The organism is Micromonospora sp. DT47 (assembly GCF_049844475.1).
GTDB lineage: Bacteria > Actinomycetota > Actinomycetes > Mycobacteriales > Micromonosporaceae > Micromonospora.
On the sequence record NZ_JBNCLC010000001.1, the window covers coordinates 329,577 to 438,780 of the forward strand.

The window sequence follows — 109,204 nt, forward strand, 5'->3', positions numbered from 1 at the left end:
AGGCGATGTTCCGCACCTGGCTGGTCAGGTTGGACGCCATCGAGTTCACGTTGTCGGTCAGGTCCCGCCACGTACCCAGGACGCCCTTGACCTGGGCCTGACCACCCAGCTTGCCCTCGGTACCCACCTCGCGGGCCACCCGGGTCACCTCATCGGCGAACGACGAGAGCTGGTCCACCATCGTGTTGACGGTGTTCTTCAGCTCCAGGATCTCGCCCTGCGCGTCCACGGTGATCTTCTGCGACAGGTCGCCCTTCGCCACCGCGGTGGAGACCTGGGAGATGTTGCGGACCTGGCTGGTCAGGTTGCCGGCGAGCTGGTTGACGTTCTCCGTCAGGTCCCGCCACGTGCCGGAGACGCCCCGGACCTGGGCCTGACCACCCAGCTTGCCCTCGATGCCCACCTCGCGGGCCACCCGGGTCACCTCGTCGGCGAACGAGGAGAGCTGGTCCACCATCGTGTTGACGGTGTCCTTCAGCTCCAGGATCTCGCCCTGCGCGGCCACCGTGATCTTCTGGCTCAGGTCGCCCCGGGCGACCGCGGTGGAGACCTGCGCGATGTTCCGCACCTGACTCGTCAGGTTGGAGGCCATCGAGTTGACGCTGTCGGTCAGGTCCTTCCAGGTGCCGGCGACGTTCGGCACCTCCGCCTGACCGCCGAGCTTGCCCTCGGTGCCCACCTCGCGGGCCACCCGGGTCACCTGCTCGGCGAAGAGCCGCAGGGTGTCGGTGAGCGAGTTGAAGGTGTGCGCCAGCTCGGCCACCTCACCCTTGGCCGACACGGTGATCTTCTGCGACAGGTCACCCTTCGCCACCGCCGTGGCCACCTGCGAGATCGACCGCACCTGGTACGTCAGGTTCGACGCCATGGTGTTCACCGAGTCGGTGAGGTCCTTCCAGGTGCCGGCGGCGCCCCGGACGTCGGCCTGACCGCCGAGCTTGCCCTCGGTGCCCACCTCCCGGGCCACCCGGGTCACCTCGTTGGAGAAGGACGAGAGCTGGCCGACCATCGTGTTGACGGTGCGCCCGATGCGCAGGTACTCACCCCGCAGCGGCCGGCCGTCGATCTCCAGCGCCATGTGCTGGGAGAGGTCGCCGTCGGCCACCGCCACGATCACCCGGGCGATCTCCGTGGTCGGCCGGCCCAGGTCGTCGATCAGCGAGTTGATCGCCCGCTGGCCCTCCGCCCACGACCCGTCCAGGCCCTCCTCGTCCAGGCGTTCGGTGAGCCGACCGTCCCGGCCGACGATCCGGCTGATCCGGCGCAGGTCGAGGTGCTGCCGTTCCTGGAGCGCCACCACGTCGTTGAACGCGTCCGCCACCTCGCCGGCCGCGCCCGCCCGGCGGGGCAGCCGCACCTTGAGGTCACCGCCGCGCACCCGCCGCAGCGCCTCCGCCAGGTCGGCCAGGAGCGCGTCGTGCTCGGAAGCGGACGAATTGGCGGTCACCGACTGTTTCGCGGTCATCATTCCTCGCTCAGCTCGGGGCCTCCGGCGCGTGCCGACACGCCGCCATCCCATCATTGTGCCCGCGCCGGCGTCGACGGCACGGACGCGCGGTGCGCCGGGGACGACGAGGTGATTGTCTCCGTCGCCCGGTGAGGCTGACCGGTCCGGCTTGGCACCCGGGCGGCGGCGGTGGAGGATACGGGGGTGTCAGCGGAGGCGGGGCCCGCGACGGACGCGGGCCAGGACGAGCATGTCCGGCGGGTCCGGCTGCCCGCGGACCGGCGTACGCCGGCCGCCGCCCGGGCGCTGGTCCGCTCGGTGCTCGCCGAGGCCGACCTCGACGAGCTGCTCGACGAGGCGCTGCTGCTGACCACCGAGCTCTCCACCAACGCGGTGGAGCACGCCGGCACCGACCTGGACATCGAGGTCGTCGCCGACCGGATCGGGCTGACCGTCACCGTCTCCGACTTCGCCGCCGGGCCGGTGGACGAGCTGGTGGTGGGCGTGCGCAACACCACCGAGGAGATCAGCGAGGTCTCCGAGCGGGGGCGCGGCCTGCTGCTGGTCGACCACTTCGCCAGCCGCTGGGGGACGACGTACCTGCCCAGCGGCAAGGGGGTCTGGTTCCGGCTGGAACGGCACGGTCTGGTCGCGGAGGAGCCGGCCGCCGCGCCGCTCACGACCGCCTCCGGTGAGGGCACCCCCGCCACCTCGGCGCCGAGCGCCGCCGCGATGAGCGAGCTGACCCAGACCAGCCCCGACCCGTACGCCGACGACCCGCTGCCCGACTTCGCCGCCGACCTGCTCGGCCGGGTCGCCGAGATGGTGGGCGCGGCCGGTGGCGTGGTCCGGCTGGACCGGGGCGACGGGCAGGGCCCGCAGGCGCTGGCCCGGTACGGCCGCCAGCCCCGCCCGGGCAACGAACTGCTCCAGGTGCCGCTGGCCGTGCACCGGCCGTACGCCGGGGAGCTGGAGCTGGACGCGGCGCCCTCGGCGTACGCCCGGCCGCTCGCCGTGCTCGCCGCCGAGCGGCTGTCGCTGCACCTGGAGAACGACCGGCTGCGCCGGGCGGACGTCCGCCGGTCGGCCTGGCTGACCTTCCTGGCGGAGGCGAGCGAGCTGCTCGCCCAGTCCCTCGACGTCGAGCTGACCATGGCGCTGATCCCGCAGCTGGTGGTGCCCCGGCTCGGCCGGTGGTGCGCGGTGCACACCACCGACGAGTGGGGCCGGCTCAAACTCGCCGCCGCCAGCCACGCGGATGAGTCGGTGCTGCCCCAGCTGCACAAGGCGCTCCAGGAGACCGGGCCGGACTCGGTCCAGGCCCGGCTGCGCGAGGCGTCCCGCAGTGCGTCGCAGGTGCCGCTGGGCGCGCCGATGGAGGGCTTCGCGGTCCCGCTGATCGCCCGCAGCCAGCGGCTGGGCACCCTGGCGGTGGGGCGGCACCAGCGGCACCGGCACGACCCGGACGAGGTCGCCGTGCTGGAGGACGTGGCCCGCCGGGCCGCGCTGGCGATCGAGAACGCCCGGATCCACGCCGAACGCCGCCGGGTCGCCCAGACCCTCCAGCAGTCGCTGCTGCCGCCGGTGCTGCCAGTGGTCGAGGGCATCGGCTTCGCCGCCGAGTACGTCCCGACCGGCGACGAAGCCGAGGTCGGCGGCGACTTCTACGACGTGGTGCCGCTGCCGGACGGCCGCTGGCTGGTGGTGATCGGCGACGTCTCCGGCAAGGGCGTGCAGGCGGCGGCGGTCACCGGACTGGTCAGGGACGTGATCCGGGTGCTGGTCGGTGACGGCAAGCCGCTGCCGGAGGTCCTCGCCCGGCTGAACGAGACGCTGGTGGAGCGGGGCGGCGGACGGTACTGCACGCTCGCCCTCGCCGCGGTCGGCCTGGGCGGGAACGGTCAGCTCGACGTCTCCCTGCATCTGGCCGGCCACGACCGTCCGGTACTGCTGCGCGGCGGAGGCGGGGCCGCCTTCGTCGGCGCCGGGGGCACTGCGTTGGGCCTGCTGGACTCGATCTCCTCGCCGACGGCGGAGATCCCGCTCGGGCCCGGTGACTCGCTGATCTTCTACACCGACGGGGTGACCGAGCGCCGGCGTGGCCGGGAACTGTTCGGCACCGAACGGCTGCGCGACGCCGCCGCTCCGCTGGCCGGTTACTCGGCCAACGTGGTCGCGGCACGGCTGCGCGCCACCGCGATCAACTTCTCGGTGGAGCCGCCCCGGGACGACATCGCCATCCTGGTGCTGCGCAACGACGCGATCTGACGCCGCGGCGGATGCCCGGGGACCGGATCGACCCGCGAGCAACATGACTACCAGTCATACATATGACGCTGCGTCATATCGCTCACGGCGCCATCCGATCCCGGCAGGCAACACGCCGACGCCCCGCCCGCCGGGAAGCATGGCCGGCAGGGAGCATGGGCGGTCCTACGTCGGCAAGGCCGGCCAGGTGAGGGGACGGTCGCGCCGCGCCCAACCGCTACATTGACCGGATGTCATCGAGCGTCGCGCATGTCGCCGACAGCCGCCCGCCGCGCCTCGGACGCCTCCTCGCCGCGCACGTGGCCGTCAGCGGGGCGTTCGTCACGACCGTGGCGCTCTACCTGGGGCGGATGGTCACCGCCGGGGTCGGCCCGGCCGAGATGGTCACCGGCGCGTACGACCCGAAGGATCTGGTGCCGTTCGGGATGAGCGGCGCGAACCCGTTCGCCTGGCTCTATCTGGCGGTCTCCCTGCTCTACCTCTCCGGCGTGGTGCTCGGCCCGGCGCTGGCGCTCTACACCGCGGCGGTGCTGATGCGTGAGCGGGACCGGCTGCCCCGGCGGGCCCGGATCCTCCTGCTCACCGCCACGGTCGCCACGCTGGCGCTGACGGTGCTCCGGTTCACCCCGATCCTCGACGACCTGCACCAGTGGTGGCTCGACTGAGCACAGCCGAGTCGCACCAAGCCGGGTCGATCCGCGCCCGGGCGCGGTGTGCTCAGAGGCCGCCGGGCAGGCGCCCCGGGGCGAGCCGACGGTGCGGGTCGAGGTGCTCCTTGGCCGCCCGGAGCCGGGGGATCACCGCCGGCTCGCCCCACAGCTCGACCGCCTGCCGCACGGGCGCGGGCGCGGCGACCACCACGCAGCGACCCCGTCGGGCGAGCAGCACGCCGCGGACCGCGGCGAGGATCGAGGCCACCCGCTCGCCGGGCAGCGCCCCGGGCAGGGCGGCGTGCACCAGGCCCAGCCCGGCGGAGCCGCGCACCGGGACCGGGGTGCCGGCGGCGTCGCGCAACGCGTAGACGGCGGCGTGCAGGTCGGTGATCGGCACCTCGATGCGCAGCGCGGTGTCGCCGGGGGCGAACGGGTAGCGCCGCCACCACGTCGGCGGCGCGTGCGCGGCGGTCGCCTCGCCCGCGAAGAGCGCCACCAGACGTTCGGCCCGTTCGGCGACGTCTGACGGGCCGCCCTCCAGCAGGACCGTCAGGGTGCCGGCGCCACCCCGGGTCGTCGACTGACCGTCTCCGCGCCCGGCCATGGAGGGGTGGTGGGCCCGGGCCGCCGCCTCCGCCGGGCGCATCGGGCGGCGCGGCAGGGGGCCGGTGGCCGGCAGGTCCAGCTCGATGGCGGCCGGGTCGAGGCGGGCGGCGAGCACCGACCGCACCAGGTCGTGCACCTCCAGCGGCGTCCACACCGGCCGAGAGACCCACACCCGGCTGGCCGGCACGGCCTGCACCCGCAGGGTGGCCGACACGAGCACGCCGAGGCCGCCCTGCGAGCCGCAGAGCAGCCGGCCCACGTCGAGGCCGACCGAGGCCGACCCGGCCGACACCTCCGCCGCGCCGGCGCCGGCGCTGACCAGCTCGCCGTCGGCGTCCAGCCAGCGCAGGCCGACCAGCTGCTCGCAGGCGGTGCCGTGCCGGTGCCGCAGCGGACCGGCCTCGTCGGCGGCGAGCACCCCGCCGAGGGTCGCCCCGGGCGACGGCGGATCCAGCGGCAGCCGCCGGCCGGTGCGCTCCAGGGTGGCCTGCACCGCGCGCAGCGGCGTGCCGGCGCCGATCTCGGCCACCGGGGAGCCGACCGGCTGGTGCCCGATGCCGGCGAGCCGGCCGGTGTCCAGCATGATGTCGACCCGCGCGGGGGCGGCGCCCCAGTCGATCTTCGTGCCGGCGCCGCGCGGCACCACTGTCAGCTCGTGCCGGGCGGCCAGCCGCAGCACCTGCGCCGCCGCGGCCGGCCCGCCGGGGACGGCCACCCAGCGGGCGCCGCGACCGGCGACCTCGTCGGCGGCCCCGGCGAACCGGGCGAAAAAGGGCCCGCAGATCTCGCTCAGCTTCCGGGTGATCTCCGCCGCGCCGGTCGAACTCGCTGCTGCCGCCATGCCGGTCATCGTACACATGTTCGAAAGAGCCGATGGCGGGTTGCCGGTCGACGCGGCGCGGCGGGCGGCGGCCGGCCGGTAACGTGGCGCCGTGACCACCGAGACCCCCGCGCCCGTCGCGAAGCGGGTGCCCACCGAGCGCACCCACCACGGCGACACCGTCGTCGACGAGTACGCCTGGCTCGCCGCCAAGGACGACCCGGAGACGATCGCCCACCTGACCGCCGAGAACGCGTACACCGAGGCCCGCACGGTCCACCTGGAGCGGCTGCGCGGCGAGCTGTTCGAGGAGACCCGGCGGCGCACCCAGGAGACCGACCTGTCGGTGCCCACCCGCAAGGACGGCTACTGGTACTACACCCGCACGGTCGAGGGCCAGCAGTACGGCGTGCACTGCCGCCGGGCGGTCCGCGACGGCGAGACCGCCCCGCCGGTCAGCGCGGACGGCGCCCCGCTGGACGGCGAGGAGGTGCTGCTCGACGGCAACCTGCTCGCCGAGGGGCACGACTTCTTCGCCCTCGGCGCGTTCGACGTCAGCCCGGACGGGCGCTGGCTGGCGTACTCGACGGACTTCGCCGGCGACGAGCGGTTCACCCTGCGGATCAAGGACCTGAGCACCGGCGAGCTGCTCGGCGACGAGGTGGCGGACACCTTCTACGGCACCGCCTGGTCAGCTGACGCGTCGGTGTTGTTCTACGTCACGGTGGACGAGGCGTGGCGGCCGAACCGGGTCTGGCGGCACACGGTCGGCACCACGTCGGGCGAGGACGTGGTGGTCCACCAGGAGGACGACGAGCGGTTCTGGGTCGGCGTCGAGCTGACCCGCTCCGAGCGGTTCGTGCTCATCGACATTCACAGCAAGATCACCAGCGAGGTCCGGGTGATCCCGGCCGGCAACCCCACCGGCGAGCCGGCCATCGTCGCCCCGCGCCGGCAGGGTATCGAGTACGCCGTCGAGCACCACGGCCACCGCTTCCTGATCCTGCACAACGACGGCGCGGAGGACTTCGCGCTGGCGTACACCTCCGCGGACTCCCCGGGCGACTGGGTGCCGCTGATCGAGCATTCACCGGGCACCCGGCTGGAGTCGGTCGACGCGTTCGAGAATCACCTGGTCGTCTCGCTGCGCGGCAACGGCCTGACCGGCCTGCGGGTGCTCCCGGTCGGCGGCGGCGACGCCCACGACATCGACTTCCCGGAGCCGATCTACAGCGTCGGGCTGGACGCCAACCCGGAGTACCGGACCCGGCAGATCCGGCTCCGCTACACCTCCCTGGTCACCCCCGACTCGGTGTACGACTACGACCTGGTCACCCGGGAGATGGTGCTGCGCCGGCGCAAGCCGGTCCGGCCCGGCCCGGACGGGCGGGCGTACGACCCGGCCGACTACGAGCAGCACCGCGACTGGGCGCTCGCCGACGACGGCACCCGGGTGCCGATCTCACTGGTCTGCCGCAAGGGTGTCCCGCGCGACGGCTCCGCCGGATGCGTGATCTACGGGTACGGCTCGTACGAGGCGAGCATGGACCCGTGGTTCTCCATCGCCCGGCTCAGCCTGCTCGACCGGGGCGTCATCTTCGCCGTGGCGCACATCCGCGGCGGCGGCGAGCTGGGCCGGCGCTGGTACGACGAGGGCAAGCTGCTGGCCAAGAAGAACACCTTCACCGACTTCGTGGCCTGCGCCCGGCACCTGGTCAAGGCCGAGTGGACCGCCGCCGACCGGCTCGTCGCCCGGGGTGCCTCGGCCGGCGGGCTGCTGATGGGCGCTGTCGCCAACCTCGCCCCGGACGCCTTCGCCGGCATCGTCGCCCAGGTGCCCTTCGTGGACGCGCTCACCTCGATCCTCGATCCGTCGCTGCCGCTGACCGTCACCGAGTGGGAGGAGTGGGGCAACCCGCTGGAGAGCCCCGAGGTGTACGCGTACATGAAGTCCTACACGCCGTACGAGAACGTGGCCGCCGTGGACTACCCGGCCATCCTCGCGGTGACCAGCCTCAACGACACCCGGGTGCTCTACCACGAGCCGGCGAAGTGGATCGCCCGGCTGCGGGCGACCGCCCCGACCGGCGACTACCTGCTCAAGACCGAGATGGGCGCGGGCCACGGCGGCCCGAGCGGCCGGTACGACGCCTGGCGCGAGGAGGCGTTCATCAACGCCTGGATCCTCGACAAGCTGGGTCGCGCCTGAACCGGTGACCACGACAGGTGAGGGCCGGGCGGCCGACGAGCCGCCCGGCCCGTGCGTACCCCCGGAAGCGGAACCACCGGCGGCCCGGCGCGGGCCGGCCTGGCTGGTCCTCGGCGTGGTCGCCGCCGCGCTGCTGGTCTGCTGCTGCTCGGGGGTGGTCGGCCTGGTCGTCTCCTGGTCCGCCGGCCTGTTTCACACCGGCTGACCGGGGCGGACACCCACGCCGACCAGCGCGGCCGCCTCCCCGGTCCGCGCCATCCGCTGCCAGCGCAGCCGGTTGCCGATCACCGCGGTGACCGCCGACTGCACCACCACTAGGTACATCACCTGCCGGTAGACCAGCTGCTGCAACGGCAGCGTCCAGAGCGGACCGTAGCGTTCCCGGTCCAGCCGCAGCGCGTACGCCGCGGTGAGCCCCTGGAGCAGCAGCAGCCCCGTCCAGGCCAGCACCAGCGTCGACCAGGGCAGGAAGAGCAGCCCGTAGACGGCGTACACGTCGACCGCCGGGGCGGCCAGCGGCAGCACGATCTGGAACACGGTCACGTACGGCAGGCCGCGCCGGCCGAGCTTGCCGCCGGCCCCCGGCTCGCGCAGCGCGTGCCGGTGCTTCCACATCGCCTGCATGGTGCCGTAGCACCAGCGGTAGCGCTGCCGCCAGAGCTGGCGCAGCGAGGAGGGCGCCTCGGTCCAGGCGATCGCCGTCTCCTCGTACACCACCCGCCAACCGGCCCGGAGCACCTTCATGGTCAGGTCGCTGTCCTCGGCCAGGGTGTCCGACGGGACCCCGCCGACGGCGAGCAGCACCTCGCGGCGGAACGCGCCGATCGCGCCGGGGATGGTCGGCATGCACTCCAGCACGTCGTACATCCGGCGGTCGAGGTTGAAGCCGATCACGTACTCCAGGTGCTGCCAGCGGCCGAGCAGCCGGCGGCGGTTGGCGACCTTGGTGTTGCCGGAGATCGCGCCGACGGTCGGATCGGCGAAGGCCTGCACCAGCCGGTGCACGGTGTCCGGCTGGAAGACGGTGTCCCCGTCGACCAGCACCAGCAGCGCGGCGCGGGCGGCCCGGATGCCGGTGTTCAACGCGGCCGGCTTGCCGGCGTTGGCCTGCCGGATGACGCGCACCCCGCGCAGGCCCATCCGCTCGACGATGTCGGCGGTGCCGTCGTTGGAGCCGTCGTCCACCACGATCACCTCCAGCGCCGGGTAGTCGCTGGACACCAGGGAGCGCACGGTCGCGGCGATGTTCGCCGCCTCGTTGTACGCCGGCACGATCACCGAGACCGGCGCGCCGACCACCGGGCGCGGGCCCCGCGGACGGCGGGCCCGGCGTACGTGCGCCTGCGCACAGGCCACCTGCACGGCCAGCCGGGCGATGCCGAGCACCAGCGCCACCGCGAGCAGCGCGTCCATCGTCGCCGCCGTCCAGCCGGCCGCGGTCTGGGTCGCGCGCAGCGCGTATCCGCTGACCCGGGTGCCGACGCCGGCGGGGACGGTCGACGGCGGCGCGTCGATCCCCTCCGAGACGGTGGTGAACCGGTAGCCCTGCTTCGACAGGCCGGTGAGCAGCTGGTCCACGGCGGCCACCGTCTGGCCGCGGTCGCCGCCGCCGTCGTGCATCAGCACCACCGCACCGCGCCCGGGCTCCGGGGTGGCCGCCCGGACGATCGCCGGCACCCCGGGCCGCTGCCAGTCCTTGGCGTCCCGGTCGGCGAGCACGGCCACGTGCCCGCTGCCGGCGGCATTGCGCAGCGCCTCGTACTGGGTGGCAGTCAACGTCGGGGTGGTGGAGGAGAAGGGTGCCCGGAGCAGGGTCACCTCCCAGCCGGTGGCCGCGGCGACGGCCTTGCGGGTCAACGACAGCTCCAGGTCGGCCCGCCAGCGCGGCACCGTGGCGATGTCGGTGTGCGAGAAGGTGTGCGAGCCCAGCTCGTGCCCCTCGTCGAGGATCCGCCGGACCAGCTCCGGGTGCTGGTTGACCCGGGAGCCGACCACGAAGAAGGTGGCGTGCGCGTGGTGCCGGCGGAGCACGTCGAGCAGCCGGGGCGTCCACTCCGGGTCCGGCCCGTCGTCGAAGGTCAGCGCCACGGTGCGGTCCGGCATCCGCCGGCTGACCGGCTCCGGCCGGTCCAGCCGCAGCACCGGGCCGCCGTCGGCGGCCTCCTTCGGCGCCGGCGCGGTCGGGGCGGTGGACGGGCCGGACCCGCCGGTCAGCCCGGTCACCAGTCCGTTGACGGTGAGCGCGGCGAGCAGCAGGAGCAGGCCGAGCAGGAGCAGCACCCAGTGGGCCCGCGGGTCGCGGCGGGCGACGTGTCGCGGCATGGTCAGTGCGGCTTGCCCGGGGAGCGGGTCGGCTTGCCGGTCCGCCGTTCGTCGGCCTGACCAGGGGTCGTGGTGGCGGTGGACGGCCGGGCCGTCGGCGGCGCGGTGGTCACGGCGGGGGCACCGGACGACCGGATGGGGCCGGGCAGCGGGGAGGCGGTGCCGGTCGCCGGGTTCGGGCGCGGGCCGGCGGTCGGGCTGGTCGGGTGCCCGACCTCGTCCAGGCCGTCCACCCCCGCCTCGATCGGCGCCCGGTCCTTCGGGTCGGTCCAGCCGGGCAGTTCGACGCTGGAGCCGCCGAACAGGCCGGCCAGGATCAGCACGAGGCCGGTGAGCAGCCCGACACCCATCAGGCTGCCGGCGATGACGGTGAGCCGCCGACGCTTCCCGGTCCGGTCCACGAACACCGGCGGCGCACCGCCCGGCTGGTTGTGCATCTAATGATCTCCCGGGACGCCGCTGAACCGCCGGGGCGGTCCACCCCCGGGGCCGGGGCCTGCTGGCGGGCCTCCGGAGTCAACAGCGTCGCCCTCCCCGATGCCGTTACACCCGGCTCAGGCCGTCCGCAGCTCCTCGACCGCGGTGCTCGCCCGGAGGAAGAGCAGGCCGACCCCGACCGTCACCAGCACCGCGGCCAGGGCGCCAGCCCCGACCCAGGCCACCCACTTGGTCCGCGACTTCACCGCCGTGACCGGCGTCTCCCCGGCCGCGTACACCCGCTCGCTGGGTTGAGCCGCCACCGGCCGGGTCAGTGGCGCCGGACGGCCACCACCGCGACGTCGTCCTGGATCTCCGGCGGGGCCAGCTCCACCAGCAGCCGCTCGCAGAACCGGTTCAGGTCGTCGTCCACCCGGGTCGAACAGGCGGCCAGCGCGGCCAGCCCCTCGTCGATGGTGGCGTCCCGCCGCTCGATCAGCCCGTCGGTGTAGAGCACCAGCGTCGCGCCGGCCGGCAGGGTGAACTCCAGGTCGGCGGGGCGCTCGGCGCGGACCCCGAGCAGCGGCGCCGAGTGCTGGACGAAGTCCACCCGCCCGTCCAGGCTGACCAGCGCCGGCAGGTGCCCCGCGCTGGCCAGCCGGATCCGGCCGGTGGGCGGGTGCAGCAGCAGCAGGCAGACGGTGGCCAGCTCGTTCGGCAGCAGCGTCCGCATCAGCTCGTTGAGCCGGTCCAGGATCACCCCCGGCTGGTGCCCCTCCACCGCGTACGCCCGCATCGCGTGCCGCAGCTCGGCCATCACGGTCGCCGCGTGCAGCGAGTGGCCGGCCACGTCACCGATCGCCGCCAGCAGGTGGCCGTCGAGCATGACCAGCTCGTAGAAGTCCCCGCCCACCTCGGTCTGGGCGCTGGCCGGCTCGTACCGGACGGCCAGGTCGAGGCCGGCGACCTCGGGCAGCCGCCGGGGCAGCAGGCTGCGCTGGAGGGTGACCGCGATCCGGTGCTCCTCGTCGAAGGAGCGCTGCGCCTCCACCGCCGCCGCGACCGCCTGGGCCAGCTGCACCAGCACCGGCGTCCTGGCCGTCTGGGTGCCGGACGGCACCACCACGTAGAGCGGTGCCCGGTCCTCCCGCAGCTTGGCGGCGGCCACGGTCACCGTGTCTCCCGCCGGCCACGGCACCAGCCCCCAGGCCTCCGGGTCGTCCACCCGCACGGTGGACCCGGTCGGTACGCCGGTGTCGTCGACGGCCCAGGGCACGATCACCGGCGCGGCGTCCGGCCCGGCGGCGATCCCGGCCAGGCAGTCCCCGTCGAAGGTCTCGGCGATCACCGCCGCCGGCCCCTTGAAGATCTGCGCCGCGCCGGCCGCCGCCTCCTCCAGCAGACGGGCGAGGTTCGGGGCGGCGTGCACCGCGACCGTGGTGTCGGCCAGCCCGGTGAGCCGCTCGGCGAGCAGCTCCGCCCGCTGCCGGGCCTGGTAGTAGCGGAGCACCGCGTGGGCGGTGGCGACCAGTTCCTCCGGCTCGATCGGCTCGGTCAGGTACGCGTCCGCGCCCCGGGTCAGCCCCTGGGTGCGGTCCTGGACGTCGACCGCGTGCGCCGACACGTGGATCACCGGCATCGCCGGGTGGGCCGCCTTGATCCGCTCGCAGACCTCGAAGCCGATCATGTCCGGCAGCCGGACGTCGAGCACCACCAGGTCGATCCGGTCCACCCCGACCCGCTCCAGCGCCTCGGTGCCGGTCTCCGCCTCGCGGACCGCGAAGCCGGCCCGGCTCAGCCAGCTGACCAGCAGGTAGCGCTTGGTGCGATTGTCGTCGACCACCAGCACGGTCGCCTGGTCGCCGGCCACGGTCAGGCCTCGCCCGCCGGGAGGACGACGGTGAAGGTGCTCCCTTGGCCCGGCTCGCTGGTCAGCTCCAGGGTGCCGTCGAGCAGGGTCACCAGCCGTCGCGCGTACGGCAGGCCGAGGCCGGTACCGCCCGGCCGGCTGGTCCCCGGCACCTGATAGAACTCCTCGAAGATCCGTTCGTGCAGCTCGGGTGCGATCCCGACGCCGGTGTCGGAGACGGAGATCCGCCACCGGTCCCCTTCCCGTTCCGCGCGCATCCGGACCTCGCCCTGCTCGGTGAACTTCAGCCCATTGTGCAGCAGGTTACGCAGCACCTGGGCGAGCAGCACCTCATCCGAGCGGAGCACGGCCGGCGCCGGCGGCTCCTCCACGACCAGCTCCACCGCCGACCCGGTGGCGAGCGCCCGCAGCGTGCCGCGCAGCTGGCCGAAGAGCGCCCGCAGGTCGACCTCGGCCCAGTCCGGCTCGATCCGCCCGGACTCCGCCTTGGCCAGGTCGAGGAGGTCGTTGACGAGCGACAGCAGGTCGGCGGCGGAGGACCGGATCAGCTCCACCTGCTCGGACTGCGCGTCGGTGAGCGGGTCGGAGGCGGAGTCGGTGAGCAGCCGCCCCAACCCGATGATCGCGGTCACCGGCGCGCGCAGCTCGTGGCTGACGTTGGCCAGGAAGCGGCTCTTCGACTCGCTCGCCGCGCGCAGCTGGGCCGACTTCTCGTCCAGCTCGGCGTAGAGGGCCACCACGCCCCGGTTGGTCTCCTCCAGCTCCTCGGAGAGCTGGGTGTAGAGCGCCATCACGCCCCGGTTGGTCTCCTCCAGCTCCGCGTTGAGCACGGCCAGCTCGTCGCGGTGGCTGCGCACCTCGTCCAGCGCGGCGATCAGCTGCCCGTTCTGGGTGGCGAGCTCGTCCAGGGCGCTGGCCGGCGCGCTGCGCCCGAGCTCGGCGCGCAGCTCGGCCAGCCGCGCCGCGGGCAGCTCCGGGGCGGTGGCCGGGACACGTCGGGACATCCTCACGACCGTATCCCCCCCGTCCCTGCTCACCGCCAGGGTGTCCACCAACCGGCCCACCGCGCCGGACTGTGGCTGGTACCCGTCGTCGGGTAGCGGGCGCACCGGGGCGAGGTCGATGCGCAGGGCGTACCGGGCGTCCGACTCCTCCACGGCGAGGAAGGTGACGTCCGCACCGTCGACGATCCGCAGCAGGTCGCGGGCCACCTCGCTGAGCGCGGTGGCGACCCGGACCTGGTCCTGGTGCTCCAGCCCGACGGCCGCGGCGACCTCCCGGCCCCGCTGGCGGACCAGGAAGATGTCCTGCTCGACCCGGAGGGCCATCTGCAGGAGCGGCTCCGGCGCTCTCATTCCGGCATCCCCGCGACCAGTACGCAGGCGTCGTCCCGACGGGTCCCGGCGTCGCGCAGCAGCGTCGCGGCGACCACCAGCGGCGACCGGCCGGTCAGCCCCGGGTAGTCCTCGATCCGCCACCGGTCGACCACCCCGTCGCTCTGCATCACCAGCCGCGAGCCCGGCGGGAACGGGTAGTCGTACTCCCGGACGACGGGGCGCTGGTGGCCGGCGATGCCGGGCAGCGACACCAGCCCGCGCCGGCTCCCGTCCCCGCCGAGGACGGCGCCGGCGATGTTGCCGAGACCGGCGTAGCGCAGCACGCCGGCAGACAGGTCCAGCTCGGCCACGGCCAGGGCCGCGCCGCGGGTGTGCGACATGGACCGGTGCAGGTGCTGCACCACCACGGCGGGCGGCCCGGCTGGCGCGGCGCGGAAGGCGGCCAGCGCGGCGTAGGTGGCGGACGCGGCCAGCGGTCCGTGTCCGAGGCCGTCGCAGACCAGCACCTGGTGCCGGCCCTCGGCGACCCGGAGGGCGTGGCCGTCGCCGCTGACCTGCTCGCCGGTGATCGGCCGGGTGAGCCCGGCCGCCCAGGCCGGCGGCGGCGTCGCCCGCGAGGGCCAGACCTGTACGGCGAGGACGGTGCCCTTCCCCGGCCAGGACCAGGCGTCGTACCAGCTGGCCTGCCGGGCGATGGCGCCCAGCCCGATGCCGAGGGTGCCGGTGGTGGAGTGGCCGTCCTGCGAGGAGACGGTCAGGTCGGCCATCCCGGGGCCGGCGTCGACCGCGATCATCTCCACGCCAGCCGTGTCGCTGTCCCGGGCCGGGCGCAGCAGCAGGCTGCCCTCCTCGGCGTGCTTGACCAGGTTGCTGGTCAGCTCCGCGGCGACGATGGCGAGGTCGGCGATGCGGTTGGCGCCGAGGCCGAGCTGGTTGCCGAGGCGTTCGGCGGCCCGCCGGACGGTGCTGCCCGCGCTGCTGTTTTCGACCCGGAACCAGAGGCCCGGGTCGGCGACCACCTCGGTGGTCACCGGGACCACTTGGTGATGGTCACCCGGGTGCCCTCGCCGACCGCGCTCTTCAGGTCGAAGTCGTCGACCAGCCGGCGGGCGCCGCTGAGACCGAGCCCGAGGCCACCGCCGGTGGTGTAGCCGTCGGTGAGGGCGAGGGCCAGGTCGGAGATGCCCGGCCCGGAGTCGGCGAAGACGATCCGTACGCCGCGCCGCCGGCCATCCTCCACCGCGGTCACCTCGGCGCTGCCGCCGCCGCCGTAGATCAGCGTGTTGCGGGCCAGCTCGCTCGCGGCGGTGACCAGTTTGGTCTGGTCCACCAGGGAGAGCTTGACCGCCACCGCCACGGTACGCACCAGCTGCCGGACCCGGACCACGTCCTCGTCGCTGCCGATCGCCTGCGCCTGCGGGCGGCCCAGGTCGACGCCCGCGGTCATGCTGATGTCGCCACCGTTCCGGACTCCTCGTCCTCGGGTTCGTCGTCGTACCCGAGGCCGTCCCCGCGGCTCGCCGCGACCAGCTCCATGCCCCGCTCGACGTTCAGGGCGGTACGGATGCCGTGGAGCGACAGGCCGAGCTCGACCAGGGTGATGGCGACCGCGGGGCGCATCCCGACGACCACCGTCTCGGCGTCGAGCACCCTGGAGATCGAGGCGATGGTGGAGAGCATCCGACCGACGAAGGAGTCGACGATGTCCAACGCCGTGATGTCGATGATCACGCCGTGGGTGCCGGTCGCCACGATCCGCTCGGCCAGGTCCTCCTGGAGGAGGACCGCGGTCTGGTCGGACATGTCGATCTGGATGGAGACCAGCAGGATGTCGCCGATCTTCAGGATCGGGACCCGGTCCATCACGGCTCCCGACGCGGGTGGCGACGGGTCGTCTCGACCCCGCTCAGCCGCAGCACGTGCCGCAGCGCGTCGGCGAGGCTGGCCTTGGTGGCGATGTCCCCGAACTCGATGCCGAGCGCGACGATGGTCTGCGCGATCTGCGGGCGGATGCCGGAGATGATGCAGTCGGCGCCCATCAGCCGGGCCGCCACCACCGTCTTCAGGATGTGCTGGGCGACCTGGGTGTCCACCGCCGGGACGCCGGTGATGTCGATGATCGCGTACGGCGAGCCGGTGTCGACCAGGGTCTGCAGCAGCCGCTCCATCACCACCTGGGCCCGGGCCGAGTCCAGCGTGCCGACCAGCGGCACGGCGACCACGCCGTCCCAGATCTTCACCACCGGGGTGGAGAGTTCGAGAAGCTGCTCGGCCTGGTCGGCGATGTGGCCCTCGCGGGCCTGCACGTAGGTCTCGAAGGTGTACAGCCCCAGCTGGTCGACCACGGCGGTGAAGGCGACGAAGTCGCGCAGCGTGAACTCGACGTCGCCGGACTCCATCAGCTCGACCAGCACGTCCTTGAGGGCGTAGATGCTGATCGCGGTCTCGGTGGCGGAGAAGCCCTGCCGGGCCCGGCTGCGGGAGAGGTCGGCCAGCACCGCGCGCAGCTCGCCGGCGTCGTCCGACCGGATGTCGGACAGCCCTCGGCCGCCGGCCTTGATCATGCTACCGTGCAGCTCCTGCGCCTGCAGGCGCAGCTCGGCCTGGCTGAGTCGGCCCCGCAGCGAGGCGGCCACGACCTCCGTCCAGCGCTGGACGACGCGATCGACATTCGCGCTCAACAGGCCGACGAGCCGGCTGCCCTCTTCCGTGGTCAAAGCCATGATTACCTCCTGTGAGCTGGGCCGGCCGGACTCTACCACCGGCAGCCTGGACGGCAGTTGCCATGCGGCAAAGGAATGATCAGGCACACCTGGACCCGCTCCCGTTCTGCGTGCCACCCCCATCGTGGGATACCGTTCCACCGATAACAGGAGGTCCGAATGTCCTTGACGGTGCACACGGAACAGCGCGGCGACGTGGTCGTCGTGTCGGTCGCGGGCGAACTCGACATGGCGACCGCACCGCTGCTGCAGGACCAGATCACGGATCTGCTCGACAAGGGCCGCAGCCGCCTCGTCTTCGACCTGGCCGACGTGTCGTTCTGCGACTCGACCGGGCTGTCGGTCTTCGTGCGCGCGAAGAACAGCTCCGACGAGGCCGGCGGCGTCGTCCGGTTGGCCGCCCCGCAGCGCGGCGTGCTGCGCATCCTCGAGGTCAGTGGCCTGGTCGAGGTGCTTCACACGTACCCGACGGTCGAGCAGGCCGTCGCGGGCGACCCCACACCGGCCTCCTCCTGACCGGTTCCCTCAGCGCTCGTCCTCGATGAAGCGGGGACGGGCGATCACCATGCCCGCGGTCGTCTGCACGGCGAGCGCGCCGAGCAGGAAGCCCAGCGGTGCCGCCCAGCCGCCGGTCGCCTCGTAGAGGATTCCGACCAGCATCGGTCCGAGCGCGGCGATGACGTACCCGGTGCTCTGCGCGAAGGCGGACAGCGCGACCGTGCCCTCGGCGGTGCGGGCGCGCAGCCCGATGGCGGTCAGGATCAGCGGGAACCCGCCCTGACCCAGGGCGAGCAGCAGGACCCAGAGCGGCGCGAGGCCGTACGGCGCGAGGGCGAGGCCGAGGTAGGACGCGATGGACGCCGCGGTCAGCGAGAGCACCAACGGCCGCAGCGTGCGCAGGCGGCCGGCCAGGGTCGGCATCAGCAGCGCGACCGGCACGCCGAGCGCGGTCACCCCGGCGAGCAGCAGCCCGGCGGTCTCCGGGCGGTAGCCGGCGTCCCGGAAGAGCTGGGCAAGCCAGCCCATGATCGCGTACCCGCTGAGCGACTGCGCGCCGAAGTAGACCGCCATCGCCCACCCGAGCCGGGTGCGCTCGGGGCGGACCCGCACCCGGGCGGCCGGGGCCGCCGTCGGGGTCGCGGCCCGCTGGGCGGCGCGGGCCCGCAGCGCAAGCGGCACCCACGGGAGTACGGCCACCGCGGCCAGCCCGGCCCAGACCCCGAGACCGGCCCGCCAGGAGCCGAAGGCGTGCGCCACCGGCACCGCGGAGGCGGCGGCCACCGTCGTGCCCACCGTGAGCGCCATCGTGTACGCCCCGGTGACCAGCCCGGTGCGGTGCGGGAAGTGCTGCTTGACCAGCATCGGCAGCATGATGTTGGCGACCGCGATGCCGGCCAGGGCGAGCGCGCTGGTGAGCACGAAGACCAGCGCGGAGTCGGTGACCACCCGGAGCACCTGCCCCAGGGCGAGGGCGGCCATCGCCACCACCAGGACCCGGGCGGCCGCCCAGCGGCGGACCAGCCACGGGGTGAGCGCGCCGAGACCGGCGAAGGCGATGGTCGGCAGCGTGGTGACGAACCCGGCCATCGCGCCGGAGAGCGCCAGTCCGGTGCGTACCTCGTCGAGCAGCGCGCCGAGGCTGGTCACGGCGGCGCGCAGGTTGACCGCGACCAGCAGCATCCCGACCAGCACCAGCGCGCCGCCGGTGGCGGCCGACGGCGTCCGGGCCGGGGGCGCGGCAGCGGCCGGCGCCGGGCCGGGCGTCAGGTCGGCGACGGGTACGGCCGGGTCGGCGACGCGAGGCGCGGTGGAGGGGGTGGGTGACGGGGCCATGATCTCCAACCTACAATCATGGGATGAATTTCGGCAGGACTTGTAACCGGTGACACCGTCGGTCGGTTCCGTCGCCGTGCCCCCGCGCGGCCATCGGGTACGCCAGACCATCGAGCAGCTCAGGGCCCGGATCCTCGGCGGCGATTGGCCGGTCGGCGGGCGCATCCCCACCGAGCCGCAGCTGGTCGCCGCGCTCGGGGTGGGGCGGAACACAGTCCGCGAGGCGGTCCGGGCGCTGGTCCACGCCGGGGTGCTGGAATGCCGGCAGGGTTCCGGCACGTACGTGCTCTCCACCGACGAGCTGGCCCCGGTGGTGGCCCGCCGGCTCACCGACGACCGGATGGCCGAGGTGGTCGAGGTCCGGCGCGCCTTCGAGGTGGAGGCGGCCCGGCTGGCCGCGCTGCGGCGTACGCCGGAGGACCTGGCGGCGCTCGACGGCGCGCTCGCCGCCCGGGAGGCCGCCTGGCGGTCGGGCCGGGTCGCGCAGTTCGTGGAGGCCGACGGCGCGCTGCACACGGCGGTGGTGGCCGCCGCCCACAACGGCATGCTCGCCGAGCTCTACGCCTCGGTCGGCACGGCGCTGCGCAGCACCGTCGCCCAGGCGATGGGGGACGCCCTGGAGCCCGAGCGGTACGTCGACCACGGTCGACTCGTCGACGCGATCAGGGCCGGCGATCCGGCGCGCGCGGCGATCGAGGCCGGCGCATTTCTGGAGCCGCCGTCGGGGGCATAGGTTGTGCCGGACCCCGAAAACCGGACAGCACGGGAGTGTGGATGCTCAAGGGCTTCAAAGACTTCATCATGCGCGGCAACGTCGTCGACCTGGCGGTCGGTATCGTCATCGGCGCCGCGTTCACCGGTGTGATCACGCAGTTGACCAAGTCGTTCCTGGAACCACTGGTCCGCGTGATCATCGTCCTGATCACCGGCAACGAGAACGGCATCAGTGGCTCGACCCCGGAGTTCCGCGGCGTCCAGTTCGACTGGGTGGCCTTCGTCAACGCGGTGATCACCTTCGCGCTCACCGCGGCGGCGCTGTACTTCCTGGTCGTCTACCCGATGAACCGGCTCGCCGAGCGGCGCAAGCGGGGCGAGGAGCCGCCGCCCTCGGCGCCGAGCGAGGAGGTCAAGCTGCTCACCGATATCCGGGACGCGCTGGTCGCCGCCGGCCAGACCATCCCAGGACAGCAGCGGGGGGCGCTGGACGACGTGCTGGGTCGTCGGACGGAGCCGCCGGCGCCGCGCTGACGGACCGCATCGCACATCGGCCCCTGTGGGAATCCCGCAGGGGCCGGCGTGTGTCGTACACATGTTCGATAGAGTCCCGCCATGGAGCAGCGCAGGCACTGGTGGAACGGCAAATGGGGACGGCTGGCCCGGCGGGACGTCTTCCTCCGGGTGGACGCCGACCGCTGGCACGTGGAGCAGCGGGCCGGCGGCGCGGAGGGCGTCTCCCAGTTCTACGAGTACGGCAGCGCCGAGGAGGCCGAGGAGACCGTGCGGGCCCTGCTGGCGGGGACGGACGGCTGGCGGGAGCTCTCCCCGCGCCCGCCAAGTGCTTGGGCCCCGCCGGCGGGTGAGTGACTCCGCCCGCCGGTTTAGCGCCGGGCGGGGCCGGGAACCGCTCGGAAATGGAGCAGCAGGGCACCAAGCAGCAGGCGGTCATCTCCCGGGTCACCACCGGCATGCGGGTGGTCGACACGGTCGGCGTGGAGGTCGGCACCGTCGACCTCGTCCAGCGGGGCGACCCGAACGCCGTGACCGTGCAGGCGCCGACCGCCGACCCGGGGAGCAGCCTGGACGAGCTGATCGAGTCGGCGGCGGTCGAGGAGCCCGACGTGCCGGCCGACCTGGCGGCCCGGCTGCTGCGCACCGGCTACCTCAAGGTCTCCACCGAGCTGGCCCGCACCGGTGCCGTGTACGTGCTGGCCGACCAGATCGCCGCGGTCACCGACAACCAGGTACGTCTCGACGTCCCCCTCGGTGACCTCCCCCCGGAAGAGTGAGCCAGCGGTGGCGCCCCCGGCCGGCGGTGACACGCCCGGCAGGCGGTGGCTGTCGGGCTTCCTGTGGAGCTGATGTCGTCAACGACTCACGGCGACCAGCGAGCGTCCGGGCGACCTCCGGCACCGTCGCTGCGACGCTGATGTCGTCGACGACATCAGCTCAAAAGGACCGCGCAGGGACGTGCGGCGCGCCGGCCCGCCCGGGACCGGCGACCGGCGACCGGCGTTCTAGTGTCGAGCGATGTACATGGTCATCGGTGAGCAGCGACTGCCGGCCGCCGGGCCGGAGGAGCGCCGGGCGCAGTTCGCGCACATGGCGGAGGTGGTCCGGCGGAGCCCCGGGTTCGTCCACGGCTGGTGGGGCCCGGACGAGGCGGACCAGGACACCGGGCACGCGCTGGTCCTCCTCGACACCCGGGAGCACGCGCTGGAGTTCGCGGCCACCGTCGAACGGTTCGTCACCGGCCTGCGGCTGCGGGTGATGGCGGTCGACGTGACGGTCAACGCCCCCTGACGTCGACGACCCGAGCCGACGCGTCCTCGGGAACCGGCGTGGTCCCGGGCGCTGGCGCAGCCTCCCGAGCTGGCGCGGCCTCCGGAGCTGGCGCGGCCTGCGAAGGCGGCGTGACTTCCCGGGCGGGGGGCGCGGGACGGCGGTGGAAGAGCAGCAGCATCAGCCAGCCGGCGAGCAGGCCCCAGAACGCGCCGCCGACCCCGAGCAGACTCACCCCGGAGGCGGTGACCACGAAGGTCACCACGGCGGCCTCCCGGCTCTCCGGTTCGGCGACCGCCGAGGAGACGGCGGTGGCGAGCGCGCCGAGCAGCGCCAGCCCGGCCACCGCCTCGATCAGCACCGGCGGGGAGAGCAGCACCAGCGCGGTCGCCACCCCCGCGCCGAGCCCGAGCAGCGCCATCCCCACCCCGGCGGTGACCGAGGCGATCCAGCGGCGCTCCGGGTCCGGGTGGGCGTCCGGCCCGGCGGCCAGCGCGGCGGTGATCGCAGCGAGGTTGACCGCGTGCCCGCCGACCGGCGCGCCGAGCGCGGTGGCCAGCCCGGTGACCCGCAGCGCCGAGGAGAGCGGCGGCCGGTAGCCGTAGCCGCGCAGCACCGCCGCGCCGGGGACGTTCTGCGCGGCCATGGTGACCAGGAAGAGCGGCAGCGCCAGCCCGACCACCGCGGGCAGGCTGAACGCCGGCACGGTCAGCTCGACCACCGGCCGGAGGCCGGCCACCCGGCCGGTGGGTGAGGTCAGCGCGATCGCCACCGCCGCCACCACCAGCGCGGCCGGTACCGCCCAGCGCCGGGCGAACCGGTGCAGCACCAGCCAGGTGACGATCACCGGCGCGGCCAGCGCCGGCACCTCGACCAGCGCGCGGACCGGGGCGGTGCAGAGCGGCAGCAGCACCCCGGCCAGCATCGCCGCCGCCACCGGCCCGGGGATCGCGGCCACCGCCCGGCCCAGCGCCGGGAAGAGCCCGGCGGCGACGATCAGCAGCCCGCAGAGGACGAACGCGCCGACCGCGGCGGGCCAGCCGCCGGGGACCGGCCCGGTGGCGACCAGCAGCGCCGCGCCCGGCGTGGACCAGGCGATCGCGATCGGCATCCGGTGCCGCAGCCCCAGCCAGACCGCGCACAGCCCGGACGCGACGCTGACCGCGAGCAGCCCGGAGGCCGCCTGCGCCTCGTCGGCGCCGACCGCCCGCAGCCCGGCCAGCACCACGGTGAACGAACTGGCGAAGCCGACCAGCGCGGTCACCGCGCCGGCCAGCACCGGTTGCAGACGTTCCGCCATCGCCGCACCCCCGTCTCCGGTATCGCGGCCACCCTAGCGGCGCCCGTCGGCGGGTCGGCCCCCGTCCAGACGCCCGCTCACGAGCCGGGACCGGCCGGCGGCACCCGCCTGGCACGCGCCCGCGCAGCGGAGTGCCGGCCGGCGGCCACGTCAGCCCGACCAGGCGCCGGAGGGACCGGGAGCGCCGCCGGGCGGGCCCACGCCGTCAGCCCAGCGGGCGGGCCGGGAGGCGGTGCTGCACCGCCCAGAGCGCCGCCTCGGTCCGGGACGCCGAACCGGTCTTGCGGAGCAGGTTCGACACGTGCACGGTGACCGTCCGCACCGAGATGCCCAGCGCCCGGGCCGCCTGCTTGTTCGACATCCCGGCAACCAGGCAGCCGAGCACCTCTTCCTCCCGGCCGGTCAGCTCGGCGTCCGGTGGGGCGGCCGGTCGGGGCGCCGGCAGCCGCAGGTACTCCGGCAGCGGCTGGCGGACCAGCGCCTCCGGGTCCCGCCCGGAGTGCGCGGCGAGCAGCTCGGTGAGGACGTACGGGTTGCCGCCGGTGCGCTGCCAGACGGCGGTGGCCACCCGGTCGGTCGGGCGTCGGCCGTCGTACACCTGGGTGAGCACCTGGGCCACCTCGGGGACGCCGAGCGGGCCGAGGTGCTGGCGCACCGTGCCGCGTACCCCGCAGAGCCGGGCCAGGGCGCGGACGGCGAGGTCCGGCGCGACCGCGTCGGCCGGCGGCCGGCTCGCCACCACCAGCAGGGCCGGCAGCTCCGGCGCGGTGGCCAGCTCGGCGACCAGGTTGAGGCTGGCCGGGTCGAGGGCGTGCAGGTCCTCCACCACCAGCACGGCCGGGCCGGCGCCGACGAGCAGCCGGACGGTCCGCACGGCGAGGCGGAGCAGGGTGCCCGGCGCGTAGCGCTCGCGCGGGGCGGTGGGCTGCTGGGCGAGCCAGGCCAGCGCGTCGGCCGGCAGGTCGAGCCCGCTGGTGTCCCGCCCGCTCAGCACGGCGGCCAACCAGTCGTACGGGGCCGGGGCGTGCACCCGGGCGGCGCCGGAGAGGACCACCGCCGGACGCGGGGTGAAGCTCTCCACGGCGGCCCCGACGAGCAGGCTCTTGCCCACCCCGGCGGCGCCGGTGATCACCGTGACGGCGGGTGACGGCCGCCCACCCTCGGCCACCGTCGACCACGCCCGGTCGAGCTCGGCATGCTCGCCGGCCCGCCCGACCATGGACACCGGCATCATTTTCCCACCCTACGCACTAGTGCGTAGAGACGAAGGCAGGGTGTTTCGGGCAAGCTTGTCGTATGACGCTGATCCTCCGCTCGGCCATCCTCAATGACGTCGGCCTGGTCCGCACCAACAACGAGGACTCCGCCCTCGCCGGTGACCGCCTGGTGGCGGTGGCGGACGGCATGGGTGGGCTGCCGGCCGGCGAGGTGGCCAGCGAGATCGTAATCCGGATCCTGGACGAGCTGGTCCCGCCGACCGCCCCGGACGAGGCCGCCGACGCGCTGCGCGCCGTCGTGGCCACCGCCAACCAGCGCATCCGCGCCGCCATCGCCGCCGACCCGGCACGCGACGGCATGGGTACGACGCTGACCGCCGGCCTGCTCGCCGGCGACACCCTGGTCCTCGCCCAGGTCGGCGACTCCCGCTGCTACCTGCTGCGGGGTGGGGAGCTGACCCAGCTCACCCGGGACGACACCTTCGTGCAGGCGCTGGTCGACCAGGGCACGCTCTCCCCCGACCAGGCCCGGCACCACCCGCAGCGGTCCCTGGTGACCCGCGCCGTGCAGGGCGCGGACGCGCCGCCGGCGATCGGGGTGCTGACCATGTTCGCCGGCGACCGGCTGCTGCTGTGCAGCGACGGGCTCTCCGACTACGTCGAGGACGCGGCGATCCGGGCCGCGCTGACCACCTACGGCGACCGCCAGCAGTGCGGCGAGCAGTTGGTCAAGCTGGCCCACCAGGCCGGCGCGCCGGACAACGTCACGGTGGTGGTCTCCGACCTCGCCAAGGGCTGAACCGGACCAATCGGGTTGCGGCGGTCCGCCGGGCGGGTTGGGATGGACGGATGCTCATCCGCCGCTTGGCCGCCGAGGAACGTCTGACCACCAGCTTCCCGCTCCAGGCGTACGCCTTCGAGGCGTCCCCGCTGACCCGGGAGCGGGTCGAGGCGTTCCACCGTTACCTGCCGTACAACAAGGGCAACCGGACGCTGGTCGTCGAGGAGGATGGCGAGACCTGCGCGGCGGCGAGCGCCGTCCCGATGCGGCAGAACCTGCGCGGCGCGGTGCTGCCGATGGCCGGGGTGGCCGGCGTCGCCACCCACCCGCTGGCCCGCCGGAAGGGACACGTCCGGGCGCTGCTGCACCAGCTCCTCGACGAGATGCGCGACGGCGGGCATCCGCTGACCGCGCTGTACCCGTTCCGGGCCAGCTTCTACGAGAAGTTCGGCTACGTCGGGCTGCCCCGGGCGCGTACCGTCCGGTTCTCCCCCGCCGACCTGGGCCCGCTGCTGCGCGCGGAGCTGCCCGGCACGGTGACCTGGGAGCGGATCGGCGCCGGTTACGACCGGTTCCGGTCGTTCACCGAGCGCTGCCTGCGCGAACGGCACGGCTTCGCGATCTTCCCCGACTTCCGGGACGTCGGGCTGCGCGACCGGGACGACCGCTGGCTGCTCACCGCGACCATCGACGGCAGCACCGTCGGCGCGCTCACCTACCGGATCGACGACCACGGCGGCGAGCTGGTCGGTGACGACCTGCTCGCCACCGACCCGTACGCCCGGGCGCTGCTGTTGCAGTTCCTCGCCCGGCACGTCGACCAGGTGGAGCGGATCAGCCTCCAGGTGCCCGCCGACGAGCTGCCCGAGCTGTGGCTGACCGACCTGGCCGTGCACGTGGAGGCGCGGGTGGCCCGCCCCGGATCGTCGGCCCCGATGGCCCGGCTGCTGACCGTGGACGCCCTGGCCGGTCTGCCCGCCGGCCCGGGCCGGGTCCGGGTCGAGCTGGTCGGCGACCGATGGCTGGCCGGCACCCACCTGCTCGACGGCGCCACCGGCCACCTGGAGCTGACCTCCGGCGGGCCGGCGCCGACCGCGACGCTCACCGCCGCCGGGCTCTCCGCGCTGGCGTACGGGGTGCTCGACCCGGCCGAGGTGGACGTACGCGGGCTGGGCGACGTCGGCCCGGACGCGGCGGTCGAACTGCGCCGCCTCTTCCCCCGCGCCCACCCCCACCTCTTCGCCGACTTCTGACCCACCCCCACCCCCGCCCTCGGGGGCGGGTGAGGCACGGGCCGGTTTTCCGGTCCGGCGCCGGGGTACCGTCCGGCAGATGCCGGAGTGGTTGCAAGCGGCGGCCTGGGGTCTGCTGGCCGGGTCGGCCCTGTTGATCGGGGCGGTGCTCGGGTTCTTCGCCCGGGTGCCCCGGAAGGTCATCGCGTCGATCATGGCGTTCGGCGCGGGCGTGCTGCTCTCCGCCGTCTCGTTCGAGCTGATCGCCGAGGCGCACGAGCAGGGCGGCCTGCTGCCGACCGCGATCGGGGCGGCCGGCGGGGCGCTGGCGTACACCGGGGCGAACGTGCTGCTGGCCCGGCGGGGCGCTGGCGTACACCGGGGCGAACGTGCTGCTGGCCCGGCGGGGCGCCCGGCACCGCAAGCGCTCCGGCGACGAGCAGCCCTCCGAGCAGGAGCAGCCCGGGTCCGGCTCGGCGATCGCGGTGGGCGCGCTGCTGGACGGCGTACCCGAATCGGTGGTGATCGGCGCGAGCCTGCTCGCCGGCGGCCCGGTCAGCCTGGTCACCGTGGTCGCGGTCTTCCTGAGCAACGTGCCGGAGGGGCTGTCGAGCGCCGCCGGCATGCGGCAGGCCGGCCGTTCCCGGCGGTACGTCTTCCTGCTGTGGACGGCGATCGCCCTGGTCAGCGGCGCGGCGGCGCTCGCCGGCTACACGCTGCTCGGCGGCGCGCCGCCGGAGGTGCTGGCCGCCATCACCGCGCTCGCGGCCGGCGCGATCCTCGCGATGATCACCGACACCATGGTCCCCGAGGCGTTCGAGGACGCCCATCTGCTGGTCGGCCTGATCACCGTCCTCGGCTTCCTGGTCGCCTTCGCCATCTCCCACGCCTGACCGCGCACCTGATCCACACCCATGTCGCCGATCCGGCGGCATCCGGGTAGGCGGGACACCGCCACATCGCCGACGTGGGTGTCGATCACGAGGGGCGGGAGACCGGCTTTAGGACTGGGTTAAGCCGGCCCGGCGGATTCGTCCGACGGCGGGTCGGGCTCCTAGCATCGGACGGTGCGCGTGAAATCCGTTGTCACTCTGCTCGTCCTCGGTGTCGCCACCGCCACCCTGCCCGCCTGCGGCGGTCAGGCCAGCGGCCGCCAGCCGGTGACCGTGTCGGCCACCGGCACCGCAGGCGCCACCGCTCCGGCCGCCGCCGCCCAGCCGACCGGCGCCCCGGGCGCGCGGTCCGGTCTCGGCGGGCCAGGGAAGAGCGCCTCGCCGAAGCCGTCGCCGTCGAGCGGCACGGTGCTGAAGGCGGGCAACCCGAACGGCCGCGCCACGGTGCCGGCCGAGGCGCGGGCGGTCGACACCTCCCGTCCGACCAGGACGATCGGCACCGGCACGCCGGCGAGCTGCACCTCCGACGCGGTGGTGAAGGCGGTCGCGGCCGGCGGCATCATCACCTTCGACTGCGGCCCGGCGCCGGTGACCATCCGGATGAAGGCCACCGCGAAGGTCCGCAACGCCAACGGGCCGAAGATCGTGCTGGACGGCGGCGGCAAGGTCACCCTCAGCGGCGGCGGCGACCGGCGCATCCTCTACATGAACACCTGCGACGGCGCGCAGGGCTGGACCACCTCGCACTGCCAGAACCAGGACCACCCGCAGCTCACCCTGCAGAACCTGACCTTCGCCGACGGCAACTCCACTGGCGACCGGACCGAGGGCGGCGGGGGTGGTGCCATCTTCGTCCGTGGTGGGCGGGTGAAGGTGGTCAACTCCCGCTTCGTCGACAACCGCTGCGACCGTACCGGGCCGGACCTGGGCGGCGCGGCGCTGCGGGTGCTCAGCCAGTACGACAACAAGCCGGTGTACGTGGTGAACAGCACCTTCACCGGCGGGGTCTGCGCCAACGGTGCCGCGCTGAGCAGCATCGGCGTCTCCTGGGTGGTGCTGAACAGCGTGCTCAGCGGCAACAGGGCGGTCGGCGACGGCGCCAACCCGGCCAGGGCCGGCACCCCGGGCGGCGGCAGCGGCGGGGCGATCTACTGCGACGGCAACGAGTTCACCGTGCGGATCGCCGGCACGATCGTCGAGAACAACCACGCCAACGAGGGCGGCGGCGCGATCTTCTTCGTCAGTAACAACCGCACCGGCACCATGAAGATCGAGAACTCGAACCTCCGCCGCAACCCCAGCGACGCCTTCGAGACCCGGGGCCTCCCCGGCATCTTCTTCCTGGGCGCCCGCCCGCCCGCGATCACCGGATCGAAGCTCACCTGACCCCCCGAACCACCCTGTTGGGGTTGCCTTGGCCGGGGGTCCGGCCCTTGAGCAGTCCTGCGGGGCGGCCGGGGAGGTCGGGGGTGGCGGACAGGGGTGGGGCGTTGGTGTGGGAACCCTGGGCCATGCCGGCGAAGAGGTCCTTGAGGGCGGTCAGGGCGTCCACCTTGGGGTGCCAGCCGAGTTCCGTTTCGGCGCGCTCGCTGGACATCAGCGGCGCGTTCAGGCCCAGCTCCACCCAACCGGCGTCCACCGGTTGCAGCCGGAACCGCCAGGTCAGCGCGGCGGCGGCGCGCAGCACCGGGGCGGCCACCGGGATCGTCCAGCCCTTGAAGTGGCGGGCCACCAGCTCCGGGGCCAGCACCGGGTCCGCGGCGACGTTGAACGCGCCGCGTGCGTCACCCAGGACCGCCTTCGCGTACGCGTCGGCGACGTCGTCGGCGTGCACCGCCTGCATCCGCAGCCGGCGGTTCGCGGGTACGACCGGGATGCGCCCGTAGCGCAGCAGCCGGACCGGGGCGAGCGGCCCGAGGAAGTACCGGGTGATCTCGGTGCCCGCGTCCCGCTGGAAGGTCAGCCCGGGGCGCAGCCGGACCACCCGTAGCTCCGGGTGCTCCCGCTCGACCTGGTCGAGCATCGCCTCGACCTCGGCCTTGTCCCGGCTGTACGACGACCCGGGCACCCCGGTCGCCGGCCAGCGCTCGCTGATCGGGTGGTCCTTCGGGCCGGGCGCGTAGGTGCCGACCGACGAGGCGTACACCAGGGCGGGAACCCCGGCCTGGACGGCGGCCTCGGTCACCGCGCGGCTGCCGCCGACGTTGGTCCGGTGCAGCGTGCGCTGGTCGTGGCTGGGCTGGATCTGCCAGGCCAGGTGCACGACCGCCTGGGCCGCCGCGAAGATCGCGGCGAGCGTGCCGGCCGCGCCCGGCGCCCCGACGTCGCACGAGTGCCACTCCACCTGGTCGTACGGCTCACCGGCGTCCGGACCGGGCAGCCGCCGGGCGACGCCGACGAGCTCCAGCCCCGGCTCCTGACGCAGCCGGCGCAGCACTGCCGTCCCCACGTTGCCGCTGGCGCCCACCACCACGATCCGCATGCGACCTGCGGTACCCGCTGAACCGGACTCCAACCCCCGGACCGGTCAGGGGCGGGGCGACTGGCGTACCCAGCTCTTCTCCTGCCGGCGGCGGCCCTGCGTGGCGGCCAGGCAGCGCGGGCAGATGAAGCCGACCGGGTCGGCCTGGGTGAGCACGTCGGTCGAGGTGTAGTCGAACGGCACGTGCGGGAATCGGCGCAGCCGGGTACGGCTGAGCTGGAGGCCGCATGCGGTGGAGTTCTGGCCGGGCTGCCAGGCGTGCACCTCGCCGCCGGGCTGCCGTACGCCGTCCGGGCCGACCTCCTCGCTGGACGCCGCGACCGCCGGGGTGCTGCTCATCCTCATGCCGTCCCGGTTCCCCACTCCCGCGCTTTCAGACCCGGTCGCCCGCTTGATCGACTCCGTCACGCGGGCCGGGACAGCAGCGCGGCGACCAGGCAGGCGAAGGCGGCGGCGTTCGTGACCGTGCGGGCCAGGTTCCACCGCACCCAGGTCGCCTCGAAGGTCGCCCGCACGGCACCGAGGTCGGCGATCCGATCCACCGGCCCGGCCGCGTCCAGCCGATCGTTGAGCGGCACGCTGAAGCGCATGGTGATCAGCAGGGTCGCGCCGTAGAACACCAGCGCCGCGATCGTCCAGGCCAGCACCCGGCCGCCGACGGTCAGGTGCAGCGCCACCGCCAGGCCGATCAGCAGCACCGCGCCGAGGAAGGCGGCGAGGAACCAGCCGTTGAGGATCCGCCGGTTGATCGACTGCATGGTCCCGACGAAGGTCCGGTCGTCGACCGCCGCCAGGCCCGGCATGACCGAACAGGAGTACGCGAAGAAGAGCCCCGCCATCAGCCCGGTGACTCCGGTGGCGGCGGCCAGCGCGATCGTTCTCATGCCCACCAGCTCACCCTGTTCCGCCTGTCGCGGCCATGGTCCAGGGGCTCGAGGGCATGCGTGAGCGTCTGGGCCGGCGTCCCGCCGCAGCCGGCCGGAAGCCGGAACGCCCCGGCGGCTGAGGTCCGGTAGCCTGGTGCCGCGGGCCGCTAGCTCAATGGCAGAGCTGTGGACTTTTAATCCATAGGTTCAGGGTTCGAGTCCCTGGCGGCCCACCATCTACCGCCTCTGAACTGCTAAAACGCCGGGAAGAGATCATCGGGCACAACCAGGGCACAAACTAGCCGCGATCTTGGCTAGCGGGGGTGCTGGGCCGCTTGCCGGCGGCCTGGCGTAGGAGCTGCCCGACGACGCCGCGCGGGCGGTCCTTCTTCGGCAGCCAGTGGACGTAGGTCTCCAGAGTGATCCGCAGGTTGGCGTGCCTCAGCGCCTTCTGGACGTCCTGCGGCTCGAAGCCGTTGCTCATCAGCGTGGTGGCGAAGAAGTGGCGCAGGGAGTGGAAGGTGCCTTCCTTCGGCCAGCCGGCGGCCTCACGCCAGCCCGCCCACAGTTCCGCCCAGTAGCGATCGTTGAGCAGCTTTCCCCGGGCCAAGGTGAACAGGAGCGCTACCGGGCGGGAGGGCGGGTCGATGGCATACGGGATGGCAGGAGGTCGATGCGTCCGTCGAGCGAGGACGGCACGGCACGCATGCCCAGTTGCCCATACCAGACCTGAGAGACTACTCTCGAGACATGTCTCTCACGAATCGCTACGGGGACTTCGAGATCACCGACCCGCAAGCGCTGCGGGCGCTGGCCCACCCAGTCCGGTTGGCCATCCTGGACCACCTCCAGCGGCACGGCCCCTCCACGGCGACCCAGCTATCACCCCACGTAGGCGCCACACCCTCAGTCGTGAGCTGGCATCTGCGGCACCTCGCGTCGTTTGGCCTGATCAAGGGCTGGGATGGTGCGAGCAGCAAACGGGAGCGCTGGTGGCAGGCCGCAGCAAAGGGCTTCCGCTTCAATCTGCCCGACGATGCCGAGGGCCAGAGCGCCGCGCGTCAACTGCAAGGCGAGAGGTTCGCGCAGTACGCCGAGCTTCCCCAGCATTGGCTGTTACACGACGAGCCCCGACTAGATACCCAGTGGCGGCGGCTAGCCGGCATGGCCGACACCCGCATCGTGGTAACCGCCGAGGAACTCCGCCAGATCGAGGACGCCGTTGAGGAACTCCTCGCCCCGTACGTGCAACGCAAGGACCACGAGTCACCTGCCGGTGCTCGTGGCGTACGAACGCTGCGATACGTCATGCCTGAGCCCGGCGCTGATGAATCGTCCCCGGCATGACCGCCGCGACCGCCGCGCCAACGTCGTCCCTGCGGGGCAACCGAAGGTTCCGCGCATTCTGGCTCGGCGAAACGATCTCGCAGTTCGGGGACCGGATCACTGAACTGGCCCTGCCATTGATCGCTGTCACGATGCTGGCCGCGACGCCCCGCCAGGTCAGCGTTCTCACCGCGCTGATCTGGTTGCCGTACCTACTCGGGTTGTTCGTCGGGGCCTGGGTGGATCGGCGCACCCACAAACGTCGCTTGCTCATCGCCGCTGACCTGGCCCGGGCTGCTGTGCTGCTCAGTCTTCCCGTGGCCTACCTGCTCGACGCGGTTACCCTGACCCAGCTCTACGTCGTTGCACTGCTCACCGGCGCCGGGGCGGTGCTGTTCGGCATGGCGTACCAGTCGTTCTTCGTGGTGCTCGTGCCGCCGTCGGCCTACATCGACGCGACGAGCAGGTTGAGCCTGAGCCGGGCCGGGTCATCCGTTGCCGGCCCCGCCGTCGGGGGCGCGCTCATGCAGGCGCTGACCGCTCCGGTCGCGGTCATCGTCGACGCCGCGTCGTTCCTGGGCTCCGCGCTGGTGATCGGCCGTATCCCGGTGACCGAGGTCCCACCACCGCCGAACCGGTCATCGACCATTGCCCTGGTCCGTGAGGGCCTCGCGCTGGTGCTACATCACCCGGTGCTACGCGCTGCGCTCGGTTGCACCAGCACCGTGAACTTCTTCACGTTCATCGCCAACGCGCTACTGGTTCTGTACGCCAGTCGCGAGCTTGACCTGTCGGCGGGCGCCATCGGCCTCGCCTTCGGTGTCGGTGCCATCGGCGCACTAGGTGGCGCAGCCCTGGCGCCACGCGTCTCGCGAGCGTTCGGGGTGGGACGTACCGCGATCATCGGCGCCATCCTGTTTCCCGCGCCACTGGCCCTGATGGCGCTGGCCGGCGGACCGACCTGGGCCAAGATTGCGGTGCTCGCCGTCGTTGAACTGATCTCTGGCATCGGGGTCATGCTCATGGACGTCAACCTCAATGCGCTCATCGCAAAGGTCACCCCGGACGAGGCTCGTGGGCGCAGAGCTGGCGCGTACAGCGCCGTCAACTACGGCATCCGGCCGGTCGGTGCAGTGGTCGGCGGCTGGCTCGGCACGACCGTTGGGTTACGCCCCACCCTGATCATCGCCGGCGCTGGAGGAGTTCTCGCAGCGCTCTGGCTGCTCGCCTCACCAGTACGCCGTATCGCGACCATCGACGACCCCACGCCGGCCCCGAAAATGGTCAACGAGCACTAGGTCCAGGCCGTCGCCAGGCCGTCAAAGGTCGACGTGGGGTCCGGCTCAGTTGTGTGCGTTGATGGAACCATCGTGATCGGGCTTGGCGACGGCCGCCTTGGCAGCCCGCTCGATCTTCGTGCGCCGGGCTTCCCAGAACGCCGCGTCGCGTTGCGAATTCGCGTACTTAGCTGCTGTCCCTGTAGAGCCATCGAGCTGTTCGCGCAAGATGTCGGCGTGTCCGGCGTGCCGGCTGGTCTCGGTGAGCACATGGACCAGGATGTTGAACAGCTTCACGTCAGGGCGCGGCCACCACGGCACGTGGCCAGGCGAGTCGATGGCGAGGGCGCTGATCGTCGCGTCCGAGTGCTTCCACACGCGACGGTAACGGTCGATGATCTCCTCGCGCGTCTCGTGCCCGGTCGCCCACATGTCGGTGCCACGTTCGGCGGCGTCGTCCCACCGGGGCAGGGGCTCGGGGAACGGCCGGTCGAAGACCTCGCCGAAGTACCTGGACTCCCAGATCGACAGGTGCTTGACCAGGCCGAGAAGGTTGGTTCCAGTCAAGGTCAGGGGGCGGCGTACGTCGTACTCGGGCAACCCGTCGAGCTTCCACAGCATCGTCTCGCGGATCTCACGCAGGTCGCTGTGCAGGTACTCTTTCCCGAATTCATCGATCATGGGCCACGAGCCTGCCATGCGCCGTCGATGGGCTCAACCTGGGTCAACCTGCGCCCAGCACTAGGCCGAGGGTCAACGCACGTGCTGGCCCGTCACCGAGCCTGATCACGCTGGTCTCACCAACGCACCCGGCTCAACCGGGACTACGCCCTGGTCAGCTAGCAATTGGCGGCTGCCGTACTAGCTGGGCAAACGCCACGACGCGGTTACCACCACCAGGTCGCATCCGGTTCGGGTTCTGCCACCATTGGGTCCACCCGTGTGGCGGTACGCGAACTTACCGTTTGCAGGTAGTCGATCAAGGGCTGGCTCCGGGGCCAGCCTTGATCGTTGTCGAGGTGCTGTCCCTCGTTGACGCTGTTGCGCCCTCTGCGTGACGCTCTCGTGGGTCGGGTCTTCTCAAATGCTCGAGGCGCATCGCAACGAATGTGGCGTGGCGCCCGGTGTGGCGGGCTTGTTCGGCGACGAGTTGGCACAGTCGCCCGGCACTAGCCGAATCGATGCCCCCGCTGATGCCGAGGACCAGGGCCCGATGGCCGGCCGTGATCAGCTGGTCGACGAGGAACTGTGCTCGCCGGTCGGCCTCTACCGCAGGGCCGAACCCGGCTGTCACCGCCAGGTCCTCGGCGATGTGTCGCTGCCATCCGGCTGGCGCGGTGTGTGCGTGGCTCATCGGCGCACCTGCTGGGTCGGCTCGGGATAACGGGCGCCGTTGACGGTGACGCGCAGCGTGTACACGGAGGTGCCGGCGGTGATGAACAGGTGGTTGCGTTTCGGCCCGCCGAAGGTGAGGTTGGCGACGGACTCGGGCAGCAGCAGCTTGCCGATGAGGGTGCCGTCGGGGTCGAAGCAGTGCACCCCGTCCCAGGCCGCGGCCCAGACCCGGCCCTCGGCGTCGAGACGCAGGCCGTCGAAGCGTCCGAAGTCGCACTCGGCGAAGATCTTCCCGCCGGTCAGGGTGCCCTCGGCGGTGACGTCGAAGACGCGGATGTGACTGGGTTCCTGGCGGGTGTCGGCGATGTAGAGCCGCTGCTCGTCGGCGGAGAAGGCGAGACCGTTGGGCCGGCAGAAGTCGTCGGCGACGACGCGCAGGTCGCTGGTGGCCGGGTCGAGGCGGAACACGTAGCAGGCGTCACCGAACTCGCTGTGGCCCTTGTTGCCCTCGTAGTCGCTGTCGATGCCGTAGCTCGGGTCGGTGAACCAGATCGTGCCGTCGGCACGTACGACGACGTCGTTGGGGCTGTTGAGCCGCTTGCCCTGGTAGCGGTCGGCGAGCACGGTGACGGTGCCGTCGTGTTCGGTGCGGGTGACCCGCCGGTTGCCCTGCTCGCAGGTGATGAGCCGACCCTGGCGATCGACGGTGTTGCCGTTGGCGTAGCCCGAGGAGTGTCGGAAGACGCCCACAGCGCCGGTGGTCTCGTCCCAGCGCAGCAGCCGGTCGTTGGGGATATCGCTCCAGACCAGGTACCGGCCGGCCGGGAAGTACGCCGGGCCCTCTGATTTGCGTGAGCCGGTGTGCAGCCGTTCGACGACGAAGTCGCCGTTGCAGTAGCGGAAGCGCCCGTCGAGCATCTGGAACTCGGCAGGGATGGTCTCAGCCACCAAACTCTCCTCGCCTTTAGGATGAAATTCGGTAAGAAGTCTTTCCTACAGAATCTGATATGGTCAACAGCAGAGTTGTCCGTTTCACATCTCGGAGCGCGTATGGACGGCATCGACCGGGCTTTGCTGGCACAGCTGCAGGTCGACGCGACGCAGTCGTACGCGTCCTTGGGTCGGGCGGTCGGGCTGTCGGCTGGGGCGGCCCATGAGCGGGTGCGCAAGCTGCGCGAGCGCGGTGTCATCCGGCGTACTGCCGTCGACGTCGATCCGGCCGCGGCCGGCCGCGGCGTGCTGTCCTACGTCATGCTGCAGGCAAGCGCCTGGATGGGCGACCCGCCGACCGGCGACGCGCTGGCGGATATACCCGAGATCCAGGAAGCGCACATCATCGCCGGGTCGGCGTCGTTGCTGGTGAAGATCCGCACCTCGACCACCGAGGAGCTGCAGGCCGTGCTGCGACGAGTCTTCGCCGTCGACGGCGTCACCGGCACCCAGACCATCGTCGTGCTGGAGACCTTCTTCGAGCGGCCCATGTTTCTCGGCGGCAACGGTTCCAGCTGACCCCGCCTCGGGCGGCGACGTCGGACCGTCTTTGCGGGCGACCACCTACTCGCCGATCGGTGTCTGCTGAGGAGGAAACGGATCAGCCGGGTATCGGGCCTTATCCACGGTCCGGCGGGGCGCGGCGGCCCCGGCCGGGAGCTGAGGCGCGCATGCCCTCCGGGCCGCACCCCCCGTGGCCCGGAGGGCACACCCCCCAGTGGTGCGCGCGAAGCCCCGCCCGAGGACGGGCCCACCACGCCCGCAACGAATCACACCAGCGAGGCCGGCACGGCGACAGGTGTCGAAACGGGGAGGTGACTGACCCGTCGTGTCGTTGATCCGGTTGACCCCGGCCGTCACCTGGGACGACCGTGGTAGCCCGACCGTCGAGGAGGCACGCCGATGACCCGTCAGCGCGAGACCGTGGAGGTCGACCCGGTCCTGTTCCGCGCCGTCTACGATTCGCCCGCCTCGCTGCCGGGCGAGCACCGGTGGACCACCCCGGAGCACGACGTACGCCGGATCGAGAAGCTGCTCGGCATGCCGGCGCGCAGCATCGGCGCGCCGCTGTGGGTCAGCGGCGACCAGCCGGACTGCCCGAAGTGCGGCCGGCGGGTGACCTGGCTGGACATCGTCTCGTCCGCGTTGAAGGGCGTGCACGACCCGGCGATGATCGCCACGGTCATCCTCGGCGACCGCAAGTACGTCAACACCGAGGTGCCGGACGCGATCGCCGGGGTGCACTGCGTCGACTGCCGTACCCCGATCGAGGGGCTGCGCAGCTTCAAGTGCCACAACTGGGCGTACGCCTTCGAGGCCCTGGAGGCCGTCCTGCAGCGGATGTCCGGGGCGTCAGCCGTCGGCGCTCAGCTCACGGACATGCCGCAGGCCGGGCCGCCCGTCGAGTGACACCTCGCCGGCCGGCGTGAACCCGGTGCGCCGGAGCACCGCGAGCGAGCCGGCGTTGTCCAGGGTCGTCGCGGCGGTCACCCGGCTCAGCCCGTACGCCCGGCGGGCCAGCGCGAGGACGCGGCGGACGCCGTCGGTCGCCACCCCGCGCCCGGCGGCCCGCTCGGCCACCCGATAGCCCAGCTCGGCGCCGCCGTCCGCGACGTCGACCAGGTTGAACCGGGCCAGCACCGCGCCGTCGAGCTCGGTCAGGACGTGGAAGTGGCACCGGCCGGTGTCCTGCTCGGCGAGCAGCGCCGAGTGGCGCGCGCCGAAGTCGGCGAAGTAGGCGTCACCCCGGTCCGGCACCGACCCGGCGAAGTACGCCCGGTTCTCCCGCTCGAAGCGGAGCAGCGCGTCGGCGTGGTGGGCGGCGAGCCGGTGCAGGTCGGACATCGCGCCACCCTAGCGCTCGCCGGCGGGCCGGGCGATCGCCTGCCCCCGTGAAGGTGCGGCGACGAAGGTCAGGAACAAACCCTCACCATCGCACGTGGTGGGCGGCCTTCGTGATTCCTACCGTCGGCTGGAGGTGAACGGGGTATGAACACTTGGTGAGGTGAGTGATGGCAAACGCTGGCACGACGGACGTTCCCGACATCAGCGTGGAGTGGTACCGCGACGTCGTGGGGGTGGCCGACTCCTCGCCCGGACCGGTGCAGTGGTTCGCGGTGCACTTCACCGAGGGGGCGATCCTGCTGCTCGGCGTGCTGTTCCTGCTGGCCGCCGCGCCCCGGCTGCGGCGCGGCGGGCCGTGGGAGCGGGCGGTCGCCTTGATCGCGCCGGTCGCGGTGGTGCTCGCGTACGGCTGCAGCGAGGCGCTCAAGTCGGTGGTCGACCAGGGCCGCCCCTGCCGGGGGGCGGTCGAGATCGTCGCCGCGCACTGCCCACCTTCGGGCGACTGGTCCTTCCCGAGCAACCACGCCACGATCGCCGGGGCGCTCGCCGCGGCCACCCTGCTGCTCTCCCGCCGGCTCGGGCTGCTCGCGGCACCGCTGGCGCTGCTCGCCGCGCTGTCCCGGGTCTTCGTCGGCGTGCACTACCCGCACGACGTGGCCGCCGGCCTGCTGCTCGGCGCGGTGGTGGCGCTGACGGTCACCCCGCTGGCGGCCCGACCGGTCGCCGAGGCGTTGCGCTGGCGGACCACCCGCGCCCACCCCGCCCCCGCGCCGGCCACCCGCCGCTGACCCGCCACCGCCGCCCTCCCGCTGGTTCGCGTCGGCCCGCGGGTCAGGCGCACTGGTGTTGGTTGCTGCCGGCCGTGCGGCTGATGGCGAGGCCGGTGGAAGGTTGCTGTTCGACCGTTAGCGCCCGCGTCACCCGTAGCGCTCGTAGCGGTTGCAGGGCGGTGTCAGCGCCGGTCGGGGGTCGGGCGGTTGCAGGCGCCGACGGCGGATAGCAACCGGTTGTGGGACCCGTGAACGCGGCGGGCTGCGGAGTTCGTCGGTGGCTGCCGCCAGAATGGCCGGTATGAGCGACGAGGTAGATCTGAGGGATGTTCAGGAAGCTGGTAGCAGCTGCCGAGCTGGCGGTCGCGAGGCGCGCCCTTGCCTTGGATGGCTCGCGCGAGGCTGCGGCCGGCTGCCTCGTCGCTGATTCTCTCGGCGAAGTCGGCCATGTCCTGATACCAGACGTAGGACGGCAGCGGATCGATGCAGGTCCGCCGGGCGCGGACGTCGCGGAAGGTGTGCCACGCCGGCAGCAGTTGCAGATTCTCCTCGTGCAGCTCGTCCTTGAACCGGCGGAAGGCGCCCTTGCCCTGGATGGGCTCGCGCCAGTCTTCGCCCGACTGCCTCGTCGCTGATCCTCTCGGCGAAGTCGGCCAGGGTGTCACGGTATACATCTGCACTCGCAGTACAGCTCGTCACACGGGTCGTCCATGCCCGAGCCACGCGGTGCCGGCTCACCGGCAGCGCCCACGTCAGTGATACCGAGATCAGCGCGCCGCGGCGCCGTGGAGCAGGCCGGCGTGCCAGACGGGGGAGATATCAGGATGCTCGACTCTGCGACGACCCAGGTGATCGAACCGGTCCCGCCGCAACCGCCGAGCCGGCGTCGCGCACGCGGCCTCTGGGTGCTGATCAGTGGCCTGCTGACCCTGCTGCTGGCCGGTACCGCGTTGGTGGCGGTCGAGCCGCTGCGCCGCCCGTTGCCCGCGCCGACCGTCACGCGGACCCTGCCGGCGTCGACGATCATCCCCGGCACGCCCCCGGCGGTGCCGTGGCCGAAGACCGGGCAGGCCGCCCTCTCGGTCGAAGGGCTGGGCTCGCTCGGCACGTCGGGCGGGAGCAACCCGGTGCCGATCGCGAGCGTGGCCAAGGTGATGACGGCGTACGTCATCCTGACCGAGCACCCCCTCGACCGGGGCGAGCAGGGACCGACGCTCGCCGTCAGCGCGGAGCAGGCCGCCGCGTACCCGAGGGAGCTGGCGCGCGGCGAGTCCCTCGTGCCGGTCGTCGCGGGCGCGGTCTTCACCGAGCGCCAGGCACTCCAGGCGGTGCTGCTCCCGTCGGCGAACAACATGGCGCGGATCCTCGCCGCCTGGGACGCCGGCAGCGTCGAGGCATTCGTCGCCAAGATGAACGACACCGCCGCCGCGCTCGGCATGACCCACACCCACTACACCGATCCGGCCGGGCTCGACCCGGACACCGTGAGCACCGCCGTCGACCAGGTGATCCTGGCCCGCAAGGCGATGGCACTGCCGGCGTTCGCGGAGATCGTGGCGCAGAAGAAGGCCACCCTGCCAGTCGCCGGCACCGTGCAGAACTACAACTCCCTGGTCGGCCAAGACGGCGTCGTCGGGATCAAGACCGGGTCCACCGACGAGGCCGGCGGATGCCTCGTCTTCGCCGCCGTCGTCAAGGTCGGCGGCCGGAAAATCACCATCGTGGGCGCCGTCCTCGGGCAGCCCGGCGCCAACACCCCCGTGCAGCTGGACCGGGTGTTCCGGGCGACCCGTCCGCTGGTCCGCACCGCCGCCGCCGCGATCGCGGTGCACCCGATCGTCGAGGCCGGCGATCAGGTCGCCACCGTGCGGGGGCCGCTCGGCACCAGCACGACGATCAACGCGTCGAAGGACCTGACCGTGGTGGGCTGGCCCGGCATGCGGGTACGGCTGGACATCGACATCCCGGCCGTACCGGCACGGCTGCCGGCCGAGGCCGAGCACGGCCGGGTCAGCGCGGTCGCCGGCGAGGGCACCCCCGTCGCCACCGCGCTACGCACCGGCGTACGGCTGGAGCCGCCCAGCACCTGGGATCGCATCCGACAGCACCGCTGAGCCGGCGGCGCCACGGGCGTCGGGCCCCCGCCTACAGGACCCCAGCCCATGCCCGGATCGCGGCAGATCAGTACACCGGTTTGGATCTGATGGCTTAGTTCCCTGTGCTGAGCACGATTGCCTGCAAATCGGCAGCGAGTTCCTCGAGCGATGCGGACTGCCGGAGCACGTGAAACGCGTCAGAGGCATGGTAGAAGGCCTTGACTGGAGCTACGCGCAGCCGGTGCTCGGCGAGAATCTGCGGGAACTGTTCGCGTCTTGCGGCCAGCCGCCAGTCCTGGTCGATGCGGTCCTCGTCGAGCACCACCTGGATGACGGTGTCTGGTGCGTGGCCGTGTTTGGCCAGCAGTTCGGCGTGACGAACGGTGCGCGGGTAGCCGAACAGCACCCGGGAGCCTGGCGACCGGGTCAGCGTGTCCGCGACGAACTCGGCCAGCACCTCGTCTGGTACTAGCTCGCCGGCCTGCAAGAGGGAAGCCAGCCCTGCCTCCCATCGAGACGACCGCGCGTAGAGCACCCGCGCGTCCGTCCCTCAACGTGACGCCCGATCAGCGGCATGACCGGATGTTCAATGCCGACCTTGGACTGCATCCTCATTCAGTCCGGGGCAGCGTGGGCGATAGCGCGGCTCGGTAACCGGGGAGTTGGCAGCCTGGCGATGTTGACCAGAAGCCCGTCCAACCCGTCCCATAAGACGATCCGCTACCGGACACGGTGTGCGGGTCACGACGCAGCTCGGAGGGTATCGAGCCGGCGCAGGTCGTCGTCGGACAGGCTTAGGTCGGCCGCGGCGACGTTGGAACGCAGGTGGCGGACGCTGGTGGTCCCCGGGATCGGGATGACCGGCACGCCGTGTGCCTGCTGCCGGTGGTGCACCCAGGCCAGTGCGACCTGCCCGCTCGTGGTGTCGTGTCTACTGGCGATCTCGCCCAGTGCGGCGCGTAGGCCGCTCGCTACTTGCTCGTCGGCTGTGCTCGGAGGCTGGTGGAGGAGTCCATGACCGTTTGGGGAGTGGGCCACGACGACCACTCCGAGGTCGGCCACGGTAGGCAGCAGTTCCTGCTCGATGTCGCGCTGCACCAGTGACCACTGTTCCTGTAGCGCCGCGATCGGGTGAACGGCGTGTGCGCGGCGTAGGTCGTCCGCCGTCACGTTGGACAGGCCAAGGGCGCGCACCTTCCCCTGGTTGACCAGTTCGGCCATGGCCTCGACGGTTTCCTCGATCGGGACCTTTTCACTGCGATGGTGCAGGTAGTAGAGGTCGATCACGTCGACACCGAGCCGTCGCAGGCTCGCCTCGCTCGCCTGCCGCACGTACGACCGGTCAGCCCGTACGTCGAAGCCGCCGGCGAGCTCATCTCGCCATACCAACCCGAACTTGCTGGCCAGCAGCACCTCATCACGGCGCCCTCGGATTGCTCGGCCGACCAGCTCTTCATTCTGGTAGGCATCTGCGGTGTCCACCATCGTGACGCCCGCATCAAGGGCGGCGTGGACCACCGCCACCGGGTCGCGGTCGGTGCCGTCGGCGGTTCCATCGCGCAACCTCATCGCGCCGAATCCCTGACGGCCGAAAGTATCGCGACCCATGGATAGACGCGTTCCCGTCTCAGCAGTTGGCATGACCCACACCCTAAAACCTCAACCGCAATTGAGGTCCAGTCCATTAGCGGTGCCCGGTCTGCGCCATCTCGAACAAGGAACCTCATACGGGACGCCACAGCTCAGATGGCCTGAGCGCGGCGGGGTGTCCCGTATGACCCGTCCGGTGAACCGAGCGGTTCGGGCTCGGACAGCCGTCCCCGGGCGTAGTCCCAGGTGCGGCCGTCGATCAGTTCCCGCGCGGCGTCCAGGTGCCCGGCGTGGCACGCGGTCTCCACCAGGACGTGCAGCAGCACCTCGGCCAGGTCGTCCAGGCGCCAGTCGCCGAACATGCCCTCCGGCCACCACGCGGGCGGGGTGTGCGGGGGCAGCCCGGAGACCAGGCCGGCGGTCTCCCGGACCTGCTCCCGGTACCGGCGGAGCACGGCCGACGCCGGCATCTCGTCGGGCACGGTGAAATCGTCGTCGGGGTCGTCCCGGTGGTCGACAGGCCGGCCGGCCATCACCTCGGCGAACCAGAACGTGGTGCCCACGGTCAGGTGCCGCACCATCCCGGCGCAGGACCAGCCGGAGGGCAGCACCGGCCGCAGCAGGTCCTCCTCGTCGAGGCCGTCGAGGATGCCCAGCACGCGTCGCTGCTGCGCCGCGAGCCACGTCAAGAGGGTGCGGGTGTCGTACGGGTCGGGGCGGTTGGTCATGATGACTCCTCGGGGGGGCGTGCCTGCGACCGGGACGTCGGAGCCGTGACCGGATTTTCGACACGCCGCTCATGTCGAGATCGCGCCACCGGCTCCGACGTCTCCGGTACACGGGCGCGGCACGCCGCGCCGCCGATACGACCGGAGGTCATCGCCGTGAAGTACGTGATCCTGATCCACGCCAACCCCGACCCGTGGGGTCACCCCACCTCGCACTTCACCACGGAAGGCCGGTCCCAGCCGCCCGAGTACCACGAGCGGGCCGACCGGGAGTTCGATGAGCTGCTGGCCGAACTGTCCGCGTCCGGTGAGTTCGTTACCGCCGAGGCGCTGGCCGACCCCGCCTCGGCCACCCTGTACGGGTGGGGCCCGGAGGGGCACCTCGCCACCGACGGCCCGTACGCGGAGACCAAGGAGCAGCTCGCCGGGTTCTTCATCGTCGACTGCGACACCCGGGAGCGGGCCGAGCGGATCGCCGCCCGGTTCGCCCAGCCCGGCGGGGTGATCGAGTTGCGTCCGGTCATGTGGGGCGGTGGCGACGACCAGTGACCGGAGCCGGCCTGGAGTACGTGTGGCGTGACTGCGCGCCGCACGTACTCGCCGCGCTGGTACGCCGGTACGGCGACTTCGACGCCGCCGAGGACGCGGCGCAGGACGCGCTGCTCGCCGCGGCGCGGCAGTGGCCAGCCGAGGGCGTACCCGACAACCCGCGCGGCTGGCTGATCCGGGTCGCCTCCCGCCGGCTGGTGGACCAGCGCCGCGCCGAGTACGCCCGTGCCGACCGGGAGCGGGCCATGGCCCGGCAGGCGCCGCCCGATGCCCTGCTGGCCCCGGCCGCGGACGCCACCGGGGCCAGCGGCCGCGACGACTCGCTGGCCCTGCTCCTGCTGTGCTGCCATCCCGCCCTTACCCGCCCGTCGCAGGTGGCGCTGACCCTACGGGCCGTCGCAGGGCTGGCCACGGCCCAGATCGCCCGCGCGTTCCTGGTACCCGAGGCCACCATGGCGCAGCGGATCAGCCGGGCCAAGTCCCGGCTCACGCAGATCGGGGCCCGCTTCGCGCTGCCCTCGGCCGAGCAGATGCCCGACCGCGTGGCCGCCGTGGCGCACGTGCTGTACCTGATCTTCACCGAGGGCCACACCGCCACCACCGGAGCCGGCCTCACCGACATGTCCCTGGCCGCCGAGGCGATCCGCCTGACCCGCCAACTGCACCGGCACCTACCGGCCGCCGGGGAGGTCAGCGGGCTGCTGGCGCTGATGCTGCTCACCCACGCCCGGCGGGCGGCCCGCACCCACGCCGACGGCTCGCTGGTACCGCTGGCCGAGCAGGATCGCTCCCGCTGGGACCGCGCGCTCATCGCCGAGGGCGTCGCGCTGGTGGAGGCCGCCCTGCCGACCGGCCCGGTCGGCCCCTACCAGTTGCAGGCAGCCATCGCGGCGGTGCACGCCGAAGCGCCCCGGGCGTCCGACACCGACTGGGCGCAGATCGACGTGCTGTACCAGATGCTGCACGACCTCACCCCGGGGCCGGTGGTCACCCTCAACCACGCCGTGTCGGTCGCCCAGGTGCGCGGTCCCGCGGACGCCCTCGCCATGCTGCAGCCGCTGCTGGCCGACCCGCGGCTGCGCCACCACCACCGGCTGTACGCCGTGCACGCCCACCTACTGGAGATGGCCGGGCGCACCGAGCAGGCCCGTGCCGCCTACGCCACCGCGGCCCGGCTAGCCACCAGCATTCCCGAGCAGCGCTACCTCAACGCCCGGGCGGGGGCAGGCTGACCCCGCCGGGCACGGCCGACTGTCCGGACCGGGTCACCCGCCGGCCACCAAATCACGCCTCCTCGCCTTCGCTGGCGACGCGAGACGACCACCACCGACGAGAACGACTCAAGAATCCCGTAGCAACGTCAACCCGGCCACGACTACTCCACCGCCATACGAGTGAGCGGCTATCAGCTCAAGGAAAGGTCCGGCACCCGCCTGGAGCTGCTGATCCGCAACGTCGCCGGCGAGGACAGCCAGAACTTCCGCAACCCATTCCTGGCCATCCTCGGAGAGCAGAAGGACATGGAGATCGGAGTGGTGGGCACCACGGAATTGAGCAGAATCAACGCTAGAGATCCCGCAACACGCCGGCCATTCTCACACCGACGGCATATGGCACCCAGGTGTCACCGGCGCCGGAAATGTGACATGGATCATGAGGCCCTACAGGTGTGCAGGATGAGGGTGGCGGTGGCGCCGAGGATCAGGAACGGACCGAACGGGAGGTGACTGGACCAGCGGGCCCGGCGGGCCAGCAGCAGTCCCAGGCTCACCACCGCGGAGAGCGCGAAGGTGAGCATGAGCCCGGCCACCAGCACCGGCCAGCCGTGCCAGCCGAGCAGCGCGCCGACGCTCAGCGCCAGTTTCGCGTCGCCGAGGCCGAAGCCGCGCCGGCCGAGCAGCAGGGTGGTGGCGGCGAAGGCCAGGCCGAGCCCGACGCCGGCCGCGACCGCCCGCAGCCACGGCCCGGCCCCCGGGCCGGTCAGCGCGGCCACCCCGAGCAGCACTCCGGTGCCCGCCGCGGCCGGCAGGGTGAGCCGGTCCGGCAGCCGGTGCACGGCGAGGTCCACCAGGAGCAACGGGATCGCCCAGCCGAGCCACCAGGCCAGCGCCGCCCGCTCGCCTAGCGTGGCGTCGACCAGCACCAGCACCGCCAGGGCCGCGACCAGGGCCAGCTCGACGCTGGCCGGGGGCGCCCCGACCCGGGCCTGACAGGCCGGGCACCGGCCCGCCGGGCCGAGCGCCGGCCCGAGCGGCGCTCCGCAGCCGTCGCAGCCGGTCCGGGTCGGCGACGACCCCGGGGGTACGGCGTACCGCGCGACGGCGCGGCGGAGGACCGGGGCGAGGGTCAGGGAGCGGACGAGCCTCGACACGGAGGGTGATGTTCCGGTCGGCCCGGTGTGACGGTCGCGTGGCGATCGGGTGTCCGGAGCGTTTGCCGCGGTCGACGCGCCAGCCATCCCCGGCACCGGCGCCACGGTCGCCGCAACGGGGGGACGGATCGGACGAGTCACGTCGACGGATCCCATAACCCCGGGCCCGGGTGCCGGGGCGGCCGCCGGAGCAGGACGATCATCGGCCCGGACCGCCCGATCGGGCGTCGACAGCCGCGCCGGTCCGTCGCGCTCGACGTCACCCACCCCGGCCACCTCCAGTAATCACTCACCGTGTTCGATTGAATTACCTCTGTTGCATCGGCGACCGTCAGCCTATGCTCGCCCCTTGGGTACGACGCAACCCTCGACAAGAGGCGTCGGAGGCAACCCGAAACATCGGTTCCACAATTCGTAAACAATCCGCACAGGTAAATGCGACAGCACGGCAACCGAGGTCCGGACGACACCATCCGGGCGCGCTGCCGCATGCCCGGAGGCCGCCCCGGCGGTGGCCGTCGGGGCGTACCGAGGAGGGCACAGCGTTGCGTACACGGCACCCCCGCCGCTGGACAACCTGCCTGGTCATCGTGGTCGGCGCGGCCGCCGGCTGCGGCGGCACCCCGGAGCCGGCCGCCGCGCCCGAGCGGAAGGCCGGCACGAAACCGGCGGCGTCGACCGAAGCGGAACGGGCCGCGGAAAAGGCCGCGCTCGTCGCCTATTCCGGCTATCTGCACGCATCCCGCGAGGCGAGTCGGGACAGCGACCCCCGCCATCCCGGCCTCACCCGCTTCCTGGCCGATCCGCTGCTCACCCGGGTCCGGGTGGCGATCAGCGAGACCCGCCGGCACGGGGCGGTGCGGACCGGGACGCTGCGGTCCGATCCGGCGGTGACCTCGGTCAACCTGGACACCGTCCCGCAGACCGTGGAGATCCAGGACTGCCTGGACGCCACCGGCTACCGGCTGGTCTACGCCAAGGACAGGCGGGTGGTGCCCGGCTCCGGCGGCAACCGGCACCTGGCCACCGCGACCGCGACCCGGTACCCGGACGGCCGCTGGCTGATCAACGCCGGCGCCGGCCACGAGGACCAGCCGTGCTGACCTGGGGAGGAGGGCGCGTCCCGGCCCGTGCGTCCCGGGCCGGGACGCCCCGCCGGCTGCTCGCCGGCACGCTGCTGGCGCTGCTCGTCGCCGCGGTAGCGCCACCGCCCGCGTACGCCGGCGACCCGGGCGCCGAGTGCCCGCCCGGGCAGAACGACTGCAGCGTCTGGGACGACGACCCGGGCACCCCCGGCGACCCGGGCGGCGGCGGTGACACCGGTGGCAGCACCGGCGGGGGCGGGGCCGCCCCGAAGTGCCAGTGGAACGGCAGGCCGCTCCCCTGCTACAACGAGTTCCTCGGCTGGTTCCACAACGGCGATGGCTGCTACTACAAACTGGAGGAGCCCCAGCCGGCGGACACCCCCGAGGGCAAGCAGTGGTACCTGGTCACCTGCAACGGCGGTGACCTGGGCGACCAGCACGAGGAGCTGCGCGACGCCCCGCCGCCCGGCTACGGCACCCCGCCCGACCCGGAGGAGCTGGCCCGCCGCGCCCTCGCCTCGATCTCGCTGCTCCCGCCCCGCGCGTCGGTCGCGCCCCGACGCAGCCAGGGCCCGGGCCTGGTCGGCCTGCCGGTCTGGATGTGGGCCAGCCCGGGCGCGAACTCCTTCGGCCCGCTGTCCGCCGACGCCTCCGACCGGGGCCTGACCGTCGAAATCACCGCGAGGGTCGACCGGATCGTCTGGACCATGGGCGACGGCAGGCGGATCACCTGCACGGGACCCGGCACCCCGTACGACCCGAAGGGGCCGCGCGCCGGGAAGACCTCGCCGACCTGCGGCTACCACACCGGCTACGCCCGGTCCGGCACCTACCGGGTCAGCGCCACCACGTACTGGACCGTGCGCTGGTCCGGCGGCGGCGAGAGCGGCGTCATCCCGCAGACCCGGACCAGCGGGACCATCCCCATCGAAATCGACGAGCTACAGGTGGTTGCCCGATGAGCCTGGCCACACGCAACGGAAACCCGGTCGACGCGCCGGTCGCCCCGCCGAAGGTGGTCCGGCAGCGCCGGACCCGGCCCGGCCTGCTCGGCCTGGCGGTGCTGCTGATCGCGCTCGGCGGGCTCGGCGCGGCCTTCGCGGTCACCTCCGTCAAGGCGACCGGCAGCTACCTGGCCGTCGCCCGACCCGTCGAGGTGGGCCGCCAGGTCAGCGCCGACGACCTGGTCAGCGTGCAGGTCTCCGGCGGCCAGGGGCTGGCGCCGGTGTCGGCGAAGCGGCTCGACGAGGTGGTCGGCAAGCGGGCCGCGGTGTCGCTCACCCCGGGCACCCTGCTGACGATGGGCCAGCTCACCGACGCGCCGCTGCTCGGCGAGGGGCGACAGCAGATCGCGCTGGGGCTCGAACCGGCCCAGGTGCCCGCCCGCAAGCTGCACCCCGGCGACAAGGTGCTGCTGGTCAGCACCCCCGCCGAGGACGCGGAGAGCCAGGCGCCGGGCACCCGGTTCACCGGCACCGTGATCGACACGGCCACCCCGGAGAACGAGGACGTGGTGGTCTACGTCGCGCTGCCCGTCCGGGACGTACCGGCCGTGGTGGTGCTGGCCGCGCAGGACCGGATCGCCCTCGTGCTGGCCGAGGCGGCCTGAGCATGGCGATCATCGCGCTGGTCTCGGCGAAGGGCTCCCCCGGCGTCACCACCACCGCGCTGGCCTGCGCGCTGAGCTGGCACCGACGGCTGGTGCTCGCCGAGTGCGACCCGGCCGGCGGGACGATCCTCGCCGGCTACCTGGGCGGCGCCCTCGACGGGCCCCGGGGCATCGGTGAGCTGGCCGTCGGCGAGCTGCGCGACGGCAGCCTGGAGTCGACGTTCTGGTCGCAGCTGGTCGACCTGGACGCGCCGAAGCGGGAACGGCTGCTGCTGCCCGGCGTGGTCGACCCGGCCCAGGCGGGCAGCGTCGCCCCGCTGTGGCAGCGGTTCGCCGACTTCTTCGGCGCGCTGGAGCGCGGCCGGCCCCCGTACGACGTGATCGTCGACTGCGGACGGCTCCAGGTCGGCGGTCCACCGTGGCCGGTGCTGCGCGCCGCCGCGGTGGTGCTGCTGGTCACCCGCGCCCAGCTGCCCGACCTGTCGGCCACCCGGTCGACGATCCGGGCCATCGAGCGGGACTTCACCGAGCACCGGGTGCCGCCGGGCACGCTGCGGCTGCTGGTGGTCGGCGACGGCCACGGCAAGGGCGAGATCAGCAAGGTGCTGGGGGTCCCGGTGATCGCGAAGCTGCCGGAGGACCGGCGTACCGCCGAGGTGCTCAGCCTGGGCGGCACCGTGCGCGCCGGACGGCCGCTGATGCGCGCGGCCGGCGGCCTGGAGGTGCCGGTCGGGGCGCTGCTGGACCGCCGCCGGGCCCGGCTGGCCTGGCCGGCGCAGCAGGGGGTGCCGGATGCGGTTTGAGCCGGTCCAGCACGACCCGCGCGGCCAGCAGCCGGGGGCGACCTCGACGGTGCCGCCGCTGCCCCCGCCGAACGGGCACCACCTGCCCGCCGCGCCGCTGGCGCCCACCCCGCCGCCCCGACCCCGGGTGGACTTCGCGGTGGTCCGCGAGTTGCGCCGGGAGTTGAGCGAACGGCTCACCCAGTGGCAGCGCGGCCGGGAGTTCGACGCGAACGCCGAGGAGGTGGAGCGGGCCCGGCTGGCGGTCCTGATCGTCTCCGGCTACGCCGACTCGGTACGCCGGTCCGGCATCCCGTTCACCGCCGACGAGGAGCGGCTCCTGCTCGACCATGTCACCGCCGAGCTGGTCGGCCTGGGCCGGCTCCAGACGCTGCTGGTCGACGACACCATCGAGGAGGTGCACATCCTCGGCTGCGACCAGGTGCGCATCACCCGGCACGGCGGCGGCGTCGACTGGGCCGAGCCGATCGCCGACAGCGACGACGAGCTGGTGGAGATCCTCCAGGCCGCCGCCCGCCGGGCGGGCGCCACCGAGCGGTCGCTCTCCACCTCGAAGCCGACCCTCGACCTGCAACTGCCCGACGGCAGCCGACTCGCCGCGGTGTTCCTGGTCAGCCACCGCCCGTACGCGGTCATCCGCAAGCACAACACGCTGGACGTGAGCCTGGAGGACATCGCCGGCAGCCGGCCCGACCTGGACGAGATGATCGACCCGCTGCTGCGCGACTTCCTCCGCGCCTCGATGCGGGCCGGGCTGAACATCATGGTCGCCGGGCTGGCCGGGGCGGGGAAGACCACGGTCATCCGGGCGCTGATGGACGAGATCCCGCCGGACGAGCCGTACGTGCTGCTGGAGGAGAGCCGGGAGCTGCTGCCGGCCCGCCGCGGGCAGAAGCACCGGGCGGTGATGAGCTTCGAGTCCCGGGAGGGGCACGGCGAGCGCGGGATGGACGGGCGGCCCGCCGGCGAGGTGAGCATCGCCGACCTGATCCCGGTGTCGCTGCGGATGGGCGTGCTGCGGATCATCGTCGGCGAGGTCCGGTCCCGGGAGATCGTGCCGATGCTCCAGGCGATGACCACCAGCCGCGGGTCGATGTGCACCATCCACGCCCGTACCCCGGCCGGGGTGAGCGAGCGGATCATCGAGTTGGCGCTGGCCCACGGCCGGGAGATGACGGTCGACCAGGCCCGCCGGATGGCGGGCAACGCGCTCGACCTGATCGTCTACGTGACCGTCGAGGACGAGACCGCGATCGGCGGGCGCAAGCACCGGTTCGTCTCCCACGTGGAGGAGGTGATCGGGGTCGGCGAGGGCAACCGGATCATCACCACCTCCCTCTTCAGCCCCGGACCGGACGGCCGGGCGGTCCCCCGGCACCTGCCGGAACGCGTCCGCACCCCACTGCTGCGGGTGGGCTACGACGCCCGGCTGCTCACCCGGTTCATCGAGGCCGGCGCGGGCGCCTGGCGGCGTCCCCGACACAGCCACCTCGCCCCGGCGGTGCGCCGATGAGCGTGCGTCGGTGGTGGGCGCCGCGGTTCCGGCCGGAGGCGGCGCCGTGACCGACATCGAGCTGATCGCCGTCGTCTCCGGAGCGGCCTGCGTCGGTGGGCTGATGCTGGCCGTGGTGGCGCTGGTCAGCACCGCGGCGCCCGCCCGCCCCCGCCCGGCCGGCGGGCCCGGCCTGCGCCGGCTCTGGCCCGGTTCCGGGACGAGCCGCCGCGAACAGCGGACCCACCAGGTCATGATCGGCGCAGCGGTGACCGCCGGCGCGCTGGCCTTCCTGCTCACCGGGCTGCCGGTGGTGGGGCTGATCGTGGCGGTCGCGGTGCCCGGCACCCCGTGGCTGTTCTCGGTGGGCCGGGCCGAGGAACGGGCCATCGCCCGGATCGAGGCGGTCGGCGAGTGGACCCGCCGGCTCAAGGACGTCTCGGCCACCGGCCAGGGCCTCCAGGGGGCCATCATCGGCACGATCGCCACCGTCCCCGACGGGATCCAGGAGGAGGTACGGCTGCTCGCCGCCCGCCTCCAGGCCGGCTGGACGGCGCGAACCGCACTGCTCGCCTTCGCCGACGAGATCGGCGACCCGGTCTGCGACCAGGTGGTGGCCGCGCTGATCCTGCACCTGACCGACCGGGGCGAGCGCCTCGGTGACGTGCTCGGCTCGATCGCGTCGGCGGCCGCCGCCGAGGTGGCCACCCGCCGCGAGGTGGAGGCGAAACGCACCCAGCCCCGGTTCGCGGTCCGCTTCCTCACCGGGATGACCCTGGCCGCGCTGGCGTACGGGCTGATGAACACCGAGTACGTAAGGCCGTACGGGACGGTCTTCGGGCAGCTGGTGATGGCGGTGCTCGGAGCGGCCTTCGTCTCGCTGCTGGTCTGGGTGCGGTCGATGAGCCAACCCCCGCCGCCAGCCCGCTTCCTGCCCGCCCCCGACCCGGAGGAGGCGGTCGCATGATCGTCAACTGGCAGCTCGCCGTCGCCGTGCTCGGCGGCGCGGCGGTCGGGCTCGGTCTCTTCCTCGCCGTCCGGGAGGCGCTGCCGGCCGCTCCGGCGCTGGGCCCGGCGCTGCGCCGGCTGCACCAGCCGCCCGGCACGGTCGCCGCGGCGCGTGGCCCGGACTGGCTGGGCGGGTTCTCCCGCTGGCTGCGCCCGCCGCACCGGCAGCTCGCCCTGATCGACCAGACCCCCGAGCAGTACGCCCTGTCGGTGCTGCTCTCCGCCCTGGTGGGGTTGGCCACGCCGACCGTGCTGGCGGCGGTGCTCTTCCTGGCCGGGGCGCCGCTGCCGGTGGCCGTACCGGTGCTGGGCAGCGTCGGCATGGCGCTGGTCTGTGCGCTGCTCGCGCACCGGGCGGTGCTGGGCAGGGCGGACGCCGCCCGGGAGGAGTTCCGCCAGGCGATCTGCACCTACCTGGACCTGGTGGCGTTGCAGCTCTCCGCCGCGCACGGCCCGGTGCAGTCGCTGGAGCGGGCCGCCGCGGTCTGCGACGGCTGGGTCTTCGACCGGATCCGCGAGTCGCTGCGGATCGCCCAGATGCAGATGCACTCGCCCTGGGACGAGCTCCAGGAGCTGGCCGACCGGATCGGCATCGCGGAACTGGGCGACGTGGGCGCGATCATGCGCTCGTCCGGCAGCGAGGGCGCCAAGGTGCACGAGACCCTGCGCAGCCGCGCCGACTCGCTGCGGGACCAGATCCGCACCGACAACCTGTCCCGCGCCGAGGGGGTCACCAGCCGCCTCGACATCCCCGGTTCGCTGCTGGTCTTCGTCCTGCTCGCCTTCGTCCTCTACCCGTTCGTCGCCCGCCTGTGAGAGACCGACCCCGAGAAGGAGCACCCCCATGCACGTCGTCACGTTCCTCTACGTCGCCACGGTGGCGCGCCTGTCCGAGCTGCGCCGGGAGGCCGACCGGGGCGACAGCCCGGTGCCGACCGCGGTGATCATCGCCGGCCTGGTCGTCGCGGGGATCGCGGTCACCGCCCTGGTCAAAACGAAGGCCACCACCTGGATGAACAACATCCCGAACCAGTGATCCGGACTCCTCCAGGCGTCGCGTCCCGGGACCGGGCGGCCCCGGGGGCCGTCCACCGCCGGCTCACCGACGCGGGTACGGACCGGGGCGCCAACCCGGTCGAGCTGGCCGTGGTCATGCCGGCGGTGCTGGTGCTGCTCTTCGCCTCCGTCCAGGTCGCTGTCTGGTTCGTCGCCCGGTCGACCGCGCTGAACGCGGCGCAGAGCGGCGTGAACGCGCAGCGGGTGCTCCAGGCGCCGGCCGGCGCCGGCGAGGCCCGGGCCACCCGGTTCCTGCGGGCCGCCGGCGACTGGCTGGTCGACGGAAACCCGAGGTGCGTGGCCAGCGCCACGGAGGTGACCTGCACGGTCACCGGCCGGTCCCTGTCGGTCATCCCGGGCGTCCGTTTCGGGGTACGGCAGACCGCCCACGGCACGGTCGAGCGGTGGACCACGCCGTGAGCGCCGCGGCGGACCGCCGTACCCGGGGGTCGGTTTCGGTGGAGGTGGCCGTCCTGGCCCCGGCGTTCATCACGCTGGTGGTGCTGGCCGGGGTGGCCGGCCGGGTCGCGGTGGCCGACGAGGCGGTCGAGGCGGCGGCGCACGACGCCGCCCGGGCCGCGTCGATCTCCCGGGACGCCCCGACCGCGAAGCGCGCGGCGGAGGACGCGGCCCGCCGGCAGCTCGACTGGCGGGGCCTGAACTGCGCCGGCGCTCCCCAGGTCTCCGTCTGGGGGTCGACCGGCGGAGACGGACGCGTGTCGTTGACGACCGCGTACGGGCGACCGCTGCTGGGTGAGCCGGTCAGTATCTGGGTCCGGGTGAGCTGCGCCGTGTCCCTCGACGACATCCGGTTCCCGGGACTGTCGGGATGGTCGGGGACGAAGCGCGTCGAGGCGACGTTCGCCTCCCCGCTGGACAGCTACCGGAGCCGGGGATGAGCGCCCGCCGGGTACGCGACGAGGGCCGGATCAGCCTCTTCCTGGCCGTCGCCATGCTCGGCGTGCTGGCGATCATCGGCGTCGCGTACGACGGCGCGGGCCAGCTGCGCACCCTGCAACGGGCCGACGACCTCGCCGCCGAGGCGGCCCGCGGCGGCGGCCAGATGATCGACCGGGCCCGGGCGATCGAGGGCCGCCCCAAGGTGATCGACGAGCGGGCCGCCCGCACCGCCGTCGCCCACTACCTGCACCACAACCCCGACGTCACCGGCTACCGGGTCACGTTTCCCGTGGTGGCCGGCGAGAAGCAGATCCAGGTGCGGCTGACCGTCGTCTACCGCCGGCACATGCTCGGCCTCATCGGCATGGACCGCACCGTCACCGTCTCGGGTGAGGCCACCGCACGGGCGCTCACCGACCCACCGTAGGAAGGGAAGGGCGCCATGACCGCACCGCGGGGTTCCGCCGCCCGGCGGGCCGGGCAGCTGCTCACCGGCTTCGGCTCGCTGGTCGTACTGGTCGCGCTGCTGGCGGGGGCGCCGGTGGCGCTGCTCGCCTTCGCCGGCAATCCGCTGCCGGACCACCTGCCCACCTTCGCCGAGGTGGGTACCGCACTGACCAGCCGGGACGACGGTCAGCTCTTCCTGCGGGCGCTGGCGGTGGTCGGCTGGTTCGGCTGGGCGACGTTCGCCTTCTCCGTACTGGTGGAGCTGGGCGCCCAGGCGGCGCGGCGGCCGGCGCCCCGGCTGCCCGGGATGAGCCGGCAGCAGCGGGCGGCGGCGGCGCTGGTCGGCTCGGTCGCGCTGATCATCGCGGCCAGCCCGGCGGCCAGTGCGGCGAGCGCGCTGTCCCACCCGACCACGGCGGGCCCTACCACGACGGGCGCCGCCGTCCACGCCGCCGGACCCGCTCTCGCTGCCGGGCAGGCGCCGGCCCAGCCGGCGGGCGCGAAGCCGGTCTACCAGGTCGCCAGGGGCGACTACCTCGGCGAGGTGGCCGAGCGGTACCTGGACGACTTCGACCGCTACCGGGAGGTGGCCGCGCTGAACCGGCTGCGCGACGCCGACCGGATCCACCCCGGTCAGCTGATCAGGCTGCCGGCGGAGGCGGAGGACAGCGGAGCCCACCGGCACGCCACCGGGAAGCTGGTGCCCGCCCCGCGCAAGCCGTCCCCGGGCCCGGTGGCCCCCGGGTCGACGTCCCCCGGGGAGAAGGTCGGGCCGGGCGCGCCGACGGTCAGGCCGCAGACCCCGGGTGGGCAGACGGGACCGCAGACGCCCGGGTCGACGGCGGGAGCCCGGACGCCGGGTGGGGCGACGGCGCTGCAGACGCCCGGCGGGAAGGCCGCACCGCGGACACCGGCCGGGCAGCCGGCGCCGGGGACCGGGCAGCCGCCGGCGGAGCGGCCGGTCGGGGTGCCGCCAGCGATGGCCGCCGGGGCCTCCCAGGCCACCGAGGACGACCGGATCAACCGGCCGCTGGCCGTCTCCGCGGTGCTCGCGGTGGCGAGCATCGTCGGGGCGCAGATCGGTGCGCTGCTGGGGCTGCGTCGCCGCCCGGCCCGGGCCACCGCCGGCCGGGCGTCGGGCGGACGCGCCTCCGCCGCGCGGGCCGCCGCCAGCCGGGCGTCCGCCGCGCAGGCCCTGGTCAGCGGGCGCCACCGCCGCGACTGACCAAAGGGGTACGCGCGGACGCTACAGAGCTGATGACATCAACGAATCAGCCCGAGCCGTCATGATCGTGCCGCCCGCCGATCGACCCGGCGGGCGGGCCCCCGGGTCAGGGCAGCTTGGTCTGGAGGATGCCGTCGACCACCCGGGTCGGCAGGAGCTGCTGGTCGGTGGCGGCCGGCCCGTGCACGACCTCGCCGCCGTTGAGCCGGAACGCAGAACCGTGCCAGGGGCAGACCACGCAGGCGTGCCCGTTGATCTCCTGGACCTCGCCCTCGCCGAGCGGGCCGCTCTGGTGCGGGCAGCGCTCCAGCATCACGGTGACCTCGTCGCCGTGCCGGTAGAGGATCACCGACACGTCGTCCACCTCTCGGGTGACCAGCTTCCGCTCGGGCAGCGCGGCCAGGTCCGCCACGGAGTGCCAGTCGTCGCCCATCCGGTGCAGCTCGGAGATGCTCTGGCTGACCTGCGCGGCCTGCTTGTACGCCAGGTGCCCGCCGATGTACGCCCCGACGCTCGCCGCGCTCAGCCCGAGGTACGCCAGCGCCCGCCCCATGCCGTGCCGGCCGCGCATCCGGGCGGCGAGCGAGCCGGCGTAGAGCGCCACCCCGATGGCGTTGGAGGCGGCGTGCACCAGCCCGACCCGGCGCTGGTCCCGGGCCAGCCCTGCCCAGTCGTTCAGGCCGGCGACGGCCGCCGGTACGGCGCTCGCGGTGCCGAGCGCGACCAGCGTGGTCGCGGCGCGCCGCTGCCCGGGGAGGAGGTCGACGACGGCGGCGCTGATCCAGGCACCCACCGGCACCTGCACCATCGCCGGGTGCAGCGGATGGCCCAGCCAGACTCCGTGTAGCAGGTCCCGGACTCGCTGCCCGCGCAGGGTCGACTGGACGGCCCGCTGGAGCCGGTCACCGACCGGGTCCAGCGCCGCGTTCTGCTCGATCTTGTTCATCAGCGCTCGCACGTTCCCCGACTTCCCGGCAGGTGCGGTCGCAAACCGGGCGGCGGGGACGAATTCCGCCGCCCGGTCGACGTCAGCGCCAGTCGTCGACCTCCGGGTGGAGGATGGCGCTGCGGAAGAGCCCGTCCAGGTTCCCGCCGAGCTTGCGCAGGGTGGCCTTGTCGTGCGCGGTCATCTCCATGTAGATGGTGCGCTGGACTTCGTAGACCTGGAGGCTGGCGCCACCGTCGAGGGACGAGCGCCGGCGGGCGGGGTAGCCGTCGATCCGGGAGTCGGGTGCGGCGACCACCCCGTCGCCGGTCGGGAACGTGAGGGGCAGCAACAACACGACCAGCGGCCAGTCCCCGTACTTCGTCCGCTTGCCGGCGCCGTAGGACAGCTCGACCTCCCAGCCGCCGTGCGCCCTCCTGGTCACCAGGTACGCCATCGGCTTCAGGCCAGCCGGGGGCGTGTCGAAGTGCACCGGCAGCCGGATCGGCCGGTCCACGGCATAGCGGACGTCGAGGGCGATCCGCCGGGCGACGGCGCGCGGGTCACCGGCGCTCTTGGGGGTGTATCGCACGATCACCTCGGCCCAGGCGCCCGGGGCGTACTCCCAGCGCAGCGCGGCGGACCGCGCGTCGAGGACCGCGTTGGCGTTCCAGCGCGCGGTCCGGCCGTTGACCGACTCGGCCGGCGTCAGGCCAGCGGAGCCCGCCTGGCCGGCGGCCACGGCGAAGTCCCGGTCGGTGCCGAGCGTCATGTCCTTGCCGGCCGGAACGATCCGCAGTTCGGCCGCGGGCGCGTCCTTGAGGGGCCGGGGTGACGTCTGCGGCGCCGAGGCGGTCAGTGCGAGCTGGTCGGTCCCGGTCCTGACGATCCGGTCGGTCATGACGGGGGGCACCCAGCCGAACTCCGCGTACTGCCGGGTGGGGTCGAAGGCGGCCGGGGCGGTCGCCGGCATCGGCGCGGTGGTCACGGTCGGGGACGGCGTGATCGCGGGGGTGACCGGCGGTGGCCGGTCCGGCCGACCGAGCAGCGCCGGGGCGGCGGCCAGGACCGCGACCACTGTAAGCCCGGCCGTCGCCGTCGCGGCGACCCGGCGCCGCCGCACCGTCCGGCGGCCGTCGCGTACGGCCCGGTGCAGGTCCACGGCGGACGGCGGGAGTGGGACGTCCCGCAGCGGCGTGAGCAGCTTCTCCTCCATCACTTCCCCTCTCCGGTGCTCGCGTAGGCGCCCACGCCGAGCAGGCGGCGCAGGTGGGCCAGCCCATGGGAGGTCTGGCTCTTGACGGTGCCGGCGGTGCAGCCGAGGGTCGCGGCGACCTCGTCCACCGGCCGGTCGTGCAGGAAGCGCAGCACCAGCACGGCCCGTTGCCGGGGCGGCACCTGGGCCAGCGCGCCGCGCAGCAGTTCCCGGTCCTCGACGGCGTCGCCCGGCGGAGCGGGCGCCCGTTCGGGTGGCGTGTCGACCAGGCGTACCCGGGACCAGAGGCGGCGCTTCTCGTCGAGGAAGACCCGGACCAGCACGGTCCGGACGTACGCGTCGAGGTTGTCGGCCTCGCGGGCCCGGCGCCAGTTCACGTAGATCCGGGTGACCGCGGTCTGGACCAGGTCGTCGCCGCGGTGCGCGTCCCCGGTCAGCTGGCAGCCGATCCGGCGCAGCGCCGGTAGTCGCGCGGTGACGTACTCGACGTACTCCCGTTCCAGGTCCGCCCGCATCCACCCACCCCGTTCGTGTCCGACTCCACACTGCTGACGGGGTCGGCCTCCGTCCAGGTTGTACGCGCCGCGAAGTTTCTCGGCGATTCGACACGCCCACAGCATGTTGTGTGTTGGCTTTTTCCGACCCACTACATCTAGGATCACTTTCACTGCTGGTGCGACCCCGATGGGTCCGCCAGGCGGCGGCGCCGGCCAGGCGTCGCGCCGAACAGGGAACCCGGTGGGAATCCGGGACTGCCCCGCAGCGGTGAGCGGGAACGACCGCCGTCATGAGCACTGGGCCCGACGGGGCCCGGGAAGCGACGGTCAGTAGGCCAGCGCGGAGACGCGTACGCCCGCGAGTCCGAAGACCTGCCAGCAGGGCGCGCCCACCCGGGTGCGCGGATCACCTCGGGGCCTCGTGGGAGGGCCGTCGAGCCGCACGGAGCACCGCCGGCACACCGACCGGTGGCGATCCGGCGTGCCGTCGTGCCCTCCCGCGGTCCACACCGACGACCAGGAGAGCACGTGACGGCGTCATCCACCTTCGCCCCGCCCGCGGTCGAGGCACTGCGAGACCTGCTGCACCGGCACCACCACGACCTGCCCGACACCGACCCGGACCGGATCCTGGCCCTGGTCGAGTCGGGGCGTACCGCCCGGGCCGACGCCGCGGAGCTGGCCGAACTGGCCGTCGCGGCGGCGGCCGGCCTGACCGCCGAGGAGCCGGCGTACGCCCGACTCGCCGCGCGCCTGCTCGCCGGGCGGATCGCGCACGAGACGGCAGCCCAGGGCATCACCACGTTCAGCGACAGCGTCGCGGCCGCGTACGCCGAGGGGTTGCTGGACCCCGGCTTCGCCGGCTTCGTCGCGACGCACGCCACCCCCCTCGACGCCCTGGTCGACCATGCCCACGACGACGCGTTCGAGTACTTCGGACTGCGCACGCTCCAGGACCGCTACCTGCTGCGCCACCCCGGGACCCGGGCGGTGCTGGAACGGCCGCAGCACTTCTGGCTGCGGGTGGCCGCCGGCCTGTCGGACACGGTGGAGGAGGCCGGCGAGCTGTACCGGGCGATGGCCCGGCTGACCTACCTGCCCAGCTCACCGACGCTGTTCAACGCCGGCGCCCGGCACCAGCAGCTCTCCTCCTGCTTCCTGGTCGACTCGCCCCGCGACGAGCTGGACTCGATCTACGAGCGCTTCACGCAGGTGGCGAAGCTGTCCAAGTTCGCCGGCGGGATCGGCATCTCGTGGTCCCGGGTGCGCTCGCGGGGGTCGCTGATCCGGGGCACCAACGGCCGGTCGAACGGCATCGTGCCGTGGCTGCGCACGCTGGACGCCAGCGTGGCCGCGGTCAACCAGGGCGGCCGGCGCAAGGGCGCGGCCTGCGTCTACCTGGACACCTGGCACGCCGACATCGAAGAGTTCCTGGAGCTGAAGGACAACACCGGGGACGAGGCCCGGCGCACCCACAACCTCAACCTGGCCAACTGGGTGCCGGACGAGTTCATGCGCCGGGTCGAGGCGGACGCCGACTGGTCGCTCTTCGACCCGCAGGAGGTACCGGAGCTGGTCGACCTCTGGGGCGACGAGTTCGACGCCGCCTACCGGGCGGCCGAGGTGGCGGGCCGGGCCGCGCGGACCCTGCCGGCCCGCACGTTGTACGGCCGGATGATGCGTACCCTGGCGCAGACCGGCAACGGCTGGATGACGTTCAAGGACGCGGCGAACCGGACCTGCAACCAGGTCGGCAACGGTGGCGGGGTGGTGCACCACTCCAACCTGTGCACCGAGATCCTCGAGGTGACCAGCGACGACGAGACGGCCGTCTGCACCCTGGGCTCGGTCAACCTGGCCGCGCACCTGACGGCCGACGGGGTCGATTTCGCGGCGCTCGCGCGGACCGTCCGGCTGGCCGTCGGTGCGCTGGACCGGGCGGTCGACCGGAACTGGTTCCCCACCGGGCAGGCGGCGACCGCGCACCGGCGCTGGCGTCCGCTCGGGCTCGGGGTGATGGGGCTGGCCGACGTCTTCGCCGCGCTGCGGCTGCCGTTCGACTCGGCGGAGGCGCTGGCGCTCTCCACCCGGATCGCCGAGGAGGTCGCCCTCGCCGCGTACGACGCCTCGGCCGACCTGGCGGCGGCGCGCGGGACGCACCCGGCGTACCCGCTGACCCGGGCGGCCGGCGGGGTGCTGCACCCGGACCACTGGCCGGACGCCCGACCGGCGCGGCCGGAGGCGTGGACGGCGCTGCGGGAGAAGGTCGCCCGGCACGGGCTGCGCAACTCGCTGCTGGTGGCGATCGCGCCGACCGCCACCATCGCCTCGATCGCCGGCTGCGCCGAGTGCGTCGAGCCGCTGGTCTCCAACGTCTTCAAGCGGGAGACCCTCTCCGGGGAGTTCCTCCAGGTCAACCGGTACCTGGTCGCGGACCTGAAGCGGCTGGGCCGGTGGACCCCGGCCACCCGGGACGCGATCAAGCGGGCGGACGGCTCGGTGCAGGGGCTGGACCTGCCGGCGGAACTGAGGGCGCTGCACCGCACCGCCTGGGAGCTGCCGCAGAAGGCGCTGGTCGACCTGGCCGCGGCCCGGGCGCCGTACGTGGACCAGTCGCAGTCGCTGAACCTGTTCCAGGCCAGCCCGACGATCGGCCGGCTCTCCTCGATGTACGCGTACGCCTGGCGGGCCGGGCTGAAGACGACCTACTACCTGCGGTCCCGCCCGGCGACCCGGATCGCCCAGACCACCGTCGCCGCCCCGGCGCCGGCGCAGCCGAAGCCGGTCGTGCCGGCGCAGTCGAAGCCCCTCGCGCCGGCACTGCTCACCCTGTCCGTCAGCGAGAGCGACGCGGTCGCCTGCTCGCTGGAGAACCCCGAGATCTGCGAGGCCTGCCAGTGACGATGCTGCTCGACCCCGGAATGGACCTGACCCTGCGCCCGATGCGCTACCCGGACTTCTACGAGCGGTTCCGGGCGGCCATCCGCAACACCTGGACGGTGGAGGAGGTGGACCTGGCTTCCGACGTATCCGACCTGGCGAAACTGTCGGACGGCGAGCGACACCTGGTCCACCGCCTGGTGGCGTTCTTCGCCACCGGCGACTCGATCGTGGCGAACAACCTGGTGCTCAACCTCTACCAGCACGTCAACGCGCCCGAGGGCCGCCTCTACCTGTCCCGCCAGCTCTACGAGGAGGCGGTGCACGTCCAGTTCTACCTGACCCTGCTGGACACCTACCTGCCCGACCACGCCGAGCGGGCGAAGGCGTTCGCGGCGGTCGAGCACATTCCGTCGATCCGCGACAAGGCAGCGTTCTGCTTCCGCTGGATCGACTCGGTCGGCTCGCTGCAGCGGTTGGAGAGCCGGGCGGACCGGCGGGCGTTCCTGCTCAACCTGATCTGCTTCGCGGCCTGCGTGGAGGGGCTGTTCTTCTACGGCGCCTTCGCCTACGTGTACTGGCTGCGCTCGCGCGGTCTGCTATCCGGGCTGGCCACCGGCACCAACTGGGTGTTCCGGGACGAGTCGATGCACATGGAGTTCGCCTTCTCGGTGGTGGACACCGTCCGCGCCGAGGAACCGTCCCTCTTCGACGCTGAGATGGCCGACGAGGTGCGGACCATGCTGGACGAGGCGGTGGCGGCCGAGCTGGCGTTCGCCCGGGACCTCTGCGGGGACGGCATGCCGGGGATGAACACCGCCGACATGCGCCGCTACCTGGAGTACGTCGCGGACGCCCGGCTCGTCCGGCTCGGCCTGCCGCCGGCGTACGGGTCGACGAACCCGTTCCCGTTCATGGAGCTGCAGGACGTGCAGGAGCTGACCAACTTCTTCGAGCGGCGGGTGTCCGCGTACCAGGTCGCGGTCGGCGGGGAGGTCAGCCTGGACGACGACTTCTGAGTAGCCTCGCCTGATGCGACCCCATCGAATCGATCGGAGCGAGGCCCGACGCATCGCCGTCCGGGCCCAGCTGCTCGACGCGCACCGGCCGACGGACCTGCTGACGGTCCTGGAGCGGTTGACGTTCCTGCAGTTGGACCCGACGGCGGCGGTGGCGCCCAGCGCCGACCTGGTGGCGTGGGCCCGGCTCGGCGCCGGGTACCAGCCGGCCCAGCTGCGTCAGGCGGTGGATCGTGACCGCACGGCGTTCGAGCAGTTCGAGCACCTCGCGATGGTGCGGCCGATGGCGGACCTCGGGCTCCACCTCGCCGAGATGGCCGCCTGTCCGGGGGATCCGCGGCGGCGCGCCTGGCTGGAGGCGAACGACTCCTTCCGGCGGGACGTGCTCGACCTGCTGCGTGCCTCCGGTCCGCTGCTGTCCCGAGACGTGCCGGACAGCAGCGTGGTGCCGTGGCCGTCAACCGGCTGGACGAACAACCGCAACGTCACGCAGATGCTGGAGCTCCTGGCCGCCCGTGGCGAGATCGCCATCTCCGGGCGGGTCGGGCGGCAGCGCCTCTGGGATCTGGCCGAACGGGTCTATCCAGCAGACACGACGATGGTTCCGGCGGACGAGGCCCGCCGGCTGCGGGACGAGCGGCGGTTGCGCTCGCTGGGCATCGCCCGCGCGACGTACGCCGGGGAGGCCGGCGAGCCGGCGGAGGTGGCGGGCACGCCGGGCACGTGGCGGGTCGACCCGGCGGCGCTCGGCCAGCCGTTCGCCGGGCGTACTGCGCTGCTGTCGCCGTTCGACCGGCTGATCCACGACCGCAAGCGCGCCCTGGAGTTGTTCGACTTCGACTACCGCCTGGAGATGTACGTCCCGAAGGCGAACCGGCGCTGGGGCTACTTCGCGCTCCCCGTGCTGCACCACGACCAGCTGATCGGCAAGGTCGACGCCACGGCCGACCGGAAGAGTTCGGTGCTGCGGGTGGATGCCGTCCACCGGGACGTCCCGTTCACCCCTGACATGACCGCGGCGGTCGACGCGGAACTGGAAGCGCTGGCCTCCTGGCTCGGCCTGGCCAAGGTCCGCCTTGGGTGAGGAGTTGTCCACGACTCGTCATGTGTGGCTCAGCTGCGCCCGGAGGCCGTGCCGGTCGATCTGGATCCAGTACTCGACGATCCGCCCCGCGGCCACCCGGTAGACCGCGCTGGCCACCTGCGTCACCGGCCGACCGGTCGGCGGCAGCCCGTCCACCTCGCCGAGGTGCCGCCCGCTCTGTATCCAGCGGGCGTAGACCCGGTCTCCGCTTCCGAACAGCTCGTCCAGCCGCAGGCCGAAATCCCCGTACGCGGCGAGCATGTCGCGGACGTGGTCGGCGTACTGCCCCGGCGTGCGCTCCACGGTGACCGCCTCCTCGGAGTGCACCTGATGGGCACGCACCCGGTCCGCCATGAACCGGTGGGCGGCGTCCGGGTCGACCCCCGACCTGACCTGCTCCATGAAATCCCGCACGACCCGCACTTCCCTGGTCTCCATGATCTGGATCGTCCCGGCCCCGACGTCGCTGCTGAAGATCCAATTCCTGGCATCCGGCTACCGGGCTCGCGCCCAGGCGAGGAAGCGCTCGGTCAGGTCCTCCGGCAGGGCGTGCCCGTTGAGCTGGGAGAGCTGCGCGCCGGCCTCGGCCATCAGCGTGCCCAAATAGACCAGCAGGGCCGTGCGGTCCTCCCGGTACTCGACCAGCAGCGCCAACCGCGCCGGCTGGCAGGGCCACTCCGCTCCGCAGCCCCGGCACCGCCACAGCGGACGCATCGGCAGGTGCGGGCGGGATCTCACCGTGGACCGCCGCTGCGCCGCCACCCACCGGCCCGCCAGCGCTGGGCCGGGGTGAGATTGCCGGCCCGGCCCGGGTCGGACGTCGGAAAGGCATCGGTCGGCTGGGTCAGCCAGTCCGGCCGCTCGTTCAACGGCAGCCGCTGCCGAGGGACGTGGATCGACGTCTTGCGGCGCCAGAACCGGAAACGCATTCTGGGGCTCCCTTCGCAGATTGAGGGGGCCGTCCCCGACGTCGCCGGCGAGGCGGCCCCATGCTGACGCAGGCCGCCGGGCTCCTCGCCTCCACCGGTTGCGCCGTCCTATGGGGACCACCCTCCCGCGCGTCACCAGACAGATACACCGCGTAGGGATATGGTCGTCAGATATTCGGGACGTCCGATGGAGGGGCCGTGAACGACGCGCTCAGAGTGGCGCTCAGCGAGACCGGGCACACGACCGAGTCCCTCGCCGAACGGGTCGGCGTCGATCCGAAGACGGTCGGACGGTGGCTGAGTGAAGGCCGCATCCCCCATCCCCGGCACCGCGCGTCGGCTGCCGACGTGCTCGGGCGGGACGTCGCGGACATCTGGCCGGACACTTCAAGACGTCGTGAGCCGGTGTGGTTCCGTCCATGGCAGGAGATCGAGCGCGAAGCGCTGTGCCTGCGCTGGTTCGAGCCCACCGTTCTGCCGGGCCTTCTTCAGACCGAGGCGTATGCCCGCGCCGTACTCGGCGGCGCAGGCCTGATCCCCCGGGGCGACGTCGAGCGACACCTGGCGGCCCGGATCGCCCGCCAGGGCGTCCTCAAGCGGGACGACCCGCCGCAGTTCACCGCCGTGGTCGACGAGGCGGTCCTCCGTCGACCGGTCGGTGGCCGGGAGGCGATGCACGAGCAACTGCGTGCCCTGGTCGCGGCCTGCGCGGAGCCGCACGTGCGGGTGCACGTCGTGCCGTCCTCGGTCGGCGCCTACGCGGGCCTGAACGGCCCGTTCGTGATCGCCACCTGTCCCGACCACCGTCTCGCCGGCTATCTCGACAATCAGGTTCAGGGACAAGTCGTTAGCGACCCGGAGGACATCGCGGCCATGATGGCAGCGTGGGAGAACGTACGCGGCGAGGCGCTGTCCCACTGGCAGTCAGTCGACCTCATCACGGAAGTGGCGGAGACATGGAGCTGATCGGCGCCCAATGGCGCAAGAGCAGCCGCAGCAGCGGCAACGGCGGCGCCTGCGTCGAGGTCGCCGACAACCTGCCCGGCATCGTTGCGGTCCGCGACTCCAAGGACCCCGACGGCCCGGCCCTGACCTTCACCCCGCCGGCCTGGCGCGCCTTCCTCTCCCAGGTGACCGAGCGGCCCTGATCCCGACACAGCGGTGCCCCGTCCGGTCGTCGGGACTGGCGCTGCACGCTGTGCGGCCGACCGGACCGCCGCCGTGTGACTCGTTTACGTCGTCAGCTCTGTAGCGTGCCCAACACCCGCCAAGGGTGTGGGCGCTCCGCCGGTCGGCGCGCGCGCCGCACATCCGGGCCGAGTGGAGACAGCGCCGCCGGTGGGCCCGGGCAGACGTTCAGGAAGCGCCCTCCGCCGGTCGCCCTGGCGCGCCGGCACAGGCGCCGGGCATGCTGTGCCGATGGCCGTACACGTGGCGCACGACGGACCGGTGACCACGGTGATCCTCGACCGGGCGGCGTCCCGCAACGCCGTCGACGGGCCGACCGCACGGGCGCTCGCCGACGCGTTCCGCGCCTTCGAGGCCGACCCCGACGCCGCCGTCGCCGTGCTCTGGGGCGCGGGCGGCACCTTCTGCGCGGGCGCCGACCTCAAGGCCATCGGTACGCCCAGCGGCAACCGAGTCGAACCCGACGGCGACGGCCCGATGGGTCTCACCCGGATGGCGCTGTCCAAGCCGGTCATCGCCGCGATCTCCGGATACGCCGTGGCCGGCGGCCTCGAACTGGCGCTCTGGTGCGACCTGCGGGTCGCCGAGTCCGACGCGACGCTCGGGGTGTTCTGTCGGCGGTGGGGCGTACCGCTGATCGACGGCGGGACGGTCCGGCTGCCCCGACTGATCGGGGAGAGCCGGGCGATGGACCTGATCCTCACCGGCCGCCCGGTGCCGGCCGACGAGGCGTACGCGATGGGGTTGGTCAACCGGCTGGTCCCGCCCGGTGAGGCCCGGGCGGCGGCCGAGCGGCTGGCCGCCGACATCGCCCGCCACCCGCAGACCTGCCTGCGCAACGACCGCGCGTCGGTGCTGGCCGGCGCGGGCCTGACCGAGCCGCAGGCGTTGGCGACCGAGCTGGCGTATGGCATGGAGAGCCTGGCGTCGGACGCGGCGGCCGGCGCGGCCCGGTTCGCCGCGGGCGCCGGCCGGCACGGCGCGGACGCGACCGGCTGAGCGGACCGCCGGGAGGATGGGTCCTCCCGACGGCGTCCGTGGTGGTGGCAGGAGCAGGGCCCGGCTCAGGCGGTGTACACCTCGAACTCGGCGACCTGGCCGGCCGGCCAGCCGGTGTTGCCGGTGAAGGTGAGCCGCAGGTGGCGCCGGCGGCCGGGACGGGCCGCCGGCGCACGGTGAATCAGGCTGGCTCGGGGGTACGCAGCCAGACGGCGGTGTCCGGGGGCAGCCGGTCGTCGTCGAGCGACCCGCTGGCCAGCAGCAGCTCCCCGTGCGCCGGCAGCGGCACCGGTGCGTCGGAGAGGTTGACCAGGCAGCGGAAGCCCCCGCCACGACCGAACGCGAGCACCGCGTCCGGGGCGGGCAGCCAGGTCAGCTCGCCGTCGCCGAGCGCCGGGTCGGCCCGCCGGATCGCGATCGCCGCCCGGTACAACTCCAGCATCGAGTACGCGTCGCCGGTCTGCGCCCGCACCGTCCGGTCCTTCCAGTCGGCCGGCTGCGGCAGCCAGGGGCGGGCCGTCGCGCCGTCCGGGCAGAAGCCGAACGGGGGCTCATCGCCGGACCAGGGCAACGGCACCCGGCAGCCGTCCCGGCCCGGGTCGACGTAACCGGAGCGCGGCCACATCGGGTCGGTACGCAGCTCCGGGGGAATGTCCTCGACCTCCGCGAGCCCGAGTTCCTCACCCTGGTAGACGTAGGCGGCACCGGGGAGCGCGAGCGAGAGCAGCGCAGCCGCACGGGCCCGAGTGGTGCCGAGTTCGAGATCGGAGAAGATCCCCTCACGCTTCCTGGCGAAGCTGAAGGTGGTGTCCTCCCGGCCGTACCGGGTCACGTGGCGGGTGACGTCGTGGTTGGAGAGCACCCAGGTGGCCGGCGCGCCGACCGGCGCGTGCGCGCTCAGCGTCCCGTCGATGCTCTCGCGCAGCGCCGAGGCGTCCCAGGCGCAGCCGAGAAAGTCGAAGTTGAACGCCGCGTGCAGCTCGTCCGGGCGCAGGTAGTTGGCGAACCGCTGCCGGTCCGGCATCCACACCTCACCGATCAGTGCGCGGTCGCCGGGGTACTCGTCGGCGATCCGCCGCCAGTCGCGGTAGATCTCGTGAACCCCTTCGAGGTCGCGGAACGGGTGCGGCCGGCCCGGCAGGGTCTCGGACAGCGTCCCGTCCTTGACCAGCAGCCCGGCCGAGTCGATCCGGATGCCGTCCACTCCACGGTCGAACCAGAACCGCAGTACGTCCTCGAACTCCGCCCGCACCCTGGGGTGGTTCCAGTTGAAGTCCGGCTGCTCGGCGGTGAACAGGTGCAGGTACCAGTCGCCGGGGGTGCCGTCCGGGTTGATGGTCCGGGTCCAGGTCTCGCCGCCGAACTCGCCGACCCAGTCGGTGGGCCGCTGGTCGCCGTTCGGGCCCCGGCCGGGGCGGAACCAGAACAGATCCCGCTCGGGCGCGTTCGGTCCGCCGGCGAGTGCCGCCTGGAACCAGGGGTGCGTGTCCGAGCAGTGGTTCGGTACCACGTCGACGATGGTCCGGATGCCGAGCGCGTGTGCCTCCGCGATCAGCGCCTCCGCCTCGGTCAGGGTGCCGAAAACCGGGTCGATGTCGCGGTAGTCGGCCACGTCGTAGCCGGCGTCGGCCATGGGGGAGGGGTACCAGGGGCTGAACCAGATCGCGTCGATGCCAAGCTCGGACAGGTAATTCAGCCGGGAACGAATGCCGGCGATGTCGCCGATGCCGTCGCCATTGCCGTCGGCGAAGCTACGTGGGTACACCTGGTATATCACCGCTCCACGCCACCACGGACTACTGCCTGCTGTGGGCACGAGCACCTGCTTTCTGCGTCGGCATGAGGGCGGGTTTGCCGGACCTGAATGTGTATCGACGTTCAGGGCTATCCTTTGAGGCTGCCTGTGGTCAGACCGGACATGATGTTCCGCTGGAAGATCAGAAAGACGACGACGGTCGGGATCGCTGCGATGACCGACGCGGCGATCACCACGTTCATGGGCGTACCGCCCGAGAAGGCGTAGATGCCGACGCTGACCGTCCGGGTCTCGGGCGACGGCATGACCAGCTTCGGCCAGAGAAAGTCCTTCCAGACCGCCGTCACGGCGAAGATCGACACTACGCCGAGGATGGGGCGCGACATTGGCAGGATGATCGACCACAGCGTGCGCAGCGGCGTCGCCCCGTCCATCAGGGCCGCCGCCATCAGCTCCTCTGGGATCGAGTCGAAGAACCGTTTCAGCAGGAAGATGTTGAACGCGTTCGCGACCGCGGGCAGCCAGATGGCAAACGGCGAGTCGAGCAGGTTGATGTGCAGGATCGGCAGGTCGATCACGGTCACGTACTGCGGAACGATGAGGACCATCGCCGGGATCATCAGCGTTGCCAGCATCAGGCCGAGGATCAGGTTGCCGAACGCCGGTCGAAGCTTCGACAGGGCGTACGCCGCGGCAGTGTCGAGGACGAGCTGGAACAGCAGCGCGCCGGCCGCGTAATAGAACGTGTTGAACAGCAGCTTGGCGAGGTTCAGGTTGTTCCATGCGTCGGCGTAGTTCTGCGCCCGGGGATCCTTCGGGAACAGCGATGGCGGGGTCTGCGCGATCTCCTGACCGGACTTGAGCGCGCCGGTGACCATCCAGTAGAGCGGCCCGAGGAAGACGAGCGTGAAGCCCACGACGACGACGGCGAGCAGCATCCAATAGATGACCCTGCCGCGCCCCCGCCTGAGCTGGGCATGGGAGATGAGGGTCCGGGTCCCCGAGTCCTGTGCCATTCCTCGACCCGTCCTAGTCCTGTTTCGAGCTCAGCCGCACGTAGGCGGCGGAGAAGCCGGCCAGCACCACGAGCATGATCACGCCGAGCGCCGCGGCGCCGTTGAGGTCGTTCTGGAAGAACCCGTGCTGGTAGATGAGGTACGCCACCGAGGTCGCGGAGTCCTCCGCGCCCGTACCGTTCGCGAGGATCAGCGGCTCGATGAAGAACTGCATCGTGGCGACGATCTGGAGCATCGCCAGGAGCGCGAGGATCAGCCGGGTCTGCGGGATTGTCACGTGGCGGATCCGCCGCCAGATCCCGGCGCCGTCGAGCTCGGCCGCTTCGTAAAGCTCGCCCGGGATGTTCTGCAGTGCCGCCAGGTAGATCAGTACCGCGCCGCCCATGTTCATCCAGGTCGACGCGATCACCATCGCCGGCATCGTCATCCCGGGGGACTGCATCCACTGCGATGTGGGCAGGTGCAGCGTCTTGAGGATCGAGTTGAAGAGTCCAGCGTTGCTGGGGTCGTACGCGTAGAACTTGAAGAGGAAGAGCGCCGAGGCTGGCGGGAGCATCACCGGCAGGTAGACCAGGATCCGCAGGTACCCCTTGGCGTGGCGAAACTCGTTGAGCAGGATCGCCACGAAGAACGGCACCGCGTACCCGAGTACGAGCGCGAGAATCGTGAAGTAGAACGTGTTCTTCCAGGCCGTCCAGAAGCTGGGATCGGCGATGATGCGGTCGTAGTTGTCCCAGCCGACCCAGGTCGTGACGCCGCGCCGGGTGCGCTGGAAGCTCATGACGACGCCGCGGATCATCGGATACCAGGAGAAGAGCGCGAAGCAGATCACCGCGCCGATCAGGAACGCGTGCCCGGTGAGATTGTCTCGTACCTTGCGGCCGAGGCTCGTACGCTGCGGCCCTGCCGGGTACGGCGACGCGGGGCGACCCGGTTCTCTCCCGGTCCCCGGGACGGTGGTGATCGCCAAGGCAACTCCTGCGTGAGTCAGTGACCGGACGGTGCGGCGCGGAGGGTGTGGGGGCCGGCGAGCCGGCCCCCACACCCTCGGATCAGCTCTGGGCAGCGAGGAGCTTGTTGACCTTGTCTTCGGCCGTCTTGAGAAGGGCGTCGATGTTCGCGTTCGGGTTCGTCAGCACACCGGACATCGCGGCGTCGAGCACCGCGTAGATCGCCTGCGCGTTGCGGGGCTCACCCTTGATCGGGACCGGGTTCGCCTCGAAGATCGCGAAGTTCGCGGTGTCGACGTTCGCGTTCGCCTTGCGCAGCTCGAGCTCCTGCTTCTGCGCGTCGCTGCCGTTGGCGAAGAGCAGCGGCTGGGGCAGGCCCACCGGGTAGTTCTGCGGCTTGGCCCGGACGTAGTCGAACTGGCCCTTACCCGGCGTCAGCTTCTGGTATGCGATCCACTTCAGACCGGCCTTGACCTGGTCGGGGGTGAGGCCCTTCTTGAAGAAGTAACCCTCGCCACCACCGAGCGTCCCCTTCGCCGCGCCGTCCTGGCCGGGCAGCGGGGCCATCGCCCAGTCCTGGAACTTGCCCTGGAACTGGCTGACGATCGCCTGGGTGGCATCGGGCGCGCCGATGAACATGCCGACCTTGCCCGCGCCGGCGTTGGTCAGCAGATCGCCCCACTGCAGCAGTTGGCGGTCGCCCATGCTGTTGTCGCCGTACCGCATGTCCTTGAGGTTCTGCAGGACCTGCTTGCCCGTCGCGTTGTTGAAGTCGGCCTTCTTGCCGTCGGCGGTCAGCACCTGGCCGCCCTGGGAGTAGAGCAAGGAGGTGAAGTGCCAGCCTCCGGTGTTGCCTGCGCTGTACTCCGAGTAGCCGGAGATGCCCTTACCGAGCGCGGAGATCTTCTTGGCGGCGTCCCGGACCTCGACCCACGTCTTGGGCGGGCTGTTGACGTCGAGCCCGGCCTGCTGGAACAGGACCTTGTTGTAGACCAGGCCCATCGAGTAGTTCTTCACCGGGGCGGCGTAGATCTTGCCGCCGTCGGTGAAGACCTCCTTGAGTGCCGGGTCGACGCTGTCCCAGGTCGGGACCGTGTCCTTGTTGGCGAACTCGGTGATGTCCATCGCCTGACCGGAGTCGAGCACCTGCTGGAGATCGGTCATGTACCCGTAGAACACGTCGGTGACGGTGCCGCCGGCGAGGCGAGCGGTGAAGTCCGGCGGGTTGTTGCACTGCTCGCCGACGCTGACGCTCTTGATGACGATATTGGGGTTCTGCCGCTGGAACTCGACGACATCGTCGTTCCAGTTCTTCAGCAGCTCTTTCTGGGAGCCGACCGGCTGGCAGTCGACGGTGATGGTGACCTTGCCGCCTGCATCGTTCGTCGCGTCGTCGCTCTTCGTGGAGCAAGCCGTAAGGCTGAGCCCCAGGCCGGCCACGAGCGCTAACGCCGCAGCCTTCCGGTACTGCGGTACGGACATCCTGTCCATCCCTTCGGGAACGGGTGTCTCCATGACCTTCGCTGATCTGCGGTGATCGTGATCGTCACCGCGGCGATGCCCCTGCTACTGATCTGTATCCGCCATGCGACCTGACCCTCGGTAGCTGCGTCGGGGCCGGGTGTGAGTGGAGTCACTGTAGCGAGGCGGACTGATTTCAGCAAGATATCGATTGGGTTTTGAAAGGATGCGACTTCTCGGCGATAAGTATTGACAGGCCCCTGGAGAACGACCGAGATGATGCTCTTCGCCCCTTTGCCGCTCGCACTCGCTCCGTCACCTACGCCGAAGCCTTCTATCGCCTAAGGTGGGGTCGCGCTGGCCGGTGGATCAGGCCGGCGCTGCTCGGCGCCGGCAACGACGAAACGGCCGCCGACCGCGAGCAGCGGTCGACGGCCGGAGCGTCGTTCAGCGGCCAGGGAGGCGGTCCGTGGCCGGATGGTCAGTCAGGGTCCGGCGCGATGGTCAGCGGCCGGGGGCGGGCGCGGTGGAACCGCGTACCACCAGTTCGGGTTCGAACAGCAACTCGTCGTGCAGCACGCCGGCCCCCTCGATCTGGGTGACCAGCAGGTCCACCGCGGCCTGCCCCATCGTCTCGATCGGCTGCCGCACCGTGGTCAACGGCGGGTCGGTGCAGGTCATGAACGCGGAGTCGTCGAAGCCCACTACCGACACATCGGTCGGCACCGCACGACCCAGCCGCCGGGCGGCCCGGATGGTGCCCAGGGCCAGCACATCGCTGGCGCAGATGATGCCGGTCACGCCACGCTCGACCAACTTGGTCGCGGCGACCCGCGCCCCTTCCATAGAGAAGCTGGAGCGCTCGACGTACCCCGTGTCGTCGGCCCAGCCTGCGGCCTGGACCATCGCGTCCAGCTTGCGCCGGGACGGCACGTGCCCCTCCGGGCCGAGCACCATGCCGATCCGCTCGTGCCCGAGCGACCGGAGGTGGCCGTACGCCTGCTCCACCGCCACCGCGTCGTCGGTGGACACCCGGGGGAAACCCAGCTCGTCGACGCCGGCGTTGACCAGCACCACCGGCAGCCCCCGGTCGGTCAGCCGCCGGTAGTGCTGGTGCGAGGCGTCGGCCAGCGCGTACGAGCCGCCGGCGAAGATGACGCCGGAGACCTGGTGGTCGAGCAGCATCTCGACGTAGTCCGGCTCGGACACCCCGCCGATGGTGCGGGCGCAGAGCGCCGGGGTGTAACCGCGCTGGGCGAGGGAACCGGTCACGACCTCGGCGAGCGCTGGGAAGATCGGGTTCTGCAGCTCGGGGAGCACCAGGCCGACCAGCCGGGCGCGCTCCCCGCGCAGCTTGGTGGGTCGTTCGTAGCCGAGCACGTCGAGCGCGGTCAGCACCGCCGTCCGGGTCGTCTCGGACACGCCGCCACGGCCGTTCAGCACCCGGCTCACGGTGGCCTCGCTGACGCCCGCCTTGCGGGCCACCTCGGTCAGTCTCTTCGTCACGCCCGCAACTCTACGGCGGATGACCGCAAGAACTGAACAGCGAACTGGCTTGGTATGGAAAGAACGCGTCAGGCGGTTGTCTGGACCCGACCGTCAGCTCAGGTCGCGCAGCGCGTCCTCGATCGCCCGGTGGAACGTCGGGTACGCGTAGATCATGTGCCGGAGCTGGCTGAGCGGCACCGCCGCGTGCACCGCCACCACCAGCGCCGACAGCACCTCGCCGCCGGCCGGGCCGACCGACGTCGCGCCGATCAGCACGCCCTGGTCGGCGTCGGCGACCAGCTTGATGAAGCCCTCGTTGCCGGCCTTGTGGATCCAGCCGCGGGCCGACGACGACAGCTGGGCGAAGCCGACCTGCACGTTGATGCCGCGCTCGCGGGCCTGCTTCTCGGTGAGGCCGACCGCGCCCACCTCCGGGTCGGTGAAGGTGACCCGGGGTAGCGCCCGGTAGTCGGCGCGCGGGACGGTGCCGGCCGCGCCGGCCGGGCCGGGCGTGGCCGTCGCGCCGCCCACCGCGCTGACCGCACCCATCGCGCCGCCCACCACGCTGGCGGTGCCGCTGGGGTCCGCGCCGCCGCCGGCGTGCCGGGCGTGGTCGAGCAGGTCGGCGACCACGATCGACGCCTGGTACATGGCGATGTGGGTGAAGGCGCCCTCACCGGTCACGTCGCCGACCGCCCAGATGGCGTCGGTGACGTGCATCCGGTCGTCCACCGGCAGGTAGCGCTGGGAGGCGTCCACCCCGACGGTCTCCAGGCCCAGCTCGTCCAGGTGCGCCCGGCGGCCGGTGACCACCAGCAGCCGCTCGGCGCGGCACTCCTGGTCGCCCGAGTGCACGGTGAACGTCGACCCGTCGTGGCTGACCCGCTCCGCCTTCACGCCGGCCCGGATCTCCACCCCGTCGGCGCGCAGCGCGGCGGCGGCCACCTCGGAGGCCTCCGGCTCCTCGAGGGCGAGCACCCGGTCCAGCGCCTCGACCACGGTGACCCGGACGCCGAACCGGGCGAAGACCTGGGCCAGCTCCAACCCGATCGCCCCGCCGCCCAGGATCAGCAGCGTCTCCGGCAGTTCCTCCACCTCGATCGCCTGGTGGTTCGTCCAGTACGGCGTGTCGACCAGCCCGTCGATCGGCGGCACCGAGGGCCGGGTGCCGGTGCCGAGCACGATCCCGTGCCGGGCCCGGAAGACCTGCTCGCCGACGCGTACCTGGCCGGGGCCGTCGAGCCGGCCGCTGCCGCGCAGGAACCGGCCGCCCTTGCCGGTGAACCGGTCCACCGCGACCTGGTCGTTCCAGGTGTCGGTGGCCTCCTCGCGGATCCGCTTCGCCACCGGCGCCCATTCCGGCTGGACCTGGGCCGAGCCGGCCAGCTCGTTGACCCGCCGCGCCTCGGCCAGCGCGTTCGCCGCCCTGATCATCATCTTGCTGGGAATGCAGCCCCAGTAGGGACACTCCCCGCCGACCAGGTCCCGTTCGACGCCGACGACGGTCAGGCCGGCCTCGGCGAGTCGCCCGGCCACCTCCTCGCCGCCGACCCCGAGCCCGACCACGACCACGTCCACCAGTTCCGGCTCCGCCATGCCGCCAGCATCCCCCAGCGGCCGGGGGCCGGCCAGCGGACCGGGCCGGAATTCCCACGCCCGTAACCTTTCGCAGGACCTACGGTGGCCGGATGCACGCACGCTTCGCCGCGGTCCGGGACTGCTTCCACGACCTGCTGGCCGCCGGCCGGGAGACCGGCGCCGGCCTGGCCATCTGGTACGACGGCCGCCCTGTGATCGACCTCGTCGCCGGCTGCCGCTCCGCATCCGCGCCCGACCCGGGCGCGGCTGGCGGTTCGCGCCCGGTCGCCGGCACGGCGAGTGCGGCGTGGCGGCCGGACACGCTGGTCAACGTCTACTCGGTCGGCAAGCCGGTGGTGGCGCTCTGCCTGCTCATGCTGGTCGACCGGGGGCGGGTCGACCTGGACGCCCCGGTCGCCGCGTACTGGCCCGGGTTCCGCACCCCGGCGACCGTCCGGCAGGTGCTCAACCACACCGCCGGGCTGCCGGCCTTCCCGGTGATCCGGCCCGCCGAGGCGGTCGCCGACTGGGCGCTGCTCTGCGCCGACCTGGCCGCCGCCGACCCGGAGTGGGAGCCGGGGTCCGTCGCGGGCGAGCACGCCTGGACGTACGGGCACCTGGTGGGCGAGCTGGTCCGGCGGGTGGACGGGCGCTCGGTGGGGCGTTTCCTGGCCGAGGAGATCGCCGGCCCGTGGCGCCTCGACCTGGGCTTCGGCCTCGGCGCGGCCGACCAGCGGCGGTGCGCCGACCTGTCGTACGGCGACCCGGACTGGCCGGTGCGGATGCTCGGCGAGCCGGGGTCGCTACGCGCCCGGGCGCTGGACAACCCGCCCGGCGGCCGGGACCTGACCGTGCTGAACAGCCCGCTCTGGCGGGGCGCGGAGATCCCCGCGGTCAACCTGCACGCCACCGCCTCCGCGCTGGCCCGGCTCTACGCGGGCCTGCTCGCCGGCGGCACCCTGGACGGGGTACGCCTGTTCAGCCCCGACCTGGTCGCCGAGGCCACCCGGGTCCAGTACGACGGCCCGGACCTGGTCCTGGACCGTCCCGCGCACTGGACGCTGGGGATGGGCTGGGAGCCGGACGGGAGCTGGGGCATGGGCGGGATCGGGGGCAGCAGCGCGTGGGCCGACCCGGGGCGTGGCTACACCTTCGCGTACGCGACGGCCCGGCTGGCCGAGCACGACCGGGTGGACGAGCTGGTCGAGGCGCTGCACTCCTGCCTGTGACGGTCGGGGTGGAATTCGGATGTGCCGCGGGGAGTCGGACCCCTACGGTGGCGCGATGACGCTTTCTCATGATGTGGCCGGGAACGGCCCGACGGTGGTCCTGTTGCACTCCACGGCCTGCGACCGGCGGATGTGGGACCCACAGCTGCCCGTCCTGGTCGACGCCGGCTACCGCGTGGTGCGCGCCGACCTGCGGGGCTTCGGCGACTCCCCGATGCCGGACCGTCCGTGGAACAACGCCCAGGACGTGGTGGATCTCCTGGACGAGCTGGGCGTCGCGGACGCGGCGCTGGTCGCGGCCTCCGGCGGCGGGCGGGTGGCGCTGGAGATCGCGGCCCGCTGGCCCGACCGGGTGACCGCCCTGGCCCTGCTCTGCACCGCGCTGAGCGGGCACGAGCCCAGCGCCGAGCTCCGGGCGTTCGGCGAGCGCGAGGACGCGCTGCTCGAAGCCGGTGACGTCGCCGGCGCGACCGAGCTCAACGTGCAGACCTGGCTGGGCCCGCACGCCGACGAGGCGACCCGGGAGAAGGTACGCCGGATGCAGCGGCACGCCTTCGAGGTGCAACTGGCCGCGGTCGAGGAGTTCCCGCCGATCAGGGTCGAGACCGACCTCTCCGCGATCACCGCCCCCAGCCTGCTCGTCTCCGGCGGCCACGACCTCGCCGACTTCCGGCAGATCGCCGCCCGGCTCTCGGAGCAGCTCGCCGACGCCCGGCTCCTCGAGCTTCCCTGGGCCGGTCACCTCCCCAGCGTGGAACGCCCCGACGAGGTGAATCCGGTGCTGGTCGACTTCCTGCGCGAGACGAAGCGCTAGCCGCTCGCCGCGCTCATCGGGACGCCGGGCCCGGTCCGGGTACGACGACCGGGGTGCCGGTCGGGGTGAGCAGGGCGCGGGCGGCCACCGCCATCCGGCGTCGCTGCGGCACCAGGGCCCGGCGGACGAAGACGTCGTGGTCCTGCGCGGCGACCTCGTCGAGGATGCCGCCGTAGAGCGCGAACGCGGTGCGCATGCAGGCCTGCGAGGCGGGGGCGAGCAGGGTGATCCCCGGCGCGGCGGTCTCGTAGTGGGCCTGGGCGCGGGTCACCTCGTACTCGATCAGCTCCCGGATCTTCGGCGTGCTGCGGCCCTGCGCCTTCGCCGCGAGCAGCTCGTCGCGGGTGACGTTGAACTTGGCCAGGTCCTCGTCGGGCAGGTAGGTGCGGCCCCGGTCGAGGTCCTCGGCGACGTCCCGGATGAAGTTGGTGAGCTGGAAGGCGAAGCCGAGCTGGCGGGCCGGCTCGCGGGCCGCCGCCGGGTCGGAGCTGCCCAGGATCGGCAGCATCATCGTCCCGATGACCGCCGCCGAGCCCTCCATGTAGTCGAGCAGGTCGTCGTAGGTCGAGTACGACATGACCGTCAGGTCCATCGCCATGCTGCGCAGGAACGACGCAAAGTCGCCGGGGTCGAGATCGAAGATGGCGATGGTGTGCAGCACGGCCGGGAGCAGCGGGTCGTCCACCGGCTCGCCGTGCAGGCCGGCGACGAAGCGGGTCGACCACTCGTCGAGACGGGCCGCGCGTTCGGCGGGCGGCAGGACCTCGGTGCGATCGACGATCTCATCGGCGTGGCGCGTGAATCCGTACAGAGCGTGCACGTGCCGCCGTTTCCAAGCGGGCAGCAGGCGAGTGGCGAGGTAGTAGGTGCGCCCGTGGCGTTTGTGCAGCTCCTGGCAGCGGGCATAGGCAGCGGTGAGATCGGTGTCCACCGGCCCTCCTCGAGATTCGACGCAGCAATCGACGCAACTCGTAACCCTAGGGTACGCTCGCCCGCATGGCCAACGACGCAGTTGCGGGTAATGCGCTCCGCGTCGCGCCGCTCGCCACCACCGCCACGAACCGGCGGGCATGATGAGCGACTTCGCGAAGGAGGTGGTCGCGTGCGGACCGTGAACGGACGTACGGACCGGGTCGTGGTCGTGGGCGCGGGCCTGGGCGGGCTGGCGTGCGCGCTGCACCTGGCCGGCAGCGGCCGGCAGGTGACCGTGGTGGAACGCGAGCCGGTGCCGGGCGGCCGGGCCGGCCGGCTCGGCGTCGACGGCTACGAGTTCGACACCGGGCCCACCGTGCTCACCATGCCCGACCTGATCGCCGAGGCGCTCGGCGCGGTCGGCGAGGAGCTCGACGACTGGCTCGACCTGACCCCGGTCGACCCCGCCTACCGGGCCTACTACCCGGACGGCTCGACGCTGGACGTCATCACCGACACCACCCGGATGGCGGCCGAGATCTCCCGGGTCTGCGGGCCCCGGGAGGCCGACGGCTACCTGCGCTTCGTCGACTACGCGCGCAACCTGTGGAACTGGGAGCGGGCCGACTTCATCGACCGCAACCTGGACGCCCCGACCGACCTGCTCACCGCCAACCTGGTGAAGCTGCTGGCCAACGGCGCGTTCCGGCGGCTCCAGACGAAGATCAACCAGTTCTTCCAGGACCCGCGCACCCAGCGCGTCTTCTCCTTCCAGGCGATGTACGCCGGGCTCGCGCCGCACGACGCGCTGGCCATCTACAGCGTCATCGCGTACCTCGACTCGGTGGCCGGGGTCTACTTCCCGCGCGGCGGCATCCACGCGGTCTCCCGCGGCATGGCCGGCGCCGCCGAGAAGCACGGCGTCCAGATCCGGTACGGCACCACGGTGACCCGGGTGGAGACCGCCAACGGGCGGGCCACCGGCGTGGTGACCGACGACGGCGAGCTGATCCCGGCCGACGTGGTGGTGCTCAACCCGGACCTGCCGGTCGCCTACCGCGACCTGCTGCCCGAGGGCCGGCAGCGGAAGCTGACCTACTCGCCGTCCTGCGTGGTGCTGCACGTCGGATCGACGCAGGGATATGAGAAGATCGCCCACCACAACATCCACTTCGGTCGGAAGTGGAAGGGCACCTTCGACGAGGTGATCCGCCGCGGCGAGCTGATGACCGACCCGTCGTTGCTGGTCACCAACCCGAGCCGGACCGACCCGTCGGTCGCCCCGGCCGGCCGGCACACCTACTACGTGCTCGCGCCGGTGCCCAACCTCGAGCGCGCCCCGTTCGACTGGCGCGGCGACCTCAGCCGCCGCTACGCCGATCAGCTGATCGGCACGCTGGAGGAGCGCGGGTACGTCGGCTTCGGTGACGGCGTCGAGGTGCTGCGTACGATCACCCCCGCCGAATGGGAGGAGCAGGGCATGGCCGCGGGTACGCCGTTCGCCGCCGCACACAGCCTCTTCCAGACCGGCCCGTTCCGCCCGTCGAACCTGCACCGGACGCTGTCCAACGTGGTCTTCACCGGCTCCGGCACCCAGCCCGGCGTGGGTGTGCCGATGGTGCTGATCTCCGGCAAGCTCGCCGCCAACCGCATCACGGGCGCCGGCCGATGAACGGGCGGATCCGGCGATGACGTCCCGGGAAGGACACCTGGTCGAGCTGGTCGACGACACCGGGCACGTGCTCGGCGAGGCCACCGTGGCCGCGGCGCACCAGGCGCCGGGGCGGCTGCACCGCGCCTTCTCGGTGCTGCTGGTCGACCCGGCCGGGCAGGTGCTGCTCCAGCGGCGGGCCGCGGTGAAGACCCGCTTCCCGCAGCGCTGGGCCAACTCCTGCTGCGGCCACCCCCGGCCCGGCGAGTCCCTGGTCGAGGCCGCCAACCAGCGGCTGACCGAGGAGCTGGGCACCGGCCCGGTGGAGCTGACCGAGGTCGGCGTCTACCCCTACTACGCGGAGGACCCGGCCACCGGCCGGGTCGAGTTCGAGTACGACCACGTGCTGCGGGCCGACGTGCCGACCGACCTCGGCATGGCGCCGGACCCCGACGAGGTGTCCGAGCTGCGCTGGGTCGACCCGGTCCGGCTGATGGCGGAGATCGACGCCGAGCCGCGCGCGTACGCACCCTGGCTGGGCGGAGTGGTCAGCCGACTGCTGCGCCCCGCATGGACGACCGGCGATCCCGCCGGCGCCCCGATCCCGTCCGGTTTCCCGGCGGACGACGCGTCGGAGCGGCCGGGTGGCCGATGAGGCGCTGAGCGCGGGGGCCGTCGCACGCCGACTGGGCGTGGCGGTCACCACGCTGCGTACCTGGCACCAGCGCTACGGCCTCGGTCCCAGCCAGCACACACCGGGTCACCACCGGCGTTACACGCCGGCCGACCTGGCGCGCCTGGAGATCATGCGCAAGCTCACCGCGGAGGGGGTCAGCCCGGCCGAGGCGGCCCGCTGGGCGAAGCAGAGCCCGACCGTCAGCCCCGGCGTCGAGCTGCGGCTCCGGGCCGTGGCCGGCCGGGACGGCGGCGGGCAGAGCATCCCGGTCGGCCGCGCCGGCCCGGCGGCCCGCGGCCTGGCCCGGGCGGCCATGCGGCTGGACTCCATGGCGATCAGCGAGACGATCTCGCACGCCCTGGCCACCGACGGCGTGGCCGCCACCTGGGAGGGGTTGCTGCGCCCGGTGCTGTCCGGCATCGGCGAGCGGCACGCCGCCACCGCTGGGCTGATCGAGGTCGAACACCTGATGTCGCGGTGCGTCTCCGAGGCGTTCGCCGCCGTGGCCCGCGCCGGCCACGTCACCGGGCCGGCCCGGATCCTGCTCTCCTGCGCGGATGAGGAACAGCACACCCTGCCGCTGGAGGCACTGGCCGCCGCGCTCGCCGTGGCGGGGGTGGCCTACCGGATCCTCGGCGCCCGGGTGCCGGTGGCGGCGCTGATCGAGGCGGTGAACCGGACCGGGCCGGACGCGGTGGTGATCTGGTCGCACACCCGGGCCACCGCCGACCCGGGCCAGCTCAGCGCCCTGCTCGCGGTGCCCCGCCGGCCGCTGCTGGTGCTGGCCGCCGGGCCCGGCTGGCGGGCCGAGAGCCTGCCCGCCGGGGTGGTCCGGCCGGTGGACCTGGCCGAGGCGGTCTCGCTCGCGGTGGCCGTACGGGACTCGCTGGATCAGTCGACTGCGGACTGACCGGCCCTGACGGATCGGGTGGTCGTCCACTACCGTCGGGGCCGTCCGCGTAGTACCCGATCCCCCCCTCTCGGAGTGACGATGCGTCCACGCCACGTCCTGGCGGTCGCCCTCGGTCTGGTCCTCCTGGTCGCCGGCTGCGGCGAGCAGGCACGGACGACACCCCGGGCGGACAGACCCACGGCGACGGCCACGCCGAGCGCGTCCCTCGCGCCGGCGCTGACCCCGACGCCGGCGCCCCGCCCGACCCGGACCACCCCACGCAGGCCGCCGCTGCGACCGAAGCCCACCACGCTGCCCGCCGGGCTGAGCCGCACCACCGGCGTACGCGGGGTCGCGTTGACCTTCGACGACGGGCCGGACCCGACCTGGACGCCGAAGGTCCTCGACCAGCTGCGGGCGGCCCGGGTCTCCGCGACGTTCTGTGTGGTCGGCATCCAGGTACGCAAGTACCCGGCGCTGGTGGCCCGGATGGTCCGCGAGGGTCACCAGCTCTGCAACCACAGCTGGCGGCACGACATGGATCTCGGTCGCCGGCCGGTGGCCGAGATCCGGGCCGACATGGTCCGGACCAACCAGGCCATCCGCGCGGCCGTCCCCGGTGCCAAGGTGCCGTTCTTCCGGCAGCCGGGCGGTCGGTGGACCCCGGAGGAGGTGGTGGTGGCCAGGCAGCTCGGCATGCGGCCGCTGCACTGGAGCGTCGACCCGCAGGACTGGGCGAAGCCGACCATGCCGACGATCGTCCACCGGGTCGAGGCGGCCGCGCGCCCCGGCGCGGTGATCCTGATGCACGACGGCGGGGGCGACCGGGGCGGCACGCTGGCCGCCTGCCCGCACCTGATCTCCAACCTGAAGCGCCGCTTCGGCATCGTCCGGCTCCGCTGACAGCCCCTCTGAGCTGTGGTTATCCGGGCTTGTGTGCCCTCGGCCATACCGGTTTGGCCGACCGCCGGGGCATGGCATATGCTTCTCCTGCCTCCGGCGGGGCCGGATGGGAGCAAGTCCGCTTGAAGTTGCGAGTGTGCAATGATGGCGGGGCCGCCCTCATCGTCTAGCGGCCCAGGACGCCGCCCTTTCAAGGCGGTAGCACGGGTTCGAATCCCGTTGGGGGCACGGTCCGACTCCGGTCGGATGCACCATCAGCCAGGTCCTGTGGAGCAGTTGGAGTGCTCGCCGCCCTGTCAAGGCGGAGGTCGCGGGTTCAAGTCCCGTCAGGACCGCCAGCGCCGACGCCGCGTGAACCATTGCGCGGCGTTCTGCGTATCGGAGCATGCGACCCGTCGGCGGCGACCCCGATCTCCGGGTAGCATGGCCCGAAGCACCACGGCCAGGTAGCTCAGTTGGTACGAGCGTCCGACTGAAAATCGGAAGGTCGGCGGTTCGACCCCGCCCCTGGCCACATAGCCTTCGCCGGGCTATTGCAGCGCCGACCAGCGGAAACGCCGGTCGGCGTTTTGCTTTGCGCCCCGGGAGCCCGTCTGTCCGGTCTGACCCTCGTTGACCCCGGAATCCCGCTGCTGGCCGCCCCTTGTCGCACGGGGATTGCACGGACCCGCCGGCACGTCCTGGCCGACGTTCAGGCGGTGGAGACCACTGTCGTCCCGCAGCATCGTGATTGCTACTGGACCGTATCCTCCGGGTCATGGCCGTTGATCCACCCAGCTCCCGCCCGCCACTGGGCCGCGTGCCGCGCAGGTTGATCGCGGCGCTGCTGGTGCTCGGGGTGATACTGCCGTCTTTCATCATCCGTGAGCTGATCGAGGCCACGATGGGAAGCGGCCCGCTGGCCGATATCGGCTGGATAGCAGTTCCGGTAGCGGCGACGGCCTGGCTTGCGCCGCGTGCTTCCTACCGCCGCCGTGATGCACTGTTGTGGTTGGTTGGCCCGGGCCTCTTCATCTTCGCGGTGATCGCCTGGCGGCTGGCCTTCTTGCCCTACCGCGATTGGACGCCTCGCCCCGATGAGGCATCCAGCGTCCGCTGGCTTCGCGACCCACAGCACGCCGGGTTGTGGTACCTGCCTGGGGAAGCAAAGTAGGTGGAGTCGGCCAACTGGTTGAAAGCGGATCTCCTCGTCGGGCAGTCGTAGACCGTCCAGCCTCCCCGGACGGGGACAAGGTGGAGCGCCCTACGTCCGAACGACCTTGGCCCCGTTCGGGGAGGCTGGTAGCCCTTGTGGTGCCCGGCGAGGTGATCCGCGGCGGCACCTCTGAGGAGGGTCGGGGTTCGGGGCAGAGCCCCGAGGTCTTTGTGATCTGTCCTCCCTCAGCGTGGCCGGCCGGCCCGGCCGATGCCGGCCGGAGGTCGCCAGCAGGCCGGGGCCGGACCGGCGCGGCCCGCTTGCGGGCCGCCTTGATGCCGCCCGGCGGCGGTGCTCGGCAGACCGCGCCGCACACCTTCAAGACGAAGACTGACGCCAACCGCTGGTTGACGCTGGTGGAGGCGGACATCTCGCGCGGCACCTGGCTGGATGACCGCGCTGCGTCGGAAACGTTCGGCAACTACGCGCGGGCCATTCTGCGGGACAGTCCGAAGATCGGCGTCCGCTGGCGGGAGACGTGCGATCGGAACCTGCGGCTACACCTGGCGCCCCTGGTCGACGTGCCTCTTCGTGAGCTCACGGCGAGTCGGGTCCGGGAGTGGCACGCTGCCGCCTTGCGGGGCAAGGGCGGACGCACCTCCATCTCTCAGTCGTACCGCTTCATGCGCATGGTCATGAACACCGCTATGCGTGAGGGCATCATCGCCCGCAACCCGTGCCAGATCCCGGGTGCCGGTACGGTGCGCGTCGCTGAGCGGCCGGTCGCCACACCGGCCCAGGTCGTCGCCCTGGTCGACGCCATCAACCCGCGTTACCGCACCGCTGTTCTCATCGCCGCGTGGTGCGGCCTGCGACGTGGCGAAATCGCTGGCCTTCGCGTCTCAGACGTGGACCTGACCGAGCACACGATCACGGTTCGGAAGGCACGCGTCGAACCGCTGCACGCACCTGATCAGGCGTTCGACAAAGATCCCAAGTGGGAGGCGGGGAAGCGCACGATCGTCATTCCGCCGCACGTCGTGCCGCTGGTCCGGCTGCACTTAGAGCAGTACGCTGGCGCGGATCGGCTGTTCGTGAGCCGCGATGGGACGCCGCTGCGCGGCAACACCTTGTATCAGGCGTTCGTCCGGGCGCGGAAGAAGGTTGGTCTTGATGATCTGACCTTCCACGACCTGCGGCACACCGGTCAGACCCTGGCCGCGCAGACAGGGGCGACCCTGGCCGACCTGATGAAGCGACTCGGGCACTCGTCCATGGCGGCGGCTCGCCGGTACCTGCACGCCGTCGACGGGCGCGACCGTGAGATCGCCAAAGCCCTGTCGGAGCTCGCCGCGCACGGTGATGTCGCGCGACTGCCCCGGCACATCACCATGCGCGGCTAGCGGCGGAGCAACGCAAACGATCCCGCCGCAGTCACCAGAAACAGCAGTGACACCGCGAACAGGGCGACTCCAACCGGATAGGGCATGGGGATGAGAAAGGGTGCCTGTTGGACAACGATGCCCGCACCGATCATGACCTGGGCGCTGCCCATGCCCACGGGCTGGGAACGCTGGCTCGGCGTCAGGCGTGCCAACCGAATCCAGGCTGCGGGAAACCGTCGTGACGTGGCCACACGCACGCCTAGTACAACCGAGGCGAGGCCGAGGACCACGGCCACAAGGCTCAAAGCGATCATGACCGGGTCCCCGTCATCCAGGCTCATGCGCCCATCATCGAAGGGGTGTCAAGGTCGCAGTCGCACGACGGTTGCACGGCGGCCTCGGGCAGCACTCTGACCTGCGGAAATGTGGGTGCCTGAAAATCGGAAGGTCGGCGGTTCGACCCCGCCCCTGGCCACATAGCCTTCGCCGGGCTATTGCAGCGCCGACCAGCGGAAACGCCGGTCGGCGCTCTGCTTTTCGCCTACGCCGGAGGGCATCGTCAGTTTGGAAGGACGAAGATCACGACCGACCAGGACTGAGCCCTGAAGTGGGCGTCCCAGCGAATGTTGTCTAGAGGAATTATCGCCCTAAACTTCCAGGAACAGCCTTGGTTGCGAGATCCCGAGTAACTGTGTGGTCCGTGAGTGCCCTCCTGATGGTATGCCTCCAGATCATTTGCGGAATTGCTGGTGCACATTTCGCTTGGGGTGGGAGGGATTCACCCAATGAATGGACTTTTTACTATGCGGCCGCTGGGTGTCTTTTGCTACCTCTCGCGGGGATGTTTGCGTGGGTGCTCCTCGGCAGTGCGAAAACGCGACCAGCGGGGCAAGGCGTCATCGTCGGCCTGATCCTGGCTAATGTTATTAGTCTACTGGCTCTAATCTTTGGTTATGCTCCACCATGGGTTTCTGAGGGTTGGACTGGTAATGGGTGGGCCGTCGGTCCCCTTAGTTGATGTGAGTGGCCAAGTGGCGGCGACGCATCCGTTCTGGCTGAGCTCGTTGCCCCGAGGGCGACAAGGTGGAGCGCCTTACCAGCCGAACGACCTTGGCCCCCTCGGGGGAGGCTGGTATCCCTTGTGGTGCCCGGCGCGGGGATCCGCGGCGGCATCTCTGAGGAGGGTCGGGGTTCGGGGCGGAGCCCTGAAGGTCTTCGGGGTCCTGGTCGTCCGTGAACGTGGCCGGCCGGCCCGGCCGATGCCGGCCGGTGTCCGGCCCACCCGGATGCCGCCACGTCGCCGACATGCCCCATTGGCCGGCCTGGTCGGGCCGTCAGCGGTCGGGGCGCTGCTGGCCCTGGCGGCGCTGGGCCATCCCGCCCTGGATCGCCTCCCAGACGCTGCGACCGGCCTGTCGCAGCGTCTCCCCCGCCTGCTCGGCGAGCTGGGACGCCTGCGCCGCGGCGCTCTGGCCCCGACCCTCGCCGCTCTCGCCCGGCTCTCCGCCGCCCGGTGGGCGTCCGCCTTCCTCGCGGGCCGTCCCGGCACCGGACCGGCCGCCCTGCTCCCGGCCGCCGGGCGGTTCCCCGTCCGGTGCACGGGGAGCCGAGGCCTCCCGGTCCCCGGCGGTGGCAGCCGCACCGCCGGCGCGGCCCTCGGTGGCGGTGCCGGCCTCGCCGGCGGTGCTACCGCCGGGCGCGGCGGCCGGGGACCGACCCAGCGGTGGCTCCGGCGGTGATCCCGCCGGCGACGGGCCGGCCGGGGACTCCGGCCGGGGGCCGACCGGACGTTCGGGCCGGGTCGCCCCGGGCGCGGCAACGCCCTGCGGGCGGGCGGGCGCGGCGGGCGTCCGGGGACTCTCGGGTCGCAGGTCGCCGGGTACGGCGGTGGAGGCCTGACCCACGACCTGGTCCGCCACCGCGCCGATCGAGGCCACCGGCTGCCGGACCTCCCGGCCGACCTCGTCGACCACCGGGGCCGTCGCGCCGGTGAGCCGGTCAGCCATCAGGTTGACGTCGCTCAGCGAGACGCCCGCGGTACGGGCCAGCGCCTGGATGATCTCCGGGTTGCGGTCGATGGTGTTCAGCGCCCGGTCCAGGATCTCCACCAGCCGGTCCAGCCGTACCTTCAGCAGCGCCTCGGCCTGCACCCCCTCGATGTCCAGCTCCACGCCCGCCAGGTGCACCCGTACCCCGGCGTCGAGCTGGAGGAGGTTGGCAAGCCGGACCCGCAGCGACACGTCGGCGTCGAGCTCGTCCACCGCCAACCGGATCGAGTCGACCGACACGTTCGGGATGTCCAGCACGATGTCCGGCTCGACGTCCCGCCCGGCACCGGTCCGCTCCGGTTCCCGTGGGGTCGCCCCGCTCTCGCTCATGCTCCCGCTCCAACCTGAGGCCCGGCCGCCGGTCCACGTCAGGCGCGGTTACCCGGTTTAGACAGGGCCATCCGCGGCCCGCGAGGCACGCCGTGGCCCCGTTACGGAAGCCGGTTCCACGGTCCGGAATGAGCCACGACGCGAAGCTGCACAGCGAGGCATGAGCCGGTATGGTCCGGGCCTATGGGACAGGAGATGGCGGATCCGGAGATCGTCCGTCAGGACGTCGAGCGGTACTCGCTCCGCAGCGCGCTCCTCGCCCCAGCCACCGCCGAGCAGGCGTTCGCGGTGTTCACCGGCGCGCTGACCGACTGGTGGGTGCGGGAATACACCTGGTCCGGCCCGGCCGCCCTGGCCAAGCTGGGGGTGGAGCCGAGGGCCGGCGGGATGCTCTACGAGATCGGCCCGTACGGCTTCCGCGGCGACTGGGGCCGGGTGCTCACCTGGGATCCGCCCCGCCGGCTCGTCTTCACCTGGCAGATCGGCCCGGACCGGGTTCCCGTGCCGGATCCGGCGCGGGCCAGCGAGGTGGAGGTGCTGTTCCTGCCGGACGGTTCGGGGCAGACCCGGGTCGAGGTGGAGCACCGGCACTTCGACCGGCACGGCGAGGCCGCCGAGGGCTACCGGACGGCACTCACCGCGGGCTGGCACGAGCTGCTCAGCCGCTACCTCACCACGGTCGGCCGGCGGAGCTGACCGCTCACCGCGCGATCCCGGGTGCCGCACCGGGTCCGTCGACCGGTCCGGCGCCACCCAGGTCCGCCCGCCGGCCCGCCGCGGCCCCCGAGCCGAAGCCCGTGCCGGCCAACCGGCGGGGCGGCGCGGTACGCAGCCGCGGGTAGACCTCGGTCACCCGGCGGGCCACCCGGTCCGAGCGGTCGGCGAGCACCAGCGCGACCGAGGGCGCGCCACGGTCGGCCACCGCGCCCGCCTCGGCCGCCCGCAGCCGCTCTCCGACCACCCCGGCGAACCCGGCCAGCCAGGAACGGCGGAAGGCGGCCGGATGCTCACCGGCCGGTACGACCGTCCCGGCCAGCCCGTGCGCGGCCTGCACGAGCAGTGAGGTGAAGAGCAGGTCGACCCGTTCCAGGTCGCTGGCGAAGCCGAAGAGGTGCATCGCGAATCCACCGCCCTGCTGGCGGCGTACGCAGCGGCAGCGCAGCGGGTCGGCGACCGCGGCGAGCAGCGCGGCCTTGTCCCGGGCGTACGGGGCGACCACGTCGACCAGCCGGTCGCCGACCGGGTCGCTGGCCGGGTCGCGGGCGGCCAGCAGTGCCCGATCGACGCCGTAGCGGGCGATCAGCTCGGTGGCCTTGGCGGTGAAGGCCGCGGACTCGGCGGGCGTGCAGGCCGGGTTCTCGGCCTTGGCCAGCAGCTTGCGGACCTTGCTGAGCATCGCCTCGGACATGGCACCAGAGCTACCACAGACCTTCACCGGCTCGCCCAGCACGACCCGGACATCGACGGGTACCATCACCACGCTCCGCTCCCTGCCCGCAACGCAGGGTTCACCCCCATCCCTGGAGGCATCACATGGCATCTCCGGTCGCCCGCCTGACGGCGCACCGTCCGCTTCTCCAACCTGCGCTACGAGTACGAGCCGCTGATCGCGTACCACGCGTTCTGAGCGGCGGTGGCGCGGCGCCCGAACCCCCCGGTCGGCGCCGCGCCGTCACCCGGCCCGACTGCGCAGGGTGGCCACGGTCGAGCCGGCCAGGGTGAGCAGGCAGTCCGGCAGCTGCCCGTCGGCGACCGCCGCGCCGAAGAGCGCCTCGCCGGTGCCCGCGTCGTGGTTGGCGTACGCGCTGACGAAGCGGGCCACCCAGCGGGTGTCGTACCCGGCCTCGTCGATGCCGGGGAAGTCCAGCGCGCAGGCCCCCGGCGGGGGCGGGTCACCGACCATGGTGGCGGCGAGGCACCAGGCGACCCCGTACGCCCCGGCGAGGCCGGACCGGTCCACCACGGAGTCGAAGGTGCCGACCACCGCGTCACCGTCGCCGGCCAGCGCGGAACGGAGCACGGCGGCCGCGTCGTCGAGCGTCTGGTCCGGCATGTCGGTCACCCGCGGAACAGTAGGACCGCCGGTCAAGCGGTGACCCGGCACAGCGCGTCGGTGACGCAGCGTAAGGGCAGCTGTCGGGCCGCCGACGCCGACCACCTCCACGCTCCCACGAACTGGACCGGCACGCTATCGTGCCCAGCGGACCTCCCCGGAGGAAGGAAGACAATGCTCGTAACACGCGGCCCGCGCGCAGCCATCCTGGCGGCCAGTGCGGCGTTCCTGCTCGTCACCAGCGCATGCGGGACGACCGACAAGCCTGAAGAGGCGGCCACGCCGCAGGTTCGCCTATACGGCACCGACGGCAACATGCTGAACTCCTTCGCCGCCGAGCTGAAGGATCGCGCCGACCTGGTCGACGGCATGAAGGGCACCACACCGCTGACGCCGTTGACGGAAGACTTCAAGGAACGGTTGCGCTCCGTTGACCCGAAGCTGACCGACTACCTCTACGCTGCCGAGTCGTACGACGCGGTGATGATCAGCGCGCTGGCGGCGCAGCTGGCCGGCAGCACCAACCCGTCGGACATCGCGAAGCAGATCGTCGGGGTGACCACCAACGGGCAGAGCTGCACGGACGCGGCGAGCTGCCTGGCGCTGGCCCGGGACGGGCAGGACGTGGAGTACCGCGGCCCGTCGCTGACCCGGGCCGGGTTCACCGAGGCGGGCGAGCCGGCCACCGCCAGCTACGCGACGCTGCACTTCGACGCCCAGAAGATCAACGACGCGAAGACCGAGTTCGTCGGCGCCGGGGACGAGACGGGGGCGAGCACCAAGGCCCCGCCGAAGCCGAAGAAGCAACGCGGCAGCGCGACCGACCGCAGCGACGGCTCCCCGCTGATCCTCGGCGGCCTGCTGCCGAAGACCGGTGACCTGGCCCTGGCCAACCCGCCGCTGGCCGCCGGCGCGGCGCTGGCGGTCATGGAGATCAACGCCGCGGGCGGCGTGCTCGGCGAGCCAGTGGTGTGGATCGACGGTGACGACGGCACCAACCCGGCGGTCGCCAAGGCCACCGTGGCCTCGCACATCAGCAAGAAGGTGCAGGTCATCATCGGGGCCGCCGCCTCGGGCATCTCCAGCGCGGTGCTGCCGGACGTGGTGGCGGCCCGCCGGATCCTCTTCTCGCCGTCCAACACCGACTCGGGGCTGTCCACGGCGGACGACAAGGGGCTCTACTTCCGTACCGCCCCGCCGGACAGCCTGCAGGGCCGGGCCCTGGCCGACGTGATACTGCGGGACGGCCCGCACAAGATCGTCGTGGTGGCCCGGAAGGACTCCTACGGTGAGGGTCTGCAGGAGACGGTCCGCGCCGAGCTGGAGCGGGCCGGCATCGGCGGCGACCGGGTGAAGCTGCTGACCTACGAGCCCCCGGCGGACGCCAAGGCCCCGCCGGTGGACTTCTCCAACCTGGCCGGGGAGATCAAGGGGTACGGCCCGGAGGCCGTCCTGATCATCGGCTTCTCCGAGTCCGCCGGGCTGATCAAGGCGCTGGCCGACTCGGGCGTACCGATCCGGCACTGACACCGACGACGAGGGCCGCACCGGAGTTCCGGTGCGGCCCTCGTCGGTTCCAGGGTCGGTTCAGCGCGGCCGGCGGCGCTCCAGGAAGTCGGTCATCCGCCGCCGCTTCTCCTCGTCTTCGAAGAGCACCGCCTGGCTGACCAGGTCGAGATGCGGGTGGGCGGTCGCCGGCGCGTCCACGGCCAGCTTGGTCAGCCGCAGCGCCAGCGCGGAGCCCTTGGCCATCTCGTCGAGCAGGCCGTGCGCGGTCGGCAGCAGCTCAGCCGGCTCGGCCACCACCCGGTTGACCAGGCCGATCCGCAGCGCCTCCTCGGCGTCCACCCGTCGGCCGGTGAAGAGCAGCTCCTTGGCCCGGGCCTCGCCGATCAGCGCCGGCAGCCGGTAGGTCGCGCCGGCGCCGGCCAGGATGCCCAGCCGCACCTCGGGCTGGCCGAAGACCGCCCGGGCCGTGCAGACCCGCAGGTCGCAGGCGTACGCCAGCTCGGCACCGCCGCCCAGCGCCGGGCCGTCCACGGCCGCCACGGTCGGCATGGGCAGCGCCCGGATCCGGGCGAAGGCCGCCTGGTTGATCGCGGCGAGCGCGTCCAGCCGGCCCCGCTCGCGGAGCTGGCCGATGTCGGCGCCGCCGGCGAAGATCCCCTCGGCCCCGCCGGTGAGCAGCAGCAGCCGGGGGCGCGCCTCCAGTTCGGCGCAGACGGAGTGCAGCTCGCCGATCAGGTCGGCGTCGATGGCGTTGCGCTTCTCCGGCCGGTCCAGCGTCACCACCAGCCGGTCGGACAGCTCCTCGATCCGCAGCCCGGTCACTGCCTGACACCCCCCACCCAGGTGTAGAAGCCCTGGCCGGACTTCTTGCCCAGCTTCCCGGCGGCGACCATCTCCTCCAGCAGCGGCGGCGGCGCGAACCGGTCCCCGTACGCGGCCCGCAGGGTGCGGGCGATGTCGAGCCGGACGTCCAGCCCGACCAGGTCGGTGAGTTCCAGCGGGCCGACCGGGTGCCGGTAGCCGAGCACCATGGCCTTGTCGATGTCGGCGGGGCTGGCCACCCCGTCGGCGACCATCCGGATCGCCTCCAGGCCGAGGGTGACCCCGAGCCGGGAGGTGGCGAAGCCGGGCATGTCGCGTACGACGACGGGGTCCTTGCCCAGCCGGCCGGCGAGCGCGACGGCCGCGGTGGTGGTCTCCGCCGCGGTGGCCGGTCCGACCACGATCTCGAGCAGGGCCATCGCCCAGACCGGGTTGAAGAAGTGCAGCCCGAGGAAACGCTCCGGTCGGTCCAGCCCCTCGGCCAGCTCGGCGATCGGGATGCTGGAGGTGTTGCTGCCCAGCAGCGCCGGCCGCAGCTCCTCGGCCGCGCGCAGCACCGTCCGCTTCAGGTCGAGCCGCTCGGGCACCGCCTCGACGACCACGTCCGGCTCCGGCGCGACCTCGTCCAGCGCGCCGCGCAGGGCCAACCGGGCCCGGTTCGCGGCGGCCTGGTCGGCGCCGAGTTTCCCGCGCTGCACCGCCCGGTCCCACAGCTCGCCGAGGCGGGTGGCCGCAGCCTCCGCCCGGCCGGGGTCCACCTCGACCAGTTCGACGGAATGCCCGGCACCGGCGGCCACGTACGCGATGCCGAGACCCATCGTGCCGGCTCCGACGACGACAAAACGACCACTCATGACGCTCCCTCGCTGCGCGCGGCGACGCACGGGGTCTCCGTCGCGCCGGGCCGCTCGCTCATGGGTGCGACCCTATGCAGCACCGCGTCCGGCGGCATGCGTGGGGGATCGTCTGACCGGGTAAGACGGCCGTCAACACCGAGGGAAGGACCAGTCGACATGAGCCAGGCACCGGAGAGCACGGGGACCGCCGGCGACGCGGAGACCGTGGAGACGCGCGGCGACGAGCGCGTCGACCTGCTCCGCGCGGACACCAACAACGACGGGAAGACCGACGTGTGGGTGGTGGACACCGACGGCGACGGCAAGGCCGACCTGTTCCAGTTCGACACCGACGGCGACGGCAAGGTGGACATCACCATGGTCGACATCGACGAGGACGGCACCCCGGACGAGGTGGTCGACGGCGACGGCGGCCTGCCGCCGGAGCAGCTGCCCCCGACCGTCCAGGTCTAGGTCGTACCGGGGCCCCCCGCGTCCGGGGGCCCCGCCGGCGGCCTCAGCGCGCCAGCCGCAGGGTGGCCAGATAGTACGGGGCGTCCCGGTCGTCCACATCAGTCAGCCGCCACGGGGTGCCCCGGACCAGTTCGGCCAGCTCCTCGGCCGAGCAGACCAGGTAGTCGAACCACTCGGTGCCCAGCTCCCGGTAGCGCAGCCGCAGCCGGAGCTGGCCGCTGAACCGGCCGCGCCGCCGGTTCAGCTCGTGGTAGCCGGTGTGCACCGGATCGTTCGTGCCGTACGGGTCAGTGCCGTGCGCGATGACCTGCGCCCCGGGCCGGGCCAGCGCGGCCATCGCGGCGAGGAACGCCGGGGCCCGCTCCCGGCCCTCGATCAACCCGAGGTTGTTGCCGAGCATCAGGAACGTGTCGTACCGGCGGCCGGCGGCGACGTGCTCGTCGACCGTGCCGTGGACGAGGTCCCGGACGCCCCGGTGCCGGCACACCCGCAGCGCCCCGAGCGAGGTGTCCAGCCCGGTGACCGGCACCCCGCGCTCCTGAAGCACCAGCGCGATCCGGCCACCCCCGACGCCGATGTCCAGCGTCTCGCCCCGGACCCGGTCCACGGCCCGGTGGTCGTACGGCTGCCAGTGCTCCGGAGCGTCCAGGTAGTGCGCGGCGGGGGCGCCGTTGATCAGCCCGTCGTCCCGTTCGATGATTTCGATGACCGGGCGGGGCAACCGCCCGCCGACCAGCGGCCGGGGGCCGATCCCGGTGTGCACGGCGTACGCGTCGCGCAGCATCTCGCCGAACACGTCGCCGATCCTCGGTTCCCCGGTCACGACGTTCACGCTATCCGCGCGGCCCAGGGCTGTCGCGGCCGTATCCTAGGCGGCGTGACCGACCTGGACCGCCTGGCGGCGGAGAAGTACGTCCTGCTGACGACGTTCCGCAAGGACGGTCGCGCGGTGCCGACCCCGGTCTGGGCGGTGCGTGACGGCGACACGCTGGCGGTCTGGACGGCCGCCGACTCGGGGAAGGTCAAGCGGATCCGGCGCGACGGCACGGTGACGGTGGCCCCCTGCGACGTCCGGGGCCGGCCGCGCGGTGAGGCGTTGCCCGGGCACGCGGCGCTCTGCGGCCCGGAGGAGAGCAACCGGGTACGCGACCTGATCAAGCGGAAATACCGGCTGCTCGGCCGGCTGAGCCTGCTCGGCAGCCGGCTGCGCCGGGGTGAGCGGGGCACGATCGGGATCCGGGTCACCGTCCAGGAGTGAGCCGCCCGGCCCCGGACATGGTTCAGGGGCGGTGGATCATCGCTGTCGCGACGTCCGCCCGCCCCTGAGACCGGAACGCTTCTCGGCAATGTCGGCCGGTCGGTCAGTCTCCCTGGCGCTGCTGGGGAATCTGCCCCTGCAGCAGGGCCCGCACCTCGGATTCGCGGTACCGACGGTGGCCGCCCAGGGTCCGGATCGCGCTGAGCTTCCCCGCCTTGGCCCAGCGGGTCACCGTCTTCGGGTCGACACGGAACATCGACGCCACCTCGGCCGGCGTGAGTAGCGGCTCTGGTTCGTGCGTTCGCGATGCCATCGGTCACTCCTCCACATGTATAGACATCGGCCGGGGTCCCGCCGGCCGACGCGCCTCCCATGGTCCGGCTAGTCCCCGATGTCCGACATGGGCCGAACGGCCGAAGGTCCCTAGACGGACGGATGAACCATGCCCGATTTATCTGACTTTTACACCTCAGAAAGTACCTTATTCGGACTCATGATCGCGGTTCGTGATGCGTCAACTACGAACTCGCCTCGCGTACCTGGGCGGTTCGTGGTCAGTTGCACCGCTCCAGCAACTGCACCGCGCGCCACCGGGCGACCAGCCGGTCGTACGCCGCCGACGCCTCCTCCGCCTCGCCCCGGGAGAGCCCGGCCAGGCCGGTCGCGACCAGCTCCGTCGAGTCGTCCGCGGCCAGGGTCTCGTCGGAGAGCAGCTGCACCAGCCCGCCGTAGTCCAGCTCCACCACCGACCGCGGGTGGAACTCCTCCAGCCAGCGGGCGGCCTCCTCGACCGCCTCGGTGATCGGCGCCTCGCCGACCGACTTGCGCAGCACCGACAGCGCCCGCGAGGCGCGGCGGCGGGCCTTGGAGATCTCCGTGCGGTAGCGCAGCGCCCGCCGCCCGGGGTGGGTCACCAGGTCGCGCTCCTCCGTCTCGAAGAGCACGAACCAGCGCAGCGGCACGCCCCAGGTGGCGATCTGCTCGTGCAGCCGGGGCACCCCGTGCTCCAGCACCCGGGCGCCGCTGCGCCAGTCCTCCACCACCGCCTTGGCCTGACCGGCCAGGATCGGCGGGACGAACGCGTCGGCGAGCACCGACGGGACCCCGTCGCGGGCGCTCAGCGCCGCCTCGGCCACCCGGATCCGCAGGTTCCACGGGCAGACCAGCAGGGTGTCGTCGGCCTCCATGACGTACGCCTCGTCCGGCAGATCGGGCAGGCGGGTCCAGCCGGCGCCGAGCGCCTCGATCACCGCCGTCCGTTGCCGGCCGGGCCCTTCCAGCGGGGCGACCGCCCGCCCCTCCCGGACGTACCGCCGCCAGTACGACTGGCGGCCCCGATCGAAGGCGGTCAGCGGCTCGTACACGCGCAGGTAAGAAGCGAAGAGCGACGGCACGGCGAGATCCTCCCACGAAACCGGCCCCGAACGCCGCCGGCGCCCGCCGGTACCGGTGACGTGGACGACAGTGCGGGGCCGACCGATATTAGGCTCAGCAGGACCGGCAGCATCCCGCCGGCGGCCAGCAGGTCCGCGTCCCACAAGGACGCACACCGACACAGGAGCAAGTCATGGGCGTATTCGCGAGCACCGACGACCCGGGATCCACCGGTCACGAACAGGTCGTCTTCTGCCAGGACAAGCAGTCCGGCCTGAAGGCGATCATCGGTATCTACTCGACGGCGCTGGGCCCCGCGCTCGGCGGCACCCGGTTCTACCCGTACGCCAGCGAGGAGGCTGCGCTGGCGGACGTGCTCGACCTGTCCCGCGGTATGGCGTACAAGAACGCCCTGGCCGGACTGGACCTGGGCGGCGGCAAGGCGGTCATCTGGGGTGACCCGGAGCAGATCAAGAGCGAGGCGCTGCTGCGCGCCTACGGCCGCTTCGTGGAGTCGCTGGCCGGGCGCTACTACACCGCCTGCGACGTCGGCACGTACGTCGCCGACATGGACGTGATCGCCCGGGAGACGAGCTACGTCACCGGCCGCAGCGTGGCGCACGGCGGCGCCGGCGACTCCTCGATCCTCACCGCCTGGGGCGTCTTCCAGGGCATGCGGGCCGCCGCCGAGCACGTCTGGGGCAGCCCGACGCTCGCCGGCAAGCGGGTCGGCGTGGCCGGCCTGGGCAAGGTCGGCAAGTACCTCACCGGGCACCTGCTGGAGGACGGGGCCGAGGTCGTGGCCACCGACGTCAACCCGAAGGCCCTGGAGTGGGTGCGCGCCACCCACCCGCAGGTCGAGCTGGTCGACGACGCCTCCGCGCTGGTCGCCGCCGACATCGACGTGTACGCCCCGTGCGCGCTGGGTGGGGCGCTCAACGACGACACCGTGCCGGCGCTGCGCGCCAAGGTGGTCGCGGGCGCGGCGAACAACCAGCTCGCCCACCCGGGCATCGAGAAGCTGCTGGCCGACCGGGGCGTCCTCTACGCCCCGGACTACGTGGTGAACGCCGGTGGCGTGATCCAGGTGGCGGACGAGATCGAGGGCTTCAACTTCGAGCGGGCCAAGCTGCGCGCCACCAAGATCTACGACACCACGCGGGAGATCCTGCGACTCGCCGACGACGAGGGCGTCCCGCCGGCGGTGGCGGCCGACCGGCTGGCCGAGCGCCGGATGGCCGACGTGGGCCGGCTGCGCACCATCCACCTGCGGTGATCCGCGCCTCGGGGTGCGGGCCCGGCCCGCGCCCCGGGGCGGCTGGCGCGCCGGGTGTTTGGGTGGCTTCGTGGGGGTCTGACCGGTGTCACGGCCAGCCCCGGTACCCACCCCTTACCAGGTACACTCGGTGACGGTTGGATGACTGCGACGCGCAGGTCCGGCTAACGGTAACCCGAGGTGCCGAAGAGCGGCATCCCCATGTACCGTAAGAGCCACGAGAGATGCCTGACGTCATCGGGGCCCGCCTTCGGGCTGCCCCGCATTCTGTGCGAGGGGGTCGAGCCATGGGGCGCGGCCGTGCTAAGGCCAAGCAGACGAAGGTGGCCCGGGAGTTGAAGTACCACTCCCCGAACACCGACCTCACCGCCTTGCAGCGCGAACTGGCGGGTGCTGGTAAGTCTGAGCTCAAATTCGACGACGACTCTAAAGAGTATGTCGACGACGATGATGAGGATCACGCGGACGACGACCCGGATACCTGGGTTCCTCCGACCCGCTGACCTCCGGTCGCATCTGAGCACGCGGTAACTCCCCGCGTGCTCACGCATGTGCCCATCCGATGCAGCGCCACAACCGATGATCAGGGACCCCGCCGTGCCGGGCACCGCTCCGGCCGGTCGGCAGGTCCCTGATCTCGGCGTGGGTGTGCTCAGCGCGGGCGGTTGTTCCAGTTGTAGAACGTCGGGATGTTCTCGAAGTGGTTCCAGGCGCAGACCGCGCTGGCGCCGTCCCCGCCCGACACCTCCGCCCGCGACCGGCGCGCGGCCTCGGCCTCGTGGAGCAGCGCGGTCAGTCCCGCGGCGGCCTCCCGCACCCGGTCGGCGACCGGATCCGGGGCACCTCCCCCGACGCGCTCAGGCTGCCGGTGACTCGTGGTCTCGGGCATGCTCCAACACTCCCTCCAGTAGGCGGATCTTGCTGTTGCGGCAGTGGTCGGTCTCCGTACCGTCGAACCGCCCCTGCTCGAAGTAGCGGTTCGCCGCGTGGCCGCCACCGCAGAAGCCGAAGTAGGGGCAGGACGAGCGGCACGCCTCGACCCCGGTGAGGAACTCACCGACCCAGGGGGTCCCCGCCGCGCCGGCCAGGATCTCCGCCAACGGGGTGGTCAGCACGTTGCCGCTGCTGAAGTCGCCGTACCGGGGATCGGAGAAGCCGGCCAGCTCCGGGGAGAGGACGATCACCGAGCCGTCGTGGCCGACCGTCGGGATCGGGTCGAGCTGCCGGGGCAGCAGGTCGCCTGCGGTGCCGTCCAGCACCGCTGCGGCGTAGCGCAGCGACCACTCCACCTCGCGCAGGTGGATCCGGGGCGCCCGGCGCCAGGCCGCGACCAGTTCCGCCCAGAACGCGGTCACCGCCGCCGCGTCGTGCGCGTTGCCCCGGGTGTTGACCCCCTCGGTCTCCTCGACGTTGACGCCCAGCACGTCGCAGCCGAGGTCGAGGAAGTAGTCGTACAGCTCGGTGGCGAGCCCCGGGCCGGGGCGGCTCACCACCGCCAGCGCCGAGAAGGGCAGCCCGTGCCGGCGCAGCGCCTCGATCCCCCGGACGATCCGGTCGTACGCCGGGCGGCCGGCCCGGGTCACCCGGTCGCCGTTGCGCTCCGGCGGCCCGTCCACGCTCACGCTCACCCGGATCCGGTGCTCGGCGAAGAACGCGCACCAGGCGTCGTCGATCAACGTGGCGTTGGTCTGGACGTGGTGCTCCACCTCGGGGCCGAACGGGGCGATCAGCGCGGCCAGGTGCTCCCTGCCGGCCGCGAGGGGCTCCCCGCCGTGCCACACCACCGAGAACCGCCCCCGTGCCGCCCACGGATCCACCGCGGCGGCGACCGCCTCGGCCACCGCCACCGGCATCCGCCGGTCCAGGGCCCGGTGCGGGAGATAGCAGTACGCGCAGTCCAGGTTGCACAGGGTGGTCGGCTGCATCACCACGTACGAGGGGACCGCGGCAATGCCCCGCATCCCGGTGACGGCCTGTGCCCGAGCAGCCATCGGCCCTCCTCCCCCGTGCCTGAAGTGGACCTTCAGGCTAGGCGGCGATGGCCACTCGGGTGAAGCCTGATCGGGTTCCCGGCTGATCAACGGAACGTGATCAACCGCGGGTGTGCTGACCGATCATCTGCACCTTGCCGGTGCCCTCGATGATTTCGCCGGCCTGCCAGGCGTCGACGCCGCGGCCGGCCAGGGTGGCCAGCGCACGGTCGGCGTCCTCGGCCGAGACGATCGCGAACATGCCGATGCCCATGTTGAAGGTGGCCTCCATCTCCGGGTCCTCGATCCGCCCCTTGGACTGGATCAGGTCGAAGATCGGCTGCGGCTTCCAGGTGGACCGGTTGACCACCGCGTCGACGTGCTCGGGCAGCACCCGGACCAGGTTGCCCGGGATGCCGCCGCCAGTGACGTGGGCGATCGACCGCACCTCGGCCTCGGCGATCAGCTTGAGGCAGTCCTGCGCGTAGATCTTGGTCGGGGTGAGCAGCTCCTCGCCGAGGGTGCGCTGCCGACCGAAGTCCTCGATCACCACGTCCAGCCGCATCCGACCGGCGCCCAGCAGCACGTGCCGGACCAGGGAGTAGCCGTTGGAGTGCAGGCCGGACGAGCGCATGGCGATCACCACGTCACTCACCTCGACCCGGTCCGGGCTGAGGATGTCGCTCTCCTCCACCACGCCGACGCCGGTGGCGGAGATGTCGTACTCGTCGGGGCGCAGCACGCCCGGGTGCTCGGCGGTCTCGCCGCCGAGCAGGGCGCAGCCGGCGTACCGGCAGCCGTCGGCGATGCCGGCGCCGATCTCGGCGACCTTGTCCGGCACGACCTCGCCGGTGGCGATGTAGTCGAGCAGGAAGAGCGGCTCGGCGCCGCAGGCCACCAGGTCGTCGACGACCATCGCGACCAGGTCGATGCCGACCGTGTCGTGGATGTCCATCTGATGGGCGATCACCAGCTTGGTGCCCACACCGTCCGTGGAGGAGGCCAGGATCGGGTTCTTGTATTTCTTCGTGTCCAGCCGGAACAGGCCGGCGAAGCCGCCGAGGTCACCCATGACCTCCGGCCGCCGGGTCTGCTTCACCTTGGACTTCAGCAGCTCGACCGCGCGGTCGCCCGCCTCGATCGACACCCCGGCGTCGGCGTAGGAGACCGAGCGTTTGCGCGTCGCGCGGCCGGTGCCCGCCGTCCAGGGCTGGCGGTCGCCGCCAGCGCCGGTCGGGCTGCTTCCTGCGCCGCTGCGCTCGGACACGTGCGTCACGGTTCTCCCCTTTGTGGTTCTCGGTGCCGTGCCGGCGGTGCCCGGACGACCCCGGTGGTGCTACGGGTGGACGGTCGCGCCGCCCGGAGTGGCGACGAGCGGTGGGGTGGTGTGCTCCGGGGCGCCGGCGACCCGACGTCCCAATCCTTCGAGCACGTGCTTGCCGATCAGGTTCCCGGCCGGCAGGTCGATCGGGTACTCCCCGTCGAAGCAGGCCCGGCAGAGCCGGGTCTTCGGCTGCTCGGTCGCCGCGATGAGGCCGGGGAGCGAGACGTAGCCGAGGGTGTCGGCGCCGATCGAGCGCCGGATGCCCTCGTTGTCCAACCCGTTGGCCAGCAGCTCGGCCCGTGTGGCGAAGTCGATGCCGTAGAAGCACGGCCAGCTGACCGGCGGCGAGGAGATCCGGACGTGCACCTCCAGCGCGCCGGCCTCGCGGAGCATTCGCACGATGGCCCGCTGGGTGTTGCCGCGCACGATCGAGTCGTCCACCACGACCAGCCGCTTGCCGCGGACGTTCTGCCGCAGCGGGTTGAGCTTGAGCCGGATGCCGAGCTGCCGCAGGGTCTGCGAGGGCTGGATGAAGGTGCGCCCGACGTACGGGTTCTTCATCAGGCCGGCGCCGTAGGTGATGCCGGAGGCCTCCGCGTAGCCGATCGCGGCCGGGGTGCCCGACTCGGGCACCGGGATCACCAGGTCGGCCTCGACCGGGTGCTCCTTGGCCAGCTGGCGGCCGATCTGCACCCGGGCGGCGTGCACGTTGCGCCCCGCGATGGTGGCGTCCGGCCGGGCGATGTAGACGTACTCGAAGAGGCAGCCCTTCGGCTCCGGCGCGGCGAACCGGCTGGAACGCAGGCCGTCCTCGTCGATCGCGATCAGCTCGCCCGGCTCCACCTCGCGGACCACGCTGGCGCCGACGATGTCCAGCGCGGCCGTCTCGCTGGCCACCACCCAGCCGCGCTCCAGCCGTCCGAGCACCAGCGGACGGACGCCGTGCGGGTCGCGCGCCGCGTAGAGGGTCGACTCGTCCATGAAGACGAAGCTGAACGCGCCGCGCAGCTGCGGCAGCACCTCCAGCGCGGCCGCCTCCACCGACAGGTCGGGGCGGCTGGCCAGCAGCATCGTCACCAGCGAGGTGTCGTTGGTGGCGCCGTCGGAGTCCAGCCCCCGCTCGGCGACCTCCCGCTGCAGGTCGGCGGTGTTGACCAGGTTGCCGTTGTGGGCCAGGGCGATGGTGGTCCCGGAGGTGGTCGACCGGATGGTGGGCTGGGCGTTCTCCCAGGTCGAGCCGCCGGTGGTGGAGTAGCGCGCGTGGCCGATCGCGAGGTGGCCCCGGAGACTGGCCAGGGTCGGCTCGTCGAAGACCTGGGCCACCAGGCCGAGATCCTTGTAGACCACCACGCGGGAACCGTCGCTCACCGCGATGCCGGCGGCCTCCTGGCCCCGGTGCTGCAGCGCGTAGAGGCCGAAGTAGGTGAGGTTCGCAACCTCTTCGCCGGGGGCCCAGACGCCGAAGACACCACAGGCGTCCTGGGGGCCGGGTCGCTGGGGATCAAGGTCGTGGCTCAGCCGGCCGTCGCCTCGAGGCACCTGCCGCTCCCTCATGCTGGTCTGGACTGGCCGGCAGAGTCAGCAGGCGTTGATCCGCACTCCTCGGCCGGGACCACTGTCGTCGGCTCACAGTGTACGCGAATCGGTGTCGATACAGATGGTCACGATTTGGCTCCGGCGCGTCACCGGCCGTGCCGGGACGCCCAGCTAGAGGGGCAGATGGCCGGAGAGATCCGCCCGGTTTCCGCTCACCCGTACGCGACCGTCCGTGACCGCATCCGCCCAGGAGAGCCGTCCGGTGGCCAGCGCCAGCCAGGTCCCGGGATCCATCTCCACCACGTTCGGCGGGGTGCCGCGGGTGTGTCGGGGACCCGGAACGCACTGAACTGCACCGTAAGGTGGGACACGCACCTCCACCGATCGGCCGGGGGCGCGCTCCGCGAGGGCGGTCAGAAGGGCACGGACCGCCTCCCGGTACACCGGCCGATCGGGCGTACGCCCCTCGTCGAGCGCCGTCAGAGCCGCCGCGACCGCGGTGGACTTAATGTGCGGAGAGGACACGAAGGGACGATACGACCCGATGGCAGTACCTCCGACGCTGGCCCTGGGTCGCGCCGATCCGGTCAGACAAGGCATAGTTGCCGACGGCGTATTCGTACCGTGATGATCCCCGGCCCCGCCGGGGAGGTCAGACCGGAAGGCGGTGGACGTGTCAACACACCGACGTGCCTGGAAGCAGCGGGCCGGTGTGGTCGTAGCGCTGGTTGCCGGCGCCCTGCTCGCCGCCCCCGCCACACCCGCCCTGGCGGACGATCCGGGTGTGCAGATCACCAACCTGCCAACCGGCTCGCTGCAGAGTGGTCAGCAGACCAGCATGACCTTTACCGTCAAGAACAACAACGATGCACCCACGGCATTCAGCATCAACGTCGACACCTTCACCGGCCTCACCTGCCAAGGCGAGTGCAACGTGCCGGCCCGCCTGATCCCGCCGCAGCAGCAAGAGTCGATCACCGTGACTCTCGTCGCCGGCCCCGTCAACCCCGGAGACACCAAGTCCGGCCAGGTTCAGGTGTCTGCCAAGGCGGGCGGCGACCAGGCCAACGACTCGCGGAACATGACGGTCCGTGGGCCTGCTGCGCCCGCGACGACCCAGCCGCAGACCCAGACGGTCCGGTCGATCTCCGGCAAGGTGACCGTGGCGGCCAACGGTGATCCGGTGCCGAGCGCCGTGGTGATGCTGCTCGACTCGCAGCAGCACAAGTATCAGACCACCAGTGACGACAGCGGCAACTTCCGCTTCACCGGGTCCAGCTCGGAGCCGATCACGCCGGGCCGGATCGAACTGGGCGCCAGCAAGGGCGCCGTCTACAACACGAAGTCGATCAACGCGAGCGCCGGGCAGAGCCTGACCGGCCAGCGGATCAACCTGGCGATCAAGGTCGAGGTCACCCCGAGCGCGACGCCGTCAGCGACCGCCGAGGCCGCGCCGACCGACGAGGTCACGGACGAGACCACCGAGGAGCCCTCCGGGGCGCCCGCCGCCCCGCAGCAGGCCGCCTCGGACGAGGGTGGCGGCTTCGGCTCCTTCCTGATCATCCTGCTCGGTGGCCTGCTCGTGGCGGCCGGCGTGGGCACCATCGTGCTGCTCTGGATGCGGCGCCGGAACGCCGACGACGACGACGTGGACGGGCCGGTCGGCGCCGCGGCGGGCGCGGTGCCCGGGGCCCGTGGCGCGTTCCGCGGCGCGGACGACCAGACCCGCGTGGTCAACCGGGTCGGCGCCGGGGCGGACCCGACCATGGCCGGCAGTTCCGCGCTGAGCGACGCGCCGACCATGATGCACCGTCCGGTCGTCGACGACGTCCCGCCGGACCCGTACGGGGCTCCCGCGCAGCCGTACGGCGCGGGCGCTGCGGCGGGCGGCTGGGCCGGCAACGGGTACGGCGACGAGTCCCCCGCCCAGGGCGGCTACGGCCAGCAGGGCGGCTACGGCAACGCGCCCTCCTCCGGTGGCGGCTACGACGCCGCCGGGGCGGCGGCGGGAGCCTACGGCGCCGCGCAGTCCTCCGGCGGCGGCTACGGCCAGCAGGGCGGCTACGGCGCCGGAGCCGGCCAGGGCGGCTACCCGCAGCCGGACCAGGGTGGTGGCGGCCACGGCGAGCGGTACGACGAGCCGACCGGCCGGTACACCGGCGACGGGACGCAGTCGTACACCCCGCCGGCCGACCCGTACCCGACCAGCACATACCAGCCCGAGCCGGGCAACGGCTACGGCCAGCCGGAGCAGGGCCCGTACGGCCGGGCCCAGGAGCCGGCCGGCGGCTACGGCGGTGGGACCGGCTACGGCGGCGCCCAGGGCGGCTACGAGGCCGGCCCGCAGCAGGGCGGCTACGACGGTGGGTACGACCAGCGCGGCGGCTACGACCAGCGCGGTGGGTACGACCAGCAGGGCGGCGGCTACGGCGGCGCCCAGGGCGGGTACGACCAGCCTGGCGGCTACGGCCAGCAGGCCGGCTACGGTCAGGAGCCGCCGCAGCAGCGCCCCGGCGGCTACGACAACCACAGCTACGACCAGCAGCAGGGTGGCGACTACTACGGCGACCAGGCCCAGCAGGGCCGGGGCCGGCCGGACGGCCCCCCGCAGGAGCGCGGCGGTCGCCGGCTGGACTGGCTGGACGACTGACCCGTTCGGGGCTGCGGGCCCCGGCAGCACGTGACGGTGAAGGGCCGCCCGGATTCCCGGGCGGCCCTTCACCGCATCGGTTGGGCTTGGACGACGCGGGCCGCCGGGCAGGGTCGGCGGGACCCGGGCGTGGTCGGCGGGACCCGGTCAGGGCGTCGCCGACTCCGGCGAGGGAACGGAAGCCACCGGGCTTCGCAACGGGATGGGTCGCGGTGGCCGGCCGGGGGCCGGACCGGGGACCGTCAGGCGGCGGAGAAGACGCCCTGGCGCAGCACGGGCACCACGTCGGAGACGCCGACCCGGACCGCGACCTCCACGTCCTCGGCGAAGCCGCCCTCGATCAGCTCGCGGCCGGAGACGCAGCCGCGTACCGCCGCCGACACGTCCGGGGTGCTGGCCAGCGCGGCAAGCGCCATGGCCGCCTCCACCGAGAGCCCGCCGGGTACGCCGGAAATGGCGTCCAGCACGCTGGCCGCGCCGAGCAGGTCCTCCACCGAGGGGCGCAGCATCCCGTCCGGCCAGCGTTCACCGGCGGCGATCACGCCCACCGGGGCGTCCTTCGAGCCGTACCCCTGGCGGCACAGCCATCGCCCGACGGCGCGGGCGTTGCGCAGGCAGGCCGCGACCACCGGCAGGCCGGTGGCGCTGGCGGCGGCGCTGATGGCCGAACCGTTCGGCGACGGCAGCACCAGGTCGGCGACGACGGGCGCGGTGCTCAGCGCCGCCGCGGAGAGCGACCACGGGTGCTCCGGGGTCGTCTGCCGACGGCCCACCGCGGCGACCGCGCCGACCCGCCGGGCGTAGTCGGCCGCCTGCTCCCCCCAGGGGAACGGGTGGACCCGCATGCCGCGGCCGACCGCCACGTCCACGGCGGTGGTGAACGACAGCACGTCCACCACCACCAGCGCGGCGCAGACCCGGCCGAGCTCGGCCGCCCCGGTCAGCCCCCAGTCGAACCGGGCGCCGGAGCCGGGTTGGGCCTGAACGGCCGCGGCCAAGGCCTCAGCGCTTATCGGGCGCGGAGGACTGCTCGCCGTCACCGGCAACGGTCTGGGCCGCCGGCGCGTCGGGAGCCGCATCTCCGGTGACCTCCGTGCTCGGGCGCTCCGCCGCAGCCGGGGCGACCGGCCGGTCCGGGGACGCCTCCGTGTTCGGCGCCGCCAGCGACTCCACCGGCTCGGCCTCGTCGACCGGCTGGGCCTCGTCGGCCGGCTCGGTCTCCGCGACCGGCTGGGCCGTCTCGACCGGCTGGGCCGAGCCGGTGGCGACGGGAGCGGCCTCCGCCGGCTCGTCCGCCTCGGCCGGCTCGTCCGCCTCGGCCGGCTCGTCCGCCTCGGCCGTCGGCACGTCCATCGGCCGCACGGCGGTCGCCGGAGCGACGGTGGTGGCGCCGGTCCGGGTCGCCTCGACCTGCGCGGCCTCGGGACCGCCGAAGAGCCGGGGCAGGGTCTCGGTGTGCGCGGCGTGCAGCTCGTCCAGGTCGATCCGGAACTGGCCGTGCACCTCCAGGGCACCGCCGGCCGGGTCGGTCACGCCGATCCGCTCCCACGGCACGTCCCGCTCGGCGCAGAGGGCGGTGAACGCCTTCTCGTGGCCACGCGGCACCGACACCAGCACCCGGCCCGCCGACTCGCTGAACAGGAAGACGAACGGCAGCGAGCCCTCGGCGAACCGCTCCGGCAGCGCGATCCGGGCGCCGATCCTCCGCCGCAGGCACGACTCGACCAGGCTCTGGGCGAGACCACCGTCGGAGAGGTCGTGCGCGGAGCTGAGGTGACCGACCCGGGCCGCCTCCGCCATCAGCTCGGCCAGCTGCCGCTCGCGGGCCAGGTCGACCTGCGGCGGCATGCCACCGAGGTGCTCGTGGGTCACCCACGCCCACTCGGAACCGGAGAGCTCCACGTGCGTGTCGCCGAGCAGGAAGAGCTGGTCGTGGTCGCCGCCGGCGCGCGGGACGAAGCCCATCGGCACCCGGTCGGCCACGTCGTCCAGCACGCCGAGCACGCCGACCACCGGGGTCGGGTGGATCGCCGCCGCGCCGGTCTGGTTGTAGAAGCTGACGTTGCCGCCGGTCACCGGGATGCCCAGCTCCAGGCAGCCGTCCGCCAAGCCGCGCACGGCCTCGGCGAACTGCCACATCACGCCCGGGTCCTCCGGCGAGCCGAAGTTCAGGCAGTTGGTCACGGCGATCGGCTTCGCGCCGGTCACCGCCACGTTCCGGTACGCCTCGGCGAGCGCCAGCTTGGTGCCGTGGTACGGGTCGAGGCGGGCGTACCGGCCGTTGCCGTCCACCGACAGGGCGACACCGAGGCCGGTACGCTCGTCGATCCGGATCACGCCGGAGTCCTCCGGCTGGGCGAGCACGGTGTTGCCCAGCACGTACCGGTCGTACTGCTCGGTGACCCAGGTCTTGTCGGCCAGGTTCGGCGAGGCGATCATGCGCAGCACGGTCTCCCGCAACGCCTCCGGCGTGGCCGGCCGCGGCAGCGTCTCGGCCCGGTCGGCCTGCAGCAGGATCAGGTCGGCCGGCTCACGCATCGGGCGGGCGTAGACCGGCCCGTCGTCGACCAGCGAACCCGGCGGCACGTCGACCACGACGTGACCGTTCCAGGTGGCCAGGAGCCGGCCCGGCTGGCCGTCGGCCGACGGCGCGGTGACCACGCCGATCGCGGTAGCCAGCACGCCCCACTTCTCGGCGGTCTTGAGCACCGCCTCCAGCTTCTCCGGCGTGACGACCAGCAGCATCCGCTCCTGGGACTCGCTGGCCAGGATCTCGTGCGGCTCCATCGAGGGCTCGCGCAGCGGCACCCGCTCCAGCCAGACCCGCATGCCGGTGCCGGCGGAGGCGGCGGTCTCGGTCAGCGCGCAGGTCAGGCCCGCACCGCCCAGGTCCTGGATGCCGACGACCAGCTCGGCGTCGTACAGCTCGAGGCAGGCCTCGATCAGCAGCTTCTCGGTGAACGGGTCCCCGACCTGCACCGACGGGCGGCGCTGCTCGCTGCCCTCGTCGAAGGTGGCGCTGGCCAGCACCGACACGCCGCCGATGCCGTCCCGGCCGGTCTTGGCGCCCATCAGCACCACGACGTTGCCGGGGCCGGTGGCGTCCTTCTTCTGCAGCCGGTCGACCGGCAGCACGCCGAGACAGAGCGCGTTGACCAGGGGGTTGCCCTGGTAGCAGGGGTCGAAGACCACTTCGCCGCCGATGTTGGGCAGGCCGAGGCAGTTGCCGTAGCCGGCGATGCCGGCGACCACGCCGGGGAGCACCCGGGCGGTGTCGGGGTGGTCGGCGGCGCCGAAGCGCAGCGGGTCCATCACCGCGACCGGGCGGGCGCCCATGGCGAGGATGTCCCGGACGATGCCGCCGACTCCGGTCGCCGCGCCCTGGTACGGCTCGACGAAGCTCGGGTGGTTGTGCGACTCGACCTTGAAGGTCACCGCCAGCTCGTCGGAGACCCGGACCACGCCGGCGTTCTCACCGATGCCGGCGAGCAGCCGGTCGCTCGGCGGGGCCTTCTCGCCGAACTGGCGCAGGTGCACCTTGCTCGACTTGTAGGAGCAGTGCTCGCTCCACATGATCGAATACATGGCCAGCTCGGCCTGGGTGGGGCGGCGGCCGAGGATGTGCCGGATCCGGTCGTACTCGTCGTCGCGGAGGCCCAGCTCGGCGTACGGCTGGCGCTCCTCCGGGCTGCCGACGGCCCGCTGCACGGTGTCCACGCCGTCGGTCCAGTCGCCGGCCGGCGCCGGGCCGGCGTGCCGGCCCGCGTCGGCCGGGCCGCCCTGCGGCACCACGGCGGCCGCGCGCGGCTCCGCCGGGTCGGCCGGGAAGGCGCCCGGTGTCTCCCGTACGGCCGGGTCCTGATGGGTGGTCATGACCTCTCCTCGCTGCGCTCGTCGTCGCCCGCCGGGCGGTGGAGCCGACCGATGATCCTGCCGCGCACCGTCACGCCGGCGTCCCCACCAGGTGCTTGAGCACCGAGGTGAAGAAGCCGAGGCCGTCCAGGGAGGGGCCGGTGAGCGCCTCGACCGCGTGCTCGGGGTGGGGCATGATGCCGACCACGTTGCCGGCGGGGTTGGTGATCGCGGCGATGTCGCGCTGCGAGCCGTTCGGGTTGCCGCCGACGTACCGGGCGACGACCCGGCCCTCGGCCTCCAGCTCGTCCAGGGTCGCGGTGTCCGCGACGTAGCAGCCCTCGCCGTTCTTGACCGGGATCAGGATCTCCTGGCCCGGCTGGAAGGCGTTCGTCCAGGCGGTGCCGGCGGACTCGACGCGCAGGACCTGGTCGCGGTTGCGGAAGTGCAGGTGCTGGTTGCGGGTCAGCGCGCCGGGCAGCAGGTGGGCCTCGCAGAGGATCTGGAAGCCATTGCAGATGCCGAGCACCGGCAGGCCGCCCCGGGCCGCGTCCACGATCGTCTCCATCACCGGGGCGAACCGGGCGATGGCGCCGCAGCGCAGGTAGTCGCCGTAGGAGAAGCCACCCGGGAGGACGACGGCGTCCACCCCGTGCAGCTCCGGGTCACCGTGCCAGAGCCGGACCGGGTCGGCGCCGGCGATCCGGACGGCCCGGGCCGCGTCCCCGTCGTCCAGCGAGCCGGGGAAGGTCACCACACCGACGCGCGCGGTCACGGGTGCGCGTCCACGGTCTCGTCGGCCTCGACCACCCGGACGGTGAAGTCCTCGATGACGGGGTTCGCGAGCAGCTTGTCGGCGATCTCCCGGGCCCGGTCCAGATCCGGGTCGCCGGTGAACTCGATCTCGATCCGCCTGCCGATCCGGACGGAGGCGACGTCACCGACGCCGAGCCGCGGCAGCGCGTTTGCGACGGCCTGGCCCTGAGGATCGAGGATCTCGGGCTTGAGCATGACGTCGACGACGACGCGAGGCACTGGGCACTCCTGACTGTGTACGCAGTTGGGTGCCGGCCCACTACGGGCGAGCGCAGCCAGCGTACCTGGCAGATTCCGCTCCGGACGCACCGGTCGGGGGCAGTTCAGGCAGTGATCAACATAACCGGCAGGGGTCGGGGCGCAGGTCCGGGCGCAGGTGGACCAAACCGGCCTTGAGCAGGCATTTCTTAGCGCTCGCGGCTATCAAATTGTTACCTCAGGGCGGGTCGGCGAGGTCCGGGGTGTTCTGGGGTCGTAACGGTTCAGTCAAGCCCGCTGGCCGGTGTCCGACAGTACGGCGCCACCCGGCCCGCATCGCCGTCCGCGCGCCGGCCGTCCGCGCCGCGCCGTTTCGCAGCATCCGATCAGGTGAACACGGCTCGCGAACGGCGCGGGTGGCGACTGACAGCATCGGAACCGTGCTGGTCGTGACGACGGATCAACTGCCCGGCTACGAGATCCGCCAGATCCTCGGCGAAGTCGTGTCGTCGATGGCGCGGACCCGGAATCCCTACCGCGAGGGGGTCAAGAACCTGCGCGGCGGCGCGTACGACCCGATGGCCCCGGACAACCTCACCCGCTGGCGCACCGACTCGGTGGCCCGGCTCGGCGAGGAGGCGCTCCGGCTGGGCGCCAACGCCGTGGTGGGGATGCGGTTCGACAGCCGGGACTGCGGCGAGATGTGGATGGAGATCTGCGCGTACGGCACGGCGGTGATCGTGGTGCCCAAGGTCCCCGACGTGATGCCCCACGACCAGCCCCTGGTCGCCGCGGAGACCGCCCACGAACCCGCCTTCACCGAGGCGCCGGGCGGCATCGCCGAACCGGCGAGCGCCCCCAACCTCTCCACCGCCGCCGACACCCCCACCCGCAACCCGTGACCTACCCACACCACCGTTGTCCATGGCTTCTGCGTCGGTTCGATCCGGCGGCGTCACGCCGCTGTACGTCGTGGAAGCGGCGCTGTGGAGGTCAGGGCAGCTTGGCGTCGAGCAGCGGGACGAGCGCCCGGGCGTAGAACGTCGAGATGTGGCTGAAATCCTTGTAGACCAGCACGTTTCCGACGACTATCGGGCAGGTCGTGCGGGTGCAGAACCACGGCATCGGGTCGATCACGGTGACACCGAGCGACTGGGCCATGGTCGCCACCTCCTGGCGGCGGGCCGGCTCGTAGAGAGCCTCGCTCGCGGGCCTGCCGCAGACGGGGAGGTCACGCGGGTGCAGCGCGGCGCAGTCGGGGGCGCTGCGGTACGGCCACGGGGTGTCGCTGATCAGTACCAGCTTCGTGCCCGGCGCCTTGATCTGGTTGATCGTGGAGCGCCAGCCGGCCACCCACAGTGCGTCGTCGGCGTGGCCCTTGGTAGGAATCTGACGGCCGGACGCGTCGACCAGGCCGCCCCCGTCGCCGCCGTTGGAGGACATCACGACCATCGCGGGCCGGTCGCGGCGGATCTTCTCGATCACCCACTTGCGCCAGGTGTCGCACTCGTTGTACGGCCGCTTGAGGGCTTTGAAGATCACGGTCACCGAGGGAACCTGGCAGCCGCTCTTGGTGAGCGAGACGAACCGCATGCCGCGATCGCGGGCGATGGCGTCAAAGGCCGGGTACCAGTGCGCGCCGTGCGAGTCGCCGATCAGGTAGATGGCCTCCTTGCCCTGTACGTCGCCGTACGTGCACGGGTTCTTGTGACGCAACTCGGTGTAGGTCAGGCTGCAGTTGTCGGGATAGACCCGCGGCACGTCACCGTTGGCGACGGCGACCGACGGGGTCAGGTTGCCGGGAAGATCGCGCTGCCGCACGGCTTCGGCGATGAGCTTGCTCAGCGCGGCCTCCGGATCCGGGGCGGAGGCGACCGCGGCGATCGTGTCCACGGCGGGCGGACCGACCGGCAGGGGCGGGGTGAGCGTCGACGCGACCAGCGCCAGCACGGCCGCCGCCCCGGACAGGACCAGGCCGAGCGAAACGCCGCGGCGGGCCCGGGCCTTGAGCCACGACC

Annotated in this window: 115 protein-coding genes, 4 tRNA genes and 1 riboswitch (1 of these 120 running past the window's edge); of the genes, 60 read left to right on the top strand and 59 right to left on the bottom strand. The window is 72.7% G+C overall.

Annotated features, from left to right (window positions below; translation table 11 throughout):
- On the bottom strand, window positions 1-1,468 hold a 1,468-nt coding region (locus ACLQ2U_RS01630; protein ID WP_425748687.1), incomplete at its 3' end, for a HAMP domain-containing protein.
- Between the two features lie 183 nt (window positions 1,469-1,651).
- Here ACLQ2U_RS01630 and ACLQ2U_RS01635 point away from each other — a divergent pair.
- Both ACLQ2U_RS01635 and ACLQ2U_RS01640 read left to right on the top strand, forming a co-directional pair.
- Window positions 1,652-3,715, top strand: a complete 2,064-nt coding sequence (locus tag ACLQ2U_RS01635) for a SpoIIE family protein phosphatase (protein WP_425748688.1) — start codon at window positions 1,652-1,654, stop codon at window positions 3,713-3,715.
- Window positions 3,716-3,945: 230 nt separating this feature from the next.
- Window positions 3,946-4,380, top strand: a complete 435-nt coding sequence (locus ACLQ2U_RS01640; protein ID WP_425748689.1) for a hypothetical protein — start codon at window positions 3,946-3,948, stop codon at window positions 4,378-4,380.
- Between the two features lie 52 nt (window positions 4,381-4,432).
- On the opposite strand, the gene ACLQ2U_RS01645 is transcribed toward ACLQ2U_RS01640, so the two are convergent.
- A complete protein-coding gene (locus ACLQ2U_RS01645) occupies window positions 4,433-5,815 on the bottom strand; it encodes an FAD-binding oxidoreductase (RefSeq protein ID WP_425748690.1) in 1,383 nt (460 codons plus the stop codon).
- 91 nt (window positions 5,816-5,906) lie between these two features.
- Here ACLQ2U_RS01645 and ACLQ2U_RS01650 point away from each other — a divergent pair, with 91 nt between their 5' ends.
- Both ACLQ2U_RS01650 and ACLQ2U_RS01655 read left to right on the top strand, forming a co-directional pair.
- Window positions 5,907-8,003 (top strand): S9 family peptidase, encoded by a 2,097-nt coding sequence (locus ACLQ2U_RS01650; protein WP_425748691.1) that lies wholly within the window; start codon window positions 5,907-5,909, stop codon window positions 8,001-8,003.
- Between the two features lie 4 nt (window positions 8,004-8,007).
- Window positions 8,008-8,208, top strand: a complete 201-nt coding sequence (locus ACLQ2U_RS01655; RefSeq protein ID WP_425748692.1) for a hypothetical protein — start codon at window positions 8,008-8,010, stop codon at window positions 8,206-8,208.
- On the opposite strand, the gene ACLQ2U_RS01660 is transcribed toward ACLQ2U_RS01655, so the two are convergent.
- The 9 genes from ACLQ2U_RS01660 to ACLQ2U_RS01700 form a co-directional block, all read right to left on the bottom strand.
- The gene (locus ACLQ2U_RS01660) at window positions 8,196-10,325 is read right to left on the bottom strand and encodes a bifunctional polysaccharide deacetylase/glycosyltransferase family 2 protein (RefSeq protein ID WP_425748693.1); all 2,130 of its coding nucleotides are present in this window, start codon (window positions 10,323-10,325) and stop codon (window positions 8,196-8,198) included. The two genes, ACLQ2U_RS01655 and ACLQ2U_RS01660, sit on opposite strands and share 13 nt — an antisense overlap.
- A 2-nt stretch (window positions 10,326-10,327) precedes the next feature.
- Window positions 10,328-10,762 carry a hypothetical protein gene (locus ACLQ2U_RS01665; RefSeq protein WP_425748694.1) on the bottom strand — a complete coding sequence of 145 codons (435 nt, stop codon included), beginning with the start codon at window positions 10,760-10,762 and terminating at the stop codon, window positions 10,328-10,330.
- Between the two features lie 117 nt (window positions 10,763-10,879).
- Window positions 10,880-11,065 carry a hypothetical protein gene (locus tag ACLQ2U_RS01670; RefSeq protein ID WP_425748695.1) on the bottom strand — a complete coding sequence of 62 codons (186 nt, stop codon included), beginning with the start codon at window positions 11,063-11,065 and terminating at the stop codon, window positions 10,880-10,882.
- A gap of 8 nt (window positions 11,066-11,073) precedes the next feature.
- Complete coding sequence (locus ACLQ2U_RS01675) at window positions 11,074-12,618, bottom strand: SpoIIE family protein phosphatase (RefSeq protein WP_425748879.1); 1,545 nt, start codon at window positions 12,616-12,618, stop codon at window positions 11,074-11,076.
- The gene (locus ACLQ2U_RS01680) at window positions 12,615-13,967 is read right to left on the bottom strand and encodes an ATP-binding protein (protein WP_425748696.1); all 1,353 of its coding nucleotides are present in this window, start codon (window positions 13,965-13,967) and stop codon (window positions 12,615-12,617) included. The genes ACLQ2U_RS01675 and ACLQ2U_RS01680 overlap by 4 nt, the downstream gene beginning before the upstream one ends.
- Window positions 13,964-14,989 carry a SpoIIE family protein phosphatase gene (locus ACLQ2U_RS01685; RefSeq protein WP_425748697.1) on the bottom strand — a complete coding sequence of 342 codons (1,026 nt, stop codon included), beginning with the start codon at window positions 14,987-14,989 and terminating at the stop codon, window positions 13,964-13,966. The genes ACLQ2U_RS01680 and ACLQ2U_RS01685 overlap by 4 nt, the downstream gene beginning before the upstream one ends.
- Window positions 14,977-15,396 (bottom strand): ATP-binding protein, encoded by a 420-nt coding sequence (locus tag ACLQ2U_RS01690; protein ID WP_425748698.1) that lies wholly within the window; start codon window positions 15,394-15,396, stop codon window positions 14,977-14,979. Before ACLQ2U_RS01690 ends, ACLQ2U_RS01685 begins: the two co-directional genes overlap by 13 nt.
- On the bottom strand, window positions 15,393-15,812 hold the full coding sequence (locus ACLQ2U_RS01695) for an STAS domain-containing protein (RefSeq protein ID WP_425748699.1): 420 nt from the start codon (window positions 15,810-15,812) through the stop codon (window positions 15,393-15,395). Before ACLQ2U_RS01695 ends, ACLQ2U_RS01690 begins: the two co-directional genes overlap by 4 nt.
- A complete protein-coding gene (locus ACLQ2U_RS01700; RefSeq protein WP_425748700.1) occupies window positions 15,812-16,672 on the bottom strand; it encodes an STAS domain-containing protein in 861 nt (286 codons plus the stop codon). Before ACLQ2U_RS01700 ends, ACLQ2U_RS01695 begins: the two co-directional genes overlap by 1 nt.
- Before the next feature lie 159 nt (window positions 16,673-16,831).
- On the opposite strand from ACLQ2U_RS01700, the gene ACLQ2U_RS01705 reads away from it, so the two are divergent.
- Window positions 16,832-17,188 carry an STAS domain-containing protein gene (locus ACLQ2U_RS01705; RefSeq protein WP_425748701.1) on the top strand — a complete coding sequence of 119 codons (357 nt, stop codon included), beginning with the start codon at window positions 16,832-16,834 and terminating at the stop codon, window positions 17,186-17,188.
- Between the two features lie 9 nt (window positions 17,189-17,197).
- Here ACLQ2U_RS01705 and ACLQ2U_RS01710 read toward each other — a convergent pair whose 3' ends face one another.
- Complete coding sequence (locus ACLQ2U_RS01710; RefSeq protein ID WP_425748702.1) at window positions 17,198-18,505, bottom strand: MFS transporter; 1,308 nt, start codon at window positions 18,503-18,505, stop codon at window positions 17,198-17,200.
- Window positions 18,506-18,554: 49 nt separating this feature from the next.
- Here ACLQ2U_RS01710 and ACLQ2U_RS01715 point away from each other — a divergent pair, with 49 nt between their 5' ends.
- From ACLQ2U_RS01715 to ACLQ2U_RS01735, 5 genes are all read left to right on the top strand, one after another.
- Window positions 18,555-19,238 carry a FadR/GntR family transcriptional regulator gene (locus ACLQ2U_RS01715; RefSeq protein WP_425748703.1) on the top strand — a complete coding sequence of 228 codons (684 nt, stop codon included), beginning with the start codon at window positions 18,555-18,557 and terminating at the stop codon, window positions 19,236-19,238.
- 41 nt (window positions 19,239-19,279) lie between these two features.
- Window positions 19,280-19,753 carry a large conductance mechanosensitive channel protein MscL gene (gene mscL, locus ACLQ2U_RS01720; protein WP_425748704.1) on the top strand — a complete coding sequence of 158 codons (474 nt, stop codon included), beginning with the start codon at window positions 19,280-19,282 and terminating at the stop codon, window positions 19,751-19,753.
- A gap of 81 nt (window positions 19,754-19,834) precedes the next feature.
- Window positions 19,835-20,089, top strand: coding sequence for a hypothetical protein (locus ACLQ2U_RS01725; protein WP_425748705.1), 255 nt, complete (start codon window positions 19,835-19,837; stop codon window positions 20,087-20,089).
- A gap of 47 nt (window positions 20,090-20,136) precedes the next feature.
- Window positions 20,137-20,511 carry a hypothetical protein gene (locus ACLQ2U_RS01730; protein ID WP_425748706.1) on the top strand — a complete coding sequence of 125 codons (375 nt, stop codon included), beginning with the start codon at window positions 20,137-20,139 and terminating at the stop codon, window positions 20,509-20,511.
- A 241-nt stretch (window positions 20,512-20,752) separates the two neighbouring features.
- On the top strand, window positions 20,753-21,025 hold the full coding sequence (locus ACLQ2U_RS01735; protein ID WP_425748707.1) for a hypothetical protein: 273 nt from the start codon (window positions 20,753-20,755) through the stop codon (window positions 21,023-21,025).
- On the opposite strand, the gene ACLQ2U_RS01740 is transcribed toward ACLQ2U_RS01735, so the two are convergent.
- A complete protein-coding gene (locus tag ACLQ2U_RS01740; RefSeq protein WP_425748708.1) occupies window positions 21,012-22,304 on the bottom strand; it encodes a benzoate/H(+) symporter BenE family transporter in 1,293 nt (430 codons plus the stop codon). The genes ACLQ2U_RS01735 and ACLQ2U_RS01740 overlap by 14 nt on opposite strands.
- Window positions 22,305-22,509: 205 nt before the next feature.
- Window positions 22,510-23,538: an AAA family ATPase gene (locus ACLQ2U_RS01745; protein WP_425748709.1), complete on the bottom strand. Its 1,029-nt coding sequence runs from the start codon at window positions 23,536-23,538 to the stop codon at window positions 22,510-22,512.
- Between the two features lie 62 nt (window positions 23,539-23,600).
- Here ACLQ2U_RS01745 and ACLQ2U_RS01750 point away from each other — a divergent pair, with 62 nt between their 5' ends.
- The 4 genes from ACLQ2U_RS01750 to ACLQ2U_RS01765 all read left to right on the top strand — a co-directional run bounded on the left by ACLQ2U_RS01750 (window position 23,601) and on the right by ACLQ2U_RS01765 (window position 27,813).
- Entirely contained in the window at window positions 23,601-24,320 is a 720-nt protein-coding gene (locus ACLQ2U_RS01750) for a PP2C family protein-serine/threonine phosphatase (protein WP_425748710.1), read from the top strand.
- 50 nt (window positions 24,321-24,370) lie between these two features.
- Window positions 24,371-25,555, top strand: a complete 1,185-nt coding sequence (locus ACLQ2U_RS01755; protein WP_425748711.1) for a GNAT family N-acetyltransferase — start codon at window positions 24,371-24,373, stop codon at window positions 25,553-25,555.
- Between the two features lie 368 nt (window positions 25,556-25,923).
- The gene (locus ACLQ2U_RS01760; RefSeq protein WP_425748712.1) at window positions 25,924-26,427 is read left to right on the top strand and encodes a ZIP family metal transporter; all 504 of its coding nucleotides are present in this window, start codon (window positions 25,924-25,926) and stop codon (window positions 26,425-26,427) included.
- Between the two features lie 180 nt (window positions 26,428-26,607).
- Window positions 26,608-27,813, top strand: a complete 1,206-nt coding sequence (locus ACLQ2U_RS01765) for a hypothetical protein (protein ID WP_425748880.1) — start codon at window positions 26,608-26,610, stop codon at window positions 27,811-27,813.
- On the opposite strand, the gene ACLQ2U_RS01770 is transcribed toward ACLQ2U_RS01765, so the two are convergent.
- The 3 genes from ACLQ2U_RS01770 to ACLQ2U_RS01780 all read right to left on the bottom strand — a co-directional run bounded on the left by ACLQ2U_RS01770 (window position 27,806) and on the right by ACLQ2U_RS01780 (window position 29,793).
- Entirely contained in the window at window positions 27,806-28,909 is a 1,104-nt protein-coding gene (locus ACLQ2U_RS01770; protein WP_425748713.1) for an NAD-dependent epimerase/dehydratase family protein, read from the bottom strand. The genes ACLQ2U_RS01765 and ACLQ2U_RS01770 overlap by 8 nt on opposite strands.
- Before the next feature lie 45 nt (window positions 28,910-28,954).
- The gene (locus ACLQ2U_RS01775) at window positions 28,955-29,248 is read right to left on the bottom strand and encodes a hypothetical protein (RefSeq protein ID WP_425748714.1); all 294 of its coding nucleotides are present in this window, start codon (window positions 29,246-29,248) and stop codon (window positions 28,955-28,957) included.
- A 65-nt stretch (window positions 29,249-29,313) separates the two neighbouring features.
- Complete coding sequence (locus ACLQ2U_RS01780; protein WP_425748881.1) at window positions 29,314-29,793, bottom strand: DUF1772 domain-containing protein; 480 nt, start codon at window positions 29,791-29,793, stop codon at window positions 29,314-29,316.
- Window positions 29,794-29,936: 143 nt separating this feature from the next.
- Here ACLQ2U_RS01780 and ACLQ2U_RS01785 point away from each other — a divergent pair.
- Window positions 29,937-30,011, top strand: a tRNA-Lys gene (locus tag ACLQ2U_RS01785).
- 62 nt (window positions 30,012-30,073) lie between these two features.
- On the opposite strand, the gene ACLQ2U_RS01790 is transcribed toward ACLQ2U_RS01785, so the two are convergent.
- Window positions 30,074-30,385 carry a tyrosine-type recombinase/integrase gene (locus ACLQ2U_RS01790; RefSeq protein ID WP_425748715.1) on the bottom strand — a complete coding sequence of 104 codons (312 nt, stop codon included), beginning with the start codon at window positions 30,383-30,385 and terminating at the stop codon, window positions 30,074-30,076.
- A gap of 140 nt (window positions 30,386-30,525) precedes the next feature.
- Between ACLQ2U_RS01790 and ACLQ2U_RS01795 the strand changes: the two genes are divergently transcribed.
- Together ACLQ2U_RS01795 and ACLQ2U_RS01800 are read left to right on the top strand one after the other, a co-directional pair.
- Entirely contained in the window at window positions 30,526-31,122 is a 597-nt protein-coding gene (locus ACLQ2U_RS01795) for an ArsR/SmtB family transcription factor (protein ID WP_425748716.1), read from the top strand.
- Window positions 31,119-32,399, top strand: a complete 1,281-nt coding sequence (locus ACLQ2U_RS01800) for an MFS transporter (RefSeq protein WP_425748717.1) — start codon at window positions 31,119-31,121, stop codon at window positions 32,397-32,399. Before ACLQ2U_RS01795 ends, ACLQ2U_RS01800 begins: the two co-directional genes overlap by 4 nt.
- Before the next feature lie 45 nt (window positions 32,400-32,444).
- On the opposite strand, the gene ACLQ2U_RS01805 is transcribed toward ACLQ2U_RS01800, so the two are convergent.
- From ACLQ2U_RS01805 to ACLQ2U_RS01815, 3 genes are all read right to left on the bottom strand, one after another.
- Window positions 32,445-33,059, bottom strand: coding sequence for a DinB family protein (locus ACLQ2U_RS01805; protein WP_425748718.1), 615 nt, complete (start codon window positions 33,057-33,059; stop codon window positions 32,445-32,447).
- Window positions 33,060-33,357: 298 nt separating this feature from the next.
- Window positions 33,358-33,732: a hypothetical protein gene (locus tag ACLQ2U_RS01810; protein WP_425748719.1), complete on the bottom strand. Its 375-nt coding sequence runs from the start codon at window positions 33,730-33,732 to the stop codon at window positions 33,358-33,360.
- A complete protein-coding gene (locus ACLQ2U_RS01815; RefSeq protein WP_425748720.1) occupies window positions 33,729-34,661 on the bottom strand; it encodes an SMP-30/gluconolactonase/LRE family protein in 933 nt (310 codons plus the stop codon). Before ACLQ2U_RS01815 ends, ACLQ2U_RS01810 begins: the two co-directional genes overlap by 4 nt.
- A 102-nt stretch (window positions 34,662-34,763) precedes the next feature.
- On the opposite strand from ACLQ2U_RS01815, the gene ACLQ2U_RS01820 reads away from it, so the two are divergent.
- Together ACLQ2U_RS01820 and ACLQ2U_RS01825 are read left to right on the top strand one after the other, a co-directional pair.
- Window positions 34,764-35,222 (top strand): Lrp/AsnC family transcriptional regulator, encoded by a 459-nt coding sequence (locus ACLQ2U_RS01820; RefSeq protein WP_425748721.1) that lies wholly within the window; start codon window positions 34,764-34,766, stop codon window positions 35,220-35,222.
- Between the two features lie 384 nt (window positions 35,223-35,606).
- Complete coding sequence (locus ACLQ2U_RS01825; protein WP_425748722.1) at window positions 35,607-36,113, top strand: hypothetical protein; 507 nt, start codon at window positions 35,607-35,609, stop codon at window positions 36,111-36,113.
- Here the strand turns inward: ACLQ2U_RS01825 and ACLQ2U_RS01830 are convergent.
- Window positions 36,057-36,548 carry a GNAT family N-acetyltransferase gene (locus tag ACLQ2U_RS01830; RefSeq protein WP_425748723.1) on the bottom strand — a complete coding sequence of 164 codons (492 nt, stop codon included), beginning with the start codon at window positions 36,546-36,548 and terminating at the stop codon, window positions 36,057-36,059. The two genes, ACLQ2U_RS01825 and ACLQ2U_RS01830, sit on opposite strands and share 57 nt — an antisense overlap.
- Before the next feature lie 167 nt (window positions 36,549-36,715).
- Between ACLQ2U_RS01830 and ACLQ2U_RS01835 the strand changes: the two genes are divergently transcribed.
- Window positions 36,716-37,336: a phosphatase PAP2 family protein gene (locus ACLQ2U_RS01835; protein WP_425748724.1), complete on the top strand. Its 621-nt coding sequence runs from the start codon at window positions 36,716-36,718 to the stop codon at window positions 37,334-37,336.
- A gap of 164 nt (window positions 37,337-37,500) precedes the next feature.
- On the opposite strand, the gene ACLQ2U_RS01840 is transcribed toward ACLQ2U_RS01835, so the two are convergent.
- A complete protein-coding gene (locus ACLQ2U_RS01840; protein ID WP_425748725.1) occupies window positions 37,501-37,998 on the bottom strand; it encodes a hypothetical protein in 498 nt (165 codons plus the stop codon).
- Between the two features lie 144 nt (window positions 37,999-38,142).
- Between ACLQ2U_RS01840 and ACLQ2U_RS01845 the strand changes: the two genes are divergently transcribed.
- Entirely contained in the window at window positions 38,143-39,432 is a 1,290-nt protein-coding gene (locus ACLQ2U_RS01845; RefSeq protein ID WP_425748726.1) for a D-alanyl-D-alanine carboxypeptidase family protein, read from the top strand.
- A gap of 94 nt (window positions 39,433-39,526) precedes the next feature.
- On the opposite strand, the gene ACLQ2U_RS01850 is transcribed toward ACLQ2U_RS01845, so the two are convergent.
- The 3 genes from ACLQ2U_RS01850 to ACLQ2U_RS01860 all read right to left on the bottom strand — a co-directional run bounded on the left by ACLQ2U_RS01850 (window position 39,527) and on the right by ACLQ2U_RS01860 (window position 41,732).
- Window positions 39,527-39,949, bottom strand: a complete 423-nt coding sequence (locus tag ACLQ2U_RS01850; RefSeq protein ID WP_425748727.1) for a nucleoside monophosphate kinase — start codon at window positions 39,947-39,949, stop codon at window positions 39,527-39,529.
- Between the two features lie 206 nt (window positions 39,950-40,155).
- The gene (locus tag ACLQ2U_RS01855) at window positions 40,156-41,055 is read right to left on the bottom strand and encodes an aldo/keto reductase (protein ID WP_425748728.1); all 900 of its coding nucleotides are present in this window, start codon (window positions 41,053-41,055) and stop codon (window positions 40,156-40,158) included.
- A 101-nt stretch (window positions 41,056-41,156) separates the two neighbouring features.
- Window positions 41,157-41,732 carry a DUF664 domain-containing protein gene (locus tag ACLQ2U_RS01860; protein ID WP_425748729.1) on the bottom strand — a complete coding sequence of 192 codons (576 nt, stop codon included), beginning with the start codon at window positions 41,730-41,732 and terminating at the stop codon, window positions 41,157-41,159.
- 156 nt (window positions 41,733-41,888) lie between these two features.
- Here ACLQ2U_RS01860 and ACLQ2U_RS01865 point away from each other — a divergent pair, with 156 nt between their 5' ends.
- Both ACLQ2U_RS01865 and ACLQ2U_RS01870 read left to right on the top strand, forming a co-directional pair.
- Complete coding sequence (locus tag ACLQ2U_RS01865) at window positions 41,889-42,281, top strand: YciI family protein (protein WP_425748730.1); 393 nt, start codon at window positions 41,889-41,891, stop codon at window positions 42,279-42,281.
- Complete coding sequence (locus ACLQ2U_RS01870; protein WP_425748731.1) at window positions 42,278-43,513, top strand: RNA polymerase sigma factor; 1,236 nt, start codon at window positions 42,278-42,280, stop codon at window positions 43,511-43,513. The genes ACLQ2U_RS01865 and ACLQ2U_RS01870 overlap by 4 nt, the downstream gene beginning before the upstream one ends.
- Window positions 43,514-43,932: 419 nt before the next feature.
- Here ACLQ2U_RS01870 and ACLQ2U_RS01875 read toward each other — a convergent pair whose 3' ends face one another.
- Window positions 43,933-44,739 (bottom strand): prepilin peptidase, encoded by an 807-nt coding sequence (locus ACLQ2U_RS01875; protein ID WP_425748732.1) that lies wholly within the window; start codon window positions 44,737-44,739, stop codon window positions 43,933-43,935.
- A gap of 458 nt (window positions 44,740-45,197) precedes the next feature.
- Here ACLQ2U_RS01875 and ACLQ2U_RS01880 point away from each other — a divergent pair, with 458 nt between their 5' ends.
- From ACLQ2U_RS01880 to ACLQ2U_RS01935, 12 genes are all read left to right on the top strand, one after another.
- The gene (locus ACLQ2U_RS01880) at window positions 45,198-45,755 is read left to right on the top strand and encodes a hypothetical protein (protein WP_425748733.1); all 558 of its coding nucleotides are present in this window, start codon (window positions 45,198-45,200) and stop codon (window positions 45,753-45,755) included.
- Window positions 45,749-46,699 carry a hypothetical protein gene (locus tag ACLQ2U_RS01885; RefSeq protein WP_425748734.1) on the top strand — a complete coding sequence of 317 codons (951 nt, stop codon included), beginning with the start codon at window positions 45,749-45,751 and terminating at the stop codon, window positions 46,697-46,699. Before ACLQ2U_RS01880 ends, ACLQ2U_RS01885 begins: the two co-directional genes overlap by 7 nt.
- Entirely contained in the window at window positions 46,696-47,346 is a 651-nt protein-coding gene (locus ACLQ2U_RS01890; RefSeq protein WP_425748735.1) for an SAF domain-containing protein, read from the top strand. The genes ACLQ2U_RS01885 and ACLQ2U_RS01890 overlap by 4 nt, the downstream gene beginning before the upstream one ends.
- A 2-nt stretch (window positions 47,347-47,348) precedes the next feature.
- On the top strand, window positions 47,349-48,149 hold the full coding sequence (locus ACLQ2U_RS01895) for a ParA family protein (RefSeq protein ID WP_425748736.1): 801 nt from the start codon (window positions 47,349-47,351) through the stop codon (window positions 48,147-48,149).
- The gene (locus tag ACLQ2U_RS01900) at window positions 48,139-49,662 is read left to right on the top strand and encodes a CpaF family protein (protein ID WP_425748737.1); all 1,524 of its coding nucleotides are present in this window, start codon (window positions 48,139-48,141) and stop codon (window positions 49,660-49,662) included. The genes ACLQ2U_RS01895 and ACLQ2U_RS01900 overlap by 11 nt, the downstream gene beginning before the upstream one ends.
- Window positions 49,663-49,765: 103 nt before the next feature.
- Window positions 49,766-50,608 carry a type II secretion system F family protein gene (locus ACLQ2U_RS01905; protein ID WP_425748882.1) on the top strand — a complete coding sequence of 281 codons (843 nt, stop codon included), beginning with the start codon at window positions 49,766-49,768 and terminating at the stop codon, window positions 50,606-50,608.
- Window positions 50,608-51,465, top strand: coding sequence for a type II secretion system F family protein (locus ACLQ2U_RS01910; RefSeq protein WP_425748883.1), 858 nt, complete (start codon window positions 50,608-50,610; stop codon window positions 51,463-51,465). The genes ACLQ2U_RS01905 and ACLQ2U_RS01910 overlap by 1 nt, the downstream gene beginning before the upstream one ends.
- Window positions 51,466-51,493: 28 nt before the next feature.
- Window positions 51,494-51,685 carry a hypothetical protein gene (locus tag ACLQ2U_RS01915; protein ID WP_425748738.1) on the top strand — a complete coding sequence of 64 codons (192 nt, stop codon included), beginning with the start codon at window positions 51,494-51,496 and terminating at the stop codon, window positions 51,683-51,685.
- A complete protein-coding gene (locus ACLQ2U_RS01920; protein ID WP_425748739.1) occupies window positions 51,682-52,125 on the top strand; it encodes a TadE family protein in 444 nt (147 codons plus the stop codon). The genes ACLQ2U_RS01915 and ACLQ2U_RS01920 overlap by 4 nt, the downstream gene beginning before the upstream one ends.
- Window positions 52,110-52,604, top strand: a complete 495-nt coding sequence (locus ACLQ2U_RS01925) for a TadE/TadG family type IV pilus assembly protein (RefSeq protein ID WP_425748740.1) — start codon at window positions 52,110-52,112, stop codon at window positions 52,602-52,604. Before ACLQ2U_RS01920 ends, ACLQ2U_RS01925 begins: the two co-directional genes overlap by 16 nt.
- The gene (locus ACLQ2U_RS01930) at window positions 52,601-53,032 is read left to right on the top strand and encodes a hypothetical protein (RefSeq protein WP_425748741.1); all 432 of its coding nucleotides are present in this window, start codon (window positions 52,601-52,603) and stop codon (window positions 53,030-53,032) included. The genes ACLQ2U_RS01925 and ACLQ2U_RS01930 overlap by 4 nt, the downstream gene beginning before the upstream one ends.
- A 15-nt stretch (window positions 53,033-53,047) precedes the next feature.
- Window positions 53,048-54,277, top strand: coding sequence for a LysM peptidoglycan-binding domain-containing protein (locus tag ACLQ2U_RS01935; protein WP_425748742.1), 1,230 nt, complete (start codon window positions 53,048-53,050; stop codon window positions 54,275-54,277).
- A 106-nt stretch (window positions 54,278-54,383) separates the two neighbouring features.
- Here ACLQ2U_RS01935 and ACLQ2U_RS01940 read toward each other — a convergent pair whose 3' ends face one another.
- The 3 genes from ACLQ2U_RS01940 to ACLQ2U_RS01950 form a co-directional block, all read right to left on the bottom strand.
- Entirely contained in the window at window positions 54,384-55,223 is an 840-nt protein-coding gene (locus ACLQ2U_RS01940) for a Rieske 2Fe-2S domain-containing protein (protein ID WP_425748743.1), read from the bottom strand.
- A gap of 82 nt (window positions 55,224-55,305) precedes the next feature.
- Window positions 55,306-56,418, bottom strand: coding sequence for a hypothetical protein (locus ACLQ2U_RS01945; protein ID WP_425748744.1), 1,113 nt, complete (start codon window positions 56,416-56,418; stop codon window positions 55,306-55,308).
- Complete coding sequence (locus tag ACLQ2U_RS01950; RefSeq protein ID WP_425748745.1) at window positions 56,418-56,933, bottom strand: SigE family RNA polymerase sigma factor; 516 nt, start codon at window positions 56,931-56,933, stop codon at window positions 56,418-56,420. The genes ACLQ2U_RS01945 and ACLQ2U_RS01950 overlap by 1 nt, the downstream gene beginning before the upstream one ends.
- A gap of 213 nt (window positions 56,934-57,146) precedes the next feature.
- Window positions 57,147-57,289, top strand: a riboswitch (cobalamin riboswitch).
- Between the two features lie 154 nt (window positions 57,290-57,443).
- On the opposite strand from ACLQ2U_RS01950, the gene ACLQ2U_RS01955 reads away from it, so the two are divergent.
- Genes ACLQ2U_RS01955 through ACLQ2U_RS01965 form a run of 3 tightly spaced genes read left to right on the top strand, consistent with a single transcriptional unit; the run spans window position 57,444 to window position 61,898 of the window.
- Entirely contained in the window at window positions 57,444-59,816 is a 2,373-nt protein-coding gene (locus tag ACLQ2U_RS01955) for a ribonucleoside-diphosphate reductase subunit alpha (protein ID WP_425748746.1), read from the top strand.
- Window positions 59,817-59,818: 2 nt separating this feature from the next.
- The gene (locus ACLQ2U_RS01960; protein WP_425748884.1) at window positions 59,819-60,814 is read left to right on the top strand and encodes a ribonucleotide-diphosphate reductase subunit beta; all 996 of its coding nucleotides are present in this window, start codon (window positions 59,819-59,821) and stop codon (window positions 60,812-60,814) included.
- 13 nt (window positions 60,815-60,827) lie between these two features.
- Window positions 60,828-61,898 carry a DNA glycosylase AlkZ-like family protein gene (locus ACLQ2U_RS01965; RefSeq protein WP_425748747.1) on the top strand — a complete coding sequence of 357 codons (1,071 nt, stop codon included), beginning with the start codon at window positions 60,828-60,830 and terminating at the stop codon, window positions 61,896-61,898.
- An 18-nt stretch (window positions 61,899-61,916) separates the two neighbouring features.
- Here the strand turns inward: ACLQ2U_RS01965 and ACLQ2U_RS01970 are convergent, their stop codons facing one another.
- From ACLQ2U_RS01970 to ACLQ2U_RS01980, 3 genes are read right to left on the bottom strand one after another with little or no spacing between them, the layout of a single operon-like run.
- Window positions 61,917-62,336 (bottom strand): ester cyclase, encoded by a 420-nt coding sequence (locus ACLQ2U_RS01970; RefSeq protein WP_425748748.1) that lies wholly within the window; start codon window positions 62,334-62,336, stop codon window positions 61,917-61,919.
- Window positions 62,337-62,393: 57 nt separating this feature from the next.
- Window positions 62,394-62,636, bottom strand: a complete 243-nt coding sequence (locus tag ACLQ2U_RS01975) for a flavin reductase (protein WP_425748749.1) — start codon at window positions 62,634-62,636, stop codon at window positions 62,394-62,396.
- On the bottom strand, window positions 62,633-62,827 hold the full coding sequence (locus ACLQ2U_RS01980; RefSeq protein WP_425748750.1) for a hypothetical protein: 195 nt from the start codon (window positions 62,825-62,827) through the stop codon (window positions 62,633-62,635). The genes ACLQ2U_RS01975 and ACLQ2U_RS01980 overlap by 4 nt, the downstream gene beginning before the upstream one ends.
- Before the next feature lie 198 nt (window positions 62,828-63,025).
- On the opposite strand from ACLQ2U_RS01980, the gene ACLQ2U_RS01985 reads away from it, so the two are divergent.
- The 3 genes from ACLQ2U_RS01985 to ACLQ2U_RS01995 all read left to right on the top strand — a co-directional run bounded on the left by ACLQ2U_RS01985 (window position 63,026) and on the right by ACLQ2U_RS01995 (window position 65,014).
- Complete coding sequence (locus tag ACLQ2U_RS01985) at window positions 63,026-63,793, top strand: helix-turn-helix domain-containing protein (RefSeq protein WP_425748751.1); 768 nt, start codon at window positions 63,026-63,028, stop codon at window positions 63,791-63,793.
- The gene (locus ACLQ2U_RS01990) at window positions 63,784-63,975 is read left to right on the top strand and encodes a DUF397 domain-containing protein (RefSeq protein WP_425748752.1); all 192 of its coding nucleotides are present in this window, start codon (window positions 63,784-63,786) and stop codon (window positions 63,973-63,975) included. Before ACLQ2U_RS01985 ends, ACLQ2U_RS01990 begins: the two co-directional genes overlap by 10 nt.
- A gap of 271 nt (window positions 63,976-64,246) precedes the next feature.
- Window positions 64,247-65,014: a crotonase/enoyl-CoA hydratase family protein gene (locus ACLQ2U_RS01995; protein WP_425748753.1), complete on the top strand. Its 768-nt coding sequence runs from the start codon at window positions 64,247-64,249 to the stop codon at window positions 65,012-65,014.
- Between the two features lie 181 nt (window positions 65,015-65,195).
- Here ACLQ2U_RS01995 and ACLQ2U_RS02000 read toward each other — a convergent pair whose 3' ends face one another.
- The 6 genes from ACLQ2U_RS02000 to ACLQ2U_RS02025 form a co-directional block, all read right to left on the bottom strand.
- A complete protein-coding gene (locus ACLQ2U_RS02000) occupies window positions 65,196-66,791 on the bottom strand; it encodes a glycoside hydrolase family 13 protein (RefSeq protein WP_425748754.1) in 1,596 nt (531 codons plus the stop codon).
- 107 nt (window positions 66,792-66,898) lie between these two features.
- Window positions 66,899-67,786 (bottom strand): carbohydrate ABC transporter permease, encoded by an 888-nt coding sequence (locus ACLQ2U_RS02005; RefSeq protein ID WP_425748755.1) that lies wholly within the window; start codon window positions 67,784-67,786, stop codon window positions 66,899-66,901.
- A 13-nt stretch (window positions 67,787-67,799) separates the two neighbouring features.
- Window positions 67,800-68,756 (bottom strand): carbohydrate ABC transporter permease, encoded by a 957-nt coding sequence (locus tag ACLQ2U_RS02010; RefSeq protein ID WP_425748756.1) that lies wholly within the window; start codon window positions 68,754-68,756, stop codon window positions 67,800-67,802.
- Window positions 68,757-68,838: 82 nt separating this feature from the next.
- On the bottom strand, window positions 68,839-70,218 hold the full coding sequence (locus ACLQ2U_RS02015; protein WP_425748757.1) for an ABC transporter substrate-binding protein: 1,380 nt from the start codon (window positions 70,216-70,218) through the stop codon (window positions 68,839-68,841).
- Window positions 70,219-70,701: 483 nt separating this feature from the next.
- On the bottom strand, window positions 70,702-71,703 hold the full coding sequence (locus ACLQ2U_RS02020) for a LacI family DNA-binding transcriptional regulator (RefSeq protein ID WP_425748758.1): 1,002 nt from the start codon (window positions 71,701-71,703) through the stop codon (window positions 70,702-70,704).
- 93 nt (window positions 71,704-71,796) lie between these two features.
- Window positions 71,797-73,281, bottom strand: coding sequence for a dihydrolipoyl dehydrogenase family protein (locus tag ACLQ2U_RS02025; protein ID WP_425748759.1), 1,485 nt, complete (start codon window positions 73,279-73,281; stop codon window positions 71,797-71,799).
- A gap of 92 nt (window positions 73,282-73,373) precedes the next feature.
- Here ACLQ2U_RS02025 and ACLQ2U_RS02030 point away from each other — a divergent pair, with 92 nt between their 5' ends.
- Both ACLQ2U_RS02030 and ACLQ2U_RS02035 read left to right on the top strand, forming a co-directional pair.
- Entirely contained in the window at window positions 73,374-74,492 is a 1,119-nt protein-coding gene (locus ACLQ2U_RS02030) for a serine hydrolase domain-containing protein (protein WP_425748760.1), read from the top strand.
- Window positions 74,493-74,547: 55 nt separating this feature from the next.
- The gene (locus ACLQ2U_RS02035) at window positions 74,548-75,306 is read left to right on the top strand and encodes an alpha/beta fold hydrolase (RefSeq protein ID WP_425748761.1); all 759 of its coding nucleotides are present in this window, start codon (window positions 74,548-74,550) and stop codon (window positions 75,304-75,306) included.
- A 13-nt stretch (window positions 75,307-75,319) separates the two neighbouring features.
- Here ACLQ2U_RS02035 and ACLQ2U_RS02040 read toward each other — a convergent pair whose 3' ends face one another.
- Window positions 75,320-76,237, bottom strand: a complete 918-nt coding sequence (locus tag ACLQ2U_RS02040; protein WP_425748762.1) for a phytoene/squalene synthase family protein — start codon at window positions 76,235-76,237, stop codon at window positions 75,320-75,322.
- Between the two features lie 171 nt (window positions 76,238-76,408).
- On the opposite strand from ACLQ2U_RS02040, the gene crtI reads away from it, so the two are divergent.
- The 9 genes from crtI (at window position 76,409) to ACLQ2U_RS02085 (ending at window position 82,878) form a co-directional block, all read left to right on the top strand.
- Complete coding sequence (gene crtI, locus ACLQ2U_RS02045; RefSeq protein WP_425748763.1) at window positions 76,409-77,890, top strand: phytoene desaturase family protein; 1,482 nt, start codon at window positions 76,409-76,411, stop codon at window positions 77,888-77,890.
- A 16-nt stretch (window positions 77,891-77,906) separates the two neighbouring features.
- Entirely contained in the window at window positions 77,907-78,524 is a 618-nt protein-coding gene (gene idi, locus ACLQ2U_RS02050) for an isopentenyl-diphosphate Delta-isomerase (RefSeq protein ID WP_425748764.1), read from the top strand.
- Window positions 78,514-79,455: a MerR family transcriptional regulator gene (locus ACLQ2U_RS02055; protein ID WP_425748765.1), complete on the top strand. Its 942-nt coding sequence runs from the start codon at window positions 78,514-78,516 to the stop codon at window positions 79,453-79,455. Before idi ends, ACLQ2U_RS02055 begins: the two co-directional genes overlap by 11 nt.
- Window positions 79,456-79,536: 81 nt before the next feature.
- Entirely contained in the window at window positions 79,537-80,340 is an 804-nt protein-coding gene (locus ACLQ2U_RS02060; protein ID WP_425748766.1) for a polysaccharide deacetylase family protein, read from the top strand.
- Between the two features lie 155 nt (window positions 80,341-80,495).
- Window positions 80,496-80,568: transfer RNA gene (locus tag ACLQ2U_RS02065), tRNA-Glu, on the top strand.
- A gap of 33 nt (window positions 80,569-80,601) precedes the next feature.
- Window positions 80,602-80,678 (top strand) — tRNA-Asp (locus tag ACLQ2U_RS02070).
- A 102-nt stretch (window positions 80,679-80,780) separates the two neighbouring features.
- Window positions 80,781-80,854: transfer RNA gene (locus ACLQ2U_RS02075), tRNA-Phe, on the top strand.
- 243 nt (window positions 80,855-81,097) lie between these two features.
- On the top strand, window positions 81,098-81,493 hold the full coding sequence (locus ACLQ2U_RS02080; protein WP_425748767.1) for a hypothetical protein: 396 nt from the start codon (window positions 81,098-81,100) through the stop codon (window positions 81,491-81,493).
- 140 nt (window positions 81,494-81,633) lie between these two features.
- On the top strand, window positions 81,634-82,878 hold the full coding sequence (locus ACLQ2U_RS02085) for a tyrosine-type recombinase/integrase (RefSeq protein WP_425748768.1): 1,245 nt from the start codon (window positions 81,634-81,636) through the stop codon (window positions 82,876-82,878).
- On the opposite strand, the gene ACLQ2U_RS02090 is transcribed toward ACLQ2U_RS02085, so the two are convergent.
- Entirely contained in the window at window positions 82,875-83,201 is a 327-nt protein-coding gene (locus ACLQ2U_RS02090; RefSeq protein ID WP_425748769.1) for a hypothetical protein, read from the bottom strand. The genes ACLQ2U_RS02085 and ACLQ2U_RS02090 overlap by 4 nt on opposite strands.
- A 993-nt stretch (window positions 83,202-84,194) precedes the next feature.
- Complete coding sequence (locus ACLQ2U_RS02095) at window positions 84,195-85,238, bottom strand: hypothetical protein (RefSeq protein WP_425748770.1); 1,044 nt, start codon at window positions 85,236-85,238, stop codon at window positions 84,195-84,197.
- A gap of 183 nt (window positions 85,239-85,421) precedes the next feature.
- On the opposite strand from ACLQ2U_RS02095, the gene ACLQ2U_RS02100 reads away from it, so the two are divergent.
- Entirely contained in the window at window positions 85,422-85,934 is a 513-nt protein-coding gene (locus ACLQ2U_RS02100) for an SRPBCC family protein (RefSeq protein ID WP_425748771.1), read from the top strand.
- A 4-nt stretch (window positions 85,935-85,938) separates the two neighbouring features.
- Here ACLQ2U_RS02100 and ACLQ2U_RS02105 read toward each other — a convergent pair whose 3' ends face one another.
- Window positions 85,939-86,646 (bottom strand): DUF2786 domain-containing protein, encoded by a 708-nt coding sequence (locus tag ACLQ2U_RS02105; RefSeq protein WP_425748885.1) that lies wholly within the window; start codon window positions 86,644-86,646, stop codon window positions 85,939-85,941.
- 264 nt (window positions 86,647-86,910) lie between these two features.
- Window positions 86,911-87,291, bottom strand: a complete 381-nt coding sequence (locus ACLQ2U_RS02110; protein ID WP_425748886.1) for a hypothetical protein — start codon at window positions 87,289-87,291, stop codon at window positions 86,911-86,913.
- Between the two features lie 174 nt (window positions 87,292-87,465).
- Between ACLQ2U_RS02110 and ACLQ2U_RS02115 the strand changes: the two genes are divergently transcribed.
- The gene (locus tag ACLQ2U_RS02115; RefSeq protein ID WP_425748772.1) at window positions 87,466-88,818 is read left to right on the top strand and encodes an ABC transporter substrate-binding protein; all 1,353 of its coding nucleotides are present in this window, start codon (window positions 87,466-87,468) and stop codon (window positions 88,816-88,818) included.
- A 60-nt stretch (window positions 88,819-88,878) separates the two neighbouring features.
- Here ACLQ2U_RS02115 and ACLQ2U_RS02120 read toward each other — a convergent pair whose 3' ends face one another.
- Both ACLQ2U_RS02120 and ACLQ2U_RS02125 read right to left on the bottom strand, forming a co-directional pair.
- Complete coding sequence (locus ACLQ2U_RS02120; RefSeq protein ID WP_425748773.1) at window positions 88,879-89,622, bottom strand: enoyl-CoA hydratase/isomerase family protein; 744 nt, start codon at window positions 89,620-89,622, stop codon at window positions 88,879-88,881.
- Window positions 89,619-90,476 (bottom strand): 3-hydroxyacyl-CoA dehydrogenase family protein, encoded by an 858-nt coding sequence (locus ACLQ2U_RS02125; RefSeq protein ID WP_425748774.1) that lies wholly within the window; start codon window positions 90,474-90,476, stop codon window positions 89,619-89,621. The genes ACLQ2U_RS02120 and ACLQ2U_RS02125 overlap by 4 nt, the downstream gene beginning before the upstream one ends.
- A 159-nt stretch (window positions 90,477-90,635) precedes the next feature.
- Here ACLQ2U_RS02125 and ACLQ2U_RS02130 point away from each other — a divergent pair, with 159 nt between their 5' ends.
- Entirely contained in the window at window positions 90,636-90,932 is a 297-nt protein-coding gene (locus tag ACLQ2U_RS02130) for a hypothetical protein (RefSeq protein WP_425748775.1), read from the top strand.
- Window positions 90,933-90,975: 43 nt separating this feature from the next.
- Here ACLQ2U_RS02130 and ACLQ2U_RS02135 read toward each other — a convergent pair whose 3' ends face one another.
- Window positions 90,976-91,755 (bottom strand): class I SAM-dependent methyltransferase, encoded by a 780-nt coding sequence (locus tag ACLQ2U_RS02135; RefSeq protein ID WP_425748776.1) that lies wholly within the window; start codon window positions 91,753-91,755, stop codon window positions 90,976-90,978.
- A 54-nt stretch (window positions 91,756-91,809) separates the two neighbouring features.
- On the opposite strand from ACLQ2U_RS02135, the gene ACLQ2U_RS02140 reads away from it, so the two are divergent.
- On the top strand, window positions 91,810-92,190 hold the full coding sequence (locus ACLQ2U_RS02140; protein WP_425748777.1) for a PPOX class F420-dependent oxidoreductase: 381 nt from the start codon (window positions 91,810-91,812) through the stop codon (window positions 92,188-92,190).
- A gap of 103 nt (window positions 92,191-92,293) precedes the next feature.
- Here ACLQ2U_RS02140 and ACLQ2U_RS02145 read toward each other — a convergent pair whose 3' ends face one another.
- On the bottom strand, window positions 92,294-92,503 hold the full coding sequence (locus ACLQ2U_RS02145; RefSeq protein ID WP_007073996.1) for a BldC family transcriptional regulator: 210 nt from the start codon (window positions 92,501-92,503) through the stop codon (window positions 92,294-92,296).
- 241 nt (window positions 92,504-92,744) lie between these two features.
- A complete protein-coding gene (locus ACLQ2U_RS02150; protein WP_425748778.1) occupies window positions 92,745-93,584 on the bottom strand; it encodes a hypothetical protein in 840 nt (279 codons plus the stop codon).
- 173 nt (window positions 93,585-93,757) lie between these two features.
- Between ACLQ2U_RS02150 and ACLQ2U_RS02155 the strand changes: the two genes are divergently transcribed.
- Both ACLQ2U_RS02155 and ACLQ2U_RS02160 read left to right on the top strand, forming a co-directional pair.
- Complete coding sequence (locus tag ACLQ2U_RS02155) at window positions 93,758-94,840, top strand: Glu/Leu/Phe/Val family dehydrogenase (protein ID WP_425748779.1); 1,083 nt, start codon at window positions 93,758-93,760, stop codon at window positions 94,838-94,840.
- A gap of 287 nt (window positions 94,841-95,127) precedes the next feature.
- Complete coding sequence (locus ACLQ2U_RS02160; protein WP_425748780.1) at window positions 95,128-95,343, top strand: DUF3073 domain-containing protein; 216 nt, start codon at window positions 95,128-95,130, stop codon at window positions 95,341-95,343.
- A gap of 149 nt (window positions 95,344-95,492) precedes the next feature.
- On the opposite strand, the gene amcA is transcribed toward ACLQ2U_RS02160, so the two are convergent.
- From amcA to ACLQ2U_RS02185, 5 genes are all read right to left on the bottom strand, one after another.
- The gene (amcA, locus tag ACLQ2U_RS02165; protein WP_425748781.1) at window positions 95,493-95,729 is read right to left on the bottom strand and encodes a multiple cyclophane-containing RiPP AmcA; all 237 of its coding nucleotides are present in this window, start codon (window positions 95,727-95,729) and stop codon (window positions 95,493-95,495) included.
- A complete protein-coding gene (gene amcB, locus ACLQ2U_RS02170) occupies window positions 95,698-96,801 on the bottom strand; it encodes a cyclophane-forming radical SAM peptide maturase AmcB (protein ID WP_425748887.1) in 1,104 nt (367 codons plus the stop codon). The genes amcA and amcB overlap by 32 nt, the downstream gene beginning before the upstream one ends.
- A gap of 130 nt (window positions 96,802-96,931) precedes the next feature.
- Window positions 96,932-98,086 (bottom strand): phosphoribosylformylglycinamidine cyclo-ligase, encoded by a 1,155-nt coding sequence (purM, locus tag ACLQ2U_RS02175; RefSeq protein ID WP_425748782.1) that lies wholly within the window; start codon window positions 98,084-98,086, stop codon window positions 96,932-96,934.
- Window positions 98,087-98,146: 60 nt separating this feature from the next.
- Window positions 98,147-99,673, bottom strand: coding sequence for an amidophosphoribosyltransferase (gene purF / locus ACLQ2U_RS02180; RefSeq protein ID WP_425748783.1), 1,527 nt, complete (start codon window positions 99,671-99,673; stop codon window positions 98,147-98,149).
- A gap of 168 nt (window positions 99,674-99,841) precedes the next feature.
- Complete coding sequence (locus ACLQ2U_RS02185) at window positions 99,842-100,195, bottom strand: sterol carrier family protein (RefSeq protein ID WP_425748784.1); 354 nt, start codon at window positions 100,193-100,195, stop codon at window positions 99,842-99,844.
- Between the two features lie 148 nt (window positions 100,196-100,343).
- On the opposite strand from ACLQ2U_RS02185, the gene ACLQ2U_RS02190 reads away from it, so the two are divergent.
- Window positions 100,344-102,320 carry a carboxypeptidase-like regulatory domain-containing protein gene (locus tag ACLQ2U_RS02190; RefSeq protein ID WP_425748785.1) on the top strand — a complete coding sequence of 659 codons (1,977 nt, stop codon included), beginning with the start codon at window positions 100,344-100,346 and terminating at the stop codon, window positions 102,318-102,320.
- A 242-nt stretch (window positions 102,321-102,562) separates the two neighbouring features.
- On the opposite strand, the gene ACLQ2U_RS02195 is transcribed toward ACLQ2U_RS02190, so the two are convergent.
- The 4 genes from ACLQ2U_RS02195 to purS form a co-directional block, all read right to left on the bottom strand.
- Window positions 102,563-103,318 carry a 2-phosphosulfolactate phosphatase gene (locus ACLQ2U_RS02195; protein WP_425748786.1) on the bottom strand — a complete coding sequence of 252 codons (756 nt, stop codon included), beginning with the start codon at window positions 103,316-103,318 and terminating at the stop codon, window positions 102,563-102,565.
- A 4-nt stretch (window positions 103,319-103,322) separates the two neighbouring features.
- Window positions 103,323-106,193, bottom strand: a complete 2,871-nt coding sequence (gene purL / locus ACLQ2U_RS02200) for a phosphoribosylformylglycinamidine synthase subunit PurL (protein ID WP_425748787.1) — start codon at window positions 106,191-106,193, stop codon at window positions 103,323-103,325.
- 70 nt (window positions 106,194-106,263) lie between these two features.
- A complete protein-coding gene (gene purQ / locus ACLQ2U_RS02205) occupies window positions 106,264-106,947 on the bottom strand; it encodes a phosphoribosylformylglycinamidine synthase subunit PurQ (protein WP_425748788.1) in 684 nt (227 codons plus the stop codon).
- Window positions 106,944-107,207 carry a phosphoribosylformylglycinamidine synthase subunit PurS gene (gene purS, locus ACLQ2U_RS02210; RefSeq protein WP_425748789.1) on the bottom strand — a complete coding sequence of 88 codons (264 nt, stop codon included), beginning with the start codon at window positions 107,205-107,207 and terminating at the stop codon, window positions 106,944-106,946. Before purS ends, purQ begins: the two co-directional genes overlap by 4 nt.
- Window positions 107,208-107,521: 314 nt before the next feature.
- Here purS and ACLQ2U_RS02215 point away from each other — a divergent pair, with 314 nt between their 5' ends.
- Window positions 107,522-108,088, top strand: a complete 567-nt coding sequence (locus ACLQ2U_RS02215; RefSeq protein ID WP_425748888.1) for a YbjQ family protein — start codon at window positions 107,522-107,524, stop codon at window positions 108,086-108,088.
- Window positions 108,089-108,179: 91 nt separating this feature from the next.
- Here ACLQ2U_RS02215 and ACLQ2U_RS02220 read toward each other — a convergent pair whose 3' ends face one another.
- Window positions 108,180-109,204, bottom strand: the final stretch of a protein-coding gene (locus ACLQ2U_RS02220; RefSeq protein WP_425748790.1) for an acyltransferase family protein. It continues 1,117 nt past the right edge of the window; 1,025 of the gene's 2,142 nt are visible here — the last part of the coding sequence; its start codon lies beyond the right edge, outside the window — the gene reads right to left on this strand; its stop codon occupies window positions 108,180-108,182.

Bases quoted from the DNA above. Each gene is read 5' to 3' on its own strand.
- ACLQ2U_RS01945 (WP_425748744.1), bottom strand. From the start codon at position 56,418: ATGGAGGAGAAGCTGCTCACGCCGCTGCGGGACGTCCCACTCCCGCCG.
- ACLQ2U_RS01700 (WP_425748700.1), bottom strand. From the start codon at position 16,672: ATGGCTTTGACCACGGAAGAGGGCAGCCGGCTCGTCGGCCTGTTGAGC.
- ACLQ2U_RS02095 (WP_425748770.1), bottom strand. From the start codon at position 85,238: ATGAGCGAGAGCGGGGCGACCCCACGGGAACCGGAGCGGACCGGTGCC.
- mscL (WP_425748704.1), top strand. From the start codon at position 19,280: ATGCTCAAGGGCTTCAAAGACTTCATCATGCGCGGCAACGTCGTCGAC.
- ACLQ2U_RS01660 (WP_425748693.1), bottom strand. From the start codon at position 10,325: ATGCCGCGACACGTCGCCCGCCGCGACCCGCGGGCCCACTGGGTGCTG.
- ACLQ2U_RS02005 (WP_425748755.1), bottom strand. From the start codon at position 67,786: ATGGCACAGGACTCGGGGACCCGGACCCTCATCTCCCATGCCCAGCTC.
- ACLQ2U_RS01800 (WP_425748717.1), top strand. From the start codon at position 31,119: ATGACCGCCGCGACCGCCGCGCCAACGTCGTCCCTGCGGGGCAACCGA.
- ACLQ2U_RS01710 (WP_425748702.1), bottom strand. From the start codon at position 18,505: ATGGCCCCGTCACCCACCCCCTCCACCGCGCCTCGCGTCGCCGACCCG.
- ACLQ2U_RS01980 (WP_425748750.1), bottom strand. From the start codon at position 62,827: ATGCGTTTCCGGTTCTGGCGCCGCAAGACGTCGATCCACGTCCCTCGG.
- ACLQ2U_RS01900 (WP_425748737.1), top strand. From the start codon at position 48,139: ATGCGGTTTGAGCCGGTCCAGCACGACCCGCGCGGCCAGCAGCCGGGG.
- ACLQ2U_RS01890 (WP_425748735.1), top strand. From the start codon at position 46,696: ATGAGCCTGGCCACACGCAACGGAAACCCGGTCGACGCGCCGGTCGCC.
- ACLQ2U_RS02080 (WP_425748767.1), top strand. From the start codon at position 81,098: ATGGCCGTTGATCCACCCAGCTCCCGCCCGCCACTGGGCCGCGTGCCG.
- amcA (WP_425748781.1), bottom strand. From the start codon at position 95,729: ATGCCCGAGACCACGAGTCACCGGCAGCCTGAGCGCGTCGGGGGAGGT.
- amcB (WP_425748887.1), bottom strand. From the start codon at position 96,801: ATGCGGGGCATTGCCGCGGTCCCCTCGTACGTGGTGATGCAGCCGACC.
- ACLQ2U_RS01860 (WP_425748729.1), bottom strand. From the start codon at position 41,732: ATGACCAACCGCCCCGACCCGTACGACACCCGCACCCTCTTGACGTGG.
- ACLQ2U_RS01690 (WP_425748698.1), bottom strand. From the start codon at position 15,396: ATGACCGCGGGCGTCGACCTGGGCCGCCCGCAGGCGCAGGCGATCGGC.
- ACLQ2U_RS01970 (WP_425748748.1), bottom strand. From the start codon at position 62,336: ATGGAGACCAGGGAAGTGCGGGTCGTGCGGGATTTCATGGAGCAGGTC.
- ACLQ2U_RS01645 (WP_425748690.1), bottom strand. From the start codon at position 5,815: ATGGCGGCAGCAGCGAGTTCGACCGGCGCGGCGGAGATCACCCGGAAG.
- ACLQ2U_RS01855 (WP_425748728.1), bottom strand. From the start codon at position 41,055: ATGCCAACTGCTGAGACGGGAACGCGTCTATCCATGGGTCGCGATACT.
- ACLQ2U_RS01965 (WP_425748747.1), top strand. From the start codon at position 60,828: ATGCGACCCCATCGAATCGATCGGAGCGAGGCCCGACGCATCGCCGTC.
- ACLQ2U_RS02060 (WP_425748766.1), top strand. From the start codon at position 79,537: ATGCGTCCACGCCACGTCCTGGCGGTCGCCCTCGGTCTGGTCCTCCTG.
- ACLQ2U_RS01725 (WP_425748705.1), top strand. From the start codon at position 19,835: ATGGAGCAGCGCAGGCACTGGTGGAACGGCAAATGGGGACGGCTGGCC.
- ACLQ2U_RS01680 (WP_425748696.1), bottom strand. From the start codon at position 13,967: ATGAGAGCGCCGGAGCCGCTCCTGCAGATGGCCCTCCGGGTCGAGCAG.
- ACLQ2U_RS01990 (WP_425748752.1), top strand. From the start codon at position 63,784: ATGGAGCTGATCGGCGCCCAATGGCGCAAGAGCAGCCGCAGCAGCGGC.
- ACLQ2U_RS01830 (WP_425748723.1), bottom strand. From the start codon at position 36,548: ATGTCCGACCTGCACCGGCTCGCCGCCCACCACGCCGACGCGCTGCTC.
- ACLQ2U_RS01770 (WP_425748713.1), bottom strand. From the start codon at position 28,909: ATGCGGATCGTGGTGGTGGGCGCCAGCGGCAACGTGGGGACGGCAGTG.
- ACLQ2U_RS01905 (WP_425748882.1), top strand. From the start codon at position 49,766: ATGCTGGCCGTGGTGGCGCTGGTCAGCACCGCGGCGCCCGCCCGCCCC.
- ACLQ2U_RS01740 (WP_425748708.1), bottom strand. From the start codon at position 22,304: ATGGCGGAACGTCTGCAACCGGTGCTGGCCGGCGCGGTGACCGCGCTG.
- ACLQ2U_RS01810 (WP_425748719.1), bottom strand. From the start codon at position 33,732: ATGAGCCACGCACACACCGCGCCAGCCGGATGGCAGCGACACATCGCC.
- ACLQ2U_RS01750 (WP_425748710.1), top strand. From the start codon at position 23,601: ATGACGCTGATCCTCCGCTCGGCCATCCTCAATGACGTCGGCCTGGTC.
- ACLQ2U_RS02115 (WP_425748772.1), top strand. From the start codon at position 87,466: ATGCTCGTAACACGCGGCCCGCGCGCAGCCATCCTGGCGGCCAGTGCG.
- ACLQ2U_RS02100 (WP_425748771.1), top strand. From the start codon at position 85,422: ATGGGACAGGAGATGGCGGATCCGGAGATCGTCCGTCAGGACGTCGAG.
- ACLQ2U_RS01735 (WP_425748707.1), top strand. From the start codon at position 20,753: ATGTACATGGTCATCGGTGAGCAGCGACTGCCGGCCGCCGGGCCGGAG.
- ACLQ2U_RS02030 (WP_425748760.1), top strand. From the start codon at position 73,374: ATGCACGCACGCTTCGCCGCGGTCCGGGACTGCTTCCACGACCTGCTG.
- ACLQ2U_RS02025 (WP_425748759.1), bottom strand. From the start codon at position 73,281: ATGGCGGAGCCGGAACTGGTGGACGTGGTCGTGGTCGGGCTCGGGGTC.
- ACLQ2U_RS01950 (WP_425748745.1), bottom strand. From the start codon at position 56,933: ATGCGGGCGGACCTGGAACGGGAGTACGTCGAGTACGTCACCGCGCGA.
- ACLQ2U_RS02105 (WP_425748885.1), bottom strand. From the start codon at position 86,646: ATGTCCGAGGCGATGCTCAGCAAGGTCCGCAAGCTGCTGGCCAAGGCC.
- ACLQ2U_RS01915 (WP_425748738.1), top strand. From the start codon at position 51,494: ATGCACGTCGTCACGTTCCTCTACGTCGCCACGGTGGCGCGCCTGTCC.
- ACLQ2U_RS01755 (WP_425748711.1), top strand. From the start codon at position 24,371: ATGCTCATCCGCCGCTTGGCCGCCGAGGAACGTCTGACCACCAGCTTC.
- ACLQ2U_RS01845 (WP_425748726.1), top strand. From the start codon at position 38,143: ATGCTCGACTCTGCGACGACCCAGGTGATCGAACCGGTCCCGCCGCAA.
- ACLQ2U_RS02125 (WP_425748774.1), bottom strand. From the start codon at position 90,476: ATGAGTGGTCGTTTTGTCGTCGTCGGAGCCGGCACGATGGGTCTCGGC.
- ACLQ2U_RS01805 (WP_425748718.1), bottom strand. From the start codon at position 33,059: ATGATCGATGAATTCGGGAAAGAGTACCTGCACAGCGACCTGCGTGAG.
- ACLQ2U_RS02160 (WP_425748780.1), top strand. From the start codon at position 95,128: ATGGGGCGCGGCCGTGCTAAGGCCAAGCAGACGAAGGTGGCCCGGGAG.
- ACLQ2U_RS01775 (WP_425748714.1), bottom strand. From the start codon at position 29,248: ATGAGCAGCACCCCGGCGGTCGCGGCGTCCAGCGAGGAGGTCGGCCCG.
- ACLQ2U_RS01935 (WP_425748742.1), top strand. From the start codon at position 53,048: ATGACCGCACCGCGGGGTTCCGCCGCCCGGCGGGCCGGGCAGCTGCTC.
- purL (WP_425748787.1), bottom strand. From the start codon at position 106,193: ATGACCACCCATCAGGACCCGGCCGTACGGGAGACACCGGGCGCCTTC.
- ACLQ2U_RS01995 (WP_425748753.1), top strand. From the start codon at position 64,247: ATGGCCGTACACGTGGCGCACGACGGACCGGTGACCACGGTGATCCTC.
- ACLQ2U_RS01640 (WP_425748689.1), top strand. From the start codon at position 3,946: ATGTCATCGAGCGTCGCGCATGTCGCCGACAGCCGCCCGCCGCGCCTC.
- ACLQ2U_RS01780 (WP_425748881.1), bottom strand. From the start codon at position 29,793: ATGAGAACGATCGCGCTGGCCGCCGCCACCGGAGTCACCGGGCTGATG.
- ACLQ2U_RS01730 (WP_425748706.1), top strand. From the start codon at position 20,137: ATGGAGCAGCAGGGCACCAAGCAGCAGGCGGTCATCTCCCGGGTCACC.
- ACLQ2U_RS02155 (WP_425748779.1), top strand. From the start codon at position 93,758: ATGGGCGTATTCGCGAGCACCGACGACCCGGGATCCACCGGTCACGAA.
- ACLQ2U_RS02110 (WP_425748886.1), bottom strand. From the start codon at position 87,291: ATGCCGGACCAGACGCTCGACGACGCGGCCGCCGTGCTCCGTTCCGCG.
- ACLQ2U_RS02130 (WP_425748775.1), top strand. From the start codon at position 90,636: ATGAGCCAGGCACCGGAGAGCACGGGGACCGCCGGCGACGCGGAGACC.
- ACLQ2U_RS01745 (WP_425748709.1), bottom strand. From the start codon at position 23,538: ATGATGCCGGTGTCCATGGTCGGGCGGGCCGGCGAGCATGCCGAGCTC.
- ACLQ2U_RS01940 (WP_425748743.1), bottom strand. From the start codon at position 55,223: ATGAACAAGATCGAGCAGAACGCGGCGCTGGACCCGGTCGGTGACCGG.
- ACLQ2U_RS01875 (WP_425748732.1), bottom strand. From the start codon at position 44,739: ATGGCTGGCGCGTCGACCGCGGCAAACGCTCCGGACACCCGATCGCCA.
- ACLQ2U_RS01895 (WP_425748736.1), top strand. From the start codon at position 47,349: ATGGCGATCATCGCGCTGGTCTCGGCGAAGGGCTCCCCCGGCGTCACC.
- idi (WP_425748764.1), top strand. From the start codon at position 77,907: ATGACGTCCCGGGAAGGACACCTGGTCGAGCTGGTCGACGACACCGGG.
- ACLQ2U_RS01820 (WP_425748721.1), top strand. From the start codon at position 34,764: ATGGACGGCATCGACCGGGCTTTGCTGGCACAGCTGCAGGTCGACGCG.
- ACLQ2U_RS01795 (WP_425748716.1), top strand. From the start codon at position 30,526: ATGTCTCTCACGAATCGCTACGGGGACTTCGAGATCACCGACCCGCAA.
- ACLQ2U_RS02090 (WP_425748769.1), bottom strand. From the start codon at position 83,201: ATGAGCCTGGATGACGGGGACCCGGTCATGATCGCTTTGAGCCTTGTG.
- ACLQ2U_RS01705 (WP_425748701.1), top strand. From the start codon at position 16,832: ATGTCCTTGACGGTGCACACGGAACAGCGCGGCGACGTGGTCGTCGTG.
- ACLQ2U_RS01825 (WP_425748722.1), top strand. From the start codon at position 35,607: ATGACCCGTCAGCGCGAGACCGTGGAGGTCGACCCGGTCCTGTTCCGC.
- ACLQ2U_RS02145 (WP_007073996.1), bottom strand. From the start codon at position 92,503: ATGGCATCGCGAACGCACGAACCAGAGCCGCTACTCACGCCGGCCGAG.
- ACLQ2U_RS01835 (WP_425748724.1), top strand. From the start codon at position 36,716: ATGGCAAACGCTGGCACGACGGACGTTCCCGACATCAGCGTGGAGTGG.
- ACLQ2U_RS01665 (WP_425748694.1), bottom strand. From the start codon at position 10,762: ATGCACAACCAGCCGGGCGGTGCGCCGCCGGTGTTCGTGGACCGGACC.
- ACLQ2U_RS02035 (WP_425748761.1), top strand. From the start codon at position 74,548: ATGACGCTTTCTCATGATGTGGCCGGGAACGGCCCGACGGTGGTCCTG.
- ACLQ2U_RS02015 (WP_425748757.1), bottom strand. From the start codon at position 70,218: ATGTCCGTACCGCAGTACCGGAAGGCTGCGGCGTTAGCGCTCGTGGCC.
- ACLQ2U_RS01930 (WP_425748741.1), top strand. From the start codon at position 52,601: ATGAGCGCCCGCCGGGTACGCGACGAGGGCCGGATCAGCCTCTTCCTG.
- ACLQ2U_RS01695 (WP_425748699.1), bottom strand. From the start codon at position 15,812: ATGGACCGGGTCCCGATCCTGAAGATCGGCGACATCCTGCTGGTCTCC.
- ACLQ2U_RS01960 (WP_425748884.1), top strand. From the start codon at position 59,819: ATGCTGCTCGACCCCGGAATGGACCTGACCCTGCGCCCGATGCGCTAC.